105 protein-coding genes (2 of these 105 cut by a window edge) are annotated in these 115,343 nt (G+C 57.2%); 67 read left to right on the forward strand and 38 right to left on the reverse strand.

Going from position 1 to position 115,343, the window contains the following annotated elements:
• The 4 genes in view from AAE045_RS14815 to AAE045_RS14830 are tightly spaced (at most 7 nt apart) and all read left to right on the forward strand, a layout consistent with a single transcriptional unit that may run on beyond the window.
• A protein-coding gene (locus AAE045_RS14815) for a class I SAM-dependent methyltransferase (RefSeq protein WP_455548387.1) crosses the window boundary here: on the forward strand, positions 1–320 show its 3' end. The gene continues 421 nt to the left of window position 1, outside the view; the window shows 320 of its 741 coding nt (coding positions 422–741); its start codon lies off the left edge, out of view; the stop codon is at positions 318–320.
• On the forward strand, positions 320–1,579 hold the full coding sequence (locus tag AAE045_RS14820) for an ATP-grasp domain-containing protein (RefSeq protein WP_455548388.1): 1,260 nt from the start codon (positions 320–322) through the stop codon (positions 1,577–1,579). Before AAE045_RS14815 ends, AAE045_RS14820 begins: the two co-directional genes overlap by 1 nt.
• Positions 1,580–1,586: 7 nt before the next feature.
• Positions 1,587–2,552, forward strand: coding sequence for a DMT family transporter (locus AAE045_RS14825; protein WP_455548389.1), 966 nt, complete (start codon positions 1,587–1,589; stop codon positions 2,550–2,552).
• Positions 2,515–3,306, forward strand: coding sequence for an AraC family transcriptional regulator (locus tag AAE045_RS14830; protein ID WP_455548390.1), 792 nt, complete (start codon positions 2,515–2,517; stop codon positions 3,304–3,306). The genes AAE045_RS14825 and AAE045_RS14830 overlap by 38 nt, the downstream gene beginning before the upstream one ends.
• Here AAE045_RS14830 and AAE045_RS14835 read toward each other — a convergent pair whose 3' ends face one another.
• Positions 3,307–4,710, reverse strand: coding sequence for a M24 family metallopeptidase (locus AAE045_RS14835; RefSeq protein ID WP_455548391.1), 1,404 nt, complete (start codon positions 4,708–4,710; stop codon positions 3,307–3,309). It abuts the gene before it with no gap.
• Positions 4,711–4,750: 40 nt separating this feature from the next.
• A complete protein-coding gene (gene pdxR / locus AAE045_RS14840) occupies positions 4,751–6,220 on the reverse strand; it encodes a MocR-like pyridoxine biosynthesis transcription factor PdxR (protein ID WP_455548392.1) in 1,470 nt (489 codons plus the stop codon).
• Between the two features lie 96 nt (positions 6,221–6,316).
• Between pdxR and AAE045_RS14845 the strand changes: the two genes are divergently transcribed.
• A complete protein-coding gene (locus tag AAE045_RS14845) occupies positions 6,317–6,934 on the forward strand; it encodes an FMN-binding negative transcriptional regulator (RefSeq protein WP_455548393.1) in 618 nt (205 codons plus the stop codon).
• A 1-nt stretch (position 6,935) separates the two neighbouring features.
• Here the strand turns inward: AAE045_RS14845 and AAE045_RS14850 are convergent, their stop codons facing one another.
• Positions 6,936–7,796 carry a LysR family transcriptional regulator gene (locus tag AAE045_RS14850; RefSeq protein WP_455548394.1) on the reverse strand — a complete coding sequence of 287 codons (861 nt, stop codon included), beginning with the start codon at positions 7,794–7,796 and terminating at the stop codon, positions 6,936–6,938.
• A 99-nt stretch (positions 7,797–7,895) separates the two neighbouring features.
• Between AAE045_RS14850 and AAE045_RS14855 the strand changes: the two genes are divergently transcribed.
• Positions 7,896–8,399, forward strand: a complete 504-nt coding sequence (locus tag AAE045_RS14855; protein ID WP_455548395.1) for a phenolic acid decarboxylase — start codon at positions 7,896–7,898, stop codon at positions 8,397–8,399.
• Between the two features lie 18 nt (positions 8,400–8,417).
• Here AAE045_RS14855 and AAE045_RS14860 read toward each other — a convergent pair whose 3' ends face one another.
• The 3 genes from AAE045_RS14860 to AAE045_RS14870 form a co-directional block, all read right to left on the reverse strand.
• The gene (locus tag AAE045_RS14860; RefSeq protein WP_455548497.1) at positions 8,418–9,467 is read right to left on the reverse strand and encodes an AI-2E family transporter; all 1,050 of its coding nucleotides are present in this window, start codon (positions 9,465–9,467) and stop codon (positions 8,418–8,420) included.
• 152 nt (positions 9,468–9,619) lie between these two features.
• A complete protein-coding gene (locus AAE045_RS14865; RefSeq protein ID WP_455426539.1) occupies positions 9,620–10,177 on the reverse strand; it encodes a DcrB family protein in 558 nt (185 codons plus the stop codon).
• A gap of 73 nt (positions 10,178–10,250) precedes the next feature.
• Entirely contained in the window at positions 10,251–10,916 is a 666-nt protein-coding gene (locus AAE045_RS14870) for a 7-cyano-7-deazaguanine/7-aminomethyl-7-deazaguanine transporter (RefSeq protein WP_455548396.1), read from the reverse strand.
• 188 nt (positions 10,917–11,104) lie between these two features.
• Here AAE045_RS14870 and tusA point away from each other — a divergent pair, with 188 nt between their 5' ends.
• The 4 genes from tusA (at position 11,105) to AAE045_RS14890 (ending at position 14,372) form a co-directional block, all read left to right on the forward strand.
• Entirely contained in the window at positions 11,105–11,350 is a 246-nt protein-coding gene (gene tusA / locus AAE045_RS14875; protein ID WP_455426541.1) for a sulfurtransferase, read from the forward strand.
• 194 nt (positions 11,351–11,544) lie between these two features.
• Positions 11,545–12,528: a TRAP transporter substrate-binding protein gene (locus AAE045_RS14880; protein ID WP_455426542.1), complete on the forward strand. Its 984-nt coding sequence runs from the start codon at positions 11,545–11,547 to the stop codon at positions 12,526–12,528.
• Positions 12,529–12,558: 30 nt separating this feature from the next.
• The gene (locus AAE045_RS14885) at positions 12,559–13,068 is read left to right on the forward strand and encodes a TRAP transporter small permease (RefSeq protein WP_455548397.1); all 510 of its coding nucleotides are present in this window, start codon (positions 12,559–12,561) and stop codon (positions 13,066–13,068) included.
• A 17-nt stretch (positions 13,069–13,085) separates the two neighbouring features.
• A complete protein-coding gene (locus AAE045_RS14890) occupies positions 13,086–14,372 on the forward strand; it encodes a TRAP transporter large permease (RefSeq protein WP_455548398.1) in 1,287 nt (428 codons plus the stop codon).
• A gap of 111 nt (positions 14,373–14,483) precedes the next feature.
• On the opposite strand, the gene AAE045_RS14895 is transcribed toward AAE045_RS14890, so the two are convergent.
• From AAE045_RS14895 to AAE045_RS14910, 4 genes are all read right to left on the reverse strand, one after another.
• Positions 14,484–14,897 carry a helix-turn-helix domain-containing protein gene (locus AAE045_RS14895; RefSeq protein WP_455548399.1) on the reverse strand — a complete coding sequence of 138 codons (414 nt, stop codon included), beginning with the start codon at positions 14,895–14,897 and terminating at the stop codon, positions 14,484–14,486.
• Entirely contained in the window at positions 14,894–15,205 is a 312-nt protein-coding gene (locus tag AAE045_RS14900; protein WP_455548400.1) for a type II toxin-antitoxin system HigB family toxin, read from the reverse strand. Before AAE045_RS14900 ends, AAE045_RS14895 begins: the two co-directional genes overlap by 4 nt.
• A 181-nt stretch (positions 15,206–15,386) precedes the next feature.
• Positions 15,387–17,588, reverse strand: coding sequence for a Zn(II)/Cd(II)/Pb(II) translocating P-type ATPase ZntA (gene zntA / locus AAE045_RS14905; RefSeq protein ID WP_455548401.1), 2,202 nt, complete (start codon positions 17,586–17,588; stop codon positions 15,387–15,389).
• 83 nt (positions 17,589–17,671) lie between these two features.
• Positions 17,672–18,298 carry a lysoplasmalogenase gene (locus tag AAE045_RS14910; protein ID WP_455548402.1) on the reverse strand — a complete coding sequence of 209 codons (627 nt, stop codon included), beginning with the start codon at positions 18,296–18,298 and terminating at the stop codon, positions 17,672–17,674.
• Between the two features lie 141 nt (positions 18,299–18,439).
• On the opposite strand from AAE045_RS14910, the gene AAE045_RS14915 reads away from it, so the two are divergent.
• Positions 18,440–18,805 (forward strand): DUF2500 domain-containing protein, encoded by a 366-nt coding sequence (locus AAE045_RS14915; RefSeq protein WP_455548403.1) that lies wholly within the window; start codon positions 18,440–18,442, stop codon positions 18,803–18,805.
• Between the two features lie 7 nt (positions 18,806–18,812).
• Here AAE045_RS14915 and AAE045_RS14920 read toward each other — a convergent pair whose 3' ends face one another.
• The gene (locus tag AAE045_RS14920; protein WP_455426548.1) at positions 18,813–19,085 is read right to left on the reverse strand and encodes a DUF1145 domain-containing protein; all 273 of its coding nucleotides are present in this window, start codon (positions 19,083–19,085) and stop codon (positions 18,813–18,815) included.
• A gap of 11 nt (positions 19,086–19,096) precedes the next feature.
• The gene (gene rsmD / locus AAE045_RS14925; protein ID WP_455548404.1) at positions 19,097–19,672 is read right to left on the reverse strand and encodes a 16S rRNA (guanine(966)-N(2))-methyltransferase; all 576 of its coding nucleotides are present in this window, start codon (positions 19,670–19,672) and stop codon (positions 19,097–19,099) included.
• A 194-nt stretch (positions 19,673–19,866) separates the two neighbouring features.
• On the opposite strand from rsmD, the gene ftsY reads away from it, so the two are divergent.
• From ftsY to AAE045_RS14950, 5 genes are all read left to right on the forward strand, one after another.
• Positions 19,867–21,453, forward strand: coding sequence for a signal recognition particle-docking protein FtsY (gene ftsY, locus AAE045_RS14930; protein ID WP_455548405.1), 1,587 nt, complete (start codon positions 19,867–19,869; stop codon positions 21,451–21,453).
• Between the two features lie 2 nt (positions 21,454–21,455).
• Positions 21,456–22,121 (forward strand): cell division ATP-binding protein FtsE, encoded by a 666-nt coding sequence (gene ftsE / locus AAE045_RS14935; protein WP_455548406.1) that lies wholly within the window; start codon positions 21,456–21,458, stop codon positions 22,119–22,121.
• Positions 22,114–23,169 (forward strand): permease-like cell division protein FtsX, encoded by a 1,056-nt coding sequence (gene ftsX / locus AAE045_RS14940; RefSeq protein WP_455548407.1) that lies wholly within the window; start codon positions 22,114–22,116, stop codon positions 23,167–23,169. The genes ftsE and ftsX overlap by 8 nt, the downstream gene beginning before the upstream one ends.
• Positions 23,170–23,437: 268 nt before the next feature.
• Complete coding sequence (gene rpoH, locus AAE045_RS14945; RefSeq protein ID WP_271127660.1) at positions 23,438–24,292, forward strand: RNA polymerase sigma factor RpoH; 855 nt, start codon at positions 23,438–23,440, stop codon at positions 24,290–24,292.
• Between the two features lie 221 nt (positions 24,293–24,513).
• Positions 24,514–25,617, forward strand: coding sequence for a branched-chain amino acid ABC transporter substrate-binding protein (locus tag AAE045_RS14950; protein ID WP_455548408.1), 1,104 nt, complete (start codon positions 24,514–24,516; stop codon positions 25,615–25,617).
• A gap of 113 nt (positions 25,618–25,730) precedes the next feature.
• Here the strand turns inward: AAE045_RS14950 and panM are convergent, their stop codons facing one another.
• Positions 25,731–26,111 carry an aspartate 1-decarboxylase autocleavage activator PanM gene (panM, locus tag AAE045_RS14955; protein WP_455548409.1) on the reverse strand — a complete coding sequence of 127 codons (381 nt, stop codon included), beginning with the start codon at positions 26,109–26,111 and terminating at the stop codon, positions 25,731–25,733.
• 421 nt (positions 26,112–26,532) lie between these two features.
• Between panM and livK the strand changes: the two genes are divergently transcribed.
• The 11 genes from livK to ugpQ all read left to right on the forward strand — a co-directional run bounded on the left by livK (position 26,533) and on the right by ugpQ (position 36,898).
• Positions 26,533–27,642 carry a high-affinity branched-chain amino acid ABC transporter substrate-binding protein LivK gene (gene livK / locus AAE045_RS14960; protein ID WP_455548410.1) on the forward strand — a complete coding sequence of 370 codons (1,110 nt, stop codon included), beginning with the start codon at positions 26,533–26,535 and terminating at the stop codon, positions 27,640–27,642.
• Between the two features lie 67 nt (positions 27,643–27,709).
• The gene (gene livH, locus AAE045_RS14965) at positions 27,710–28,636 is read left to right on the forward strand and encodes a high-affinity branched-chain amino acid ABC transporter permease LivH (protein WP_455548411.1); all 927 of its coding nucleotides are present in this window, start codon (positions 27,710–27,712) and stop codon (positions 28,634–28,636) included.
• On the forward strand, positions 28,633–29,919 hold the full coding sequence (locus AAE045_RS14970; RefSeq protein ID WP_455548412.1) for a high-affinity branched-chain amino acid ABC transporter permease LivM: 1,287 nt from the start codon (positions 28,633–28,635) through the stop codon (positions 29,917–29,919). The genes livH and AAE045_RS14970 overlap by 4 nt, the downstream gene beginning before the upstream one ends.
• Positions 29,916–30,683, forward strand: coding sequence for a high-affinity branched-chain amino acid ABC transporter ATP-binding protein LivG (gene livG, locus AAE045_RS14975; protein WP_455548413.1), 768 nt, complete (start codon positions 29,916–29,918; stop codon positions 30,681–30,683). The genes AAE045_RS14970 and livG overlap by 4 nt, the downstream gene beginning before the upstream one ends.
• A gap of 1 nt (position 30,684) precedes the next feature.
• Complete coding sequence (livF, locus tag AAE045_RS14980) at positions 30,685–31,398, forward strand: high-affinity branched-chain amino acid ABC transporter ATP-binding protein LivF (protein ID WP_271127665.1); 714 nt, start codon at positions 30,685–30,687, stop codon at positions 31,396–31,398.
• Positions 31,399–31,471: 73 nt separating this feature from the next.
• Positions 31,472–31,747, forward strand: coding sequence for a hypothetical protein (locus tag AAE045_RS14985; RefSeq protein WP_455548414.1), 276 nt, complete (start codon positions 31,472–31,474; stop codon positions 31,745–31,747).
• A gap of 165 nt (positions 31,748–31,912) precedes the next feature.
• A complete protein-coding gene (gene ugpB, locus AAE045_RS14990) occupies positions 31,913–33,232 on the forward strand; it encodes a sn-glycerol-3-phosphate ABC transporter substrate-binding protein UgpB (RefSeq protein ID WP_455548415.1) in 1,320 nt (439 codons plus the stop codon).
• A 107-nt stretch (positions 33,233–33,339) separates the two neighbouring features.
• Positions 33,340–34,227, forward strand: a complete 888-nt coding sequence (gene ugpA / locus AAE045_RS14995; RefSeq protein ID WP_455548416.1) for a sn-glycerol-3-phosphate ABC transporter permease UgpA — start codon at positions 33,340–33,342, stop codon at positions 34,225–34,227.
• The gene (gene ugpE, locus AAE045_RS15000) at positions 34,224–35,069 is read left to right on the forward strand and encodes a sn-glycerol-3-phosphate ABC transporter permease UgpE (protein ID WP_455548417.1); all 846 of its coding nucleotides are present in this window, start codon (positions 34,224–34,226) and stop codon (positions 35,067–35,069) included. The genes ugpA and ugpE overlap by 4 nt, the downstream gene beginning before the upstream one ends.
• 3 nt (positions 35,070–35,072) lie before the next feature.
• Complete coding sequence (locus AAE045_RS15005) at positions 35,073–36,158, forward strand: sn-glycerol-3-phosphate import ATP-binding protein UgpC (protein ID WP_455548418.1); 1,086 nt, start codon at positions 35,073–35,075, stop codon at positions 36,156–36,158.
• Positions 36,155–36,898, forward strand: a complete 744-nt coding sequence (gene ugpQ / locus AAE045_RS15010; protein ID WP_455548419.1) for a glycerophosphodiester phosphodiesterase — start codon at positions 36,155–36,157, stop codon at positions 36,896–36,898. Before AAE045_RS15005 ends, ugpQ begins: the two co-directional genes overlap by 4 nt.
• A 45-nt stretch (positions 36,899–36,943) precedes the next feature.
• Here the strand turns inward: ugpQ and AAE045_RS15015 are convergent, their stop codons facing one another.
• Positions 36,944–37,381 (reverse strand): DUF2756 family protein, encoded by a 438-nt coding sequence (locus AAE045_RS15015; protein ID WP_455548420.1) that lies wholly within the window; start codon positions 37,379–37,381, stop codon positions 36,944–36,946.
• A gap of 132 nt (positions 37,382–37,513) precedes the next feature.
• On the opposite strand from AAE045_RS15015, the gene ggt reads away from it, so the two are divergent.
• Positions 37,514–39,268 carry a gamma-glutamyltransferase gene (gene ggt, locus AAE045_RS15020; protein ID WP_455548421.1) on the forward strand — a complete coding sequence of 585 codons (1,755 nt, stop codon included), beginning with the start codon at positions 37,514–37,516 and terminating at the stop codon, positions 39,266–39,268.
• Between the two features lie 94 nt (positions 39,269–39,362).
• Here ggt and yhhY read toward each other — a convergent pair whose 3' ends face one another.
• Positions 39,363–39,860: an N-acetyltransferase gene (gene yhhY / locus AAE045_RS15025; RefSeq protein WP_202308312.1), complete on the reverse strand. Its 498-nt coding sequence runs from the start codon at positions 39,858–39,860 to the stop codon at positions 39,363–39,365.
• A 533-nt stretch (positions 39,861–40,393) separates the two neighbouring features.
• Between yhhY and AAE045_RS15030 the strand changes: the two genes are divergently transcribed.
• The 5 genes from AAE045_RS15030 to gntU all read left to right on the forward strand — a co-directional run bounded on the left by AAE045_RS15030 (position 40,394) and on the right by gntU (position 45,387).
• The gene (locus tag AAE045_RS15030) at positions 40,394–41,431 is read left to right on the forward strand and encodes an oxidoreductase (protein ID WP_455548422.1); all 1,038 of its coding nucleotides are present in this window, start codon (positions 40,394–40,396) and stop codon (positions 41,429–41,431) included.
• A 124-nt stretch (positions 41,432–41,555) separates the two neighbouring features.
• A complete protein-coding gene (locus AAE045_RS15035) occupies positions 41,556–42,251 on the forward strand; it encodes a pirin family protein (RefSeq protein WP_202305396.1) in 696 nt (231 codons plus the stop codon).
• 104 nt (positions 42,252–42,355) lie between these two features.
• Entirely contained in the window at positions 42,356–43,351 is a 996-nt protein-coding gene (gene gntR / locus AAE045_RS15040) for a gluconate operon transcriptional repressor GntR (protein WP_455426569.1), read from the forward strand.
• A 168-nt stretch (positions 43,352–43,519) separates the two neighbouring features.
• A complete protein-coding gene (gene gntK, locus AAE045_RS15045; RefSeq protein ID WP_202305399.1) occupies positions 43,520–44,050 on the forward strand; it encodes a gluconokinase in 531 nt (176 codons plus the stop codon).
• Positions 44,047–45,387, forward strand: coding sequence for a gluconate transporter (gntU, locus tag AAE045_RS15050; protein WP_271127674.1), 1,341 nt, complete (start codon positions 44,047–44,049; stop codon positions 45,385–45,387). The genes gntK and gntU overlap by 4 nt, the downstream gene beginning before the upstream one ends.
• A gap of 194 nt (positions 45,388–45,581) precedes the next feature.
• On the opposite strand, the gene AAE045_RS15055 is transcribed toward gntU, so the two are convergent.
• Positions 45,582–46,178 carry a YhgN family NAAT transporter gene (locus tag AAE045_RS15055; RefSeq protein ID WP_202305403.1) on the reverse strand — a complete coding sequence of 199 codons (597 nt, stop codon included), beginning with the start codon at positions 46,176–46,178 and terminating at the stop codon, positions 45,582–45,584.
• 160 nt (positions 46,179–46,338) lie between these two features.
• Here AAE045_RS15055 and asd point away from each other — a divergent pair, with 160 nt between their 5' ends.
• The 6 genes from asd (at position 46,339) to glgP (ending at position 57,165) form a co-directional block, all read left to right on the forward strand.
• Positions 46,339–47,445, forward strand: coding sequence for an aspartate-semialdehyde dehydrogenase (gene asd, locus AAE045_RS15060; protein WP_455548423.1), 1,107 nt, complete (start codon positions 46,339–46,341; stop codon positions 47,443–47,445).
• 245 nt (positions 47,446–47,690) lie between these two features.
• Entirely contained in the window at positions 47,691–49,877 is a 2,187-nt protein-coding gene (gene glgB / locus AAE045_RS15065) for a 1,4-alpha-glucan branching enzyme (protein ID WP_455548424.1), read from the forward strand.
• Positions 49,874–51,856, forward strand: coding sequence for a glycogen debranching protein GlgX (glgX, locus tag AAE045_RS15070; RefSeq protein ID WP_455548425.1), 1,983 nt, complete (start codon positions 49,874–49,876; stop codon positions 51,854–51,856). Before glgB ends, glgX begins: the two co-directional genes overlap by 4 nt.
• 14 nt (positions 51,857–51,870) lie before the next feature.
• A complete protein-coding gene (gene glgC, locus AAE045_RS15075) occupies positions 51,871–53,154 on the forward strand; it encodes a glucose-1-phosphate adenylyltransferase (RefSeq protein ID WP_455548426.1) in 1,284 nt (427 codons plus the stop codon).
• A 109-nt stretch (positions 53,155–53,263) separates the two neighbouring features.
• On the forward strand, positions 53,264–54,697 hold the full coding sequence (gene glgA / locus AAE045_RS15080) for a glycogen synthase GlgA (protein ID WP_455548427.1): 1,434 nt from the start codon (positions 53,264–53,266) through the stop codon (positions 54,695–54,697).
• 20 nt (positions 54,698–54,717) lie between these two features.
• Positions 54,718–57,165, forward strand: a complete 2,448-nt coding sequence (gene glgP / locus AAE045_RS15085) for a glycogen phosphorylase (protein WP_455548428.1) — start codon at positions 54,718–54,720, stop codon at positions 57,163–57,165.
• A gap of 134 nt (positions 57,166–57,299) precedes the next feature.
• Here glgP and AAE045_RS15090 read toward each other — a convergent pair whose 3' ends face one another.
• The 3 genes from AAE045_RS15090 to glpE form a co-directional block, all read right to left on the reverse strand.
• Complete coding sequence (locus AAE045_RS15090) at positions 57,300–58,058, reverse strand: DeoR/GlpR family transcriptional regulator (RefSeq protein ID WP_455426580.1); 759 nt, start codon at positions 58,056–58,058, stop codon at positions 57,300–57,302.
• Between the two features lie 19 nt (positions 58,059–58,077).
• Positions 58,078–58,911 (reverse strand): rhomboid family intramembrane serine protease GlpG, encoded by an 834-nt coding sequence (glpG, locus tag AAE045_RS15095; RefSeq protein ID WP_455548429.1) that lies wholly within the window; start codon positions 58,909–58,911, stop codon positions 58,078–58,080.
• 64 nt (positions 58,912–58,975) lie between these two features.
• Positions 58,976–59,305 carry a thiosulfate sulfurtransferase GlpE gene (glpE, locus tag AAE045_RS15100; RefSeq protein WP_455548430.1) on the reverse strand — a complete coding sequence of 110 codons (330 nt, stop codon included), beginning with the start codon at positions 59,303–59,305 and terminating at the stop codon, positions 58,976–58,978.
• Positions 59,306–59,509: 204 nt separating this feature from the next.
• On the opposite strand from glpE, the gene glpD reads away from it, so the two are divergent.
• On the forward strand, positions 59,510–61,018 hold the full coding sequence (gene glpD, locus AAE045_RS15105) for a glycerol-3-phosphate dehydrogenase (RefSeq protein WP_455548431.1): 1,509 nt from the start codon (positions 59,510–59,512) through the stop codon (positions 61,016–61,018).
• A gap of 85 nt (positions 61,019–61,103) precedes the next feature.
• Here the strand turns inward: glpD and malT are convergent, their stop codons facing one another.
• On the reverse strand, positions 61,104–63,809 hold the full coding sequence (gene malT, locus AAE045_RS15110) for an HTH-type transcriptional regulator MalT (protein ID WP_455548432.1): 2,706 nt from the start codon (positions 63,807–63,809) through the stop codon (positions 61,104–61,106).
• A 519-nt stretch (positions 63,810–64,328) separates the two neighbouring features.
• Here malT and malP point away from each other — a divergent pair.
• Both malP and malQ read left to right on the forward strand, forming a co-directional pair.
• Positions 64,329–66,731, forward strand: coding sequence for a maltodextrin phosphorylase (gene malP / locus AAE045_RS15115; RefSeq protein WP_455548433.1), 2,403 nt, complete (start codon positions 64,329–64,331; stop codon positions 66,729–66,731).
• Between the two features lie 9 nt (positions 66,732–66,740).
• A complete protein-coding gene (gene malQ, locus AAE045_RS15120; protein ID WP_455548434.1) occupies positions 66,741–68,822 on the forward strand; it encodes a 4-alpha-glucanotransferase in 2,082 nt (693 codons plus the stop codon).
• Between the two features lie 268 nt (positions 68,823–69,090).
• Here the strand turns inward: malQ and nfuA are convergent, their stop codons facing one another.
• Positions 69,091–69,666, reverse strand: a complete 576-nt coding sequence (gene nfuA / locus AAE045_RS15125) for a Fe-S biogenesis protein NfuA (RefSeq protein ID WP_271127687.1) — start codon at positions 69,664–69,666, stop codon at positions 69,091–69,093.
• Between the two features lie 58 nt (positions 69,667–69,724).
• Complete coding sequence (gene gntX / locus AAE045_RS15130) at positions 69,725–70,408, reverse strand: DNA utilization protein GntX (protein ID WP_455548435.1); 684 nt, start codon at positions 70,406–70,408, stop codon at positions 69,725–69,727.
• 38 nt (positions 70,409–70,446) lie between these two features.
• Here gntX and bioH point away from each other — a divergent pair, with 38 nt between their 5' ends.
• Positions 70,447–71,223: a pimeloyl-ACP methyl ester esterase BioH gene (gene bioH, locus AAE045_RS15135; protein WP_455548436.1), complete on the forward strand. Its 777-nt coding sequence runs from the start codon at positions 70,447–70,449 to the stop codon at positions 71,221–71,223.
• 7 nt (positions 71,224–71,230) lie between these two features.
• On the opposite strand, the gene feoC is transcribed toward bioH, so the two are convergent.
• From feoC to greB, 5 genes are all read right to left on the reverse strand, one after another.
• The gene (feoC, locus tag AAE045_RS15140; protein ID WP_455548437.1) at positions 71,231–71,470 is read right to left on the reverse strand and encodes a [Fe-S]-dependent transcriptional repressor FeoC; all 240 of its coding nucleotides are present in this window, start codon (positions 71,468–71,470) and stop codon (positions 71,231–71,233) included.
• Between the two features lie 18 nt (positions 71,471–71,488).
• Positions 71,489–73,810, reverse strand: coding sequence for a Fe(2+) transporter permease subunit FeoB (gene feoB / locus AAE045_RS15145; protein ID WP_455548438.1), 2,322 nt, complete (start codon positions 73,808–73,810; stop codon positions 71,489–71,491).
• Between the two features lie 54 nt (positions 73,811–73,864).
• Positions 73,865–74,089, reverse strand: coding sequence for a ferrous iron transporter A (feoA, locus tag AAE045_RS15150; protein WP_455548439.1), 225 nt, complete (start codon positions 74,087–74,089; stop codon positions 73,865–73,867).
• 568 nt (positions 74,090–74,657) lie between these two features.
• Positions 74,658–76,991 carry a Tex family protein gene (locus tag AAE045_RS15155; RefSeq protein ID WP_455548440.1) on the reverse strand — a complete coding sequence of 778 codons (2,334 nt, stop codon included), beginning with the start codon at positions 76,989–76,991 and terminating at the stop codon, positions 74,658–74,660.
• 131 nt (positions 76,992–77,122) lie between these two features.
• Entirely contained in the window at positions 77,123–77,596 is a 474-nt protein-coding gene (gene greB / locus AAE045_RS15160) for a transcription elongation factor GreB (protein ID WP_455426593.1), read from the reverse strand.
• A 238-nt stretch (positions 77,597–77,834) separates the two neighbouring features.
• Here greB and ompR point away from each other — a divergent pair, with 238 nt between their 5' ends.
• On the forward strand, positions 77,835–78,554 hold the full coding sequence (ompR, locus tag AAE045_RS15165; RefSeq protein WP_001157751.1) for an osmolarity response regulator transcription factor OmpR: 720 nt from the start codon (positions 77,835–77,837) through the stop codon (positions 78,552–78,554).
• Complete coding sequence (envZ, locus tag AAE045_RS15170; protein ID WP_455548441.1) at positions 78,551–79,903, forward strand: two-component system sensor histidine kinase EnvZ; 1,353 nt, start codon at positions 78,551–78,553, stop codon at positions 79,901–79,903. Before ompR ends, envZ begins: the two co-directional genes overlap by 4 nt.
• A 109-nt stretch (positions 79,904–80,012) precedes the next feature.
• Here envZ and pckA read toward each other — a convergent pair whose 3' ends face one another.
• From pckA to AAE045_RS15195, 5 genes are all read right to left on the reverse strand, one after another.
• Positions 80,013–81,632, reverse strand: coding sequence for a phosphoenolpyruvate carboxykinase (ATP) (pckA, locus tag AAE045_RS15175; RefSeq protein WP_455548442.1), 1,620 nt, complete (start codon positions 81,630–81,632; stop codon positions 80,013–80,015).
• 297 nt (positions 81,633–81,929) lie between these two features.
• Positions 81,930–82,808, reverse strand: coding sequence for an Hsp33 family molecular chaperone HslO (gene hslO, locus AAE045_RS15180; protein ID WP_455548443.1), 879 nt, complete (start codon positions 82,806–82,808; stop codon positions 81,930–81,932).
• Between the two features lie 24 nt (positions 82,809–82,832).
• Positions 82,833–83,234, reverse strand: a complete 402-nt coding sequence (gene hslR, locus AAE045_RS15185) for a ribosome-associated heat shock protein Hsp15 (RefSeq protein ID WP_455548444.1) — start codon at positions 83,232–83,234, stop codon at positions 82,833–82,835.
• Between the two features lie 2 nt (positions 83,235–83,236).
• Positions 83,237–83,914, reverse strand: a complete 678-nt coding sequence (gene yrfG, locus AAE045_RS15190) for a GMP/IMP nucleotidase (protein ID WP_455548445.1) — start codon at positions 83,912–83,914, stop codon at positions 83,237–83,239.
• A 58-nt stretch (positions 83,915–83,972) separates the two neighbouring features.
• Positions 83,973–86,114 carry an intracellular growth attenuator family protein gene (locus tag AAE045_RS15195; protein ID WP_455548446.1) on the reverse strand — a complete coding sequence of 714 codons (2,142 nt, stop codon included), beginning with the start codon at positions 86,112–86,114 and terminating at the stop codon, positions 83,973–83,975.
• 329 nt (positions 86,115–86,443) lie between these two features.
• Here AAE045_RS15195 and nudE point away from each other — a divergent pair, with 329 nt between their 5' ends.
• Entirely contained in the window at positions 86,444–87,004 is a 561-nt protein-coding gene (gene nudE, locus AAE045_RS15200) for an ADP compounds hydrolase NudE (protein WP_455426600.1), read from the forward strand.
• Between the two features lie 57 nt (positions 87,005–87,061).
• Here the strand turns inward: nudE and AAE045_RS15205 are convergent, their stop codons facing one another.
• From AAE045_RS15205 to AAE045_RS15220, 4 genes are read right to left on the reverse strand one after another with little or no spacing between them, the layout of a single operon-like run.
• The gene (locus tag AAE045_RS15205) at positions 87,062–87,778 is read right to left on the reverse strand and encodes a T6SS immunity protein Tli3 family protein (protein ID WP_455548447.1); all 717 of its coding nucleotides are present in this window, start codon (positions 87,776–87,778) and stop codon (positions 87,062–87,064) included.
• On the reverse strand, positions 87,775–88,491 hold the full coding sequence (locus tag AAE045_RS15210) for a T6SS immunity protein Tli3 family protein (protein WP_455548448.1): 717 nt from the start codon (positions 88,489–88,491) through the stop codon (positions 87,775–87,777). Before AAE045_RS15210 ends, AAE045_RS15205 begins: the two co-directional genes overlap by 4 nt.
• The gene (locus AAE045_RS15215) at positions 88,488–90,764 is read right to left on the reverse strand and encodes a T6SS effector phospholipase Tle3 domain-containing protein (RefSeq protein WP_455548449.1); all 2,277 of its coding nucleotides are present in this window, start codon (positions 90,762–90,764) and stop codon (positions 88,488–88,490) included. The genes AAE045_RS15210 and AAE045_RS15215 overlap by 4 nt, the downstream gene beginning before the upstream one ends.
• Positions 90,761–93,325 (reverse strand): type VI secretion system Vgr family protein, encoded by a 2,565-nt coding sequence (locus AAE045_RS15220; protein ID WP_455548450.1) that lies wholly within the window; start codon positions 93,323–93,325, stop codon positions 90,761–90,763. Before AAE045_RS15220 ends, AAE045_RS15215 begins: the two co-directional genes overlap by 4 nt.
• 177 nt (positions 93,326–93,502) lie before the next feature.
• Between AAE045_RS15220 and AAE045_RS15225 the strand changes: the two genes are divergently transcribed.
• Complete coding sequence (locus tag AAE045_RS15225; RefSeq protein WP_202305457.1) at positions 93,503–93,778, forward strand: PAAR domain-containing protein; 276 nt, start codon at positions 93,503–93,505, stop codon at positions 93,776–93,778.
• Positions 93,779–93,886: 108 nt separating this feature from the next.
• Here the strand turns inward: AAE045_RS15225 and mrcA are convergent, their stop codons facing one another.
• Positions 93,887–96,439, reverse strand: a complete 2,553-nt coding sequence (gene mrcA, locus AAE045_RS15230) for a peptidoglycan glycosyltransferase/peptidoglycan DD-transpeptidase MrcA (RefSeq protein WP_455548451.1) — start codon at positions 96,437–96,439, stop codon at positions 93,887–93,889.
• 80 nt (positions 96,440–96,519) lie between these two features.
• Here mrcA and pilM point away from each other — a divergent pair, with 80 nt between their 5' ends.
• The 20 genes from pilM to AAE045_RS15330 all read left to right on the forward strand — a co-directional run bounded on the left by pilM (position 96,520) and on the right by AAE045_RS15330 (position 114,345).
• Entirely contained in the window at positions 96,520–97,383 is an 864-nt protein-coding gene (gene pilM, locus AAE045_RS15235) for a pilus assembly protein PilM (RefSeq protein WP_455548452.1), read from the forward strand.
• A complete protein-coding gene (locus AAE045_RS15240) occupies positions 97,380–97,925 on the forward strand; it encodes a PilN domain-containing protein (RefSeq protein ID WP_455548453.1) in 546 nt (181 codons plus the stop codon). Before pilM ends, AAE045_RS15240 begins: the two co-directional genes overlap by 4 nt.
• Positions 97,906–98,370, forward strand: a complete 465-nt coding sequence (locus AAE045_RS15245; RefSeq protein ID WP_455548454.1) for a HofO family protein — start codon at positions 97,906–97,908, stop codon at positions 98,368–98,370. The genes AAE045_RS15240 and AAE045_RS15245 overlap by 20 nt, the downstream gene beginning before the upstream one ends.
• Positions 98,360–98,746, forward strand: a complete 387-nt coding sequence (locus AAE045_RS15250) for a HofP DNA utilization family protein (protein WP_455548455.1) — start codon at positions 98,360–98,362, stop codon at positions 98,744–98,746. Before AAE045_RS15245 ends, AAE045_RS15250 begins: the two co-directional genes overlap by 11 nt.
• Positions 98,685–99,932: a type IV pilus secretin PilQ gene (pilQ, locus tag AAE045_RS15255; RefSeq protein WP_455548456.1), complete on the forward strand. Its 1,248-nt coding sequence runs from the start codon at positions 98,685–98,687 to the stop codon at positions 99,930–99,932. Before AAE045_RS15250 ends, pilQ begins: the two co-directional genes overlap by 62 nt.
• 319 nt (positions 99,933–100,251) lie before the next feature.
• On the forward strand, positions 100,252–100,773 hold the full coding sequence (aroK, locus tag AAE045_RS15260; protein WP_064542836.1) for a shikimate kinase AroK: 522 nt from the start codon (positions 100,252–100,254) through the stop codon (positions 100,771–100,773).
• 57 nt (positions 100,774–100,830) lie between these two features.
• A complete protein-coding gene (aroB, locus tag AAE045_RS15265; RefSeq protein WP_455548457.1) occupies positions 100,831–101,919 on the forward strand; it encodes a 3-dehydroquinate synthase in 1,089 nt (362 codons plus the stop codon).
• 95 nt (positions 101,920–102,014) lie between these two features.
• On the forward strand, positions 102,015–103,331 hold the full coding sequence (damX, locus tag AAE045_RS15270) for a cell division protein DamX (RefSeq protein ID WP_455548458.1): 1,317 nt from the start codon (positions 102,015–102,017) through the stop codon (positions 103,329–103,331).
• Between the two features lie 64 nt (positions 103,332–103,395).
• Positions 103,396–104,214 carry an adenine-specific DNA-methyltransferase gene (gene dam / locus AAE045_RS15275; protein WP_455548459.1) on the forward strand — a complete coding sequence of 273 codons (819 nt, stop codon included), beginning with the start codon at positions 103,396–103,398 and terminating at the stop codon, positions 104,212–104,214.
• A gap of 43 nt (positions 104,215–104,257) precedes the next feature.
• The gene (gene rpe, locus AAE045_RS15280) at positions 104,258–104,935 is read left to right on the forward strand and encodes a ribulose-phosphate 3-epimerase (RefSeq protein ID WP_455548460.1); all 678 of its coding nucleotides are present in this window, start codon (positions 104,258–104,260) and stop codon (positions 104,933–104,935) included.
• Positions 104,928–105,641 carry a phosphoglycolate phosphatase gene (locus AAE045_RS15285; RefSeq protein WP_455548461.1) on the forward strand — a complete coding sequence of 238 codons (714 nt, stop codon included), beginning with the start codon at positions 104,928–104,930 and terminating at the stop codon, positions 105,639–105,641. The genes rpe and AAE045_RS15285 overlap by 8 nt, the downstream gene beginning before the upstream one ends.
• Complete coding sequence (trpS, locus tag AAE045_RS15290) at positions 105,634–106,638, forward strand: tryptophan--tRNA ligase (protein WP_455548462.1); 1,005 nt, start codon at positions 105,634–105,636, stop codon at positions 106,636–106,638. Before AAE045_RS15285 ends, trpS begins: the two co-directional genes overlap by 8 nt.
• Positions 106,639–106,867: 229 nt before the next feature.
• Positions 106,868–107,773: a GntR family transcriptional regulator YhfZ gene (gene yhfZ, locus AAE045_RS15295; RefSeq protein ID WP_455548463.1), complete on the forward strand. Its 906-nt coding sequence runs from the start codon at positions 106,868–106,870 to the stop codon at positions 107,771–107,773.
• Positions 107,774–107,797: 24 nt separating this feature from the next.
• Entirely contained in the window at positions 107,798–108,154 is a 357-nt protein-coding gene (locus AAE045_RS15300; RefSeq protein WP_202305479.1) for a PRD domain-containing protein, read from the forward strand.
• A gap of 93 nt (positions 108,155–108,247) precedes the next feature.
• On the forward strand, positions 108,248–109,423 hold the full coding sequence (locus AAE045_RS15305; protein ID WP_455548464.1) for a YhfX family PLP-dependent enzyme: 1,176 nt from the start codon (positions 108,248–108,250) through the stop codon (positions 109,421–109,423).
• A complete protein-coding gene (locus AAE045_RS15310; protein WP_455548465.1) occupies positions 109,416–110,654 on the forward strand; it encodes a phosphopentomutase in 1,239 nt (412 codons plus the stop codon). The genes AAE045_RS15305 and AAE045_RS15310 overlap by 8 nt, the downstream gene beginning before the upstream one ends.
• Entirely contained in the window at positions 110,632–111,522 is an 891-nt protein-coding gene (locus tag AAE045_RS15315; RefSeq protein ID WP_455548466.1) for a phosphotriesterase-related protein, read from the forward strand. Before AAE045_RS15310 ends, AAE045_RS15315 begins: the two co-directional genes overlap by 23 nt.
• Before the next feature lie 9 nt (positions 111,523–111,531).
• Entirely contained in the window at positions 111,532–111,885 is a 354-nt protein-coding gene (locus AAE045_RS15320) for a DUF2620 domain-containing protein (RefSeq protein WP_202305483.1), read from the forward strand.
• A 10-nt stretch (positions 111,886–111,895) separates the two neighbouring features.
• Positions 111,896–113,200 (forward strand): YhfT family protein, encoded by a 1,305-nt coding sequence (locus AAE045_RS15325; RefSeq protein ID WP_455548467.1) that lies wholly within the window; start codon positions 111,896–111,898, stop codon positions 113,198–113,200.
• Positions 113,201–113,253: 53 nt separating this feature from the next.
• Positions 113,254–114,345 (forward strand): aminotransferase class V-fold PLP-dependent enzyme, encoded by a 1,092-nt coding sequence (locus AAE045_RS15330; RefSeq protein WP_455548468.1) that lies wholly within the window; start codon positions 113,254–113,256, stop codon positions 114,343–114,345.
• Positions 114,346–114,405: 60 nt separating this feature from the next.
• Here AAE045_RS15330 and cysG read toward each other — a convergent pair whose 3' ends face one another.
• Positions 114,406–115,343, reverse strand: partial view of a siroheme synthase CysG gene (gene cysG / locus AAE045_RS15335; RefSeq protein WP_455548469.1) — the 3' portion only. It continues 436 nt past the right edge of the window; only the last 938 of its 1,374 coding nucleotides appear in the window; the start codon falls outside the window, past its right edge — the gene reads right to left on this strand; its stop codon occupies positions 114,406–114,408.

The raw sequence follows: 115,343 nt of genomic DNA on the forward strand, positions 1-115,343 counted from the left end.
CCGGCGGCGTGCTGATTATGGAGCTGGCGGACATGGACCGCGCCAGAAACCGCATTGATAACTCCGGCTGTCTGATCCGCATTAACCAGGGCGTAACGGAATACCTCTTTATGGACTGGGATAAGCAGCTGCTGACCGTCGATTACGAAAAGGACGAGATGAACTGGTCCTGCGTCACCCGCCTGTATGAAAAGGAAGTGCTGCGCAGCGCGCTGCTGAAGGCGCGGTTCAAAACGGTAGAAATCTACGGCAGCTTCGACCGTCGTCCAAAACATGAAGACAACAATCTCATTCTTATCGCGCAAAAAGGACTGTCATAATGACGAAAACAATTTGTATTGTGGATGCCTATTCTACCGGCGCCGAACTGGCTCCCCTTTTTGCGAAAGAGGGCTGGAACTGTATTCACGTGCAGTCGAGCGAATCGATCCCGCTCGATTATTTAGCCACCTATCGCCCCCTCTCCTTTAAGAATATTTTAATCCTCAGAAACGACGATATTGCGGCGAAAAGGGAGCTTGCCGACAGGCTTAAAGAGTTTGCGCCCGACTTTATTATTCCCGGCACTGAAACCGGCGTTGAGCTGGCGGATTATCTCTCCGGCGAGCTGGGGACGCCGGGCAACAGCTGGCAGACCAGCGCGCTTCGCCGCGACAAATATTCTATGCAGGAGGCGCTGCGTGCCGGTGGGCTGCGCGCCATTCGTCAGACGGTCACGGACTCTCTGGCAGAGGCCTCGCAGTGGGTGAAAGAGGTGAACGGCTGGCCGGTGGTGGTCAAGCCGCTGGACAGCGCCGGGGCGGACGGCGTGCGCTTTTGCCATAACGATGGCGAGCTGGCGGACGCCTTCCAGAATATTATCGGCAAAACCAACAGGCTGGGGCTGGTCAACCGCAAGGTACTGCTCCAGGAGAGGCTGATCGGCAGGCAGTTTATCGTTAACGGCGTGAGCATCAACGGCGAGCACCTGATAAGCGAAGTCTGGTCGGACGATAAAAAAGAGGTCAAAAACGCCTCGCTGATCTGCGAAAAAGAGGTGCTGCTGCCTTACCACGGCGAGATCCAGGACGAACTGGTCGACTATACCCGCCAGGCCCTGACGCTGCTGGGCATCGAAAACGGCCCTTCCCACAGCGAACTGATGATGACCGCCACCGGCCCGGTGCTGATTGAGACGGCGGCCCGCATGCAGGGCACCATCATGCATAGCGCGGTCATCGCCGCCCTTGGCTACAGCCACGTTACCCTGACCGCCGAGCGTTATCTGCAGCCCGGGCGCTTTGCCGGGCGGCTGGCCGCGCCTTATCAGCTGAATAAAGAACTCTTCTGCGTGACGCTTGCCTCCGAGCGTGAGGGAACGGTGAAAGAGAACCGCTGCGAGGATTTACTGGGCGAGCTGGCTTCGTTCTACGGGGTGATGCATACGCCGGAGAAAGGGGAGCGGATCTTCTGCACCACGGATCTGTTTACGAATCCGGGCATTATCTATCTTTGCCACGCCGAGCTTAAGCAGATCGAAGCGGACTACGCGGCTATTCGCAACATGGAAAAACAGGGCTCCCTGTTTGAACTGGCCTGAGACCGCTATGAATAAAAATACGGGTGCCCTTTTTGGTTTGATTATGGTGTTTTGCTATAACTTCCTCGATGCGGGAAAGGAAGTTTATTCAGGCTATTTAGTCCAGTCCGCTCACCCGATGCAGGTGACTTTTATTATCTTCAGCACCGTGCTGATTTTCTTTCAGATCTACTGCTATGTAAGGATGAAGCAAAGCTACGCCGCCCCGCTGGGTAATTTAAAAGTGGTCTTTCTGCTGAATATCACTACGGCGGGGTCGTGGATAACCTTCTTCTACTGTCTGAAATACCTGGAGCCGGCCGTTGCCGCGGCAATTATCACCGGGGTGGCACCCGTATTAATGGTCTTTATTTCCCCGCTGTTTTTCAGCACCGACAGGCGGCAGTACCGCCTGCTGCTGCTGCTGGGGATAGCCGCAAGCTCCCTGTGGCTGAGCTTCATCAGCCTGAGGGAAGGCGATCTGGTCTATAACCTGACGGCGGAAGAGGTGATTACCGGCATCCTGCTGTGCGTGGCCTGCGCGTTTTTCAGCATCTTTTCCAACGTGTTCAGCAAACGTCTTAGCGAAGAAGCCTGTCCGCCGGAGGCCATTATGGCGCACAGGTTCTACCTGACCGTGCTGCTGACCTGCGCCTGGAGCATGCAGCTTCCCGGCGGCGAACACCTTGAGGTGCAGATGTTCCCGGGCGTGCTGATCCTTGCGCTGCTGGGCGTCATCATCCCGCTGTGGTGCCTGCAGTACGGCATAAAAGCGTTACCGCCGTCACAAATTATGGTGTTAATTTCTGTGAGTCCGGTCTTTACCTTCGCGTTTCAACTTTTTGATCCCCGCCTGTCGCCTTCGGCTTCATCGTTTGTTGCGATAATGTTAATCTGCTTCTTTTCGCTGGCGGCTGAAGTCTGGCGCATTCAGTACAAAGAACGGGTTATCGAGAATGGGTATCACGGCCTACCGGAAGATAGAGGGCGTTGAGGTAACGCTCTCTGACAGCACTAACCACGTTTTTCCCAAACATTCTCACGATGAGTTTTATCTGGGGGCCAACATCTCCGGCCGGGAAAAAATCTGGCTGGACGGCAAGCGCTCCGAGGCGAGCATCGATGAGATAACGGTCTATAACCCAGGCCAGGTCCAGGCGGCCACGCCGACGCCGTACGACTGGGTTTATTACAGCTTCTATATTCAGCCGGAGGTGATGGCGGAATTAACGGGGCTGCCCGCCGACGAGGAGTTCAGAAAAAGCGTTTTTGCCGCCCCGGATATCGCCGCGCTGATCGCCCGCACCGGGGCTTTTTGCCTTATGGGCCACCACGGCGAAAATGAGATGCTCGAAAAGCTTTCAACGCTGCTGTGCGCGCTGGTTAAGCGCACCGGGAGCCGCACAAAATTTTGCGTTCACGACAGGGACGCGCTGCTGGCCGAGCGCATTGCCTTACGCCTGCGCGAAGATCTGTACGAGCCTCCTTCGCTGAAAGCCCTCTCTGCGGAATTCGGCCTGACCTCGGTGCAGCTGGTCCGCGTCTTCAACGCCCACTTCGGCCTGCCTCCCTTTGCCTGGCTGAAAGGGGAAAAGCTCAAAATCGCCAGGCAGCTTATTCTGCGCGGCCTGCCCCTGGCGGATATCGCCGCCGGGCTGGGCTTTTCCGACCAGCCCCACTTTACGCACAGCTTCCGGGATATGTTCGGCGTGACGCCGGGGCAGATGTTCCGCCTGGCGAAAACCTGATTAAACCTGGGTCTGCGTCCGCACCAGCGCGGTTTCCTTGGCCAGCAGGTAAGGGCGCAGATAGCCAACCGTGTTCGACAGCGGCAGAACATCGTCATGCAGCTGGATATTCAGCACGTCTTTGAGATAAGCCCGACGAGCGGTAATTCGCTGCCACAGCGCCGGGTACAGCGTGGCGATCTCCAGCCGCAAAGCCTCATCGGCCAGGGCAATGGTGTCCTCGATGCTTGCCCCCGCATAGCCTTTGCGGGACGGGATAATATCTATTTGCAGCAGCATGCCGCTGGCCAGCGGGATTTGGGACGCCGGAGAGATCGGCGAGCACAGCCACTCTTCATCGGCCACCAGATGGCCCGGGTTCAGATGCCAGTGGTACTCCGCCTGCGGTAACACCCGCTCGATTAAGTCATAAATCTCATGGCCCTTCACGCCCACTTTAATAAACTCAAGCCAGCTCACCACCGCGTGGTAATAAGGGATGGCAACAACGTCCAGATAGTCCCGCACATCCGGCTTCAGCTCGTCCGCACTGTTTACCACGTACGCCGCCCGGCTGGTCAGCCCGCCCTTGTAGCTCACGGTCAGAGAAAACTTATCCCCGGGCTGGATCTGCTTATCAGATGGATAAAGGTTGGCGTATTCGAATCGTTCCCCGGTGGCGGCGATGGTCACTACGTTGTTCAGCTGCCCGTCGGCGGCGAGCAGGGCCGCTATCTCTTTTTCCGTTTTTCCCGTCCCGACGGCATCGAGCGCGGTTAACGCGGCGCTGGAAGCCAGATTCGCCCCGTATTCATAATGCGCAATTTCATTGGCATTATTCCGCGTTCTTGCGCCGAACTGCGGCGAAATAAAGACGTCTGTGGCGTTCAGTAAGCTCGCTCCGGCAGGAAGGGCGGCCTGGATGGCCTGGAACACAAAGGTGGGGATATCGAAAAAGGATTTATTATCTTCGTAGGCACCGGTAAACAGTTTCCACCCTGCAATACCCACGCGTTTTTGATCCTTAAGCCCTGCGCTGCGTAATACCTCTTTCAGCGTTAAATCCGTGTCCATCGGCTGATTCGGCAGCGAGAACCAGGGCGCATGAACCACCTTTGCAGGCGTGCGCGAATGCGCTGCCAGCTTAAGGTTTTCATTGCCGAGCACTAAAACCGCCTGCCCGTCGCCGTGCAATATCAGCAGCGCCTCTTCGAAGCGTGGGATAAACCCCGTCAGGTATTCAAAGTTGCCGCCGTGCTCTTTATCGGCGTACACAACAAGCGTGTCGAGCTGCTGGCTGGCCATCTGCTGAAGCACTTTGCTGCGGCGCTCGTCTATCGTCCGCCCGGTCAAGGTTATGCTGGGAAGATTAAGGTAGACCGCAGGCGATTTTATGGTTGCAAGGCTGAATGCTGAATGTGGCACGGTAGGGTTTCTCCATAAACTGTCTATGGTTTCAACCTTACTAAATTGCGGCCAACAACACCCGCCCCAGCGTCCGAACTGCGGCGTAGATCTCCTCGTCCGTGAAGCCTCCCAGCCCCAGCAGCACGCCCGACTGGCTTTTTCCCGGCGAATACATGTGGGAAACGGCCCGCAGGGAGATCCCGGCGGCAACGCCTTTGCGCACCACTTCGCGGTCGTCCAGCCCTTGCTTGAGCCACAGCACCATATGCATGCCCTGATCCGTTGGCTGTAGCGTGGCGAGGTCAGGGGAGATCAGCGCCGTGACCGCCTCCATCAGCACCCGGCGTTTTTCGGCGTACACGCCGCGCATTTTGCGCAGGTGACGGTCGAGGTGGCCCTCTTTCATAAAGCTCGCCAGCACGTACTGATCGGCGCTCGGCGGGTGGCGATCCATGAGGATCCTCGCGCCGTTGAACGCGCTGACCAGCGGCTGCGGGACGATAACGTAGCCCAGCCGCAGCGAGGGAAAAAGGATTTTACTGAAGGTGCCCAGATAGACCACGTTATCCGGCCCCATCCCCTGCAGGGCCGGGAAGGGCTGCCCGGCGTAGCGCATCTCGCTGTCGTAGTCGTCCTCAATAATCCACGCGTGGTTAGCTTTCGCCCAGGCAAGCAGCGCGGCCCTGCGGGACATGCTTAGCGGCATGCCGAGCGGGTACTGGTGCGATGGCGTGACGAATGCCGCTCTGGCGTGCGGGGCAAGAATCTTTCCGGTCTCAACGTCCAGCCCTTCTGCGTCTACCGGCACGCGCACCATTTTTCTGTCGCGCAGCGCGGTTTCGAAGATATCCGTAATGCCGGGATAGCCCGGATCTTCGACCCAGGCCGCCTCGCCGGGATCCAGCAGGATTTGCGTGGCGAGATACAGCCCCTGCTGGGTGCCGGAGGTGATAATGACCTGTTCCGGCGTGCAGTGAACGGAGCGGGATTTGCGAACGTACTCGCAGATTGCTTCATGCAGTGGCCTGGCGCCCTGCGGCTCGCCGTAGCCTGACGGTGCGCCCGGCCCCCGTGCGCGGATGCGGTTGCCGAGCCTGCGCCAGATATCGTCCGGCGCAGTGTCGCCAACCGGAACGGAAACCGCGAAAGGGCGTGGGGAAAGGGTTTTGATTCGTTCTGCGACGCGGGCGAACGCCAGGGCGCTTTCCGTCAACACAACATCGCTGGACGGGCTCGCTTTCCGCGAAGGGGAGGCCTGCGGAGAGAACATCACGCGGGTGCCGGAGCCTTGCTTCGACTCCAGAAAGCCTTCCGCCACCAGCTGCTCGAACGCTTCCAGCACCGTTCCCCTCGCCAGCTGCAGAGAGGAAGAGAGGCTTCGCGTTGAGGGCAGCAGATCCCCCGCCTTCAAATCGCCTTTATGAATGGCGCCGCGCAGCGCCCGGGCGAGCTGCTGGCTGAGCTGTCCGGCCTGGCGGTCGAGATTGCCGAGCGCCGGAATAGCTAAGACGTTGGCCTTGCGGGACATGTATTCTGGCCTGCTGAAAAATGTGGATACTGGTTCTACAGGGTAAACCACTTCAGCCTTAGAGTAACGCCTCTCTTAACGTCACCGGAGTCAGTCATGTACGTACCACGCCCTTTTCAGGAGCCCAGCCCCGGGATCCTGAATGCCTTTATAGCGGCCCATCCCCTGGGGACTTTGGTTGTGCAAAATTCGCAGGGGCCGGATGCTTATCATCTGCCTTTTCACCTGGACGAATCCGGCTCGCTGCATGCCCATGTTGCCCGCGGTAACCCCGTCTGGCGCAATATTAGCGGGCATGAAAACGTGCTGGTCATTTTTCACGGCCCGCAGGGTTATATCTCCCCGGAATGGTATCCCAGCAAGCACGAGGATCATCGCCAGGTGCCAACGTGGAACTACCAGGCCGTACACGCCCGCGGACGGCTGGTCGTCCATGACGACGAGCGCTATATGCGCGGGCTGCTGGCACGCCTGACGGCAGAGCATGAAGCAGGTATGCAGAAGCCCTGGCAGATGTCGGATGCGCCAGAGGACTACATCGACGCCCTGCTAAAAGCCGTGGTGGGGATTGAAATCGAGGTGGCGGAGCTGAAAGGGATAATGAAGCTGGGGCAAAATGAGAGCGTAGAGGACCGGACGGGTGCCGCCACGCAGCTAATTGCACGCGGCGAAGCGGCAATTGGCGAGGCGATGCTGGCGGCGAAAAAACCTTAATCTATGGCTGCTCTTTAATCAGCCGCAGCAGCGTCTGCACCTGTTCATCAAGGGGAAGGATATCCTTTTTGACCACCAGGTGCAGCGGCGTGGCGCGGCGGGTGCCGTGGCTAAGCTGCAGAATTTTTAGCGTGCCTTCTTCTATCTGGCGGCTGATGCGCTCTTCCGGCAGCCAGCCGTAGCCGACCTGATACGTGATAGCCTCAATGGCGGCCTCGATGGTGGAAAAGGTCCAGGACTCCACCGGCTCATCCTGTAGCGGCTTTGCTTCCCGGTTGGTAATACGAATCGGCGGATACTGCGCCAGCTCGTCCTCGCTGACGGGACCGGGCAGGCGGTGCAGAGGGTGATCGCGATGCGCCACGGCCACGAAATCTATGTTCATCAGCCATTCGCCGCGCCCGGTCATGTCCTGGCGGCGCGTCAGCACCATCACGTCCGCCTTCGCAATCGCCGTTTCGTCATTTTCCAGAATTTCGGTGAGGTGGACCTGCGTCTGGGCATGCAGCCGCTGGAACTGCCGCAGAATCGCAAACAGCTTTCCGCGCGGGAAAATGCTGTCGACGACAAAATCCAGACGCGTTCTTACCCCGTTTTGCAGCGATGCGGCGCGGGTTTCAACGTGCTCAAAAGCCTTAAGCAGCGGCCTGGCCTGGGCGAGGAGCAGCTCCCCCGCGGGCGTCAGGATGGCCTTGCGTCCGGCGGCCTGAAGCAAGGCCACGCCTAATCTTTCCTGTAGCAAAGCCAGGTTATAGCTGACCGATGACTGGCTGCGGTGCGTGGCCTGCGCCGCTTTTGCGAAGCTTCCCAGCTCCACGACCTTCTCCAGCAGGGCCCACTGCTCCAGGGTTGTCTTGTGCATGACCAATCTAAAAATCCGATGAATTTGATGCAAACATAGCGTTATTAATCTAAAAAATGAAGGCCTATGATCTCCTTATCGCAACAGAGGAGAGAAAAAATGAGCAAGTTTGATAAACATGACCTGAGCGGATTCGTTGGTAAACACCTGGTTTATACCTACGACAACGGCTGGAACTACGAGATTTACGTGAAGAATGGCACCACGCTGGACTACCGGATCCACAGCGGCATTGTGGCAGACCGCTGGGTGAAAGATCAGTTTGCGTACATCGTTCGCGTCGGCGAAAGCGTCTACAAAATTTCCTGGACCGAGCCGACGGGGACCGACGTGAGCCTGATTGTGAACCTGGCCGACAGGCTGTTCCACGGCACCATTTTCTTCCCGCGCTGGGTCATCAACAGCCCTGAAAAAACCGTCTGCTTCCAGAACGAGCATCTGACCGAAATGGCCGCGCTGCGTGAGGCTGGCCCGGCTTATCCTACTGAGGTGATTGACGAATTCGCTACCATTACCTTCGTGCGGGACTGCGGCGAAAACAATGAAAGCGTGATTGCCTGCCCGGCAAGCGAGCTGCCGAAATCATTCCCCCAGGGCCTGTAACCCTGAGGGACGAGGGGATTAACCCGGTAAGCGGCTCTTGGGCCGCCCAGGGCCGAGCAGAATCGCCAGCTTGGCCCCACCTTTCGTTGTTTCCATCAGGATTTTACAGACGCTGGTAAGCGGTACGGAGAGCAGCATGCCCACCGGGCCGAGCAGCCAGCCCCAGAACAGCAGCGAGAGAAACACCACGAAGGTGGACATCCCGAGGCCGCGGCCCATCATGCGCGGCTCCACGATATTCCCCAGCACCATATGCACGACGAGGAACAGAACGCCGACCATGATCATTTCGTAGGTGCCGTTGAACAGGAAGGCCTGAAACATCGGCGGAATAGCGGAGATCACCGAGCCGATGTTGGGAATGTAGTTAAGCAGGAAGCCCAGCACGCCCCACATCAGCGCGAACTGCACGTCCAGCAGCGCAAGCCCCGCCCAGATAATGACCCCGGTCCACAGGCTGATTAAGGTTTTCAGCGCCAGATAATGCGTTACGCCTTTCAGCGCGCGGTGCAGGCCGGCGATATGAATTTGCGGATTGGAGAGCGCGAAGCGCAGCTTATAAGGGACGTGGCGCACTTCAAAAAGCATGAACACCACGGTCATCACCAGCAGCAGGATGCTCGCCATCGCGCCGGAAAAGCCCGTCATCATCGTGGTGGCGAAGGCCATCACCTTCTCTGAATCCATGCGCTGCAGCATGCGTTCGGGCGACAGGCGCAGATGCATAAACGGCACCATCCTCTCAATCTCCAGTACCTTTTGCGTCAGCACCTTGTTGTACTTCGGCAGCAGCTCCATGAAGTCGCTCATCGACGCCGCCAGCACGCCGATCAGCATGGTGAGCACGATCAGCATCACGAACACCACGATGGAAATCGCCAGCGGGCGGTTCACCCCACGGCGAATAAACCAGGTCACCAGCGGGTTGAGCACGATGGCAAAAAACAGCGCCAGCAGCAGCTGGACGATGATATCTGCCGCCGCGTGAATACCCGCGAGAATAATCACCAGGGCAGAGAGTTTTAGGAGGATGTGTAGCCCGACTTTATCTGCTTCCGGGGTGGGCAGGGTGCGCATGGAGGATTCCTTTCTGTTATCGATCTTCATAGTGTAGCGGTTCGTTTGTAACCCACGCAGAGGGGGTGTCTGAAAGTCCTGATTTCAGGCAAAAAAAACGGCCCCCGATGGTTAACCGGAGGCCGTGCTACACCCGCAAAATCTTATTTGATGGTGATGGTATTAATGATGTTCTCTGCGGCGGACTGCGCTTTCTGCTGATCGTCAGCCGGAAGGGTGATCTGCATGGTCAGCAGCTTGTTGTCTACTTTGCTCAGAATCACTGACGAGTAGGCGGTCTGCCCTTTCGCAGAGATAACGGTGTCGAGCTGCTGCAGCGTGTGGCCTTTAACCTCGACGGATTTGTTGGTGACTACCTGCAGCTGCGGGTCGCGCGCGCGCTGCTGATCTTCCAGACGTTTTGTCAGCGCGGCCAGGTCATCCGGGCTGTTATCGCCCACGATCACGATCACTGCTTTCTGGCCCGTGGCGTCTGAATAGACATGCATATTGTTGGTCTGCGTGCCTAATTTTCCGCTCTGGTCGGTCATATCCGCAGGCAGCGCAAAGCTCAGCTTGCCGTCCAGCAGGGTTACCGGCTGGCCGCTGGCGTTACTCTCCGCCGCAGCGCCTTCGGTCGGGGTTTTGGTGTCGTTGTTGTCGCAGGCAGCAAGACCCAGCACCAGCAGGCCGATACCGACATATTTTACCAGGTTACGCATGACATCTTCCTTTAATGTTAACAAGCCATTGAGGCCGATCTCAGCATCTTAGCACAAGATAATTCAGTCACGGTCAACCCGGCTGTAACGACGACATTTCAGATTTATCCGCCAGGCGCTTCATCAGCATATTCAGCAGCACGCCGTACATCGGCAGGAAGAACACGATGCTGATTAATACCTTGAAGCAGTAATCAACGATGGCGATCTCCACCCAGTGCTGGGCCATAAACGCGTCCGGGCTGCGCCAGAAGGCGATAAAGAAGAAGGAGAGCGTGTCGCTGACGTTGCCCAACAGCGTAGAGGCCGTTGGCGCAAGCCACCAGCGGCGGCTCTGACGCAGGCGGTTAAACACGTGAACGTCGAGGATCTGACCCAGCGCGTAGGCCATAAAGCTTGCGGCGGCGATGCGGGCAACGAACAGGTTAAAGTGCGTCAGCGCTTCAAACCCTTGCCAGCTGCCCATATAGAACAGGGCGGAAATGCCGTAGGAGATAATCAGCGCGGGCATCATCACCGCGAAGATGATACGGCGTGCCAGCGGAGCGCCAAAAATTCGCACCGTCAGGTCGGTTGCCAGGAAGATGAACGGGAAGCTGAACGCGCCCCAGGTCGTATGGAAACCAAACACCGAAACGGGAAGCTGCACCAGATAGTTGCTGGAGGTGATCACCAGCAAATGGAATAGCGATAGCCAGAACAGCGCCTTTACGCGCTGAGTCGAAGTGAACTGCGTCATTTTTTAACCTTTTTAGTGAATGGGGTGAGGGAACCCAGTAAACAATGTCTGCCAGCAAGCTGGACGGCGGGCATGATACTGCGTTAGCCCCGCTTTGCAACGGTTAATTTTAGCGCAATCGTTAACGTCTCTTGCGCAGGAATTTACCAGGCGTAAACTAGCGCGGTTTTTAAAATGTGAGACCGACCATGACCGATCTGTTTGCCAACCCCGACCACACGCTGGACGCCCTCGGCCTGCGCTGCCCCGAGCCGGTAATGATGGTGCGCAAAACCGTGCGCAATATGCAGACGGGCGAAACGCTGCTGGTTATCGCCGACGACCCGGCCACCACGCGCGATATTCCCGGTTTCTGCCGCTTTATGGAGCACGAACTGCTCGCGCAGCACGTCGAATCATTGCCTTATCGCTATCTGCTGCGTAAAGGCCAGTAATCTCTGTCGGCCCTGTGCGCCAGCGCAGGGTTTTGAACCTTCTTTGCATCATTCCTGAACTCCGGTTTCAGATATTATCGCTTTTGTGAACTGCTTCACCTCCGCTTTTTTCCCCGTGGTCTAGTTTTTATTCGTCAAACTAAAACATTGTTTTAATTCTTACCTCCCTTACCCCTATCTGCTGGAGCAACACGATGAAGAAGACTTTACTGCCTGCTTTTGCCGGCCTGTGCCTGTCCACCGCGACGCTGCTCTTTGCGCAGGCCGGTTACGCGCAAGTGATCAAAGCCGCCGACGTCCATCCCGAAGGGTACCCGAACGTGGTTGCCGTTCAGCACATGGGCGAAAAGCTTAAAAAAGAGACCAACGGCGAGCTGGAGATTAAAGTCTTCCCAAGCGGCGTGCTGGGCGATGAAAAGCAGATGATCGAGCAGGCGCAGATGGGCGCCATTGACATGATTCGCGTCTCTATGGCCCCGGTTGCCGCTATTCTGCCCGACGTTGAGGTCTTTACCCTGCCGTACGTCTTCCGCGATGAAGACCACATGCACAAAGTTATCGACGGCGATCTCGGCAAGCAAATTGGCGACAAGCTCACCGCTAACCCGAAGTCCCGCCTGGTGTTCCTCGGCTGGATGGACTCCGGCACGCGTAACCTGATAACTAAAAAACCGGTCGTGAAGCCGGAAGATCTGAAGGGCATGAAGATCCGCGTGCAGGGCAGCCCGGTTGCGCTGGCAACGCTGAAAGACATGGGGGCTAACTCCGTGGCGATGGGTGTTAGCGAGGTTTACAGCGGCATGCAGACCGGCGTTATCGACGGCGCGGAAAACAACCCGCCTACGTTCATTGCCCACAACTACATGCCGGTGGCGAAAAACTACACATTAAGCGGCCACTTCATCACCCCAGAAATGCTGCTCTATTCGAAAGTGAAGTGGGACAAGCTGAGCGCCGACGACCAGCAGAAAATCCTCAAGCTTGCCCGCGAAGCGCAGATGGAGCAGCGCGAGCTGTGGAATGCCTACAACAAACAGGCGCTGGATAAAATGAAGGCGGGCGGCGTGCAGTTCCACGAAATCGACAAGGCCTGGTTCGTGAAGGCGACCGAGCCGGTCCGCAAGCAGTACGGCGACAAGCATCAGGAACTGATGAAAGCCATTGCTGACGTCCAGTAATCCTGCCGCTAACGCTTTCGTGGAGGACGTATGTCCCAAAGCTACTCAAACTGGATGGATAAAGTCTACCTGGCGGCGATGGTCGTCGCCGGTTTCTCCTTGCTTGTCATGACCATCATTATTCCGATTGGGATTTTCTCGCGCTATGTGCTCAACCGTGGGGAGTCCTGGCCGGAGCCGGTGGCGATTATCTGCATGGTGACCTTTACGTTTATCGGCGCGGCGGTGAGCTACCGTGCGGGTTCGCATATTGCGGTAAACATGCTGACCGACCGGCTTCCAGCGGCGGCGCAGACGTTCTGCGCACGGGTGGTTGACCTGCTGATGCTGCTGATTTCAGGCGTGATGTTCTATTACAGCTATTTCCTGTGTGCGGATCTGTGGGAGCAGCCGGTGGCCGAGTTCCCCATCCTGACTTCAGGGCAGACCTATCTGCCGCTGCCGGTTGGCGCGGTGTTGCTGATGTTGTTCGTTATCGAGCGGCTGCTGTTTGGTTCCCAGGAGAACCGACCGGTAGTACTGCTGGGTAATCACGGTTAACGGCCAGGGGATCCAAAATGGATGCATTTATATTATTAGCCACCCTCGCCGTGCTGCTGGCGGTGGGGATGCCCGTCGCCTTTGCCGTGGGCCTCAGCGCCATGGTCGGCGCGCTGTGGATTGATTTACCGCTCGAGGCGATCATGATCCAGATAACCAGCGGGGTGAACAAATTCACGCTGCTGGCCATCCCGTTCTTTATTCTGGCGGGGGCGATTATGGCGGAAGGGGGGATTGCCCGCCGTCTGGTGAACTTCGCTTACATCTTCGTCGGGTTTATTCGCGGCGGCCTGTCGCTGGTGAATATTGTGGCGTCGACCTTCTTCGGGGCGATTTCAGGGTCGTCGGTGGCGGATACCGCCTCCATCGGCAGCGTGATGATCCCGGAAATGGAGAAAAAGGGCTATCCGCGGGAATACGCGGCGGCGGTAACGGCGAGCGGATCGGTGCAGGCGATACTTATCCCGCCCAGCCACAACTCGGTGATTTATTCGCTGGCGGCTGGGGGCACGGTTTCCATCGCCACGCTGTTTATCGCCGGTGTGCTGCCTGGATTGTTGCTCGGTTCCTGCCTGATGGTGATGTGCCTGGGCTTTGCCCACAAGCGCGGTTATCCGAAGGGCGATCGCATTCCTTTCCAACAGGCTTTAAAAATCTTCTTTGATGCGCTGTGGGGCCTGATGACCGTGGTGATTATCCTCGGCGGCATTCTGACCGGCGTGTTCACCGCCACGGAATCGGCGGCGGTGGCCTGCGTCTGGGCGTTCTTCGTCACCATGTTTATCTACCGCGACTACAAATGGAACGAGCTGCCGAAGCTGATGTTCCGCACGGTGAAAACCGTCTCAATCGTCATGATTTTGATTGGTTTCGCGGCGGCCTTCGGCGCGGTGATGACCTACATGCAGCTGCCAGCGCGCATCACGGAGTTCTTCACGTCGCTGTCCGACAACAAGTACGTGATCCTCATGTACCTTAACGTCATGCTGCTGCTGATCGGCACGCTGATGGATATGGCGCCAATCATCCTGATCTTAACGCCGGTGCTGCTGCCGGTGACCAACGCGCTGGGCATCGATCCGGTGCATTTCGGGATGATCATGATGGTGAACCTGGGGATCGGGTTAATCACCCCGCCGGTCGGCTCGGTGCTGTTTGTGGCAAGCGCGGTCAGCAAGCAGAAAATAGAAGTAGTGGTGAAGGCCATGCTGCCGTTCTACGCCATGCTGCTGGTGGTGCTGGCGATGGTGACCTACATCCCGTGGGTGTCGCTGTGGCTGCCGCATGCGTTGGGGATGAACTAAACCCGGCGGATGACGCTGGCGCTTATCCACCCTACAAAACCAGGTTAACTCTACAAAACCAGGCTAACTCTCTGTCGTAGGTCGGATAAGCGCAGCGTCATCCGACAGGTGTTATTCAATAAACAGCGCCGGAGAAATACCAAAGCGGCGGGAAAGTTTTCTGATGTGCTCGGTGGTGAGCTGACGTTCACCGCTAAGCACCCGACAGACCATAGACTTGCTGCCGATCTCCTGTTGAAAATCACTTTGCCTGAGCTGGTGCTGATCCATCAGCGTCTTCAGAACTGCGATGCCGGGAGGAATAGCGTTCATCTGCTCGCGAAAGGCGACAACCTCGGGCAGCCTGTCTTCATATTCAGTAATTTTACGGCTGACCATGTCCAGCAGGGGGCTGGTAGGGTCGTTGATAAACAGATACTCCACCAGTTCCAGCGCCTCCTGGTAATCTTTTTCGCTGCTGCTGCCCGCCAGCAGCGGCACCGCTGTTTTCAGGGCTTCCGCCGCTTTTAGCGCCTCTGCGATCATCTTTTCTTTCCCCTGTGCATTTCGGTAAACCTGATGTAATCCGGGTGGTTCGTGATGTGGCGTACGTAGAATTTCTGGCTTTCAAAAAAAATCAGCGCGATAAGCCTTAGCTCGTTACGGGCGACGTTGATGACGTAGTGCTTATCCAGATATTTAAAATTATCCAGCGTCGGGTAAATCTTCCGCAGCGAATCAGGCGTTGGGAAATACCCTTTTTCGATTATTCGCCCAAGCATTAACAGCTCCTGGCTATGCTGGGGAAACCTCCTGCTGGCGTCGCTTAAGGCTTTGATAGTGATTAAATGCATAACTTCTTCCTGAAGTTGACTATCTGACAATAACTATAAGTGCGCGGTTGCCAATTGGTCAACCGCACCCTGTTCTTACATTGTCGTCAGTCACGCTTTCTGCGGCCAGCCTGCGGGAAAAAATGCCCGAGGCTGTTCGCAATTTATTTTTGCTTGTCTCACCGGCCACATCATCCAGCTCTTATTTTTTGCGCAGCAGCCTCAGCGCGTTAGCTGTGACCAGTGCCGTTGCGCCTGAATCTGCCAGTACCGCCAGCCACAGGCCGGTCAGGCCCATCAGCGTGGTGACCAGGAAAATGGCTTTCAGGCCCAGCGCGATGGTGATGTTCTGGCGGATGTTGTTATGGGTGGCCCTTGCTAAGCCGATCATGGCCGCAAGCTCGGTCAGGCGGTTATGCGTCAGCGCCGCGTCTGCGGTTTCCAGAGCAACGTCCGTGCCGCTGCCCATGGCGATCCCGATGGTTGCGGCTTTCATCGCCGGGGCGTCGTTGATGCCGTCGCCAACCATTGCCAGCGGACTTTGCGCGTTGAGCTCATTTACCGCTTTGACTTTATCGGCGGGCAGCAGACTGGCGCGGTAGTCCATGCCCAGCTCACCTGCTATAGCGGCTGCGGCGCGAGGGTTGTCGCCCGTCAGCATCACACCCTGCACGCCGATCTTTTTCAACGCCTCTACTGCTTCCCGGGCATCGCCGCGCAGGGTATCCCGCATGGCGATAGCGCCCAATAGCTCATCCTGACGGATCGCTGCGATAACCGTCTGGCCTTCGGCTTCCAGCTGCGTGATTCGCTGCTGCCAGCTCTCATTAAGTACGCCTGCAGGAAGCTTGCCTGGAGCGCTAAGCCGAAGTGTTTCGCCGTCGATAATCGCTTCCACACCTATCCCTGCCAGCGCCCGATGTGATTCGGTCACCGGCAGCGTCAGTGATCTGCTCTGCGCTTCGCGGACAATTGCCTGTGCCAGCGGATGCGTTGAACCTTGTTCTACGGCGGCGGCAAGGGCCAGCAGTTCGTTTTCGCTAAGCGAACCCGAGGTTTCTATCGCGGTGACCTGCGGTTTACCTTCCGTCAGCGTGCCGGTTTTATCGAACGCAATATGCTGGATCTTGCCAAGACGCTCCAGGGCCGCTCCGCCTTTGATCAGCGCCCCACGGCGCGCGGCTGCGGCCAGGCCTGAAGTGATTGCCGCAGGCGTTGAAATGACCAGCGCGCACGGACAGCCGATGAGCAGCAGCGCCAGCCCTTTGTAGATCCACTCGCTCCAGCTCTGGCCGAACAGCAGCGGCGGAATGACGGCCGCCAGCAGGGCTATTGCCATAATAATCGGCGTATAAATACGGCTGAAACGATCGATAAAGCGCTCTATCGGCGCGCGGCGCTCGTCGGCTTCCTCTATCAGGCGCAGGATGCGGTCGATGGCGCTGTCGCCAGGCCCGGAGATCACTTCGAGCTGAACCAGCCTGTCGACGCTGGTGCTGCCCGCCGGGACCTTCTCGTCTGGCTCGCGCTCCACGGGAACGGATTCGCCGGTCAACGCGCTTTCATCGAAGCTGGCGGCCTGGCCAAGCAGGCGTCCATCCGCAGGCAGGCGGCTACCGGCAGAGACTTCAATGATGTCTCCCGGACGAAGTTCGCTTAGCGCCACCGTTTCCCGCTCGCCGTTACGGATGCGCGTTGCTATCTCGGGCTTGAGCGCCATCAATGCGCTGACGCCACGACGTGCGCGGCTGGCGGCATAAGATTCCAGACGTTCACCGACCAGGAACAGCAGCAGTACCATCGCGGCTTCGGCTGTGGCACCAATGAACAGCGCGCCGATGGCGGCAACGCTCATCAGCGTTTCGATGGCAAACCAGTTGCCGCTGCGGATCAGGCGCACGGCCTGGCGCGCGATGGGCCACAGGCCAACCAGCGTGGTGGCGATAAACGCCAGATTGCCAAACGGGTGGTTAAACTGCTCAAGACCCCAGCTAACCGCCATCATGGCAATCAGCGAGAGAAGCGGTAGGTTTTCACGCCAGCCGGAGGGAGCCTCGGTTTTGGGCGCATCGCTGTCGCGGAGGGTATACCCGGCGGCCTTAACTGCTTTTTCTACATCCGAACGAACGTCGCGCGGGGCGCTGACCAGCAGCTTTTCAGTGGCAAACAGGACCTGAACGCGCTGAACGTCAGGAACCTGCTTCACGGCATTTTCGACTTTTCTGGCGCAGGCCGCGCAGTCCATCCCGGCGATCAGCCAGCTGTAACGCTCGCCGTTATCGGGAAGCGTGGCGGTTTCCGGCCCGGCCGAACACTGCTCGTCGGAGCAGCAAGAGGGCGCCTCAACGGGCAGCGGGCTAAGCTTTGCCTTCGCAAACTGCGGGGGATTTTTAGAGTTGAGCATGCACCCTCCTGGGTAATGATAAAGTTCTCATTACCGATGTTACACTCTGGAGCTTACTCCAGAGTCAAGAGGGTTTACGCGAATTAAATGTATAACGCCCGCACGATCATAAAGTGACCGGCAAAGTAGCAGGCGGCAGCGATGGCGCTGTCGGCGGTAAAGCGGCGGCGGTAGTGGCTACCCAGCCAGACGATATTACCGAGCAGCAGCAGCGCCGCGCCCACAAACCCGGAGAAGCTGGCGCTGGTAGGGCGGAAGAAGTAAAGCTCACCGGCAAGCCATACCATCACCAGCGTCATGCCGATAAAGGTCATGATTGGCCAGCGGAAAGTCTCCAGCCGGGTCCAGATCAGCGCCACCAGCAGCGCGCCGACGATCAGCAGGGCCAGCGGCAGCGGCCAGAAGAACGAGAAGGTCATCTGGCTGGCGAAATAGAGGGTATAGAGCAGGTGCGACAGGAAAAATGCGCCGATCGCGTACAGCATGCGCTGGGTCGGCAGCAGGGTCAGGGCGTCGCCCACCAGCGTTGCCAGCAGGCCCGCGAGAATTAAGTAGCCGGTGGCTTCGAACATCGGCGCCTGCCAGGCCAGCAGCAGTAAAAGCAGCAGCGTAACTGGCTTAAAAACCCAGCGTTGCCAGGAAGGGCCGCGGTAGGAGGCGTCGACGTAGAGCCACCCCGAAAAGAATACAGCGATAAATGACCAAAGCATGGCGTGTCCCTTTTGTAATTGTTGGCGTACGGCACGGTCGCCCGTGTTTCTTCCCTTGAGTCTAGTGGTCAACGCCGGGTGATGACAACGCCCGGACGTGCGGGGTATTCTTAAAAGTGCCTGACAATATGAGAAAAAACCATGAGCAAGCCGCCAGTTATCTTTATAGCAATCATCGTGTTAATCGTGGTTGCCGCCTCTTTTCGCTTTATGCATCAGCGTCGCCAGAACGCCGAAAATGACGCCGCGCCGCTGAGCCAGAAAAGCGTAGTTGTCTCTACAAAACGTGAAAAGCCTGCCAATGACCGACGCTCGCGCCAGCGCGACGTGACGCCTGCCGGGGAGGCAATGCGGTATGAAGTGTGGTTCCGTCCGCAGGCGGGTGGCATGGAGCTGAAAATGCGCGTGCAGGCCGCGCAGTATCATGAAATGAGCGTGGGGGATAAGGGAACTTTGCAATACAAAGGGACGCGCTTTATCGGCTTCGTCCCTGACACCACGCAGTAATGTGCGCTTACTTACTCCCCTGACGCAGCTTCTTCTGCCACGCCAGCAGTTCAAACACGCCGAAGACGAAAATCTTAAACTGCTGCAGGCGGCTCAGCGGCGGTGCGTCTTTGGGCTGGGTCGACTTCAGCAGCGCCAGCTGCATGCCGTGCATCAGCACGGTGAAGATCAGCGCTACGTTGACAAAAATGTTCAGCGGACGCGGGAACGGATGGACGATATTCAGCAGCAAAAATGCCCACACGAACAGCATCAGCAGTCTGCCTATGTTAATCAGCACGGTATTTCTCCTCAGGCTTCGCGAAGATAAAGACGATAGGCGACCTGACCGGCCACTTTCTCACGGTGTAATGTCCAGCTCGCAGGAACCGGCGGCATACCGTTCTCCACTTCACTTTCCACATAAATCAGGGCGTCTTCCGTCAGCCAGCCGTTGGTTTCCAGCAGCGTTAACGTCTCTTCCAGAAGCCCCTTACGGAACGGCGGATCGACAAACACGATGCTGTGCGGTGTGCCAGGCTGCGCCAGATAATTCAGGGTGTTGGTATTCGCCACCCTGCCGTTATCCGCTTTGAGCGTCAGCAGATTTTTCTGTAATTGCGCCGAAACGCTGCGGTCCATCTCCAGCAGCGTAGCGCTTGCCGCGTAGCGTGACAGCGCTTCCAGTCCCAGCGCGCCGCTGCCCGCGAAGCAGTCCAGCACGCTGGCGTCGACCATCGACGGTGCCAGCCAGTTAAACAGGGTTTCGCGCACCCGGTCGGTGGTCGGGCGCAGCCCCGGGCTGTCCGGAACCGGAAGTTTACGGCCGCGCCACTGCCCGCCGATGATGCGGATTTGGCCGGTGCCGGAGGATTGGGGTTTCTTCATGAGACTCACTGGGATGCGATTTTTGTCGGCTATTCTAACGGCGCTGCGGATGCGGGGAAACCTTAATCCGCCAGAGTGCCGTAAGCGTCTGGAAAGTGATAGACTAACATATTCAATCGACGATTATTTTCAGTGCCCGGAGCCTGTGCGATCGGGTCTGTGCCATGAATCAACAGCGAGGAGTACATTCGCAAATGGCGAAAGACAAAAAACGTGGCTTTTTTTCCTGGTTGGGCTTTGGTCAGAAAGAGCAGGAACCGGAACAGGAACCAGAACAAAAATCAGAACAGGAACAGCCGGTTGCCGAAGAGATTGCTGAGCAGAATGCAGAGCAAATCGCTGAACAAATCGAAGAGGCAGAGCAGCCTGCTGCCGGGGAAAAGCCTGAACAAGAAGCGGAGCCTGAACCGCTAGCCGCGCACTCCCCGCAGGAAACGGAAGCCTTTGCCCAGGACGTCGTGGAAGTCAGCGAAAAGCTGGTTGAAGAGGCACCCGAGCCGCAGGCCGTACGCGAAGCTGAAGCAGAGCCAGTAGCTGAGCATATAGTCGTTCCTGAGCCACAGCCTGAAATCATTGAGCCAGAGCCTGTTGCTCAGCAGCAGGCGGTCATTGAGCATGAAGAGCTGCCGCTGCCGGAAGAGATCGCCGAAGAGACCGTTGCAAGCGAGCCTGAGCCAGAAGAGTGGCTGGCCGAGCAGGAGCAGGCCGCCGACGAAACCGTCGCCGAAATCGAAGAAGTGATTGCCGCGCACGTCGACTATGCCCCTGTAGAAGAGTCGCCTGCCGAAGTTATCGAGCCAGAAGAAGAGGCGGATGAAGCCGCGCAGGAAGACGCCCAGCAGGAACAGGAGAGGCCAACCAAAGAAGGTTTCTTTGCCCGCCTTAAGCGCAGCCTGCTGAAAACTAAGCAAAATCTCGGTTCCGGATTTATCAGCCTGTTCCGCGGCAAGAAAATCGACGACGATCTGTTTGAAGAGCTGGAAGAGCAGCTGCTGATTGCGGACGTAGGCGTGGAAACCACGCGCAAAATCATTACTAATCTGACTGAAAGCGCGAGCCGCAAAGACCTGCGCGATGCGGAAGCGCTGTATGGCCTGCTGAAAGACGAAATGAGCGAGATTCTGGCGAAGGTCGACGAGCCGCTCAGCGTTGAAGGCAAAACGCCTTTCGTTATTCTGATGGTTGGCGTTAACGGCGTAGGTAAAACTACCACCATCGGTAAGCTGGCGCGTCAGTTCCAGCAGGAAGGCAAATCGGTCATGCTGGCGGCGGGTGATACCTTCCGTGCGGCGGCCGTTGAACAGCTCCAGGTCTGGGGCCAGCGCAACAATATTCCTGTTGTCGCTCAGCATACCGGCGCGGATTCCGCATCGGTGATTTTCGATGCCATTCAGGCCGCTAAAGCCCGTGGCGTTGACGTGCTGCTGGCGGATACTGCCGGGCGCCTGCAGAACAAAGCGCACCTGATGGAAGAGCTGAAGAAAATCGTCCGCGTAATGAAAAAGCTGGACGAAGACGCCCCGCATGAGGTTATGCTCACCCTCGATGCCAGCACGGGTCAGAACGCAATAAGCCAGGCGAAGCTGTTCCACGAAGCCGTAGGGCTGACGGGGATCACCCTGACTAAACTGGATGGCACAGCCAAGGGCGGCGTGATTTTCTCCGTTGCCGACCAGTTTGGCATTCCGATTCGCTATATCGGCGTTGGCGAACGAATTGAGGATTTACGTCCGTTTAAGGCGGACGATTTTATTGAGGCACTTTTTGCCCGAGAGGATTAACAATGATTCGCTTTGAACACGTCAGTAAAGCCTATCTCGGTGGACGGCAGGCGTTGCAGGGAGTCACCTTCCACATGCAGCCGGGCGAGATGGCGTTTCTGACCGGCCACTCCGGCGCGGGGAAAAGTACCCTGCTCAAGCTTATCTGCGGCATTGAACGGCCAAGCGCCGGGAAGATCTTCTTCAGCGGCCACGATATCAGCCGCCTGAAGAGCCGTGAGGTGCCGTTCCTGCGGCGCCAGATCGGCATGATTTTCCAGGATCACCACCTGCTGATGGACAGAACCGTCTACGACAACGTGGCTATCCCGCTGATTATCGCCGGTGCCAGCGGGGAAGACATTCGCCGCCGCGTCAGCGCCGCGCTCGATAAGGTCGGCCTGCTGGATAAAGCGAAAAACTTTCCGATTCAGCTCTCCGGCGGTGAACAGCAGCGCGTGGGTATCGCCCGTGCGGTGGTGAATAAGCCCGCCGTGCTGCTGGCGGATGAACCAACCGGTAACCTTGACGACGCCCTTTCGGAAGGCATTCTGCGCCTGTTCGAAGAGTTTAACCGCGTTGGGGTAACGGTTCTGATGGCAACGCACGACATGGGGCTTATCTCTCGTCGCAGCTACCGGATGCTGACGTTAAGCGATGGCCATTTGCATGGAGGCCTCGGTGAATAAACGTTCTGCGCTCAACCAAATCAAACGCTTCAGTAACAGACTGGACAAAATCAATAAGCTCAACAAGCTGGGGGATCTGGGTCGCTCGGTGAAAAAGCGTGGCAAAGGGCCGCAGTCTAAAGCCCGCTCCCTGAAAGGCGGCGTGAACGAACAGTTCCGTTACGCCTGGGAAGGCGCGCTTCAGGATCTGAAAAGCAAACCGCTGGCCACCTTCCTCACGGTGATGGTTATTGCCATCTCGCTAACCCTGCCGAGCGTCTGCTATATGGTTTACAAGAACGTAAACCAGGCCGCGACCCAGTATTACCCTTCTCCACAAATTACGGTTTATCTCGATAAGGCGCTGGATGATAACGCGGCGGCGCAGGTCGTCGGGGCTATTCAGGCGGAAGAGGGCGTCGATAAAGTTAATTATCTCTCCCGCGACGAAGCGCTGGGCGAATTCCGCAACTGGTCGGGCTTCGGCGGCGCGCTGGATATGCTCGAAGAGAACCCGCTGCCCGCCGTGGCGGTGGTCAATCCTAAGCTGGATTTCCAGAGCACGGATCATCTGAACACCCTGCGCGACCGGGTGGCACGTATTCACGGCGTGGATGAAGTGCGCATGGACGACAGCTGGTTTGCCCGCCTTGCCGCATTGACCGGCCTGGTAGGGCGTGTTGCGGCGATGATTGGCCTGCTGATGGTTGCCGCGGTCTTCCTGGTGATTGGTAACTCGGTGCGCCTGAGCATCTTCGCCCGTCGTGATTCCATAAACGTGCAGAAACTCATTGGTGCAACGGATGGATTTATCCTGCGTCCGTTCCTCTACGGCGGTGCGCTGCTGGGCTTTAGCGGCGCACTGTTATCGCTGATTTTGTCCGAAATCCTCGTGCTCAGGCTGTCGTCGGCGGTGACCGACGTTGCCCAGGTCTTCGGCACAAAATTCGATATTTCTGGCTTAGGCTTCGACGAATGTCTGCTGTTACTGCTGGTGTCCGCCATGATTGGCTGGCTGGCCGCCTGGCTTGCCACCGTACAACATTTACGTCGTTTTACCCCAGAGTAAAAAATTTTTGATATACTTCTCCCCTGCTACGATGTACCCGTCAGCAGGGGAGCAAGTCCCACCCCGGTCCGCTAACTCACCTGCTATGCTTCATTGTGCTGTCACATTTTGTGTGTAATCTATACACAGCCATACATTGAACTTGTGGATAAGATCACTGTCTGAGAGTAGTGTGAATGGTACGGTTTGGCGCCCTGACGTGGAGTCAGCGCCTTTGCCCTGTAAATCGTTGTGGCAACCTGTACGTAATCTCTAAGAGAGGGTTTGAATGACCAAAGATATGCATACTTTAGCTTTAGCCCCTGTTGGTAACCTGGAATCCTATATCCGGGCTGCTAACACCTGGCCGATGTTAACGGCTGAGGAAGAGAAGGAGCTGGCTGAAAAGCTGCATTACCAGGGCGATCTGGAAGCAGCGAAAAGGCTGATCCTGTCTCACCTGCGCTTTGTTGTTCACATCGCTCGTAACTATTCGGGCTACGGCCTGCCGCAGGCGGACCTCATCCAGGAAGGTAACATCGGCCTGATGAAAGCCGTGCGCCGCTTCAACCCGGAAGTGGGTGTGCGTCTGGTCTCCTTTGCCGTGCACTGGATCAAAGCTGAAATTCACGAATACGTACTGCGTAACTGGCGTATTGTGAAAGTCGCTACGACTAAAGCTCAGCGTAAGCTGTTCTTTAACCTGCGTAAAAGCAAGCAGCGTCTGGGCTGGTTTAACCAGGACGAAGTGGAAATGGTCGCCAGCGAGCTGGGGGTTTCCAGCAAAGACGTGCGTGAAATGGAATCCCGCATGGCGGCGCAGGACATGACCTTTGACATGGGCAACGATGACGATGCCGACAGCGCGCCAATGGCCCCGGTTCTGTTCTTACAGGACAAAACGTCTAACTTTGCCGACGGCATCGAAGACGACAACTGGGAATCCCACGCCGCTGACAAACTCAGCGATGCCATGCTGGGCCTGGACGAGCGTAGCCAGGACATCATCCGCGCACGCTGGTTAGACGAAGACAACAAGAGCACGTTGCAGGAGCTCGCAGACCGCTACGGCGTCTCCGCAGAGCGTGTTCGCCAGCTTGAAAAGAACGCGATGAAAAAGTTGCGCATGGCTATCGAAGCCTGAGTTTTTCAAGCCAGATAAAAAACCGCCTCCCGGGGCGGTTTTTTTATGCCCGCGCTATCCCCTTCTCAAACGTGACAAAATTGTTATTCCAAAAAGCCCAAAATCGGGTATGTTTTTAGCACGGAGTGCGGCGATGGCCTGCGCGGTAATCTCCACATCAAAAAAACAGTGCCAAAACAACACAACAAAGACCAATCACAATAAGAACGGGGATTCTCAGGATGAAAATGAAGGGCAAAGCCTTACTGGCTGGTTGTATCGCGCTCGCAATGAGCAATGCGGCATTCGCTAAGGATATTAAAGTTGCGGTTGTCGGCGCCATGTCCGGCCCGGTTGCCCAGTACGGCGACCAGGAATTCACCGGTGCAGAGCAGGCCGTTGCGGATATTAACGCCAAAGGCGGCATTAAAGGCGACAAGCTGGTCATCACCAAATACGACGACGCCTGCGACCCGAAACAAGCGGTAGCGGTTGCCAACAAAGTGGTTAACGACGGCATCAAATACGTTATCGGCCACCTGTGCTCTTCTTCCACACAGCCCGCGTCTGATATCTATGAAGACGAAGGCATTCTGATGATCACTCCTGCGGCAACGGCGCCAGAGCTGACGTCACGTGGTTACAAACTGACCCTGCGTACCACAGGTCTGGATTCCGACCAGGGGCCAACCGCGGCGAAGTATATTCTTGAACACGTGAAGCCGAAAAACATCGCGGTCATTCACGATAAGCAGCAGTACGGCGAAGGCCTGGCGCGTTCCGTTCAGGACAGCCTGAAGAAGGGCGGTGCTAACGTGGTGTTCTTTGACGGCATCACCGCAGGCGAGAAAGACTTCTCCACGCTGGTGGCGCGCCTGAAGAAAGAGAATATCGATTTTGTTTACTACGGCGGCTACCACCCGGAGATGGGCCAGATCCTGCGTCAGTCCCGCGCGGCAGGCCTGAAAACTCAGTTTATGGGCCCGGAAGGCGTGGCGAACGTTTCGCTGTCTAACATTGCCGGCGCATCCGCTGAAGGCCTGTTAGTGACCAAGCCGAAGAACTACGACCAGGTTCCTGCTAACAAACCTGTTGTAGATGCGATCAAAGCGAAGAAACAGGATCCAAGCGGTGCATTCGTGTGGACTACCTACGCTGCGTTGCAGTCTCTGGCGGCTGGTCTGAATAAGTCAGAAGATCCTGCTGAAATTGCTACGTATCTGAAAGCCAGCTCGGTGGATACCGTTATGGGCCCGCTGTCCTGGGATCAGAAAGGTGACCTGAAGGGCTTTGAGTTCGGCGTCTTTACCTGGCATGCCGACGGTACAGCGACCGACGCTAAGTAAGGTTTGATGGACCCGCCCGTCAGGGCGGGTTTTTTGGTGGATGACGCTAGCGCTTATTCACCCTACAAATGCGTTGCGCAGGTCGGATAAGCCTGCGTCATCCGTCACATATTTTATTTCTCCCAGCCGCCCGTCTGCGCCCGAAACCCCAAAGCCTGCATAAACGCCGCCATCACGCTGCGATCTTCCACGCCAGCGTCGTTCATCCACCAGCTGGTGATTTCCGCGTTATCGCGCAGCACTTCTTCAATCAGATATTGCCCCACGCCGCGCCGACGCGTGATTTCACGCACCCGCAAAGAGTCCAGCGTGCCCGATGTTCCCGCCAGCGTAACGCGCACCGCGCCGAGCAGGCGATCGTTAAACTTCGCGGCATAGATGCGCTGGGTATCGGTAATCTGGAGCGAAGCGCTGGAGTATTCCGGCCAGATCTTAGCGAGATCGATCTTATCCTGGGCACTACACTCAAACAGACGAATGATGGTGAGTTTCATAAGCGAGCTAACCAAAAAGCGGGAAAACACAGAGTGTAACCAATTTATTTACCCCAGACGCTTTATCTTTTTTCTGCGTCCTGGCAGCCGATTGCATTCTGTGACAAACATTAAGCAGTTCGAAACACGTCAGATTGAAATATGGTCAGTATAAAACCCTAAAACCCAGCATTTTATTCCGCTCTTTGTACCGCTATTTTATGCTGAAAATGGCACTTTTTTTTGTTTCACTCTGCTCAAATACAGAATAATATCTCTGCTTAATCGCCTGAAAAATAGAGCTTTTAGCCGGAAATATTGTAAATTTTGCCGCTAAGCCATTAAAGGCACTGGTAAAAATCATAAATTGATTACAAAAAGCGCAGCCGTTTTTTGACCAGCATAAAACCACAAAATCACGAAAGAATGGGGATTGAAACGGATGAAAATGAACGCGAAGACGTTACTCGCAGGCATGGTTGCTCTGGCGATGTCTCACGCGGCAGCCGCTGCAGACATTAAAGTCGCCGTTGTCGGGGCGATGTCCGGCCCGGTGGCGCAATGGGGTGACATGGAGTTCAACGGTGCACGCCAGGCTATCAAAGACATCAATGCCAAAGGCGGCATCAAAGGCGACAAGCTTGTCGCGGTTGAATATGACGACGCCTGCGATCCAAAACAAGCCGTTGCGGTCGCTAACAAAATCGTTAACGACGGCGTGCGCTACGTCATCGGCCACCTTTGCTCATCATCAACGCAGCCCGCTTCTGATATCTATGAAGACGAAGGCATTCTGATGATCACGCCTGGCGCGACCAACCCGGAGCTGACGAGCCGCGGCTACGAGATGATCATGCGTACCGCCGGTCTGGATTCCTCCCAGGGGCCAACCGCCTCTAACTATATCCTTCAGCACGTTAAGCCGCAGCGCATCGCCATCATTCACGATAAGCAACAATATGGTGAAGGTCTGGCGCGTTCCGTACAGGACGGCCTGAAAAAAGGTGGTGCGAACATCGTCTTCTTTGATGGCATCACCGCAGGGGACAAAGACTTCTCCACGCTGGTTGCCCGTCTGCAAAAAGAAAATATCGACTTCGTTTACTACGGCGGCTACTACCCGGAAATGGGGCAGATCCTGCGCCAGGCGCGTGCCGTTGGTCTGAAAACGCAGTTTATGGGACCGGAAGGCGTGGGTAACGCATCCCTGTCTAACATCGCAGGCCAGGCGGGTGAAGGCATGCTGGTGACGATGCCAAAACGCTATGACCAGGATCCGGCGAACAAAGCTATCGTTGACGCGCTGAAGGCAGAGAAAAAAGACCCGAGCGGCCCGTACGTGTGGATCACCTACGCAGCCGTGCAGTCTCTGGCTACCGCGCTTGAGCGTACCGGCAGCGCAGAACCGGCTGATGTAGTGAAAGATTTGAAAGCAAACGGTGCGAAAACCGTGATTGGGCCGCTGAGCTGGGATGAGAAAGGCGATCTGAAAGGATTTGAGTTTGGTGTCTTCCAGTGGCACGCCGACGGTTCGTCCTCCGTGGCGAAATAAGGCGAAGGCTACTTCAGTCATCCCACCTTCCGGGCGCAACGCCCGGAGGGAATAATAAGGTTAAGTTATGTCCGAGCAGTTTCTCTATTTCTTGCAGCAGATGTTTAACGGCGTCACGCTGGGCAGTACCTACGCGCTGATCGCCATCGGCTATACCATGGTGTACGGCATTATCGGCATGATCAACTTCGCCCACGGCGAAGTCTATATGATCGGCAGCTACGTCTCGTTTATGATCATCGCAGCGTTAATGATGCTGGGTATCGACGTGGGCTGGATGCTGGTAGGCGCAGGCTTCCTCGGGGCGATTATCATCGCCAGCGCCTACGGCTGGAGCATTGAACGCGTGGCCTACAAGCCGGTGCGTAACTCCAAGCGCCTGATTGCCCTGATCTCCGCCATCGGGATGTCCATCTTCCTGCAAAACTATGTCAGCCTCACCGAAGGTTCCCGCGATATCGCCCTGCCAAGCCTGTTTAACGGGCAGTGGGTTGTGGGGGCGAGCGAAAACTTCACCGCCACCATTACCACCATGCAGCTCGTTATCTGGGTGGTGACCTTCCTGGCGATGCTGGCGCTGACGCTGTTCATTCGCTATTCACGCATGGGCCGCGCCTGCCGCGCCTGTGCGGAAGACCTGAAAATGGCGAGCCTGCTCGGGATTAACACCGACCGCGTTATCTCTTTAACCTTCGTTATCGGTGCCGCTATGGCCGCGGTGGCGGGCGTGCTGCTCGGCCAGTTCTACGGCGTTATCAACCCGTACATCGGCTTTATGGCCGGTATGAAGGCCTTTACCGCCGCGGTACTTGGCGGCATTGGCAGTATTCCAGGCGCGATGATTGGCGGTCTGATTCTGGGCGTGGCCGAAGCGCTGACCTCCGCCTACCTGAGCACGGAATACAAAGACGTTGTCTCCTTTGCCCTGCTGATTGTGGTGCTGCTGGTGATGCCTACCGGGATTCTGGGTCGTCCGGAGGTTGAGAAAGTATGAAACCGATGCATATTGTTTTTTCTGCCCTGTCGGCGGCGATGTTCTTCGTGCTGGCCGGCGTCTTTATGGGCGTGCAGCTGAGCCTCGACGGCACCAAACTGGTGGTCAACAGCGCGGGTTCCGTGCGCTGGGAGTGGGTGTGGATTGGTACGGCGATTGTTTTCGTCTTCCAGCTGCTGCGCCCGGCGTTCCAGAAGGGGCTTAAAAAAGTCTCCGGGCCGAAGTTTGTGCTGCCCGCGCTGGACGGCTCCACGCCAAAACAAAAAATCTTCCTGTTTGCGCTGCTGATCCTCGCCGTAGCATGGCCGTTCGTCGTTTCCCGTGGCACGGTGGATATCGCGACGCTGACGATGATCTATATCATTCTGGGTCTGGGTCTGAACGTGGTGGTTGGCCTGTCTGGCCTGCTGGTGCTGGGTTACGGTGGTTTCTATGCGATTGGCGCTTATACCTTCGCCCTGCTGAACCACTATTACGGCCTGGGCTTCTGGACCTGCCTGCCGCTGGCGGGCCTGGTGTCGGCTGCTGCGGGCTTCCTGCTCGGCTTCCCGGTACTGCGTCTGCGCGGTGACTATCTGGCCATTGTGACGCTCGGCTTCGGCGAAATCGTCCGTATCCTGCTGCTGAACAATACCGAGATCACCGGCGGCCCGAACGGCATCAGCCAGATCCCTAAGCCAACGCTGTTCGGCCTGGAGTTCAGCCGCACCGCGCGGGAAGGGGGCTGGGATACGTTCAGCAACTTCTTCAATATCGCCTACAACCCGGGCGACAGGATTATCTTCCTCTATCTGGTCGCGCTGCTGCTGGTGGTGCTGTCCCTGTTCGTGATTAACCGTCTGCTGCGCATGCCGCTTGGCCGCGCGTGGGAAGCGCTGCGTGAAGATGAAATCGCCTGCCGCTCGCTGGGTCTGAACCCGACGCGCATTAAGCTGACCGCTTTCACCATCAGCGCCGCGTTCGCCGGTTTTGCCGGCACGCTGTTTGCCGCGCGCCAGGGCTTCGTTAGCCCGGAATCCTTCACCTTCGCCGAGTCTGCCTTCGTGCTGGCCATCGTGGTGCTGGGCGGGATGGGCTCGCAGTTTGCCGTTATCCTCGCCGCGGTGCTGCTGGTTGTCTCCCGCGAGCTGATGCGCGATCTGAATGAGTACAGCATGCTGGTGCTGGGCGGCCTGATGGTGCTGATGATGATCTGGCGTCCGCAGGGGCTGCTGCCAATGACGCGCCCGCAGCTTAAGCTGAAGAAGGCGCAGATAGAACAAGTGAAAGGGGAGCAGGCATGAGTCAGCCACTGTTATCCGTAAACGGCCTGATGATGCGTTTCGGCGGCCTGCTCGCCGTCAACAATGTCGCCCTTGAGCTGCATCCTCAGGAAATTGTGTCGTTAATCGGCCCGAACGGCGCCGGTAAAACCACCGTTTTCAACTGCCTGACGGGCTTTTATAAGCCGACCGGCGGCACCATCATGCTGCGCGACCAGCACCTGGAAGGCCTGCCGGGTCAGCAGATTGCCCGCATGGGCGTGGTGCGTACTTTCCAGCACGTGCGTCTGTTCCGCGAAATGACGGTGATTGAAAACCTGCTGGTGGCCCAGCATATGCAGCTGAAAACCGGCGTGTTCTCCGGCCTGCTCAAAACCCCTGGCTTCCGCCGCGCGCAAAGCGAAGCGCTGGACCGGGCCGCCACCTGGCTTGAACGTATCGGCCTGCTCGAGCAGGCAAACCGCCAGGCGAGCAACCTGGCGTACGGCGACCAGCGTCGTCTGGAAATTGCACGCTGCATGGTCACCCAGCCGGAAATCCTGATGCTGGATGAACCTGCCGCTGGCCTTAACCCGAAAGAAACCCACGAGCTCGATGAGCTGATCATGGAGCTACGTAATCACCACAACACCACCGTGCTGCTGATTGAGCACGACATGAAGCTGGTGATGGGCATTTCTGACCGGATCTACGTGGTAAACCAGGGAACTCCGCTTGCCAACGGCACGCCGGAGCAAATCCGTAACAACCCTGACGTGATCCGCGCCTATCTGGGAGAGGCTTAAGATGGAAAATATGATGCTGTCCTTTGACCACGTAAGCGCCCACTACGGCAAGATCCAGGCGCTGCACGAGGTCAGTCTGCACATCAAGCAGGGTGAGATCGTGACCCTGATTGGCGCGAACGGTGCGGGTAAAACCACGCTGCTGGGTACGCTCTGCGGCGACCCGCGTGCATCCAGCGGCAAAATTACGTTTGATGGCAAAGACATTACCGACTGGCAAACCGCGCGCATCATGCGAGAAGCGGTTGCGATTGTGCCGGAAGGCCGCCGCGTCTTCTCACGCATGACGGTGGAAGAGAATCTGGCGATGGGCGGTTTCTTCGCGGAGCGTGACCAGTTCCAGACCCGCATCAAGCGCGTCTACGATCTGTTCCCACGCCTGTATGAACGCCGCATCCAGCGTGCTGGTACCATGTCCGGCGGTGAACAGCAGATGCTGGCCATTGGCCGCGCATTGATGAGCCAGCCGCGCCTGCTGCTGCTCGACGAGCCGTCGCTGGGCCTCGCGCCGATCATCATTCAGCAGATTTTCGACACCATCGAGCAGCTGCGCAGCGAAGGCATGACCATCTTCCTGGTGGAGCAAAACGCCAACCAGGCGCTGAAGCTGGCGGACCGTGGCTACGTGCTGGAAAACGGCCACGTCGTGCTGGAAGATACCGGCGACGCGCTTCTGGCCAACGAAGCGGTGCGCAGCGCCTATCTGGGCGGCTGATTTTTGCAGGGCGAATGAGGCTTTCTTGTTCGCCCTACAGGAAATGCGCTATCGAAACGATAAGGAGATCGAAATGAAATACCTGTTATTTTTGGTGCTGGTAATGGCCGCGCAGGCTCAGGCCGGCGAAAGTAAGAAGGCTTTTGACCCTTCAGATCCTGCCATCTGGCACGAAAAGCCCGGGCGGGTCGACCCGCGTGATGTTCCCGAAGACGAACAGCCCTGCCGTATCTTCCAGGGCAGCGTTTGCCCGGACGCCTACGACAGCCAGACGGATATCCAGCGGGAAAAGCAGCGCCGCCACGACAAATGGCTGAATAACCAGGCTGAAAAAAACGGCTATCGATAAACCGTCGGGGAGGATGCCGTAAGCTCCCCGTCATCTTCCCAACATGCAATCGTCACGATCCTGTCACCTCCCGGTTATTTTTCTGTCATTCGCGCATGTCATGTTTTGATGCGAACAAAAACGCGTGTTTTCGCGCTTTTAGCCTCATAACAAGAGAGATAAGACATGACTGCATCGTTACGACGTACAGCCCTTTGCATGGCCCTTGGCTGTGCGCTTACCAGCAACGCTTTTGCCGCAACGTCCATCCCGTTCTGGCACTCTATGGAAGGGGAGCTGGGTAAAGAGGTCGACTCCCTGGCAAGCCGCTTTAACCAGACGCATCCTGATTACCAGATTGTCCCGGTCTATAAGGGCAACTACGAGCAGAACCTGGCGGCGGGCATTGCGGCGTTCCGTTCCGGTAACGCTCCGGCCATTCTTCAGGTTTACGAAGTGGGCACGGCGACCATGATGGCCTCAAAAGCTATCAAACCTGTCTACGAAGTCTTTAACGATGCGGGCATTAAGTTCGACGAATCCCAGTTCGTGCCGACGGTTTCCGGTTATTACACCGACGCGAAAACCGGGCATCTGCTCTCCCAGCCGTTTAACAGCTCCACCCCGGTGCTGTACTACAACAAAGACGCCTTTAAAAAAGCCGGGCTGAACCCGGACCAGCCGCCAAAAACCTGGCAGGAGCTGGCGGAGTACACGGCCAAACTGAAAGCGGCGGGCATGAAGTGCGGCTACGCCAGCGGCTGGCAGGGCTGGATCCAGATCGAAAACTTCAGCGCCTGGCACGGCCTGCCGGTTGCCACTAAAAACAACGGCTTTGACGGCACCGACGCGGTACTGGAATTCAACAAGCCGGAGCAGGTGAAGCACATCGCCCTGCTGGAAGCGCTGAACAAGAAGGGTGATTTCAGCTACTTCGGCCGTAAAGATGAATCCACCGAGAAGTTCTACAGCGGCGACTGCGCGATTACCACGGCCTCTTCTGGCTCGCTGGCCGACATCCGCCAGTACGCCAAATTCAACTACGGCGTGGGCATGATGCCTTACGATGCCGACGTGAAGGGCGCGCCGCAGAACGCCATTATCGGCGGGGCCAGCCTGTGGGTGATGCAGGGCAAAGACAAGGCGACCTACAAAGGCGTGGCCGAGTTTATGCAGTTCCTTGCCCAGCCGGAAATTGCCGCCGAGTGGCATCAGAAAACCGGCTACCTGCCGATTACCAAAGCCGCCTACGACCTGACCCGTGAGCAGGGCTTCTACGAGAAAAACCCAGGGGCGGACATCGCCACCCGTCAGATGCTGAATAAGCCGCCGTTGCCGTTCACCAAAGGCCTGCGCCTGGGCAATATGCCGCAGATCCGCACCATTGTGGATGAAGAGCTGGAGTCGGTCTGGACCGGCAAGAAGAGCCCTCAGCAGGCGCTGGACTCGGCCGTCGAGCGCGGGAACCTCCTGCTGCGCCGCTTTGAGCAGTCCACAAAGTCCTGAGTCTGAGCTGTGTCGGATGGCGCTGGCGCTGATCCGACCTACGAAGCGCTATCTGTAGGTCGGGTAAGGCGAAGCCGTCACCCGACATTTTCAGGAAAAAATCGTTTATGTCATCTTCTCGTCCGGTATTCCGCTCAGGCTGGCTGCCCTACGCGCTGCTTCTGCCGCAGCTGATTATCACCGTCATCTTCTTCATCTGGCCCGCGGGCGAGGCGCTGTGGTACTCGCTGCAGAGCGTCGATCCGTTTGGGCTTTCCAGCACCTTCGTTGGGTTTGATAACTTCACGCAGCTTTTCCACGATAGCTACTATCTGGATTCGTTCTACACCACGCTCTATTTCAGCGGGCTGGTGGCGGGCAGCGGGCTGCTGGTGTCGCTGTTTTTCGCAGCCCTGGTGGATTACGTGGTGCGGGGCAGCCGTTTATATCAAACCCTGATGCTGCTGCCCTACGCCGTGGCGCCCGCCATCGCGGCGGTGCTGTGGATTTTCCTTTTCAATCCCGGACGCGGCCTGCTGACCCATCTGCTGGAGCAGTTCGGCTATCACTGGAACCACGCCCAGAACAGCGGGCAGGCGATGTTCCTGGTGGTGTTCGCCTCGGTCTGGAAGCAGATCAGCTACAACTTTCTGTTCTTCTTCGCGGCGCTCCAGTCTATTCCCCGCTCGCTGGTGGAGGCCGCCGCGATTGACGGTGCCGGGCCGGTGCGCCGCTTCTTTAAGCTCTCGCTGCCGCTGATAGCGCCGGTGAGCTTCTTCCTGCTGGTGGTCAATCTGGTTTATGCCTTCTTCGATACCTTCCCGGTTATCGACGCGGCAACCGGCGGCGGCCCGGTGCAGGCGACCACCACGCTTATCTATAAAATTTACCGCGAAGGCTTTGCCGGGCTGGATTTGTCCGCGTCGGCGGCGCAGTCCGTGGTGCTGATGCTGCTGGTTATCGTGCTGACTGTGGTTCAGTTTCGCTTCGTGGAACGTAAGGTGCGCTACCAATGATCGAGAACCGTCGCGGGCTGACTTTCTTCAGCCATACCATGCTGATTATCGGCATACTGGCGATCCTGTTCCCGCTGTACGTGGCGTTCGTCGCCGCTACGCTGGATAACAAAGCCGTGTTTGAAACGCCGATGACGCTGATCCCCGGTGGCCACCTGCTGGAGAACATGGCGTACATCTGGCAACACGGCGTGGGGGCGAACAGCGCGCCTTTTGGCCTGATGCTTCTCAACAGCTTCGTGATGGCGCTGGCGATCACCGTGGGCAAAATCACCGTCTCGATGCTCTCCGCCTTCGCCATCGTCTGGTTCAGGTTCCCGCTGCGCAACCTGTTCTTCTGGATGATTTTTATCACCCTGATGCTGCCGGTTGAAGTGCGGATCTTCCCGACGGTGGAGGTCATCGCCAGCCTGCACATGCTCGACAGCTACGCGGGCCTGACGCTGCCGCTGATGGCCTCGGCAACCGCCACCTTCCTGTTCCGCCAGTTCTTTATGACGCTGCCGGACGAGCTGATGGAGGCCGCCCGCATCGACGGCGCGTCGCCGATGCGCTTCCTCCGCGACATCGTGCTGCCGCTGTCAAAAACCAACCTGGCGGCGCTGTTCGTCATCACCTTTATCTACGGCTGGAACCAGTATTTATGGCCGCTGCTGATTATCAGCGATGTGAACCTCGGCACCGCGGTGGCAGGCATCAAAGGGATGATGTCGTCCGGCGAAGGCACCACCCAGTGGAACCAGGTGATGGCGGCCATGCTGCTGACCCTGATCCCGCCGGTAATTATCGTTTTAGCAATGCAGCGCGCGTTTGTGCGTGGCCTGGTAGACAGTGAGAAATAACCCATGGCAGGACTGAAATTACAGGCAGTATCCAAGAGCTGGGACGGCAAAACCCAGGTGATCCAGCCGCTGACGCTGGACGTGGCGGACGGCGAGTTTATCGTGATGGTCGGCCCTTCCGGCTGCGGGAAGTCCACCCTGCTGCGCATGGTGGCGGGGCTTGAGCGCGTGACGAGCGGCGATATCTGGATTGACCGCCAGCGCGTCACCGAGATGGAGCCGAAAGAGCGCGGCATCGCAATGGTATTCCAGAACTACGCGCTCTATCCGCATATGAGCGTGGAAGAGAATATGGCCTGGGGGCTGAAAATTCGCGGCATGGGCAAAGATCATATCCACCAGAAGGTGCTGGAAGCGGCCCGTATTCTGGAGCTGGATAACCTGCTCAAGCGCCGCCCGCGCGAGCTTTCCGGCGGCCAGCGTCAGCGCGTGGCGATGGGGCGCGCCATCGTGCGCGATCCGGCCGTGTTCCTCTTCGACGAGCCGCTCTCTAACCTGGATGCCAAACTGCGCGTGCAGATGCGCCTTGAACTACAGCAGCTGCACCGCCGTCTGAATACCACCAGCCTGTACGTCACCCACGATCAGGTGGAGGCGATGACGCTGGCGCAGCGGGTGATGGTGATGAACAAAGGCGTTGCCGAGCAGATTGGTACCCCGGTAGAAGTCTACGAGCGCCCGGCAAGCCGCTTCGTGGCGAGCTTTATCGGCTCGCCGGCCATGAACCTGCTGGAAGGGAAAATCAGCGTGGACGGCTACCGTTTCGAGATGGAAGGGGGCATTGCGCTGCCGCTGGGCAGCCCGCGATTATCCTGGGCCGGACGGGCTATTACGCTGGGTATCCGCCCGGAACATATTGCGTTAAGCTCACAATCTGCAGGTGGTATCCCCTGGCGATTAGACACGCTCGAGATGCTCGGCGCAGATAACCTGGCGCACGGGCGCTGGGGCAAGCAGAAAGTGGTTGTGCGGCTTTCGCACCAGGTCAGGCCGCAGCCGGGCAGCGAGCTGTGGCTGCATCTGCCGGAACAAAATTTGCATTTCTTTAAAAATGACAGCTTTGACGCAGAAAATGGACAACGTTTATGAGCAACTGGCCTTACCCTTCCATCGTCGCCCACCGCGGCGGCGGTAAACTGGCGCCGGAAAATACCCTGGCGGCCATCGACGTCGGCGCGCGCTACGGCCACACGATGATCGAATTCGATGCGAAGCTGTCAAAGGACGGGCAAATCTTCCTCCTGCACGACGATACGCTTGAGCGCACCAGCAACGGCTGGGGCATTGCGGGGGAGCTGCCGTGGGATCGGCTGCTTAACGTCGATGCGGGAAGCTGGTTTGGCAGCAGGTTTAAAGGTGAGCCGCTGCCGCTGCTTTCGCAGGTGGCGGAGCGCTGCAGGCTGCACGGCATGATGGCGAATATCGAAATTAAGCCGACCAGCGGTCTGGAAACCGAGACCGGCAGGGTAATCGCGCTGGCGGCCCGCGAGCTGTGGGCAGGGGAAACGGCACCGCTGCTCTCTTCCTTTGCCATTGAAGCGCTTGAGGCGGCCCAGACTGCCGCACCGGAGCTGCCGCGAGGCTTGCTGCTGGACGAGTGGCGAGACGACTGGCGCGAGTTGACCAAACGCCTGGCGTGCGTCTCCATCCATCTGAATCATAAATTGCTGGATGAAGGGCAGGTGCGGGAGCTGAAAGCGGCAGGGCTGCATATTCTGGTGTACACGGTAAACACGCCCCAACGAGCAGCGGAACTGCTGCGCTGGGGCGTCGATGCGATTTGCACGGACCGCATTGATGAGATCGGCCCGGACTTTAAAGCTCAATAACGCGTAGGGTGGATAAGCGAGCATTCGCGCCATCCACCACGATCGTTAAGGCCCAATCGTTTTCAACGGAATATTAGGCTGCGTCATGCTGGAATTATTCTGGTTCAGCATGCTGCCGTTGGCCTTCGGCTGTAGCATATGCTCCTGCTGAACCGAGGTCCCCCCGCTACTCAGCATCCCTCCATTAGTATTCGGCAGCATCTGTTGCCCGCCGGTATTTAACTCACCCGGCTGCGAACTCAGCACCCGCTGCGAATTATTGTTGATCTGCGATTCAAGCTGCTGCTGCTGAACCCGGTTCTGGGTTTGCAGCTGCTGGTTGAGCATCCCTTTCTGCTGGATTTGCTGCGACTGCATCTGCGTCTGCATCCGCTGGTGGGTCGGGTTCTGGTAATCCGGCAGGTTTGGGTTATTCATGGTATTGAGCGGCTGTGCAAGACTGACAAAAGGCAGCAGGGCCGTCAGGAGCAATAGTTTTTTCATGTTTACCTCCTCCGTTGGGGGCATCCTCTAAGTTTACTCGGTTTCCGTCACAGCGATGGTTATTTAGGATTTATAGACCAGGATTATGTGGTCTTGTAGGTGGTGATCCCCCTGAACATGGAGAAAAAAGCGATGAAAACGTTGATTACCTTCTGGATTAAAACAAGGCGATGGATTGCCATTCCTGCACTGATGATGAGCCTCTGTTTGACCGCCGGGGCCGCGCCTCCACCCGTCTCCTATGGCGTTGAAACTGATATTTATCACCCTGTGCGTGCTGAACACGGCATGGTTGCCACCGTTGACGCGCTGGCAACCCAGGTTGGCGTTGATATTCTTAAACAGGGCGGTAACGCGGTGGATGCCGCCGTTGCGGTGGGCTACGCGCTGGCGGTCACCCATCCGCAGGCCGGTAACCTGGGCGGCGGGGGCTTTATGCTGCTGCGCACTAAGGACGGTAAAACAACCGCCATCGATTTCCGTGAAATGGCACCGGAAAAGGCATCCCGCGACATGTTCCTTGATCAGCAGGGGAATGCCGACAGTAAAAAATCTCTTACCTCTCCACTCGCTTCCGGCACGCCGGGCACGGTCGCCGGTTTCTCTCTGGCGCTGGAAAAGTACGGCACTATGCCGCTGAACAAGGTCATACAGCCCGCGTTTAAGCTGGCGCGTGAGGGTTATATCGTTAACGAGGCGCTGGCAGACGATCTCAAACAGTACGGCTCAGAAGTGCTGCCCAGCCATGAAAACAGCAGGGCCATCTTCTGGAAGAAAGACGGTAGCCTGCTGCAAAAGGGCGACAGGTTAATACAGGCGAATCTTGCCAAAAGCCTCGAGCTGATTGCCGAAAACGGCCCGGATGCCTTCTATAAAGGCCCGATTGCCGACCAGATCGCCGAAGAAATGGCGAAGAGCGGCGGGTTAATCAGCAAAGCCGATCTGGCAAATTACAAAGCCGTGGAGCGTAAGCCCATCAGCGGTGAGTACCGCGGCTACGAAGTTTATTCCATGCCGCCGCCGTCCTCCGGCGGGATCCACATCGTGCAGATCCTGAATATCCTGGAAAACTTCGACCTCGCGAAATACGGCTTCGGCAGCGCCGACGCGATGCAGCTGGTAGCCGAGGCGGAAAAATACGCTTACGCCGACCGTTCGGAATATCTGGGCGACCCCGACTTCGTCAAAGTGCCGTGGCAGGCGCTGACCAGCAAGGCGTACGCCAAATCCCTGGCGGAGAAAATCGACGTCAACAAGGCGCGCCCGTCGAGCGACATCAAGCCGGGCAGGCTCGCGCCGTATGAAAGCAACCAGACCACGCACTTCTCGGTGGTGGATAAAGACGGTAACGCCGTCGCCGTGACCTACACGCTGAACACCAACTTCGGCAGCGGCATCGTGGCGGGCAACACCGGTATCCTGATGAACAACCAGATGGACGATTTCTCCGCGAAGCCGGGCGTGCCGAACGTTTATGGGCTGGTGGGCGGCGACGCCAACGCGGTGGGGCCGCATAAGCGTCCGCTGTCGTCGATGTCGCCCACGATTGTGGTAAAAGATGGCAAGACCTGGCTGGTCACCGGCAGCCCCGGCGGCAGCCGTATTATCACCACCGTGCTGCAAATGGTGATTAACACCATCGATTTCGGGATGAACGTCGCCGAAGCGACCAACGCGCCGCGCTTCCACCATCAGTGGCTGCTGGACGAGCTGCGGGTGGAGAAGGGCTTTAGCCCGGACACGCTGAAGCTGTTGGGTGAGAAGGGGCAAAAGGTCGTGGTGAAGGAAGCGATGGGCAGCACGCAAAGCATTATGATTGCGCCGGACGGCAAGCTTTACGGTGCCTCTGACCCGCGTACGGTTGAGGATTTGACTGAGGGGTATTGAGCTGTGGCGGTGGATGGCGCTCGCGCTTATCCACCCTACGAATCAAAGCGGTAGGGCGGATAAGCGCAGGCGCCATCCGCCATTTCCCTCCAGCCTAGACCGGCTTCAGCCGCGCCATAAAGTGCGCATCCACATACTTCCCGTCGCGCAGGCCGAAGTTTCTGCCGGTGCCTTCCACTTCGAAGCCAAACTTACGGTACACCGCCAGCGCCGGTGCGTTATCGGTGAACACCGTCAGCTCTATACGGTCAATACGCAGCCAGTTGTCGCACAGGTCGGTCATCGCGGCCATTAACGCGCTGGCCACGCCTCTACCGTGAAAGTTGCTGTCCACGCCCATCCCGAAGGTGGCGACGTGGCTGCGGCGCGGGGACGGCTCAACCGTCAGCATCAGCTGGCCGACGACTTTGCCGTCGATACAGGCGACAAGATTGCGGCTGCCCGGTTTAGGCTCCGCTATGCGATCCACCCACATTTTTAGAGGGGTATGAGGGATCTGTAGCGTGTCGCGCTGCGGCGTCGGCTGGCTGTAAATTTGATGCAGGGCTTCCGCATCGCCAATTTCTGCGTGGCGCACTACGATTTCACTCATCCTTTTATCCTCAATGGGTTAGTTAAACCCTTTAAACATCATTGACTTTGTTTGTGAAGTCAACGGCACATTTTTTCAAATTAAGCTTTACAAGTGCGAATGATAATGATTATTATTGCCATGCGTTCAGGGGAGACCCTTACGGAGACAACCTGAAAGCACGACATTGCTCACATTGCTTCCAGTATTACTTAGCCAGCCGGGTGCTGGCTTTTTTTTTAGACTTCTTATTTGAAGCTGTAGCTGCGTTGGCTGCACTCTCTCACCCGAATCACTTACATAAGTAAGCTCATCGGGACTCGCTCCCTGGCCGCCTTGCTACAACTCCAAATAATTTGTCTAAAATATATGTAATTTTTCAAAAGGTTAATTTTTTCGTAGGGTGGATAAGCGCCAGCGCCATCCACCACAGAGTGCCATGAGACAGCGGTTTCGTAGGGTGGATAAGCGCCAGCGCCATCCACCAAAAATGCATGCCATCCGCAGCCGAATGCAGTAGGGTTAAGGCAATTCAAAGTCAAAAGGACGAAGCAATGACCCTCCACTGCGCTTTTATTGGTTTTGGCAAAAGCACCACCCGCTACCATCTTCCTTACGTTCTGGTTCGCAAAGACAAATTCCACGTCGCCCACATCTATCGTCGTCATGAAAAGCCGGACGTCGAGCGGCAGCCGCAGTACGAACATATCCATTTCACCAGCGATCTGGACGAGGTGCTGAACGACCCGCAGGTGAAGCTGGTGGTGGTCTGCACCCATCAGGACAGCCACTTCGACTACGCGAAGAAGGCGCTGGAAGCCGGTAAAAATGTGCTGGTGGAAAAGCCGTTTACCCCAACGTTAAAAGAAGCCAAAGAGCTGTTCGAGCTGGCGCGCGCCAAAGGGCTGACCGTTTCGCCTTATCAGAACCGCCGCTTTGACTCCTGCTTCCTGACGATGAAAAAGGCCATCGAAAGCGGCAAGCTGGGCACGATTGTAGAGGTGGAAAGCCATTTCGATATGTACCGCCCGGAGGCGGCAACGACGCCTGGCCTGCCTGCCGACGGCGCGTTCTACGGCCTGGGCGTACACACCATGGACCAGATTATCTCGCTGTTTGGCCGCCCGGACCACGTCGCCTATGACATCCGCAGCCTGCGCAATAAGGCCAACCCTGACGACACCTTCGAGGCCCAGCTCTTCTATGGCGATCTCAAAGCCATCGTGAAAACCAGCCACCTGGTGAAAATCGATTATCCGAAGTTTATCGTCCACGGCAGCAAAGGCTCTTTTGTTAAATACGGTATCGACCAGCAGGAAACCAGCCTTAAGGCGTACATCATGCCGGGTGAGCCGGGCTTTGCGGCAGACAGCAGCGTCGGCGTGCTGGAGTACGTTAACGATGCTGGTGAGACCGTGCGTGAAGAGATGAAGCCGGAGCAGGGCGACTATGGCCGCGTGTACGACGCGCTGTATGAAACCATCCTCAACGGTAAGCCTAATTTCGTCAGTGAATCTGAAGCATTAACCAACCTTGAGATCCTCGAACGCGGCTTTGAACAGGCTTCCCCTTCAACGGTGACGCTGGCTTAACCCTCTCCGCTGACGCCTCAAACTCGTTCATATTTTTTGAACAGAGGCGTCAAACTTCACCCTCTATGATCTCCTCCGCTTCGGGTCCACACTTACTCCATCAAACGAATCGAGGAGAAGTGAAATGATCTACTTAAGAAAAGCCGAAGAACGTGGTCACGCAAATCATGGTTGGTTGGACAGCTGGCACACCTTCTCTTTTGCCAACTATTACGACGCCAACTATATGGGATTCTCCGCGCTGCGCGTCATTAACGAAGACGTGGTTGCAGCCGGTGAAGGCTTCGGGACCCACCCGCACAAGGACATGGAAATCCTGACCTACGTGCTGGAAGGGGCGGTGGCGCACCGGGACAGCATGGGCAACGAAGAGAAAGTGCCTGCCGGTGAGTTTCAGATTATGAGCGCCGGGACGGGGATCACCCACTCCGAGTACAACCCGAGCAAAACCGAGCGTCTGCGCCTGTACCAGATCTGGATCATTCCAGAAAAAACCGGCATCACGCCGCGCTACGATCAGCGCCGTTTTGATGCGCCGCAGGGCCGCCAGCTGGTGCTCTCTCCGGACGCTCGTGACGGTTCGCTGAAGGTGAATCAGGATATGGAGCTGTCACGCTGGGCGCTGGCGAAAGACGAGCAGTCTGTTTATCAGGTTCCGGCCAACCGCCGCATCTGGATCCAGGTTGTTAAAGGCGACGTGTCCATTAACGGCACGCAGGCAAAAACCAGCGATGCGGTTGCCGTGTGGGATGAGCAGGCAATTTCTGTGCACGCCAACGAAGCGAGCGAGATACTGCTGTTTGATTTACCGCCAGTATAAAAAACTCGTTAGTTACCGGTCACAACCTTCCTCTTAAACAGGGGAAGGTTGTGCTTTGTCCGTGCTAAACTTCGGCGTCATTGTTGAGGAAGCGCGCGCGGAATATGAAAAAGAAAAGACCGGTACTACAGGACGTTGCGGATCGCGTAGGGATCACCAAAATGACGGTGAGCCGTTTTTTACGCAATCCCGATCAGGTTTCCGCCGCTTTGCAGGTGAAGATTGCCGCCGCCCTCGACGAGCTGGGCTACATTCCTAACCGCGCCCCCGATATCCTTTCAAATTCCACCAGCCGCGCCATCGGCGTGCTGCTGCCATCCCTAACCAACCAGGTGTTCGCGGAAGTGCTGCGCGGCATCGAAAACGTGATTGACGCCTACGGCTACCAGACCATGCTCGCCCACTACGGCTACAAGCCGGAGCTGGAAGAAGAGCGCCTGGAGTCCATGCTTTCCTGGAACATCGACGGGCTGATTCTGACCGAACGCTCCCACACGCCGCGCACGCTGAAAATGATTGAGGTAGCCGGTATTCCGGTGGTGGAGCTGATGGACAGCGTTTCACCCTGTCTGGATATCGCCGTCGGCTTCGACAACTTCGAGGCCGCCCGCCAGATGACCGCCGCCATTATCAGCCGGGGCCACCGCCACGTGGCCTACCTCGGCGCACGCCTCGATGAGCGTACCGTTATCAAGAAGCGCGGCTATGAGCAGGCAATGCAGGACGCGGGGCTGGTGCCCTACAGCGTGATGGTCGAGCAATCCTCTTCCTATTCCACCGGTATCGAACTGTTCCGCCAGGCAAAGCGCGAATATCCCGAGCTGGACAGCATCTTCTGTACCAACGATGATTTAGCGATAGGCGCCGCGTTCGAATGCCAGCGCCAGGGCCTGAGCATTCCGCACGACATCGCGATTGCCGGCTTCCACGGCCATGACATCGGCCAGGTGATGGAGCCAAGGCTTGCCAGCGTCCTCACGCCGCGTGAGCGCATGGGGCGCATCGGCGCAGAGCGTCTGCTGGCGAGAATTCGTGGCGAAGAGGTGACGCCGAAGCTGCTGGATCTGGGCTTTACCCTGTCGCCGGGCGGCTCGATCTAAGATTTTCAAAGTATGATGTAGTTCACACTTATTCACTTTGCAACAGAATGGTTATTGCTTATTGCTCAACCACTGCTGACAATGTTACCGATAACAGTTACCCGTAACAAATGTACGTATTCGCGGGAAGCTGACTTCTGAAATCATTGTGCCAGTCGGAGCTACGCTATGAGCACTACTAACCATGACCACCACATCTACGTCCTGATGGGCGTTTCTGGCAGTGGCAAATCGGCCGTCGCCAGCGAAGTGGCCCATCAGCTGAAAGCCGCCTTCCTGGACGGCGACTTCCTGCATCCTCGCTGCAACATCATGAAAATGGCCTCCGGCGAGCCGCTAAACGACGAGGACCGCAGGCCGTGGCTGAAGGCGCTGAACGACGCCGCCTTTGCCATGCAGCGCACCAACAAAGTCTCCCTGATTGTCTGCTCGGCCCTCAAGAAGGATTACCGCGACCAGCTGCGCGACGGCAACCCGAACCTCTCATTCATCTACATGAAAGGGGATTTCGAGGTGATCGAAAGCCGCCTGAAGGCGCGTAAAGGCCACTTCTTCAAGACCCAGATGCTGGTCACCCAGTTTGAAACGCTCGAAGAGCCAGCCGCAGAAAACGATGTTCTGGTCGTGGATATCGACCAGCCGCTGGAAGACGTTGTCGCCAGCACAATTGATGTGATTAACAAAGGCAGTGCGAAGTGAGTACATTAACGCTTGTTTTAACGGCAGTCGGCTCGGTTTTGCTGCTGCTGTTTTTAGTAATGAAGGCGCGCATGCACGCCTTCGTTGCTTTGATGGTGGTTTCTATAGGTGCAGGGCTGTTTTCCGGGATGCCGCTCGATAAGATCGCGACAACCATGGAAAAAGGGATGGGCGGTACGCTGGGCTTCCTGGCTATCGTCGTCGCGCTCGGCGCGATGTTCGGCAAAATTCTTCATGAAACGGGCGCCGTTGACCAGATTGCGGTCAAAATGCTCAAGTCCTTCGGCCACAGCCGCGCCCATTATGCGATTGGCCTGGCAGGCTTAATCTGCGCGCTGCCGCTGTTCTTTGAAGTGGCCATCGTGCTGCTGATAAGCGTGGCGTTCTCCATGGCGCGCCATACCGGCACCAACCTCGTTAAGCTGGTTATTCCTCTGTTTGCGGGCGTTGCCGCCGCCGCCGCGTTTCTGCTGCCGGGGCCTGCGCCGATGCTGCTGGCCTCCCAGATGCACGCCGACTTCGGCTGGATGATCCTCATCGGCCTGTGCGCGGCCATTCCCGGCATGATTATCGCCGGGCCGCTGTGGGGAAACTTCATCAGCAAATACGTTGAGCTGAAAATTCCTGACGATATCACCGAGCCGCACCTGGGCGAAGGCAAGCTGCCGTCGTTCGGCTTCAGCCTGTCGCTGATCCTGCTGCCGCTGGTGCTGGTTGGCCTGAAAACTATCGCCGCGCGCTTCGTGCCGCAGGGATCCACCCTGTATGAGTGGATGGAGTTCGTCGGCCACCCGTTCACCGCGATTCTGGTTGCCTGTCTGGTAGCGATTTATGGTCTGGCCTACCGTCAGGGCATGGCGAAAGAAAGGGTGATGGAAATCTGCGGCGCCGCGCTGCAGCCTGCGGGCATCATCCTGCTGGTTATCGGTGCCGGTGGCGTGTTCAAGCAGGTGCTGGTGGATTCCGGCGTCGGCCCGGCTTTAGGTGAAGCACTGACCGGCATGGGCCTGCCGATTGCGCTGACCTGTTTTATCCTGGCCGCGGCAGTGCGCATCATCCAGGGTTCAGCAACGGTCGCCTGCCTGACGGCGGTTGGCCTGGTTATGCCAGTTATCGAACAGCTGCACTACAGCGGCGCGCAGATGGCCGCGCTGTCCATCTGTATCGCAGGCGGTTCAATAGTTGTGAGCCACGTCAACGACGCGGGCTTCTGGCTGTTCGGTAAATTTACCGGCGCAACGGAAGGGCAAACCCTGAAAACCTGGACGATGATGGAAACCATCCTCGGCACCACGGGTGCAATTGTCGGGATGATTGCATTTAGTTTGCTGAGCTGACGTAGGTCGTATAAGCGCAGCGCCATCCGACATAAAAAACGTCAATGGTGGATGGCGCTGACGCTGATCCACCCTACAAAAACAGGCTTTCTCTCTGTCGTAGGTCGGATAAGCGCAGCGTCATCCGACATAAAAACCGTCAATGGTGGATGGCGCTGCTCCACCCTACAAAACTGCATTCCCCGCGGTAAAACCTACCCTTTCATCCAGACGCGGATGCCGTCCAGGAACATCTGCGTTGCCAGCATCACCAGCACCAGGCCCATCAGCCTTTCCAGCGCGTTAACACCTTTTTCGCCCAGCAGACGTAAAAACAGCGACGATTGCAGCAAAATGGCCACCGTGCCGCCCCATGCCAGCATCAGCGCCGCCACTAAATGGCCCATCTGATTGGGATACTGGTGTGAGAGCAGCATTAACGTTGCCAGCAGCGTCGGCCCGGCAACTAACGGGATGGCCAGCGGGACGATAAAGGGTTCTTCACCCGCGGGCAGGCCGCTGGCGTTGCCGCCGTCGTGGCTTGGGAAAATCATTTTAATGGCGATCAGGAACAGGATAATCCCGCCTGAAATCGACACGCTTTCCGCGCGCAGGTTAAGGAAGGCGAGAATTTTTTCCCCGGCGAACAGGAAAATCAGCATGATAATCAGCGCGATAAGCAGTTCGCGGATCATGATCGCCCGGCGGCGCTTTGGCTCCGTGTGTTTTAGCACTGACATAAAAATAGGCAGGTTGCCCAGCGGATCCATAATCAGAATCAGCAGCACCGCCGCGGATAAAATATCGTTCATCTGTTTTTCCCGAAAATCTAAAAAAATCCGGCTAATAAGCTGTATTACTGATAGCGCGGATATCATTGATTAAATTCACTTGCGACTTTGGCTGCATTTTGTAATGTGGGGTGACGTTCCCTAAATGCACACAACAAACATCTCTGCAGGATAAGTCGCTATGAAAAATGTAGGTTTTATTGGCTGGCGCGGTATGGTCGGCTCTGTACTCATGCAGCGCATGGTAGAAGAGCGTGATTTTGACGCCATTCGTCCCGTTTTCTTCTCTACTTCTCAGCTGGGCCTTGCCGCCCCGTCTTTTGCTGGCCAGTCTACCGGCACGCTTCAGGACGCCTACGATCTGGAAGCACTGAAGGCACTGGATATCATCATTACTTGCCAGGGTGGCGATTATACCAATGAAATCTACCCAAAGCTCCGTGAAAGCGGCTGGCAGGGCTACTGGATTGACGCGGCCTCTTCGCTGCGCATGAACGACGACGCCATCATCATCCTTGACCCGGTAAACCAGCACGTTATCCAGGAAGGCCTGAACAAAGGCGTGAAAACCTTTGTGGGCGGCAACTGCACCGTAAGCCTGATGCTGATGTCGCTGGGCGGCCTGTTTGCTAACGACCTGGTTGACTGGGTATCCGTGGCGACTTATCAGGCAGCATCCGGCGGCGGGGCGCGCCATATGCGCGAGCTGCTAAACCAGATGGGCCAGCTATACGGCGAAGTGGCGACCGAACTGGCAGATCCGGCATCCGCCATCCTCAATATCGAACGCAAAGTGACTGACCTTGGCCGCAGCGGCAATCTGCCGGTGGACAACTTCGGCGTGCCGCTGGCGGGCAGCCTGATCCCGTGGATCGACAAGCAGCTGGATAACGGCCAGAGCCGCGAAGAGTGGAAAGGCCAGGCGGAGACCAACAAGATTTTAAACAGCAGCACCGCGATCCCGGTTGACGGGCTTTGCGTCCGCGTTGGCGCGCTGCGCTGCCACAGCCAGGCCTTCACCATCAAGCTGAAGAAAGACGTTTCGATTCCAACCATCGAGGCGATGCTCGCTTCCCATAACGACTGGGCGAAAGTGGTGCCAAACGACCGCGACGTCACCATGCGTGAACTGACCCCTGCGGCGGTAACCGGCACGCTGACCACGCCGGTTGGCCGTCTGCGCAAGCTGAATATGGGGCCGGAGTATCTTTCCGCGTTCACCGTGGGCGACCAACTTTTGTGGGGTGCCGCCGAGCCGTTGCGCAGAATGTTGCGGCTGCTCGCATAATTACACTTACATACCAAAGGGGCATTGCAGCCCCTTTTTTTTCGCGTCATACATGGATGTAGTGATGTTGGCCATTATTTTCCAGGAGTAAAACAGCACGTTGGCTATGCTTAAGTCAGGGCGGAAGAAACCGTCATGATGATTAGTTGGGCGGAGCAGCTTACAGGAGTTCTTTTTACGCTGTCCGTTAGGGTCAATGATAAGTGCCGGGTTGTGGGGCACGTACAAAAAACAGGACGAATACCATGTCTGTTCTTCCAGATAAAGACGCGATCAATGCGCTTATTGCGGGTCATTTCGCCGACCCCTTTTCCCTGCTGGGGATGCATAAAACAGAAGCCGGGCTGGAAGTCCGCGCCCTGTTGCCTGACGCCACCGAAGTCTGGGTTATCGAACCGAAAACCGGCCGCAAGGTCGGCAAGCTTGAGTGCCTCGACTCACGCGGCTTCTTCAGCGGCATCATTCAGCGCCGCAAAAATCCTTTTCGCTATCAGCTGGCCGTCGTCTGGCACGGTCAGGAAAATCTGATTGATGACCCCTATCGCTTTGGCCCTTTGATTCAGGAGATGGACAGCTGGCTGCTGTCCGAAGGCACCCACCTGCGCCCTTATGAAACCCTGGGCGCCCATGCCGACACGATGGACGGCGTAACGGGTACCCGCTTCTCCGTCTGGGCACCGAACGCCCGCCGCGTCTCCGTAGTGGGCCAGTTTAACTACTGGGATGGCCGCCGTCACCCGATGCGCCTGCGCCGCGAGAGCGGCATCTGGGAGCTGTTTATCCCCGGTGCGCATCCCGGCCAGCTTTATAAATTTGAGCTGATCGATATCGAAGGCAACCTGCGCCTGAAGGCCGATCCCTATGCCTTTGAGTCCCAGATGCGCCCGGATACGGCTTCCCTTATCTGCGGCCTGCCGGAGAAAACCGTGCTCAGCCCGGCGCGGCAAAAGGCCAACGGCTTCGACCAGCCAATCTCCATCTATGAAGTGCATCTCGGCTCGTGGCGCCGTCACGCGGACAACAATTTCTGGCTAAGCTACCGCGAGCTGGCGGACCAGCTGGTGCCGTACGTCAAAGAGATGGGCTTCACGCACCTTGAGCTGCTGCCGATTAACGAACACCCGTTTGACGGCAGCTGGGGCTACCAGCCGCAGGGGCTGTATGCGCCAACCCGGCGGTTCGGCACGCGGGAAGACTTCCGCTACTTCATCAACGCTGCCCACGCCGCAGGGCTGAACGTGCTGCTCGACTGGGTGCCCGGCCACTTCCCGACGGATGACGCCGGGCTGGCGAAGTTTGACGGCACCTCGCTTTACGAGCACGGCGACCCACGCGAAGGTTTTCATCAGGACTGGAACACGCTGATCTACAACTACGGACGCCGCGAAGTCAGCAACTATCTGGTCGGCAACGCCCTGTACTGGATTGAACGCTTCGGCATAGACGGCCTGCGCGTGGATGCGGTGGCCTCGATGATTTACCGCGACTACAGCCGCGAGCCGGGGGAGTGGATACCTAACGACAAAGGCGGGCGCGAAAACTTAGAGGCCATCGAGTTCCTGCGCAGCACCAACCGTATTATTGGCGAGCAAACGCCCGGCGCGGTCACCATGGCGGAAGAGTCCACCGACTTCGCGGGCGTGTCGCGTCCGCCGTCAATGGGCGGCCTGGGCTTCTGGTTCAAGTGGAACCTGGGCTGGATGCACGACACCCTGGACTACATGAAGCTCGACCCGGTCTATCGTCAGCATCATCACGACAAAATGACCTTCGGCATGCTCTACAACAGCACCGAAAACTTCGTGCTGCCGCTGTCCCACGATGAGGTCGTTCACGGCAAGAAATCGATTCTGGACAGAATGCCGGGCGACGCGTGGCAGAAGTTTGCCAACCTGCGCGCCTACTACGGCTGGATGTGGGCCTTCCCCGGCAAGAAGCTGCTGTTTATGGGCAACGAGTTCGCCCAGGGCCGCGAGTGGAACCACGACAGCAGCCTGGACTGGCACCTGCTGGAAGGCGGCGACAACTGGCACCACGGCGTGAAGCGTCTGGTGCGCGACCTGAACCGCACCTATCGCCACCACGCCGCCATGCATGAGCTTGATTTTGATCCGTACGGCTTTGAATGGCTGGTGGTGGAAGACAAAGCCAACTCGGTATTTATCTTCGTGCGCCGTGACTCAGAGGGCAATGAGGTGATCGTTGCTGCTAACTTCACGCCGGTGCCGCGCCATAACTATCGTTTCGGCATCAACCAGCCGGGCAGCTGGCGCGAAGAGCTGAACACCGACTCCATGCACTATCACGGCAGCAACGCCGGCAACAGCGGCATTGTCCACAGCGAAGAAATCGCCAGCCACGGGCGCGAGCACTCCCTGAGCATCACGCTGCCGCCGCTGGCCACCATCTGGCTGGTCCGGGAGGGCGAATGACGCAGCTTACCGCCGGGAATTCGGCGCCGTACGGCTCGCACTATGACGGAAAAGGGGTGAACTTCACGCTGTTTTCCGCCCATGCGCACAAGGTGGAGCTGTGCGTCTTTGACGAGCACGGCCACGAACAGCGCTATGACCTGCCGGTGCGCACCGGGGACATCTGGCACGGCTATCTACCCAATGCCAAACCGGGCCTGCTGTATGGCTACCGGGTTCACGGCCCGTGGGAGCCGCATAACGGCCATCGTTTTAATCCGGCGAAGCTGCTGCTCGATCCCTGCGCCCGCGTGGTGGTTGGCGGCCTGAACGACCATCCCCATTTCCACGGCGGCCATGACCAGCCGGACATGCAGGACGACGCCCATGAGATGGCGAAGTGCGTGGTGGTAAGGGAGACGTTCGACTGGGAAGACGACGAGCATCCGCGCACGCCGTGGGGCAACACGATTATTTATGAGGCCCACGTTCGCGGCCTGACGCTGAAGCATCCCGGCATTCCCGAGGAGATCCGCGGCACCTACGCCGCGCTCGGTCATCCGGTAATGATCGCGTATTTCAAACGCCTGGGGATCACGGCGATCGAACTGCTGCCGGTGGCGCATTTTGTCACCGAGCCGCGCGTGGCTCACTTAGGGCTGAGCAACTACTGGGGCTACAACCCGCGGGCGTTCTACGCCGTGGAAGGCTATTACGCCGTTAATCATAATCCGCTCAACGCCGCCAACGAACTACGCGGGGCAATCAAAGCGCTGCACAAGGCGGGCATCGAAGTGATTCTGGACATCGTGCTTAACCACAGCGCGGAGCTGGATCTGGACGGGCCGACCTTCTCCCTGCGCGGAATCGATAACCGTAGCTATTATTGGTTAATGGACAACGGCGATTACCACAACTGGACGGGCTGCGGTAACGCGCTGAATCTCAGCACGCCTGGGGTGGTCAGCCAGATGGTGGACTGCCTGCGTTACTGGGTCGACAGCTGCCACGTTGACGGCTTCCGCTTCGATCTGGCGTCGATCATGGGGCGAACCCCGGAGTTTCGTCAGGATGCGCCGCTGTTTGAGGCGATCAAGAACGATCCCGTGCTGTCGCAGATCAAACTGATCGCGGAACCCTGGGATATCGGCGCGGGGGGTTACCAGGTGGGGAACTATCCACCGCTGTTTGCCGAGTGGAACGATCATTTTCGCGACGGGATGCGCCGCTTCTGGCTGCAGCAGGATTTATCGCTGGGGGGATTCGCCTGCCGCTTTGCCGGATCGAGCGATGTCTACCGTGAGGGCGATCGCCGCCCTTCGGCCAGCATCAACTTAATAACCGCCCATGACGGCTTTACCCTGCGCGACTGCGTGAGCTTCAACAATAAGCACAACGAAGCCAACGGTGAAGATAACCGCGACGGGACGGGCAATAACTACAGCAACAACTACGGCTTTGAGGGGCTGGAAGCCAGCCTGATTATCAAAGAGCGGCGGCGTGACAGCGTCCACTCGCTGCTGACCACCCTGCTGCTCTCTCAGGGGACCCCGATGCTGCTGGCGGGGGATGAACACGGGCACAGCCAGCACGGCAACAACAACGCCTACTGCCAGGACAACGCCCTGACCTGGCTTGACTGGGAGCACTGTAACGACGGTTTAACGACTTTTACCGCGGCGTTGATTCATCTGCGCCAGACCATTCCGGCCCTTACCCGGAATGGCTGGTGGGAGGACGGTGATGACAATGTGCGCTGGCTTAACAAAGAGGCTCAACCACTGAATGCCGACGAATGGCAAGGCGGCGTCCACCGCCTGCAAATCCTGCTCAGTGAACGTTGGCTTATTACGATAAATGCCACCGAAGAAGTTGCGGACATCGTATTACCCGAAGGGGAGTGGCGAGCCATTCCTCCCTTTGCCGGAGAGGACAACCCGGTGGTGATGGCTGTTTGGCATGGTCCTGCGCACGGAGTCTGCGTATTCCAGAAGTCATAAAAAAGGAGTCAGTCATGGTTAGACTTGAGAAGAACGACCCTCTAATGCTGGCAAGACAGCTGCCGAATAAATCAGTTGCGCTGATTCTGGCAGGTGGCCGCGGTACCCGACTAAAAGACTTAACTTCTACGCGCGCGAAGCCCGCCGTCCACTTTGGCGGCAAGTTCCGCATTATTGATTTTGCCTTATCGAACTGCATTAACTCCGGCATCCGCCGTATTGGCGTGATCACCCAGTATCAGTCGCACACGCTGGTGCAGCACATCCAGCGTGGCTGGTCGTTCTTCAGCGAAGAGATGAACGAGTTTGTCGATCTCCTGCCCGCGCAGCAGCGCGTGCACGGGGAAAACTGGTATCGCGGTACGGCAGATGCCGTCACCCAGAACCTCGACATTATTCGTCGCTACAAGGCCGAGTACGTGGTGATCCTGGCCGGGGACCATATCTACAAGCAGGACTACTCGCGCATGCTAATCGACCACGTCGAAAAAGGGGCGCGCTGTACCGTGGCCTGTATGCCGGTACCGCTGCATGAAGCGACGGCCTTCGGCGTGATGGCGGTTGACGAAGAAGACAAAATTATCGAATTCGTGGAAAAACCTGCCCATCCGCCGTCGATGCCGGGCGACGACAGCAAAGCGTTAGCCAGCATGGGGATCTACGTTTTTGACGCCGATTACCTCTACGAGCTGCTTGAGGCCGACGACGTCGATGAGAACTCCAGCCACGATTTCGGTAAGGACATCATCCCCTACGTCATGAAGTCCGGCCAGGCGTTTGCCCATCCGTTCCCGCTCTCCTGCGTGCAGTCAGACCCGGACGCCGAGCCTTACTGGCGCGACGTGGGGACGCTTGAAGCCTACTGGAAGGCCAACCTGGATCTCGCGTCGGTGACGCCGGAACTGGATATGTACGACCAGGAATGGCCCATCCGTACCCATATGGAACCGCTGCCGCCTGCCAAGTTCGTGCAGGACCGCTCGGGCAGCCACGGCATGACGCTGAACTCGCTGGTCTCCGGCGGCTGCATTATCTCCGGGTCGGTGGTGGTGCAGTCGGTGCTGTTCCCGCGGGTGCGCGTTAACTCGTTTTGTAATATCGATTCGTCGGTGCTGCTGCCGGACGTAAAAGTCGGGCGCTCCTGCCGTCTGCGCCGCTGCATTATCGACAGGGCGTGTGTGATCCCTGAAGGCATGGTTATTGGTGAGAATGCTGAAGAAGACGGGCGCCGTTTCTATCGCTCGGAAGAAGGCATCGTGCTGGTGACCCGGGAAATGCTGGCCAGGCTGCAAGGTTAAGAAGTGAAGGATTGACCCGTGCGCGGCGCGTGCCGCGCGCTGTCATTTTATCGTTCGGCGTCTGTTCCTGACAAAACGCAGCGCCGAGACTTGCTATACGGGAGCGAGAATGCAGGTCTTACATGTATGTTCTGAAATATTCCCACTGTTAAAAACCGGTGGCCTTGCTGATGTACTTGGCGCGCTGCCCGCGGCCCAGATTGCCGGGGGCGTGGAAACACGCGTATTGCTGCCTGCGTTTCCTGATATTCGTCGCGGTATTACCGATGTGCAGGTGGTGTCACATCGCGATACCTTCGCGGGTCATATGACTTTGTTATACGGCCAGCTCGACGGCGTGGGGATTTACCTGATAGACGCGCCGCATTTATACGACCGTCCGGGTAGCCCGTACCACGACACTAACCAGTTTGCCTATATCGATAACGTGCTGCGTTTTGCCCTGCTCGGCTGGGCGGGCAGCGAGATGGCCTGCGGGCTGGATCCGTTCTGGCGCCCGGATATCGTGCACGCTCACGACTGGCATGCGGGGCTGACGCCAGCTTATCTGCGCGCGCGCGGCAACCCGGCAAAGTCGGTCTTTACCGTCCACAACCTGGCCTACCAGGGGCTGTTTTATGCCCATCATATGAATGAAATTGACCTGCCATGGTCGTTCTATGACATCAACGGCCTGGAGTTCAACGGTCAAATTTCGTACTTGAAAGCCGGCCTTTACTATGCTGATCATATTACGGCGGTCAGCCCGACCTACGCGCGGGAAATTACCGAGGCGCACTTCGCCTACGGGATGGAGGGGCTGCTGACTCAGCGCCACCGCGAGGGACGCCTGTCCGGCATCCTCAACGGCGTGGATGACAAAATCTGGGACCCGGCCCATGACCTGCTGCTGAGTTCGCGCTACAACCGCGATTCGCTGGAGGACAAAGCGGAGAACAAACGGCAGCTCCAGGTGGCGATGGGCCTGAAGGTAAACGACAAAGCGCCGCTGTTTGCGGTCGTGAGCCGCTTAACCAGCCAGAAAGGGCTGGATTTAGTGCTCGAAGCGCTGCCGGGGCTGCTGGAACAGGGCGGCCAGCTGGCGCTGCTGGGGGCGGGTGACCCGGTGTTACAGGAAGGTTTTCTGGCGGCGGCTGCCGAGCATCCCGGCCAGGTTGGCGTGCAGATTGGCTATCACGAAGCGTTCTCCCACCGCATCATGGGCGGCGCGGACGTTATTCTGGTCCCAAGCCGGTTTGAGCCATGCGGATTAACGCAATTGTACGGCCTGAAATATGGCACTTTGCCGCTGGTGCGGCGCACGGGCGGGCTGGCGGATACGGTATCCGACACTTCCCTTGAGAATCTGGCGGACGGAATCGCAACGGGGTTTGTCTTTGAAGACAGTAATGCCTGGTCGCTGCTGCGCGCGATCAGACGTGCTTTCGTGCTGTGGTCCCGCCCGTCGCTGTGGCGTTTTGTCCAGCGTCAGGCCATGAATATGGATTTTAGCTGGCAGGTAGCGGCGCAGTCCTACCGCGACCTATATCAACGCTTGTTGTAATCATCCAGGAATCACTGATTATGAACGCACCCTTTTCCTACGCGTCGCCTACGCTGAGCGTCGAAGCGTTAAAGCACTCGATAGCGTACAAGCTGATGTTTACGGTGGGTAAAGACCCTGCCATTGCCAACAAGCACGAGTGGCTGAACGCCACGCTGTTCGCGGTCCGCGACCGGCTGGTTGAACGCTGGCTGCGCTCCAACCGCGCGCAGCTCTCCCAGGAAGTTCGTCAGGTTTATTACCTGTCGATGGAATTTCTGATTGGCCGCACGCTCTCCAACGCGCTGCTGTCGCTGGGCATTTATGACGACGTGAAAAACGCCCTCGAAGAGATGGGCCTCGATCTTGAAGAGCTGATCGACGAAGAAAACGACCCCGGACTGGGTAACGGCGGCCTCGGGCGTCTTGCGGCCTGCTTCCTCGATTCGCTTGCCACGCTCGGTTTACCGGGACGCGGCTACGGTATCCGCTACGACTACGGCATGTTCAAGCAGAATATTGTGGACGGGCGGCAGAAAGAGTCCCCGGACTACTGGCTGGAATACGGTAATCCGTGGGAGTTTAAGCGACACAATACCCGCTACAAAGTGCGTTTCGGCGGGCGCGTGCAGCTGGAAGGTAAAAAATCCCGCTGGGTGGAAACCGAAGAGATCCTCGCGGTGGCCTACGACCAGATTATCCCCGGCTACGACACCGATGCGACCAACACCCTGCGCCTGTGGAACGCCCAGGCCAGCAGTGAAATCAACCTCGGTAAATTTAACCAGGGTGACTATTTCGCGGCGGTGGAGGATAAAAACCATTCCGAGAACGTCTCCCGCGTGCTTTACCCGGACGACACGACCTATTCAGGGCGCGAGCTGCGTCTGCGGCAGGAGTACTTCCTGGTCTCCGCCACCGTGCAGGACATTCTCAGCCGTCATTATCAGCTGCATAAAACCTACGCCAACCTGGCGGATAAAATCGCCATTCACCTCAATGACACCCACCCGGTGCTGTCTATCCCCGAGCTGATGCGCGTGCTGATGGACGAGCATAAATTCAGCTGGGAAGATGCCTTTGAGGTGACCTGCCAGGTGTTCTCCTACACCAACCACACGCTGATGAGCGAGGCGCTGGAGTCCTGGCCGGTAGACATGCTCGGCAAAATTCTGCCGCGCCATCTGCAAATCATCTTCGAGATTAACGACTACTTCCTGAAAACCCTTCAGGAACAGCACCCGGGCGATACCGGCCTGCTGGGACGCACCTCGATCATTGATGAGTCCAACGGTCGCCGCGTGCGCATGGCCTGGCTGGCGGTGGTCGCCAGCCACAAGGTGAACGGCGTCTCCGAGCTGCACTCGAACCTGATGGTGCAGTCGCTGTTTGCCGACTTCGCCGCCATCTTCCCGATGCGCTTCAGCAATAAAACCAACGGCGTTACGCCGCGCCGCTGGCTGGCGCTGGCTAATCCGCCGCTGTCAGACGTGCTGGACGAAAACATTGGCCGCACCTGGCGCACCGATCTCGGCCAGCTTAGCGAGCTGAAGCAGCATATCGACTACCCGACCGTGCATCAGGACGTGCGTAAAGCGAAGCTTGCCAATAAAAAGCGGCTGGCGGAGTACATCGGCCAGCAGCTGAACGTGGTGGTAAACCCTAACGCTTTGTTTGACGTGCAGATCAAGCGCATCCACGAATACAAGCGCCAGCTGATGAACGTGCTGCACGTCATCACGCGTTATAACCGCATCAAGGCCGACCCAACGGCGGACTGGGTGCCGCGCGTAAATATCTTTGCCGGGAAGGCGGCCTCGGCGTACTACATGGCGAAGCACATCATCCATCTCATTAACGATGTGGCGGCGGTGATCAACAACGATCCGGACGTGAAGGATCGCCTGAAAGTGGTATTCATTCCGAACTACAGCGTGAGCCTGGCGCAGATCATTATTCCGGCGGCGGATCTCTCCGAGCAGATTTCGCTTGCGGGCACCGAGGCTTCCGGCACCAGCAATATGAAGTTTGCCCTCAACGGCGCGCTGACCATCGGCACCCTGGACGGCGCAAACGTCGAGATGCTGGAGCACGTCGGCGAAGACAATATCTTTATCTTCGGCAATACGGCGGAGGAGGTCGAAGAGCTGCGGCGCAACGGCTACAAGCCGCGCGAGTATTACGAACAGGATGAAGAGCTGCACCAGGTGCTGACGCAAATCGGCAGCGGCACCTTCAGCCCCGGCGAGCCGACGCGCTACCGCGACCTGCTGGATTCACTGATTAACTTTGGGGATCACTACCAGGTGCTGGCTGACTACCGCAGCTACGTGGACTGTCAGGACAAGGTGGACGAGCTGTACCGCCAGCCGGAAGAGTGGACCATCCGCACCATACATAACATTGCCAACATGGGCTATTTCTCGTCCGACAGGACGATTCAGGAATACGCCGACGAAATCTGGCATATCAAGCCGGTTCGTCTTTAAAGGTTAAGGCGGGAAAACATGGCGGAAGACGCTACGCTTTTCCGCCCTACCAAATCGAGACGGATGGGCCGTGCCTGCATTTCAGATTCGTAGGCCGGATAAGCGTAGCGTCATCCGGCAAACCCGTTAAAGGCTCAGCACAGCTCCAGCACCAGATTGTTATCTTTGATCACCTGCATCACGCCCGGCGGTGGCGGCACGTCGGTATATACCTGATCCACAAGGCTGATACTGCCCAGGTTGACCATCGCGTTGCGGCCAAATTTGGAGTGGTCCACGACCAGCATCACGCAGCGGGAGTTTTCGATAATCGCCTTTTTGGTGCGCACCTCGTGGTAGTCGAACTCAAGCAGCGAGCCGTCGCTGTCGATGCCGCTGATCCCCAGAATGCCGAAGTCCAGGCGGAACTGGGAGATAAAATCGAGCGTCGCTTCGCCGATGATCCCACCGTCGCGGCTGCGCAGCTCGCCGCCTGCCAGAATGATGCGGAAATCCTCTTTCACCATCAGCGTGTTGGCGACGTTCAGGTTGTTGGTGACGACGCGCAGATTGCTGTGGTCCAGCAGCGCGTGGGCAACCGCTTCCGGCGTGGTGCCGATGTCGATAAACAGCGTGGCGCCGTTCGGGATCTGGCTTGCCACTTTACGTGCAATGCGCTCTTTCTCTGCCGTCTGGGTAGCTTTACGGTCATGCCAGGAGGTGTTCACCGAGCTGGACGGCAGCGCCGCGCCGCCGTGGTGGCGCATAATTAAATTCTGATCCGCCAGGTCGTTCAGATCCCGGCGAATGGTCTGCGGGCTGACCGCAAACTGCTCTACCAGCTCCTCGGTGCTGACATAGCCCTGTTTTTTAACCAGTTCGACAATCGCGTCGTGACGTTGTGTTTGTTTCACGCAGGCCTACCTCTGATTCTTATGTTCGTTTTCGCGCATGCAGGGTATCCACCATTGCCATCGCCAGGCCAACCAGTAATCCGGTGACGTGGGCGGCATTGGCAATCGACATGCCTAAAATATCGAAGTAGCCCAGCACAATCCACAGCACGGCAAAGGCCATCAGGCCGCGCTGCATATAGATGCCGCTTTCCGGGTCGCGCTCACCGCGCAGCCAGACGTAGCCCATCAGCGCGTAGACCGTACCGGACAGGCCGCCGAACAGCGGGCCGCTGAATTTAGCCTGCACGTAACCGCTGAGCAGCGCCGAAATAATGGTCAGCACGATGAGTTTTCCGCTGCCGAGGCGTTTCTCCAGCGGGCCGCCGAGATACCACCACCATAGCAGGTTGAAGGTGATGTGCAGTATGGAAAAGTGCAGCAGCGCGTGGCTGAAATAGCGCCAGAACTCATACTTCAGGCTGTCCGCGTACGGCCAGGCAAGAAGCGCCATTACCGTACGATCGCCCATCACCTGCATCGCCAGATAGACCAGCACGCAGGCGGCAATCATCGCCAGCGTGAACGGCCCGGCTTTTTGTTTGATGGTGGCAAAGAAGGGATAGCGCTGGTAGCGCAGCCCGCTTGCGGTATCGCCCGCAGACCAGCTGGCAGCCAGATAGCGCGCATCGCCTGGGTTGGCGAGAAACTGCTCCAGTTCGCTGCGGACTCTGGCTTCCTGAGCGTCGTCCGCCAGCCAGACATCGCTTTGCTGCTGATGCTGCTGCAGGGTCAGGACGACGCCCTGGGTCGCCATATAGTCGACGAACGCCTGCGCAACCCGGGGGTTGGCAAACGAGGTAATCATGATCATAGGGTTTCAGCCAAATCCGTACAAAGGGAAGCAGTATACCCGCTTAACGGCGCTTTTCTTAACCTCAAGCTGCGCCGTGCGTGACTTCCGCCGGGAAATGGCGATGCCAGGCGTCAAAGCCGCCGTCAACGCTGTAGACGTTGTCATAACCCTGCTGGAGCAAATACTGGGCCGCGCCCTTGCTGCTGTTGCCGTGATAGCACATCACCATCACCGGCGTGTCGAAATCCGTCTGCTGCATAAAAGCGACCAGCCGGTCGTTAGTCAGGTGGAAAGCGCCCGGCGTGTGGCCCATCGCAAAGCTTTGCGGATCGCGGATATCTACTAATACCGCCAGCTTCTGGTGCAGCTTCTGGTGTGCTTCTTCCACACCAATACATTCAAATTGATCCATAACGTTGCTCGTATGCAGATAAAGGAAAAGGGGCCGGCTGAGCGCAATATTAAGCGAAAGCCAGCTCCGGCCGCTGATATTAACGCCATAATGTTATCCATATCACGCAGAAATGTTTTTTTTTCGTTACCAAAAGTCCGGTCACTTGCTATTATGAGCGATAACGAACATTTATGAGCTTTAACGAAAGTGTGTGAGGGCAGCATGGAAACCAAAGATCTGATTGTCATTGGCGGCGGTATCAACGGCGCCGGTATTGCAGCTGACGCCGCGGGCCGCGGCCTGTCCGTGCTAATGCTGGAGGGGCAGGACCTGGCCTGCGCCACCTCATCCGCCAGCTCGAAATTAATCCACGGCGGCCTGCGCTACCTGGAACACTACGAATTCCGCCTGGTGAGCGAAGCGCTCGCCGAACGTGAGGTGCTGTTGAACATGGCGCCGCATATTGCTTTCCCGATGCGCTTCCGCCTGCCGCACCGCCCGCATCTGCGCCCGGCGTGGATGATCCGTATCGGTCTGTTTATGTACGACCATCTGGGCAAGCGCACCAGCCTGCCTGCTTCTACCGGTTTGCGTTTTGGCGCAGATTCGGTACTGAAGCCCGAAATCGTGCGCGGTTTCGAATATTCTGACTGCTGGGTGGACGATGCGCGACTTGTGCTGGCGAACGCGCAGATGGTGACCCAAAAAGGCGGCGAGGTGAAAACCCGCACCCGCGCAACCAGCGCCCGCCGTGAAAACGGCCACTGGATTGTGGAAGCGCAGGACATCGACACCGGCGAAACCTTTACCTGGCGTGCGCGCGGCCTGGTTAACGCCACTGGGCCGTGGGTAAAAGACTTCTTCGACGACGGACTGAAACTGCCGTCTCCTTATGGTATCCGCCTGATCAAGGGCAGCCATATCGTGGTGCCGCGCGTGCACAACCAGAAGCAGGCGTACATTCTGCAAAACGAAGATAAGCGCATCGTGTTCGTGATCCCGTGGATGGACGAATTCTCCATCATCGGCACGACGGACGTGGAGTACAAAGGCGATCCGAAAGCGGTGCACATTGACGAAAGCGAAGTGAAGTACCTGCTGGACGTCTACAACGAACACTTCAAAAAATCCCTGAGCCGTGAAGACGTGGTGTGGACCTACTCCGGCGTGCGCCCGCTGTGTGATGACGAGTCCGACTCTCCGCAGGCGGTCACCCGCGACTACACGCTGGATATTCACGATGAAAACGGCAGGGCACCGCTGCTGTCGGTCTTTGGCGGCAAGCTGACAACCTACCGCAAGCTGGCCGAGCACGCGCTGGACAAGCTGCAAACCTATTACCCTAAAATGGGACCGGCCTGGACGAAAGACAGCAGGCTGCCGGGTGGGGATATCTCCGGCGATCGCGATGATTTCGCCGCCCAGCTGCGCCGCCGCTATTCGTTCCTGAGCGAGGGTCTTGCCCGTCGCTTTGCCCGAACCTACGGCAGCAACAGCGAGCTGATTCTGGCGGATGCGACGAGCATCAGCGATTTAGGCGAAGACTTTGGCCATGAGTTTTACGAGGCCGAGCTGCGCTATCTGGCCGAGCATGAATGGGTAAGACGCGTGGAGGATGCTATCTGGCGGCGGACGAAATTAGGCATGTGGCTGACGGACGAACAGCAGGCGCGGGTGGCGCAGTGGCTGGCAAAGCGGAACGGTAAGGCCCGGCTCTCTTTGGCTTCTTAACGTTAAACGTCGGATGGCGCAGGCTTATCCGACCTACGAATTCAAAGATTCAGGGCGGGTGAGCGAAAACGCCATCCGCCATTTATCAGACCCCATACCCCATCATCTTCAGCAGCTTCTGCGCATGCTGCACCGCGTCCTGGCGGTGCGCGACCCCCAGCTTTTGGTACAGGTTACGGATGTGCGTTTTTATGGTCGTGGCCGCCACGTCCAGCTCCCCCGCGATCTGATCGTTACTGTAACCCGAATAAATCAGCCCCAGAACCTGCCATTCACGCTGGGTGAGCGGGCTGGTGCGGATAAGCTCCGGCACCTCCGGGTGGGTCAGCAGACGGTTAACGAAGTTCTCGTCGAAGTGGGCAAACTTGTGGCGATGGTGCTGGTTAATCTCGCGCAGGATGCGCTGAGCGCGATGCTGGTCCAGCTCCGGCAGGGTATTGAGCTGAATCAGCTGGCGGAGCTGCTGCGCCATCGCCTCACCCTCAATCACGAAATGGCTGATAAACCCGGTGCGGTTAGCCAGCGACAGCGCCTCCATCAGCACGCGCTGCGCGTCGCTCTTGCGGCCAGACTGCCAGTAAAGCTGGTTGAGCAGCAGCAGGTTGCGGTTGAGGTCGCTCATCAGGCGCAGGCTGCGCGCGTTTTCGTTTAGCTCTTCCAGCACCATTTCCGCCGGGTCGAATTCACCGAGCAGGATCTGCGCGCGGGCGATGTTGCGCCACTGGCTCTGCAGGAAGTGGTTATTGGCAAACTCTGGTTTTGGCGTCAGGCGCAGCCAGTTGGCGGCGGATTTTTTATCGCCGATCATCTGCCAGTAAATCACCCGCACTTTATCGGCGTTCGATACCCAGTCGCTGTGGTACGGCCCGTTGCCTAACAGGTTTTCCAGACGGTTAAGGTGATTACGGGCGTTGTCCAGGTCCCCACGGGCCAGCGAGCACTGGACCAGTAAGGCCAGGCACTGCAGCTGTTGCTGGGGCTGATAACCGGCGAGCACTTCCACACCATAACGCGCGGAGGCTTCTGCCTCATCGAGGCGCGACCAGGCCCACAGCAGCTGCGCGCGAATGCGCAGCAGGAACTCATGCAGCGGCAGCTGTTCAAGATGCTGCTCGCGAATAAGAATGAACGCTTTTTCCTGCGTCTCCCACGCCGCCTGCAAAAAGCCCTGCGCCAGCAGGATTTCACTTTGCTGGATCAGGCTCCACAGCGCGTAATGCCAGACGTCGTGGCGGCGGGACATCTGCTCGGTCTGCTGCATGACGGAAAGGGATTTCGTTAGGTCACCTTTGCAGTGCAGCACTTCGCCGTGAACGGACGTTGCCACAATGCGGCTGTAATAATTCGCCAGCGGCAGCATATCGAGAGCGACCATCGCCAGCCGTTCGGCTTCTTCCGGATCGCCGTCGTTAATGGCGACCTGCGCGCGCAGGGCGTTAAATTCGCCGTGCAGCGTGTCGTCCATTTCAAGATTCATTTCCTGCTCGGCCCGCGCCAGCAGCAGGTTAACTTCGTTGTAGCGGTGCTGGCTTTGCATCAGCCAGGCCTGCAGCAGCACCAGCTTAGGATTTTCCAGCAGGCTTTCCCACGGCAGGGCTTTCAGCGACTCTTCCAGCAGCGCCAGCTCGCTGTGGTTAAACAGCGCCCACGCGTGGTGCAGCAGGATATCGCGCAGCATATTGGCGTCGCCCGCAGCGAGCGCGTGGTGAATGGCTTCGCTCGGGAAGCCTTGCGCCATCCAGCTTTCGGCGGCGGCACGGTGAATATCGGGTAATTCGGCGGCGAGCTCCCACTGGCAGCGCTGGCGCAGGAAGCTGCCGAACAGCGGATGGAAGCAGAACCATTCGCCTGAGTCGTCCATACGCTGCAAAAACAGCCCCTGGCGCTCGGTCTCTTCCAGCCGCATCTGGCCGTTCTCTTCACCCGTTACGCGCACGATCAGCGCATCGTTCATTGAGCGAAGGATAGAACTCCGTAACAGGAAGTTTCGCGTGTCGGCATCGACATTATCGAGCACTTCATCCACCAGATAGTCGGACAGGTGGCTGGCATTGATGCCTGACAGGCGGCGTGCGGAATGGTGCGTCGGGGTGTTGGTCTGGCGTGCGGAGAGGGCGATAAGCTGGAGGGCGGTTGCCCATCCGGCAACGTCGTCGCACAGGCGGCTGCTGTCCGCAGGCTCTATGGGCGCGTTCAGGCGGCAGTCAAAGAACTGCTTCGCTTCCTGATGGGTGAAGGCAAGCTGCTGGCTGCCGATTTCCAGCAGCTGGTCGCGCACGCGCAGATTAGCAATGCCGAGCTGCGGGAGATTACGCGACAGCACCACCAGCGTCAGATTTTCAGGCTGGTGGCGGATGAAAAAGCGCATCGCTTCGTGAATAACCGGGTTGTTGATCAGGTGGTAGTCGTCGATCACCAGGAACAGCGGACGGTGCCACTCCGCCAGCTCGATAAACAGCTGGGCAAACAGCGACGAGAGGCTGGCGTACTGGCGCTTCTGGGCCATCACTTCACTACTGACACAGTGGCCGCCCGTCGCCTGCTGAACGGCGGTGATCAGGTAGCTGGCAAAGCGTTCCTGCTGGTTGTCGCCCTCATCAAGGGAGTACCAGCCCAACTCATTTTTCCCTGCGGCCCACTGGGAGACCAGCGTGGTTTTGCCATAGCCTGCCGGGCTTGTTACCAGCGCCAGCCGATAGTTGGCGGCGGTGGACAATTTCACCAGCAGACGGTCGCGAACCACGGTATTTTCCAGCCGTACCGGGCGACTCAATTTGGATGGGATCAACATAGTCAGTCACTTCACTGTGTCTTTTCCGTCATTTTTCGAGCCGCAGCCGGAGAGGGTTGCAGCGCGACAGATGCAGGAAAAAAGATTAAGGAATGATTTTTTTTACGCTTCGTAATTAATGCCTGAATGTAAGGTCGGCCAGATTGCACTTTATTGCAAGAATGTTGAACTTTTCGTGCCTGGTAAGTTGCACCTTGTCACAATTCCATATTTTTAAGTAATAAGTTTCATGCTAGCCATTCATTTGACGCGGTGTGAAGCTGCATGAAATCCGCGCCCGGCCTGAAAAGAAAGCGGTTTCAGTCGAAAGCCTTAAACGAACGTAATTGGTCGTTTGTTGTCCGAATCTGGGGCGGTCTGACGCCCTCGCGGAGCAGGCGTTTAGAGGTGGCGATCACACTTTTCACTCATCCCCACCGCTCCTCCCCGTCTAATCCCCCTCAGGATGAGGAATAAGCCCATGCTGCCCGGCACACTAGCGGGCAATGAATTTAGAACAATCACAGGACCCGATTCCCTATGTCACAGCCGACCTTCAATAAAGCACAATTTCAGGCTGCGCTGACCCGCCAGTGGCAGCGTTTTGGCCTGCATTCAGCGCAGGATATGACCCAGCACCAGTGGTGGCAGGCCGTGAGCGGCGCGTTAGCCGAGCTGCTGGCCGCCCAGCCGGTTGCGAAACCGCAGGCGAAACAGCGTCATGTTAACTACATCTCCATGGAATTCCTGATTGGCCGCCTGACGGGCAACAACCTGCTGAACCTCGGCTGGTATCAGGAGGTGGCGGATGAGCTGAAAGGCTTTGATATCAATCTGACCGACCTGCTTGAAGAAGAGACTGACCCGGCGCTGGGCAACGGCGGGCTGGGGCGTCTGGCAGCCTGTTTCCTGGATTCCATGGCGACGGTCGGCCAGTCGGCGATTGGCTACGGCCTGAACTACCAGTACGGCCTGTTCCGCCAGTCCTTCAAAGACGGCCAGCAGATGGAGGCGCCGGACGACTGGCATCGCGGCAGCTACCCGTGGTTCCAGCATAATTCCGCTCTCGACGTGCAGGTTGGCGTGGGCGGCAAAGTAATCAAAGACGGCAAGACCCTCCGCTGGGAACCGGCGTTTATCTTCCAGGGCGAAGCCTGGGATCTACCGGTGCTGGGCTACCGTAACGGCGTCGCCCAGCCGCTGCGCCTGTGGCAGGCTAAGCATGCCCATCCGTTTGACCTGACTAAATTCAACGACGGCGATTTCCTGAAGGCAGAGCAGCAGGGCATCGACGCGGAAAAGCTGACCAAGGTTCTCTACCCGAACGACAACCATCTGAACGGCAAAAAGCTGCGCCTGATGCAGCAGTATTTCCAGTGCGCCTGCTCCGTGGCGGACATTCTGCGTCGCCATCACCTGGCGGGCCGTAAGCTGGCAGAGCTGGCGGATTACGAAGTGATCCAGCTTAACGACACTCACCCGACCATCGCCATTCCTGAGCTGCTGCGCGTGCTGATCGACGAGCACCAGATGAGCTGGGACGACGCCTGGGCTATCACCAGCAAAACCTTCGCCTACACCAACCACACGCTGATGCCGGAAGCGCTGGAGTGCTGGGACGAGAAGCTGGTGAAGGCGCTGCTGCCGCGCCACATGCAAATCATCAACGAAATCAACGCCCGCTTTAAAAAGCTGGTGGATAAGACCTGGCCGGGCGACGAGGCGGTGTGGGCGAAGCTTGCGGTGGTGTACGACAAGCAGGTGCGCATGGCGAACATGTGCGTAGTGAGCGGCTTTGCGGTCAACGGCGTCGCCGCGCTGCACTCCGATCTGGTAGTCAAAGATCTGTTCCCGGAATACCACCAGCTGTGGCCGAACAAATTCCACAACGTCACCAACGGCATTACGCCGCGCCGCTGGATCAAGCAGTGCAACCCTGCGCTTGCCGGGCTTCTCGACAAGAAGCTGAAGAAAGAGTGGGCGAACGATCTGGACGTGCTGGAAGGGCTGGAAAAATACGCCGATGACGCGAAGTTCCGCAAGGAATATCGCGACATCAAATACCAGAACAAAGTGAAGCTGGCGGCGTTCGTGAAGGCGCGTACCGGCATCGTCATCAGCCCAGATGCGCTGTTCGACGTGCAAATCAAACGTCTGCACGAATATAAGCGTCAGCACCTTAACCTGCTGCACATCCTGGCGCAGTACAAAGAGATCCGCGAGAACCCGCAGGCTGACCGCGTGCCGCGCGTCTATCTGTTCGGCGCGAAAGCGGCGCCTGGCTACTACCTCGCCAAGAACATCATCTTTGCTATCAACAAGGTTGCGCAGGCGATTAATAACGACCCGGTAGTTGGCGACAAGCTGAAAGTGGTGTTTATCCCGGATTACTGCGTCTCTGCTGCGGAAATCATGATCCCGGCGGCGGATATCTCGGAGCAGATTTCTACTGCGGGTAAAGAGGCTTCCGGCACCGGCAACATGAAACTGGCGCTGAACGGAGCGCTGACCGTGGGCACCCTGGACGGTGCGAACGTTGAAATCGCCGAGAAGGTGGGCAACGAGAACATCTTTATCTTCGGCCACACGGTGGAAGAAGTGAAGGCGCTCAAGGCCAAAGGCTACGACCCGGTTAAATGGCGTAAGAAAGATAAAGTGCTGGATGCGGTGCTGAAAGAGCTGGAGAAAGGTATTTACGCCGACGGCGATAAGCATGCCTTCGACCAGATGCTGCACAGCATCGGCAAGCAGGGCGGCGACCCGTACCTGGTCATGGCGGACTTCACGGCCTACGCCGAAGCGCAGAAGCTGGCGGATGCCCTCTACCTCGACCAGGAAGCCTGGACGCGCGCCGCCATCCTGAACACCGCCCGCTGCGGCATGTTCAGCTCGGATCGCTCAATCCGCGATTACCAGCAACGCATCTGGCAGGCGAAGCGCTAAGGGGACGACATGGACAGCAAACGCCTTGATAACGCCGCGCTGGCGGCAGGAATAAGCCCAAACTACATCAATGCTCACGGCAAGCCGCAGGCCATTCCGGCGGAGACCAAGCTGCGTTTGCTGGAAGCCATGAGCCGTACCGCTGCCCCTAAAAAGGTGGCGGTCGCGCCGGTGCCCAACGTGCAGGTATTTACCGCCGGAACCAGAATGGCGCTGCCGCTGGAGGGCCACGGCGAATTCAGCTGGCAGCTCACCACGGAAGAGGGAAAGCATCATAAGGGGCACGCGCAGGCCGGTAAGACGCTGGCGCTGCCCGCAAAGCTGCCGGAGGGCTACCACGATCTGACCGTCAGCCAGAACGAACATCTGTGGCAGTGCCGCGTCATTGTCGCGCCGAAGCGCTGCTATGAGCCGGACGCCCTGCTGCAGGACAAGAAGCTGTGGGGTGCCTGCGTACAGCTCTATACGCTGCGTTCGGACCACAACTGGGGCATCGGTGACTTTGGCGATCTGCAGCGCATGCTGGTGGACGTGGCGAAGCGCGGCGGGTCGTTTATCGGCCTGAACCCGATTCACGCGCTTTACCCGGCTAACCCGGAGAGCGCCAGCCCGTACAGCCCTTCATCGCGCCGCTGGCTGAACGTGATTTATATCGACGTCAACGGCGTGGATGACTTCCTGCTGAGCGATGAGGCGCAGGCCTGGTGGAAGATGCCGAGCACGCAGCAGACTTTGCAGTCGGCGCGTGACGCGCAGTGGGTGGACTATGCCACCGTCACCGCGCTGAAAATGGCGGCGCTGCACATGGCCTGGAAACAGTTTTCGCTGCGCACCGCTCGCGATGAGCAGGTGCAGGCGTTCCAGGCATTTGTGGCCAACGGCGGCGACAGCCTTTATTACCAGGCGGCTTTCGACGCGCTGCACGCTTATCAGGTGAAAGAAGATGAGATGCGCTGGGGCTGGCCGGTCTGGCCGGAAGGCTTCCGCGATGCGCACAATCCCGAAGTCAAAGCGTTCTGTCAGGAACACAGCGATGAGGTGAATTTCTGCCTCTGGCTGCAGTATCTGGCCCACGTCCAGTTTGCAGCCTGCTGGCAGACCAGCCAGGGCTTTAAGATGCCGATTGGCCTGTATCGCGACCTGGCGGTTGGCGTGGCGGAAGGCGGCTCGGAAACCTGGTGCGACCGGGAGCTGTACTGCCTGAAGGCCTCGGTTGGCGCACCGCCGGATATTCTTGGCCCGCTGGGCCAGAACTGGGGCCTGCCGCCGATGGATCCGCACGTCATCGTGGCCCGTGGCTATCAGCCTTACATCGAAATGCTGCGCGCGAACATGACCAACTGCGGCGCGCTGCGCATTGACCACGTTATGTCGATGCTGCGCCTGTGGTGGATCCCCTACGGCGAAACGGCGGATAAAGGTGCCTACGTGCACTATCCGGTGGACGATCTGCTGTCGATTCTGGCGCTGGAAAGCAAGCGTCATAACTGTATGGTGATCGGCGAGGATCTGGGTACGGTGCCGGTGGAAATCGTCGGCAAGCTGAAGGACAGCGGCGTTTACTCGTATAAAGTGCTCTATTTTGAACACGACAACGAGAAGCGGTTCCGCGCGCCTCAGTCATGGCCAAAACAGTCCATGGCGGTAGCGACCACCCACGATTTACCAACGCTGCGAGGCTACTGGGAAAGCGGCGATCTGACGCTGGGTAAAACCCTGGGGCTGTATCCGGATGCGGAAGTACTGAGCGAGCTGTATCAGGATCGCGAACGTGCGAAGCAGGGCCTGCTGGAAGGGCTGCACAAGTATGGCTGCCTGCCGAAGCGGGCCGGACATAAAGCATCGCTGATGGCGATGACGGCAACGCTCAACCGTGGGATGCAGCGCTATATCGCAGACAGCGGCAGTGCGCTGCTGGGATTACAGCCGGAAGACTGGCTGGGCATGGCGGAACCGGTAAATATTCCGGGGACGAGCTACCAGTACAAGAACTGGCGCCGCAAGCTGTCGACCTCGCTTGAAGCTATGTTTGCCGACGCCGGGGTGAATAAGCTGCTGAAGGATTTGGATAAGCGGCGTAAGAAGGGTTAACGGCAAAACTGACGGCGGATGACGCGCTGCTTATCCGCCCTACGGTAAAGATTCGTAGGGTGGAAAATAACAGACGTCATCCACCACAATGATCAGTCGTAGGGTGGATAAGCGACAGCGTCATCCACCACAAGTATCAGTCGTAGGGTGGAAAATAACAGACGTCATCCGCCACAATGATCAGTCGTAGGGTGGAAAATAACAGACGTCATCCGCCACAATGATCAGTCGTAGGGTGGATAAGCGACAGCGTCATCCACCACAAGTATCAGTAATAAGAGTGCTCACCGCGCTGGTGTTCGGTCAGGTCGCGAACGCCTTTCAGCTCCGGGAATTCAGCCAGCAGCTGCTTCTCGATGCCTTCTTTCAGGGTCACGTCCACCATAGAACAGCCGTTGCAGCCGCCGCCGAACTGCAGGATGGCGAAGCCTTCATCGGTGATCTCCATCAGCGTTACGCGGCCGCCGTGGCCTGCCAGCTGCGGGTTAACCGTTGCCTGCAGCATGTACTCAACGCGCTCCATCAGCGGCGCATCGTCAGCCACTTTGCGCATTTTGGCGTTCGGGGCTTTCAGCGTCAGCTGGGAACCGAGCTGGTCGGTTACGAAGTCGATTTCAGCATCTTCGAGGTAAGGCGCGCTCAGCTCGTCCACGTAGGCGGTCAGCTGCTCGAATTTCAACGCTGTATCTGAAGCTTCTACCGCATCCGGCGGGCAATAGGACACCCCGCACTCCGCGTTTGGAGTACCTGGGTTGATAACAAATACGCGAATTTGCGTCCCTTCTTCCTGTCCCGCCAGCAGTTTGGCGAAGTGGGATTGTGCAGTATCGGAAATACGGATCATAACGATTGCTCAATAGTTGACTATTTTAGTCGGTTATAATACGCCCATCATCGAGGGTCTACAAGGTTCGACAAAGGCACCATACCTGGATAGTCGCCGCGCCCTGCTTTTTCAGCAGCCGCGCAATTTCCGCCACGGTACTGCCCGTCGTGACGACATCATCCACAATAACCATATGGCGGCCCGCCAGCGGAATATCAACCCTGAACGCCCCCTTAAGATTGCCTCGCCGCTGCCTTGCGGTGAGCTGATGCTGCGTGGCCGTTGGCCTGACGCGGCGGACGGCCGTGGGCTGGTACTCACAGTTTAACCAGCGGGCGAGGGGGATGGCGAGGAGGGCGCTCTGGTTATATCCCCGGCGCCAGGCCCGGCGGGCGTGAAGGGGGGCTGAAACGATGACGTCCGGCCTGAAATAATCCCCCCTGCGGCGGCTATCCAGCACTTTTAGCAAAATTAAGCGGGCCAGCGCCGGGGCGAGCGCGGTGGCGCCCGCAAACTTCAAGCGATGAACAAGCTTGCTCAGCGGCGGCTGATAGTCCGTGACTAAGAGTAATCTGTCCCACGACGGCGGATTTAGCAGGCACCTGCCGCAGGGCGATGCTGTCCACATGGCCGGGAGGCCGCAGCACGGGCAGCAGGGCGGGGCCACCGGCATGGCCGCCGTGCAGCGTGAGCATATCCCCCATGCCGGGCAGGCAAGCGGCATCCGGCATAGCCAACACAGCCCCGGGATTGTTAGCATAGCCACCTCCCTGTATGGCAAAACGAGAACAATAACTGATGAGCAAGCTCTGGTGGCAGACAAAAGGTGAAGGAAAAATCGATCTTGTGCTGCTGCACGGATGGGGACTGAACGCCGAAGTGTGGCATTGCATCGTTGAGGAACTCGGCTCGCAGTTTCGCTTACATCTGGTTGATTTGCCGGGCTACGGCCGAAGCCAGGGGTTTGGCGCGCTGACGCTGGAAGAGATGGCGGAGGTTGTGCTGGCGCAGGCACCTCAGCAGGCTATCTGGCTCGGCTGGAGCCTGGGCGGGTTGGTGGCAAGCCGGGTCGCTTTGAGACATCCTGAGCGCGTGCGCGGATTAATCACCGTGGCTTCATCGCCTTGTTTTACCGCCCATGAAGAGTGGCCCGGCATTAAGCCGGACGTGCTCGCCGGGTTCCAGCGGCAGCTAAGTGAGGATTTTCAGCGGACGGTAGAGCGCTTCCTCGCGCTGCAAACGCTGGGCACGGAGACGGCCCGCCAGGACGCTCGCCAGCTTAAAGCGGTGGTGCTGGAACAGCCAATGCCGGAGGTAGATGTACTTAACGGCGGGCTGGAGATCCTGAAAACCGTCGACCTGCGTGAAGAGATGGACAAGCTAACCGTGCCTCTGTTGCGCCTTTACGGTTATCTTGACGGGCTGGTGCCGCGCAAAATCGCGGGGCTGCTGGATGAGCGCTACCCGCAAAGCGGCTCCGCTATTTTCCCGAAGGCCGCCCACGCGCCGTTTATTTCGCATCCCGCTGAGTTCTGCGAGCAGATTTATCAGTTCGCAAAGCTTGTTGATGAATAGCGATGGTTTAGCCCTGCAGCACCCAGACTTCCCGCAGGCATTTTTTTCCTTCGGGGCAGCTCTTGCAGCTCCCCGTCAGGCAGTCTCTCGGGTCTTCCTCAACCCGCATCGCTTTACCCATCGCCTCTAAGCGACCGAGCATGGCGTTCACCAGCGGCAGCGGGGTGGCGAGCAGCTGGCTTATCTGTGCGGCATCCATACGGCCCTGCAGGGCCAGTGTGTTACGAATATCAATTAAGCTCGCCATAACTTCCCCCTGTTGCCCTTAGTGACAGTCGCCGGTGCTGGCTTCACAGCAGGCAGCCGCTGCCGTTTTACGGGTCGACATCAGGCTGAGGTTCACACGGCTACGCGCACGGCGCAGGCCGCCCATTAACACCACGTTAAACAGGATCACCACCAGAATGCAGATCAGGCTGTACTGCGGATGTTCTTTGAACGACACGGTCTGGTAGTAGAGCGTGGAGAGAGAATAAGCGATATTCAGCCCCCACAGGATGGAGAAGGTCATCCAGCCACGGCTCGACTCGCGGGCAACTGCGCCCATCACCGAAATGCACGGGATATAGAGCAGGACGAAAATCAGGTAGCTGTAGGCCGCCGCCGCGCTGCCGAACTTGTCGCTCATCACGCCCATTGCGCCGGTCGCCATTTCGCCGTCGCCTTTGCTGGCTTCGATGGGGTTGGCCAGCACGCTCAGGCTGAAGGTGTCTTTCAGGCTTTGCCAGGTTTCCCCGGCGGCACCGCCCAGTTCGTCCCACAGGTTGAAGCTGGCGGCGTCAAACTCTTCGTTATGCATGTCTTCCGCGGTGTAGAGGGTGTTGAGCGTCCCCACCACGACCTCTTTCGCCATCGCACCGGTAAACAGCCCTACGGTGGCCTGCCAGTTATCTTCATGCACGCCGATTGGCTTAAGCAGCGGGGTCAGAACTTTACTGACGGAGGCCAGCGCCGAATCGTTGATGTTGTCCACCGGCTTGCCGCTGAACGAGAAGCTGTTCAGGGCACCGATGAAAATACTGACGATGACAATCACCTTACCGGCGCGCAGCACGAAGCCCTTCAGGCGCTGCCAGGTCTGCATCAGCAGGCTTTTCAGGTGCGGCACGTGATAGACCGGCAGCTCCATCACGAACGGCGTCGCTTCACCGCGCATGATGGTGTACTTGAGCATCAGCCCGGTCAGGATCGCCATTACGATGCCGAGAATGTAGAGGGAGAAGACAACCAGCGCGCCTTCCTGCCCGAAGAACGCGGCGGCAAAGACGGCAAAAATGGCCAGACGCGCGCCGCAGGACATAAACGGTGCCATCATGATGGTCATCAGGCGTTCACGCGGGGCGTCCAGGGTTCGTGCACCCATCACGGACGGCACGTTACAGCCGAAGCCGACAATCAGCGGCACGAAGGATTTGCCCGGCAGGCCGAGCGCCTGCATCAGCCTGTCCATCACGAACGCCGCGCGGGCCATGTAGCCGGAATCCTCAAGGAAGGAGAGGAACAGGTACATCATGCCGATTTGCGGCACCAGCGGCAGCACGGTATTGATACCGCCGCCGATGCCCTGGGCTAAGAAGATGGTCAGCCAGTCCGGGAAGTGCAGCGTGGCGCCAATCCACTGAATGCCGTGAATAAAGATGGCCGCAGAGCCGCCGTCGAAAATAGGCTGCAGCGCGCCGCCGATGTTAATCGCCAGCAGGAACATGACGTACATGACCAGCAAAAAGATCGGCAGGCCGAGGAAGCGGTTCAGGATGATTTTGTCCATCATCGCCGTCATGCGGCTTGGCTCGGCGGTCAGGCTGTTGCTGACGGTATCGCAGACGGCGGCGATGCACTGATAGCGCGCATCGGCAATCAGCAGGGCCGGATCTTCAAGGGTTTGTGCAAGATTTTCACGCGCTTTTTCGAGCTTGTCCGCAGCGCTGCCGGCAAAGGCCTGGCTGTAAATATCGCCTTCGAGCATTTGCAGGGCCAGCCAGCGGCGCTGCTGTTCCGGCATCTCGCCGGACATGTCCGCCGCCAGGCTGTCGACTTCTTTGAGCAGCGCGGGCGGGTAAAGCACCAGGTCCGGGCGGCCGTTAGGTTCCCGGCGGTCGATGGCGAGCTTCAGCCCTTCGATGCCGCGCCCTCGGGTTGATACCAGCGGCACGACAGGGCAGCCAAGGCGGGCGGCAAGGGCATCGATGTCGATGCGGATAGCCTGCTTCTCGGCGATATCGAGCATATTGAGCGCCACAACGCAGGGAATGCCCAGCTCCAGCAGCTGAAGCGTCAGGTAGAGGTTGCGCTCAAGGTTTGACGCGTCGACGACGTTAATCAGCAGGTCGGCGTCGCCGCTCAGAATGTAGTGGCAGGCGATTTGCTCGTCGAGCGAGGTTTGCGACGAGATGGTGGTCAGGGAGTAGGTCCCCGGCAGGTCAACCAGCGTGACTTTGTTATTCAGCGTGGAGAACTGGCCTTCTTTTCGTTCGACGGTGACGCCCGCCCAGTTGCCCACGCGCTGACGTGAGCCCGTCAGCTGATTAAACAGCGTGGTTTTGCCTGAATTGGGATTGCCGATTAAACCTATGGTTAAGTTTTTCATTTTTTCGTGAACTAAAGAGAATTAAAACCAGAGCGCGAACGCCCAACCCGCCTTTCAGGCAACGACTTCGACGTTTAATAATTCGAGATCTTTTTTACGCAGCACCAGGCTTACGCGACGCGTTTCGATATGTACCGGATCGCCTAATGGTGCGACGCGAACAACGTTAAAAGAGGAGCCGGGGAGCATACCCAGAGATAATAATTTCTGACGGTAAGCCGGGCTTATTTCACGGGCAAAGCCGGTTATTTTCCAGGTGCTTTTCGGTATGAAGTGCATAGGACCTTCTTAAGCGAGATGCAGATTTCCCGCTGGCTGAGCTACTGAGTTCACCGGCACGTCCCGTTGCGCGGCGATCGCCTTTTTCTTAAAAGGTAAGGGAAGCGTAATAAACACCACAATGATAATGAGAATGGTTTCTATCAGCAATACTTATTTTATGAACGAGCGCTCATTTTTTATTATTAAATGCAACGGCGGGTGATGATGTCAGTGAGCAAATATTTAGCATTAGCCTTTAATTAAAGCAAATTATTACAAAGGGTTAAGAAGGTAAATAAAACGTAACGTCATTATATTTCGTGGATTAATGTTGCGCAGGCATTTCATGTGTTACATGAATGATGCGCGCAGGTTTATTATTTACACATTCGCCGAAATATAGCTGGCGGGGAACGCTTTATAATGGTTGAGAAAATAACCTGGCTGATAATGAAATGTTATTTATGAATGGTACGTCGGGAAATTAGAACAAATTGTGCTAAATACGGTGGATGACGCTTTGTTTATCCACGCTGACCCATAAAAGGGTGCAGAGCGGGAAAACGCAGCGTCATCCGCCGGAAGGTTAGCTCTTCTTACCAAACGCCGCTGCCAGCGCATCACCCATCGCGCTGTTGCCGCTGCTGGCGTTATCACGCCCGCGCGGTTTTGCCTGCTGCTGGGCAGGGCGGCGCCCGTTGTTCTGCTCGCGTGGCGCGCTGCTGCGGCGGGCGTTGGTTTCGCCCGGCTGCTCGTCAAGGCGCATGGTCAGCGCGATACGTTTACGCTGCAAATCCACTTCCAGCACCTTCACTTTAACAATGTCACCGGCCTTCACCACCTTGTGCGGATCGTCGATGAACTTGTCGGAGAGCGAAGAGATGTGGACCAGGCCGTCCTGGTGCACGCCGATATCCACAAAGGCTCCGAAGTTGGTAACGTTGGTTACCGCGCCTTCCAGCACCATGCCCGGCGTCAGGTCGTTCATGGTTTCCACGCCGTCGGCAAATTTTGCCGTTTTGAATTCAGGGCGAGGATCGCGACCCGGTTTTTCCAGCTCTTTGATGATGTCGGTAACGGTCGGCACGCCAAAGCGTTCGTCGGTAAACTCGCTCGCCTTCAGGCCGCGCAGCGCTTCGCCGTTGCCCATAAGGTCTGCCAGCGCCTGCTCGGTAGCGGCAAGAATACGCTCAACCACCGGATAGGCTTCCGGGTGAACGGTCGAGGCATCCAGCGGGTTGTTGCCGTGGTTAATACGCAGGAAGCCCGCGCACTGCTCAAAGGCTTTTGGCCCAAGGCGGCTGACTTTCAGCAGCTGCTGGCGATCCTGGAAGCGGCCGTTCTCATCGCGCCAGTTAACAATGTTTTGCGCCATCATGCGCGTCAGGCCTGCTACCCGCGTCAGCAGCGGGACTGAAGCGGTGTTCAGATCCACGCCAACGGCGTTCACGCAGTCTTCCACCACCGCATCCAGCTTCTTCGCAAGCTGCGACTGGCTGACGTCGTGCTGGTACTGGCCCACGCCGATGGATTTCGGATCGATTTTCACCAGCTCTGCCAGCGGATCCTGCAAGCGGCGGGCGATGGATACCGCGCCACGGATCGATACATCGAGATCCGGGAATTCCAGCGCGGCCAGCTCGGATGCTGAATAAACGGAAGCGCCCGCTTCGCTGACGATAACCTTCTGGGCGGTAACTTTCGGGAACTGCTGCTGAACGTCGAGGTAGAAACGTTCGGTCTCGCGGGAGGCGGTGCCGTTGCCAATCGCCACCAGCTCCACGTTGTGCTTCTCACACAGCGCAGCCACGGCGGCGGCGGCTTTCGCAGCCTGGCCGGTATGTGGATAGATAGTGTCTGTGGCGACGAGCTTGCCGGTTGAATCGACAACCGCGACTTTTACGCCGGTACGCAGGCCCGGATCCAGCCCCATCGTGGCGCGCAGGCCGGCAGGGGCGGCCATCAGCAGGTCGTGCATGTTGCGGGCAAAGACGTTGATGGCTTCTTCGTCGGCGCGCTCGCGCACGGTGCCCATCAGCTCGGTTTCCAGGTGCATCAGTATTTTGATGCGCCAGGTCCAGCTCACCACGGCGCGACGCCAGGCATCCGCCGGGGCATTGTTCAGGCGCAGGGCGAGATGCTCGATAATCAGCTGTTCGCAGTAGCTTTCACGTGGTGGCTCATCGTGCTGCGGATCGGCGTTCAGCGCCAGCTGCAGGATGCCTTCGTTGCGGCCACGGAACATGGCCAGCGCGCGGTGGGAGGGCACGGTAGCAATAGGTTCGTGATGGTCGAAGTAGTCGCGGAATTTCGCGCCTTCGTCCTCTTTGCCGCTGACAACCGTGGAAACGAGGTGCGCGTTCTTCCACAGGTAGTTTCGAACTTTCGCCAGCAGGGCTGCGTCTTCCGCGAAGCGCTCCATCAGGATATAGCGTGCGCCATCAAGGGCGGCTTTGGTATCGGCGACGCCTTTGTCGGCATCCACAAAGCGGGCGGCTTCCTGTTCCGGCTCGTGGGACGGTTCGTTCCACAGCAGTTCAGCCAGCGGCTCAAGGCCCGCTTCAATGGCAATTTGCCCGCGCGTGCGGCGCTTTTGCTTGTACGGCAGGTATAAATCTTCCAGCTCGGTTTTGCTCAGCGTGCCGCTAATCGCGTTCGCCAGCTCGTCGGTCAGTTTACCCTGCTCGGTAATGGATTTCAGAATGACCTGGCGGCGGTCTTCAAGCTCGCGCAGGTAGCTAAGACGGGTCTCTAACTGACGCAGCTGCGTGTCATCCAGACCGCCGGTGACTTCCTTACGATAACGTGCAATAAACGGCACGGTATTCCCTTCATCAAGAAGACGAACGGCGGCTTCCACCTGTTCGTTTCTGGCATGAAGCTCACTTGCAATAATGCGGCAGAGCGAATCATTCATCATGGCTTTTCATCTGTGTTGAGTAGGTCATTAGGTGCAAAAATCAGGGGACAGTTATACGGATTGGAGGGTGAAAATGCCAGCCGCAGCCCCTGAGTGGCGATTAATCGGACGGTTCTGTGACCGGCATCGTGCTACTTCACGTATTCAATTTTGTTAACGTACCACTGGGCTTCGCCGCCGGGGGTCTGCACGACCGCCAGATCGCCCTCTTCTTTCTTCAGCAGGGCGCGGGCCATCGGCGAGTCGATGGAGATATAATCTTTGCGCCCGAAGATTTCATCGTAGCCGACAATGCGGAAGCGCAGCTGATTGCCGTCGTCATTTTCAATTTCGACCCAGGCGCCGAAGAACACTTTGCCCTCCTGCTGGGGGGAATAGTCGACAATCTTTAGGTATTCGAGGCATTTCGTCAGATAACGGACGCGGCGGTCTATCTCGCGCAGCCGTTTTTTGTTGTACTGGTAGTCGGCGTTTTCACTGCGATCGCCAAGGCTTGCCGCCCACGTGACCTTTTTTGTCACCTCCGGACGCTCTTCTCGCCACAGGTAATCCTTTTCTTGCTTGAGCTTTTCGTAGCCTTCTCGGGTAATCAGCGGCGTTTTCATCAGTAAGCCTTTGGCGTCGGGAACAATGGGAGTGATTTAAACCGATATATCAGGATGATGGCAATCCCCGGTATTTGCGAGTCAGGTCATTCTTTTTGGTGAAAAGGTGCTGATAACCGTCTGTTTAATATGCTTTGTAACAATTTCGACTAGAATGTATACCAGATTTGACTGGTCGTATTGACACAGTTTTTTAAGAATACGCACTCAACTGTTCGAGCCTTTGGGAGTTATAAGAATGCAAGAGAACTATAAAATTCTGGTCGTGGATGACGATATGCGTCTGCGTGCTCTGTTAGAGCGTTATCTGACCGAACAGGGCTTCCAGGTTCGTAGCGTCGCCAACGCGGAACAGATGGATCGCCTGTTAACCCGTGAGTCCTTCCACCTGATGGTGCTGGACCTGATGCTGCCCGGCGAAGATGGCCTGTCTATCTGCCGCCGCCTGCGCAGCCAGAGCAACCCGATGCCGATCATTATGGTCACCGCCAAGGGCGAAGAAGTAGACCGTATCGTGGGCCTGGAAATCGGTGCTGATGACTACATTCCAAAACCGTTTAACCCGCGTGAGCTGTTAGCCCGTATCCGTGCCGTCCTGCGCCGTCAGGCGAACGAACTGCCGGGCGCGCCTTCTCAGGAAGAAGCGGTTATCGCCTTCGGCAAATTCAAGCTGAACCTCGGCACCCGCGAGATGTTCCGTGAAGATGAGCCTATGCCGCTGACCAGCGGTGAGTTCGCGGTGCTGAAAGCGCTGGTGAGCCACCCGCGCGAGCCTCTTTCCCGCGACAAACTGATGAACCTTGCCCGTGGCCGCGAGTACAGCGCCATGGAACGTTCTATCGACGTACAGATCTCCCGCCTGCGCCGCATGGTGGAAGAGGACCCGGCGCATCCGCGCTATATTCAGACCGTTTGGGGTCTGGGCTACGTCTTCGTGCCGGACGGTTCTAAGGCATGAGGCGAGTCCGCTTCTCGCCAAGAAGCTCGTTTGCCCGTACGCTGCTCCTGATCGTCACCCTGCTGTTTGTCAGCCTGGTGACGACCTACCTTGTGGTGCTTAACTTCGCGATCCTGCCTAGCCTGCAGCAGTTTAATAAAGTCCTCGCCTACGAAGTCCGTATGCTGATGACGGATAAGCTGCAGCTTGAAGACGGCACGCAGCTGGTGGTGCCACCGGCCTTTCGCCGTGAGATTTACCGCGAGCTGGGCATTTCCCTCTACTCCAACGAGGCGGCGGAAGATGCTGGCCTGCGCTGGGCGCAGCACTATGAGTTTTTAAGCCAGCAGATGGCGCAGCAGCTGGGTGGCCCGACGGAAGTCCGCGTCGAGGTCAACAAAAGCTCGCCGGTGGTCTGGCTGAAGACCTGGCTGTCGCCGAATATCTGGGTGCGCGTTCCGCTCACCGAGATTCACCAGGGGGATTTCTCGCCGCTGTTCCGCTATACGCTGGCCATTATGCTGCTGGCGATAGGGGGCGCGTGGCTGTTTATCCGCATACAGAACCGACCGCTGGTCGACCTGGAGCACGCTGCGCTTCAGGTCGGTAAAGGAATTATCCCGCCGCCGCTGCGCGAATACGGTGCTTCGGAGGTCCGCTCGGTAACCCGTGCGTTCAACCATATGGCGGCGGGCGTTAAACAGCTGGCGGATGATCGTACGCTGCTGATGGCCGGGGTCAGCCATGACCTGCGAACGCCGCTGACGCGTATCCGTCTTGCGACGGAGATGATGGGCCAGGAGGATGGCTATCTCGCCGAGTCGATCAACAAAGATATCGAAGAGTGCAACGCGATTATCGAACAGTTTATCGACTACCTGCGCACCGGGCAGGAGATGCCGCTGGAAACGGCAGATCTGAACGGCGTGCTGGGCGAAGTGGTGGCCGCAGAAAGCGGCTACGAGCGCGAAATCGAAACCGATTTGCAGGATGGTGAGCTGCTGGTGAATATTCACCCGCTGTCCATCAAGCGTGCGGTTGCCAATATGGTGGTTAACGCCGCCCGCTACGGTAACGGCTGGATCAAAGTCAGCAGCGGCGGCGAGCTGAACCGCGCCTGGTTCCAGGTGGAAGACGACGGCCCGGGGATTAAACCCGAGCAGCTTAAGCACCTGTTCCAGCCGTTTGTGCGCGGCGACAGCGCCCGCACCACCAGCGGCACAGGGCTGGGCCTGGCGATAGTCCAGCGTATTATCGACAACCATAACGGCCTGCTCGATATCGGCAGCAGCGAGCGCGGCGGCTTACGGATCAGGGCTTATCTGCCGCTGCCGATAAGCAAGGTTGTGCCGCAAACCAAAGAAGCCTGATGCGCTGAAAACAAAAAACGAACCCCGAGGGGTTCGTTTTTTTTATGTGGGATGGCGCTGGCGCTTATCCAACCTACAAATCGTTCGAGTCGTAGGCTGAATAAAGAACTTAGATCTTAGGCCCTGCGCTCACTAAGGCCGCACCCGCCGGGGTATCGGTGTACTTCTCAAAGTTAGCCACAAACAGCTTCGCCAGCTGCTCTGCTTTCTCCTGCCACTGTTCCGGTGACGCGTAGGTGTTACGCGGGTCCAGAATATGTGGATCAACGCCCGCCAGTTCGGTCGGGATCGCCAGATCGAACATCGGCAGCGTGAAGGTCTCGGCGTTGTCCAGCGAGCCGTCCAGTATCGCGTCGATGATCGCGCGGGTATCTTTTATCGAGATACGTTTGCCCGTGCCGTTCCAGCCCGTGTTCACCAGATAAGCCTGCGCGCCGGATGCCTGCATGCGCTTCACCAGCACTTCCGCGTACTGCGTTGGGTGCAGCGACAGGAATGCCGCCCCGAAGCAGGCGGAGAAGGTTGGCGTAGGTTCAGTGACGCCGCGCTCGGTGCCCGCCAGCTTCGCGGTAAAGCCAGACAGGAAGTGATACTGCGTCTGGTTTGCCGTCAGGCGGGATACCGGCGGCAGCACGCCAAAGGCGTCTGCGGTCAGGAAAATCACTTTCGTCGCATGGCCCGCTTTTGACACCGGCTTAACGATATTGTCGATGTGGTAAATCGGGTAGGAGACGCGGGTGTTTTCCGTTTTTGAGCTGTCGTCGAAGTCGATGGAGCCGTCGGCACGCACGGTGACGTTTTCCAGCAGAGCGTCGCGACGGATAGCGTGGAAGATGTCCGGCTCCGCCTCTTCAGACAGGCGAATCGTCTTCGCGTAGCAGCCGCCTTCAAAGTTGAACACGCCGTCGTCGTCCCAGCCGTGTTCGTCATCGCCAATCAGGCGGCGTTTCGGATCGGTGGACAGGGTGGTTTTGCCGGTGCCGGAAAGCCCGAAGAACACGGCCACGTCGCCATCTTCACCCACGTTCGCCGAGCAGTGCATGGAAGCAATGCCCTTCAGCGGCAGCAGGTAGTTCATGATGGAGAACATGCCCTTTTTCATTTCGCCGCCGTACCAGGTGCCGCCAATCAGCTGCATGCGCTCGGTAAGGTTAAAGGCCACGAAGTTCTCGGAGTTCAGTCCCTGCTCTTGCCAGTGAGGATTGGTACATTTGGCACCGTTCATCACCACGAAATCAGGTTCAAATGTTGCCAGCTCTTCGTCGGTTGGGCGGATAAACATGTTTTTAACGAAATGAGCCTGCCAGGCCACTTCGGTAATAAAACGTACCGACAGACGCGTGTCCGCATTGGCGCCGCAGAACGCGTCGACAATGAACAAACGTTTACCAGAGAGCTGTTCGGTGACAAGACCCTTCAGGCTGCGCCAGGTCTCTTCAGAAAGGGGTTTATTATCGTTTTTGCCTTTGCCGTTGTCTGCCCACCACAGGGTGTCGCGGGTGGTATCGTCGCGGACAATGTATTTATCTTTCGGGGAACGACCGGTGAAGATACCGGTATCGACTGCTACCGCACCAAGATTTGTTTCTACTCCACGCTCGAAGCCTTGCAGACCGGGGGCCAGCTCTTCGCGGTACAGCGTTTCGTAATCGGGGTTGTAAAGCACCTCACTCGCATCGTGAATACCATAAGCCTTGAGATCCTGCGGGGTTATGCCTTTAACTCGCATTTCACTGCTCCTTAGCCAATTTGTACTGCCTTAGATTGTAGGGTTGTTTATTGGTTGTTAACCGCGACCAAACTCATAGATTTGAGCATCCGACTCAAATCGGGTAGCGGAAAACGCTGTGAGGCTGGTCACAACGGGTGGAGAGTATGGCAGGAATTGGCAAAAGGTCGGGGAAAATAGTCTGAATATGTTAAAAATTAGTGCGATAAACGGACGCTTTGTGATTGAGCGCGCGTTTGCATGCAAACGCGGTTTTTTTTGCTCCCTCTCCTGTGAGAGGAGAGGGAGCTTCAACGATCAATGTACCTGCGGATCCGCCGGAGAGGCATTGTTGCGGATAGCGGCGATGTCCATCGCGTCGAACACGTAGTGGTTACCGCAGTAATCACAGTTCATGTCGATTTCGCCGTCGTCGGCAATAATGCTGTCCACCTCTTCGTCCGGCAGGGTTCTCAGCGCGTCGGCACAGCGCTCACGGGAGCAGGTGCATTTGAACTCAACGGCCTGCGGATCGTAGAGCGTTACCTCTTCTTCGTGGTACAGGCGCCACAGCACGTCGTTAGCAGGCAGGTTCAGCAGCTCTTCGGCTTTAATGGTTTCGGTCAGCGCGGCCAGGTGCGCAAAGTCATCGGCCTGGGCGTCCTGCGCCGGTAACACCTGCAGCAGCATACCGCCCGCAGCGGCTTTGCCGTCCACGTCGCCGGTACGGATGAACAGGCGCGTTGGCAGCTGTTCGGAGCGCAGGAAGTAATCTTCCAGACACTCGGCCAGCGTATCGCCCTCCAGCCCGACAACGCCCTGGTAGCGCTCGCCTTCACTCGGGGTGATGGTGATAACCAGATAGCCGTTGCCGATCAGGGTTTTCATGTCCGCATCCGCAGGGATTTCGCCCTGAACGCGAGCCACGCCGCGCATCTGCTGCTTATTGTTGCCGTTGATCACCGCGAGGTTCATCGGGCCGTCGCCCTGTAGCTGCACGGTGATATCACCGTCAAACTTCAGCGTTGCCGTCAGCAGGCTGGTGGCGACCAGCAGTTCGCCGAGGATCGTTTTTACCGGCTGCGGATAGTCATGGTTTTCCATGATCTGCTGCCAGGTTTCGGAAACCGTCACCAGCTCGCCGCGCACGGCGTAGTTTTCAAACAGGTAACGATGGAGTTGGTCGTGTTGAGCCATAATTTTCTCTCGGTCAGGCGGCAGCTACTCGTTGCCGCCGTGTTTAAATTTCATCAGATCCCGGCGCTCTTTCTTATCCGGGCGACGGTCGGGGTGCGGCATGGTCAGCGCGTTCATCTTGCGGGCCAGCGCCACCTTTTCCCGTTTTTCGACGCTTTGCGCCGTCTCTTCATACAGCAGCGCCGCTTCCGCTGCCGGGCGGCGCTGTTCGGTAATGCCGAGGACGGTCACCGTACGCTCGTCGTTGCCCTGACGCAGCGTCAGCGTCGCGTTCAGCTCAACAAGTTTACTGGGCTTGCTGCGTTGTCCGTTGTAGTGCACCTTGCCGCCCTCAACCATCTCCCTCGCCACGGCGCGGGTTTTGTAAAAGCGGGCGGCCCAAAGCCATTTGTCGAGGCGTACGCCTGTCGCGGGCTTTTCTTTCATGGCTACTCCTTTACGGAAAGCGAAGGGATCAGGCGGCGGTAGTCGTTCAGCGCGGGATGGCGCTGCCAGGTTTTGTCCGTCACGCCGGAGTCAGGGTTAGTGACGCCCAGGCAGTAACGAATACCAAACTGCGCCGCGGCGTCCAGAATCGGCTCGCTGTCGTCAATAAAGACGGTGCGTGCCCCCTCCAGCCCGGTATGCGCAGCGACGGCCTGCCACAAACGCTGATCCTCTTTCGGATAACCAAATGTGTGGGTGGAAAGCAATAAATCAAGGTGCTGGGCTAAACCCGTGTGTTCAAGCTTCACGGCCAGGTTGTGCGGATGCGCATTGGTCAGCAGAATTCGCCTTTTCCCGCACGCTTTCAGCGCCGCAAGAAATGGCGCAGTATCTTCACGCAGTATCGCGTTTGGCCCCTGCGCGGTGGTCATGGCGCAGATATCCAGCCCCAGACGCTCGCTCCAGTAGTCCAGACAGTACCAGTTTAGCGTATGCTGCACGGCGTGATATTCCTGGCGGATAAGCTGGTGGGCTTCATCCAGAGGGATGCCGCGATCGAGGCTGAGGGTTTCCGGGACCAGCTTCTGCCAGAAATGGTTATCAAAGGCGAGATCCAGCAGCGTGCCGTCCATATCGAGCAGCACGGTGTCGACGTCCTGCCAGGCAATATCAATATGCATGGGGTAAACCTGATTGAAGGAAACTGCGCGACAGGTTAGCACAACCTGCCGCGTGAGGTCAGAACAGCGGGCGTACCGCCGGGATAGCCGTGAGCGAAGGGTTTATACAGCTTTCGTAGTACTGCTGAATTTGTGCCAGGCGGTTGCGGCTACGGTGGTAGCGACGCCAGGCGAGCGCGCCGTTGATCATCGCCAGAACCAGCATGCTGAACAGCAGCAGGGTAGTTGCGATATAGCGCCACAGGCTACTGCTGTCAGGAATGCGGTGCAGCGTCACGTGCTGGGTGCCGTTGGCATCGGTGCTCAGGCCGGTAATAATCCCCTCGGCGCTGAACGGCGTACGCAGCAGCATATCGGCCAGGCGCTGGAACTCTTCCCACTGCTCCTGGGCCGGGAAGTCATACAGCGAAACCGGCGGCAGCGGCTGATCGACAAGATCGCTGCCTTCGTCGCTGACGATAATAAACCCGCCGGGCGCCGGGCTGTTGAGCTTCTGCGCGGCGCGGGCCGTTTCGCGGATAAAGAACGGCGCGGTGGAGGTGGTGACGAGGTTATCAAGGGACTCGGCGCTCACCGGTCGCAGCAGCACGTTTACGCCGTCCAGCTTGCCGGCGTCGGCCCTTTTGAGCAGCGAATCCCAGTCTTTAGTGTTGCCCAGGTTGATCAGCGCGTTCTTCAGGCGGACGCATTCATCGTCCGCTGTACAGAGCGCCTGGGTCTTCAGCACTATGCTGGCGAAATCATCCAGCAGCACCATCCCCGATTTCTGAATGGCCGTTCTTAGCTGCGGGTTAACCTTCGAGTCTGCTTCCGTTTGCGGATGGAGCTGGCTGCTGACCGCCTGGGTTAACGCCGTGGCTTTATCCATGATATCAGACTCCGGCAGCGGCAGCGGAGGGGCCGTGTTCCAGACAATCTGTGAGCAGTCGAAAGGCGTAAACGGGTTGTTTTGTTTAGTCGGATAGGTGCCGGGCAGATGAATATTACACATGCCGGTGCCGGAGACGCGCAGGGTATCGCCAACGCGCAGCTGGGTTTTCTGCAGATCCGCAACGGTCGTCGCTTCTATTGTTTGCGCGCCCTTAAGCCAGGAGATGCTCAATTTCAGCGGCATCTCCAGCGGCACCCAAATCAGCAGCATCAGCAGCACCGCCAGCGCGCCGGTGGCGATAACCAGATTGCGCATCCAGTGCTGAATCGGGAAGTTTTTAACCTCATCATGCAGCGAGAGGAAGCGCCCCTGGCGCACCACGTTACGGTCGAGGTAGATATCAATATCGGTTTTCTGCCCGAGATCCTGTGCGACGTAGGGCTGCCAGTGCGGCGGATAAATCAGGTCAATAATGCCCAGCGAGATATTGTTGATCTGATCCTGGTTGGATTCGCCAAACAGGCCCCAGCGCTTGGGCGTGCCGCGCAGGCAGTGGATCTCACGCAGCGTATTTTTTGCCGGGGGCGCAAACAGGCCCCAGAGGCTGGCGGCCAGCAGCATAATCGCGCCGCCCAGCAGCCAGGGCAGCACGACAATCGGACTGACCAGGCACAGATAGAGCATGACAAACGCGACGCACATCAGAATCGCCTCGCGCAGTCCGTCCGGGCGGCTCAGGGCAGCTTCTTCCGCCGTTTCCTGGCGGATATTCAGCAGTTCAATTTGCTCGCTCTCTTCGCCGCGAATCGAGGCCTGAGTGTTGGTGGCCCGCTCCAGCGCGAAGCCGCGGCTATCAATACTCTCTTCTCCCAGAGTATGACCATTCAGCGAGATGACGAGCGGCACGGTTTCGGTACGGATCAGCTCAACGTTATTGTCGTTGGTGATGTACTGCTCCCAGAACGGCGGCAGGTGGACCTCCACGGAATCGAGGTAGTAGCGCCATTTGTTGGCGTCATCCGTCGACAGTCCGTAGCGGGTAATGGAGCGAGTCAGCGAGAGGACGGTACTACTTTGCGCGTTGAGCACCAGCTTCACGGGTGCCGTACTGGCACCGGAAGGCCCGACGATGTCCTGGGTACGGGTCAGCGTCTCGATATAGGCTTCAACGGCGGTGCGCTCTTCAGCGGTGAGTTTGCGGGCGGTAGCACCGGTAAAGGATTGCACGTTTGCAGGCCGGGAACGCAGCCGCAGGCTACGCCAGACCAGCCATCCGGCAATGATTACACAGGCCAGCATAGCAGCTAAAAAAAGGAGTAAGGTGCTCATGCCATCCCCATTAAATCATCGTTTTCTTATTCAAGCGCAGCAAGATGCACACCTTAAAGCATTATGGGTGTATGAGTTGTTATCGGCAGGTACAAATATGAACTTGAGTCTTTTGTAGGGTGAAACCTGCGGTAACTTGATGTTAGCAAAGCGACTTCCCGGTAAATATCAGCAAATTCCTATTTCATTGCGCCTGCTTGACAGATACGAAGCCGCTGTTAGCAATCAGACAAAGTTACAAAAATGTAAATAATAACCAATGTGCATTGCACGAGGTGTGCGGCATACCGCACAATGACACACCTGTCCCACTCTTTAAACCAGCCACGATGAGCAAATCCTTACAGAAACCGACCATTTTACATGTTGAAACCGTGGCGCGATCACGCCTGTTTAATGTCGAGACCGTGGACCTGGAGTTCAGCAATGGCGTACGCCGCGTTTACGAACGCATGCGGCCTTCTTCGCGCGAAGCGGTGATGATTATCCCGGTGGTTGACGATCATGTCATTCTGATTCGGGAATATGCGGTTGGGACGGAATCATACGAGCTTGGTTTTTCTAAGGGACTTATCGACCCGGGTGAAACCGTGTTTGAAGCCGCAAACCGCGAGCTAAAAGAAGAAGTTGGCTTTGGGGCCAACGAGCTGACCTTCCTGAAAAAGCTCACCATGGCACCTTCTTATTTCTCCAGCAGGATGAATATCGTGGTCGCCGAAGACCTCTACCCTGAATCACTGGAAGGGGATGAGCCGGAAGAGCTGCCGCAGGTGCGCTGGCCGCTGGCAAAACTGCTCGACCTGCTGGATGAAGAAGACTTCAGCGAGGCGCGAAACGTCAGCGCGCTGTTCCTGCTGCGCGAATGGCTGAAAGAGCAGGGCCGCCTGTAGCGTTTAAAACACCTCGTTTGAAAGTGTTCTCACTTGAGATGATTTAATTCACCGTGCTCACTCTTTAAGCCCCCGATCCGGGTTGCACTGCATGTGATCCCAGCCCTTGTAATTGCTGACTTCTGGTACGCGGGTCGGCAGGTTCTGCCAGTTAGCTAACTGAGAAGCCGTTAAGTACTTAAGAGACTTCGGTGGAATGTACGATAACCCCCAGGATGCACCTGCAAAGCCCGGTCGAAGATGATGCTTATCACCGTCTTCATCGACATAATCAACGCCGGATCCGCCGGGCAAAATCCGTGGGTCATCGAACGGTTTTGAACTCATGTAGAGATTCCCCTGGCGGGTTAAGAGAAAGCCCTGATCGTTAACGACCGTGAACGAGAGCATATTTTCTCTGGATGGACTCTTTGAGCCGTCCGGTTCGACCGTATGAAATCCGGTGCTAAATGGCGCAACTTGCCACGTTTCACCGTAATTTTTTGAAACAAGGAAGGCAGAAGAATCCCATGAAGGAACGGCAATATAGCGCTCCGAAGGATGTATATATTTATCAGCAAATGCCCGATAAAACTGGCTTGCGACTTCAGAACGGATGCCGCGGACCGGGTCAACGTAGTACAATGCCCCCTCACAGTTCCAACCCTTCAACTCCAGGTAACGATGATCGTCAAACCGGTAAATAACCTGCGTCGGCGACTCCTGCGCGGCCGTACATCCCGCTAATAATATCCCCATGCAGAGCGTCAGGATTACCCGAGTCAGATTGTTCATTCCTTAACTCCACGATCCGGGTTGCACTGCATGTGATCCCAGCCCTTGTAATTGCTGACTTCTGGTACGCGGGTCGGCAGGTTCTGCCAGTTAGTAAGGTACTGGTAAGTTAACTGGTCGATTGTTTTCGGTGGAATATACGATAAACCCCATCCTGGCCCCGCAAAGCCTGGCCGCATATGGTGCTTATCTCCGTCCTCATCAATATAGTCAACCCCTTTCCCCCCCGGTAATATGCGCGGGTCATCGAAGGGTTTTGAACTCATGTAGAGATTCCCCTGGCGAGTAAGCAAAAATCCCTGATCGTTAATGACCGTGAACGAGAGCATATTTTCTCTGGATGGACTGCTTGAGCCGTCCGGTTCAACGGTATGAAATCCTGTATCAAAATGCGCGACCTGCCAGGTCTCACCGTAATTTTTTGAAACAAGGAAGGCAGAAGAATCCCATGAAGGAACGGCAATATAGCGCTCCGAAGGATGTATATATTTATCAGCAAATGCCCGATAAAACTGGCTTGCGACTTCAGAACGGATGCCGCGGACCGGGTCAACGTAGTACAACGCCCCCTGGCAGTTCCAGCCCTTCAGCTCCAGATAACGGTGGTCGTCAAAGCGGTAAATAACCTGCGTCGGCGACTCCTGCGCGGCCGTACATCCCGCTAATAATATCTGGCCGATTATCATGGCCAGACTTAAGAATCTTTTTATCATCCGATTTTCCTTCTCGGTTCAGAGGGAACAGTATTAAATCCTTGAACCGGGGGCATCGGCCATTGCAGATTTGCCACTTCACGGTTATGGACTTCCGGGTAATGAGCCGGGATCACGCGGGTTGCATTCATAAACTGGTTCACCACGCCAAATTCCCCTTTCGGTAAGATCTGATCGGGTTTGTTCATGAAAATTTTGGTTTCCGGTTCCGGGAGCTGTCCTGTCCGATAATAGTTCCTGGCATAACTATCTGTTGACCAACTACGCCAGTCGGCCAATGCGATTAATTCCCGCCAGAATGCACCATGCTCATAATCAAACGACTTGCAGGGGCCGATAGCCAGGTCATAAGCCATTGCCAGCTCCGGTACTTTAGGCGACATGACAATTGATGAATGTTGGCTGAACATTACATCGTCGGAGGAAGTGAATAGCTTATGCAGTTCGGCTTCGGTCAAATTACGGCGAACGACGATCTTTTTGTTAGCGTCGTTAACGCCGGTGATTTCACCGCTGACGATATCCATTTCCCGCCAGTATCTGAGTACATCAATTTCCCTCTGGGTCAGGATGTGGCCGGGCTGTAGATGTTTAAAGGGATCGAACGGCGGGCAGTTGAACACTTCCTCTTTTGTGCGCCTGGCATTGCTGGCTGCCCCCGCTTTCGCGTTATACGAAACCATAGCGTCATTCCCCCCTACAGGAGCCTTGTAGGCTTTGTCTTTATCAGCATTGGTATCGAGTGGGTCTGGTTGCCCCATCAGCGTGAAAATAAAAGGCTCTGGCAGGGGTTCGCCGTTTGGAACCACATCAGGAAAATCCCAGCTTGCGTTTGTCAGCGCTGAATAAGCGAAATCGCCTTTTCCCGCAGCAGGCTTACGAAACGGCTTTCCATCAGGCGCATGGCCGACACTGCTGTTCTGGAAAAAAACGCGCTGCCGTAGGTTCGGGATTGTGTCGGCCAGCTTTTGTGGAACACCCCGCCAGCCAAAGCCCTGTACAGGCAGCAGGGATACCGTGCCGTCATTCGGGCAAAAATAGTTATAGACCTTGCCGAAGTTATTACGCTGATTTAACGGAGTGTCATACCAGTTGCTGCTGAACGCCTTGCGCGGGAGCGTCATCGTATCGAGAAGCACTTTCTGGTCGGCGGCACTCATCAGGCCATCGCCGCTGGCCGCGAACTTATCATTCGTTGCCATCAAACGGCAAAAGTTCTCAAAGGTTTGCTGCCGGGCTGTATCTGTCTGATGGTGGCCTGGCTGGCCGTTCTCCAGCCAGCGATTTTCAAGAGAATAAGGGCAATGATTGAGGATCACGCAGTCAGCCGGTGCCATATCTGCCTGTTTAACCAGCATGTTCGCCAGCATCGTGATAATGGTTCCCTGACTATGAGCCACAATGTTAATCGTATCAGTGCGAGTAGTCGGGTTACGCCGAATTCTTAATATCAGGTTTGCCAGCCTCTGCGCCGCATAGAACTGGTAAATTCGGTGCGGGTTGTTGTACACCGGATGGGTAAAGTCACCGCCGTTTGCCAGTTCACTGCGGCTCATAAAGCCAACCGCACCAAGCGCTGCGCCCCCGGCTCCCGGCCCTAGCATATCAGGGATGCTGGTAGTGGCATTGGCGAACGTTCCACCACCCCAGACCCCACTTAAGTCCAGAGTATTATGAAAGCAGTCCATCGCATACTTACCACCGAATCGCTTTAGGATCGCCGGGTCATTTTCGCGATAGGCATCGTACGGTAAGGGGGTTTCTGAGCTATTGCCACTGTTGCGCATGGCTTCTCGGTACTGTCGCTGGTCATCTTCCCACACAGCCTTATCAACCGGGCGATAGCCCCAATAAAAGGGGATTACCGGTGAGCGCACTGAGGTAGAGGTGCAGACCATCTGCTTTTTCTGTGTATCGGTACAGTCCTCCATTACCCCTTCCGCATTACGGATTTTGTAGGTTTTTTCTTCCCACTCATGCGGCCATAAATCATCGCGGCCAAGTCGCTTTTTCAGCCCTTCGATAATGCCGCGTTCCTGGTTCTGATAGGCTTCCCCCACGTCATTCACGCCATGAACCAGTATCACAATTCCTGGCATTGGACGGTGAACTGGGCAGTTCGTGGTGTACATCGGTTTACCGGCATTTACCGGAACGCCGATACACTGCTGCGCCAGGAAACGGTTATTGTGTGCGCCGAAACTTTGCGGATCTTGTGGCTCTGGAGCCTCATCAAATGGGTTGGCATTCTGCGCATCAGATGACTCACTCATACGGTTCCCTCCGTGGTTTCAATATCATGGACTAATTCGAGCGACCAGGTGTCAAGTTCAGATGTGTTCAGCAGTGGCGATTCACCGTTAGCATCGGTGATCCCCTCAATGACTTCGCCTTTTTTATGGAGCCTGAAACGTTGACCTTTCAGAATATGATCCGGGTCGTCAGGGGCATGCAGCCGGAACTGCTGAGCCAACTCCCCTTCAGCAAAGGTTGGCTTCAGATGATCAAGGCTCGCCTTCGCCATGTAATCGACGGCAGGTGCTTTAAACCTGATGTAATGAGGGGCGATAAACTCAATTTCACCATTTTTGAGACGGATGCCAGCGCCTCCGCACATCAGCAAAAGTTCATCTTTAGCATTCAGGACAATTTTGCCCTGCGAACTGGTCAGATTAATGTTCTGATTCGCGACGGCGTTAATTTCACCTTTCTGTGCTGTTAACCGTATTGAGCCTTTCGCAGCGGTGAACACCATTCCTGCTTTACGGACGAAGACGGAGAAGACTTCCCCTGCGGCCAGAGTCATACGACGGAAGGCGTTGGTATTCATGTCTTGTTTGGCCGTAGTGGTCATATTCTCCCCGGCATGCAGCAAAACCGATTGAGGGGATGTCAGGGCTACGCCTGATTCACCATGCAGGGAAAGGGTGGCATCCTCTGGTTTTCGTACCCGCTGCTGAAGTTCCATTACCGGCGACAGATCCGCGGCTGGCGTATCCGCTATTTCTGAACTGGCCTGAAGCGAGCGAGCCAGTTGTAACGCTGATTCAAGCTGCGCTACGGTCGCGGCCATGTCGTTCTGATTGCCGGTGGCTTTGGGTTTCGCTTCAGTGGTGATATGAAAACCTTCAGCGGAACGAAGCGAAGCCTGCTTGTCAGTGCGTAGCTCAACGCCTTCGCCACGCTGTTTTCCAGATGCATCGACGAGGTGGCCTAAATTCAGTTGTGACTTGCCGTACTCCGTCGCAACCTTGATATGCTCCTGGTCTTTCTTATCCTCCATCCGAAACTTGTTGTTGCGTGGCGTTCTGATGATATTGCGAGTGCTGTTACGGTCTGTAACCAGGTCTGGATTAATCTGGTCATGGAAGGCATGTGCAATAAACGGACGTTCGGGGTCGCCATTTTCAAACGCAATGCCAACCTCTGTATTGTCGAGCAGGGGGAAGTGCATGCCGTAAGTATCACCGGCGTACTGCCGTCCTAACCGCACTGGCATGCTCTCCATGCCCTTTTTCCATTCAGCCTGGTCAAAGCTAAAATGCACCCTGTAACGACCATGATTATCTATGCGTGCAAGCCGATCGTTGAGGCTGATTCCTGATATTCGCGCAGGAATGGTACCGGTGATGATTGGACGAGGCAGACGTTCTGGCCGGAAGCTCCAGATTTTACTGTAAGGCACACCTTTGACTTCACTCTGAAAGCTGCTGCGCCGGGAACCCGACAAATGCATGCTTGTTATTACCATACCCTCATGGAAGGCAGCAGGTATGTCACCGGTGATATCGATGTCATAGCCCGGTACAATATTGGGGTCGTCAGCAATTGCCGCCAGTGTAATCATATTTGTCAGCAGGTATTCATGACGAATCCTGGCATAGTGCCAGCTGGTTTCTGCACTTTGTCCTCTCTTGATAGCCCAGCGATCGCCACAAGTCAGATGTATATCTCCGTAATGGTATTCCCCACCGCAGACCAGCTCTGGTACGCGTGATAAATCAGCCTGTTCTTCCAGAGTCCTTAAGTTCCTGCTTTCCCGATAGTTGTAGTTACGGACATTGACTGATGCAGGCACGATGGCGTGCCTGGCCGTCAGGTTACGCATGCTATAGAGGCTACCGACTGTTCCTGCGGGATTTATAGCGGCAATTTTATAGTGGTGGATATAGTTCGAGCCTGAATCCCCGAAGATGATAACGACGATGTGGTCATGGTCAGGATGTAGCTCGAACCTGAACCAGATCCCCACCTCGGAGAGTAAGCGCTGGATGAAAGACAGGTCAGTTTCTTTCCACTGGACGATCATTTCCCGTGGTGGATACGCCCAGGAAAGTTCGTCAAAATTGATTTCATAACCCTCAAAGCGATGTTCTTTGAGGATTTGCTTGACCAGTTCCGGCACGGATACATTCTGATAAATGGCACTGCGATAACGCGTGTTGAGCAGCGCCATAGGATGTTCCAGCACCGCTTCATACAAGGTTTCATCAGCGCTGCTGCTGATCCTGCTTAGTGATGTGATGACCCCGTGAATTTTTCTTAAAACCAGCCATTTATCGCGAGCTGGAAAACGTTTTGACCATGCCGGGTTTGCGGCACGAAGGGTAAATGTCGCCTCTTTCTGAACGATATGGAAAGCGTCAGCATCATCGGTGGTTGAGGTAAAACGAATGGTGTAACGATAGGGCATACTCAATGCCTCGTCGCCGGTGAATGATTCCACATCGGCTACCAGGTCTGAGTGATAGATATTCAGGAGGTATTTATTCAGACTTTCTTCAGGATTGAATATCACAGGCTCATTCGAAAATCTTGTCTCGCGTCCATTCATAATTGTCCCTAATAGTCACATGACTAATCTTTCAGCAATCAGCATTTGCATTACGTTCACTACTGGTGACAAACTGTACAATTAAAGACCAGTTATTATGAATGGTTAATTGTATAAATACGCTCCAGCGCAATTTTTGAAAGCATTTTCAGACAATACACGCAAGGACGGATTGGAATGAATCAACGATTTATTCTGGTGGGCGACACGACTACGCACGGCGGCACAATCGTTCAGGGTATATACACGCACACGGTTGACCGTGCTCCGATGGTTGTCACCGGCCATAAGTTTAATTGCCCTCAATGCGGCAGAGAGGCAACTTTAATCGGATCGAGTCATGTAATGGTTAACGGTCAGCGACGTGTCATGCATGGGGATAAAACGACCTGCGGGGCATTGGTTATCAGCCGCTTTAAAACTGGCGTGGCAGAATCAGGGGCTAAAGGATAGAGGATAATCACGTTAGGTACGTTTGAACTTTAAGTCAGGAACGTTGCAACGCTATTCAGGACGGATCGGGAGAACAAAAAAATCCCCTCAAGCGAGGGGATTTTTGTATCAGAACAGCTCGTGCGTCTCGCCGTTATCGATAATCGTCGTTCCCATTTCATGCACCGCCTGCTGCGTTGGCTGCGTGCCCTCAATGAAATACTCTTCGCGGCTGTTGCCGCCGTTGGCCAGCTGGCCCGTGCTGCGGTCGATATTCACCGTCACGATGCCCGGCGGCGGCGTCAGCGGCTCTTCCGGTACGCCGTCCAGCGCGACCTTCATGAAATCATCCCACGCTGGCTGCGCACTCTTCGCGCCGCCTTCATAGCCGGAGATCTGGTCTTTAATGGCGCCGCTTGCAGAAGTGCGGCCCAGATTACGACGGTGATCGTCAAAACCAATCCAGACGGAGGTCACCACGCCGGGACCGTAGCCGGAGAACCAGGCATCCTTCGAGCTGTTGGTGGTCCCGGTTTTGCCGCCGATATCGCGGCGTTTCAGATCGCGACCTGCGCGCCAGCCCGTACCCTGCCAGCCCGGCTCACCGTAAATATTGGTGTTAAGCGCGCTTTTAATCAGGAAGGTCAGCGGCGTGTTAATCACGTGCGGCGCGTATTCTGGCGCGGTAGTCTGGGCAATCAGGTCGTTGTTGGCCTGCTCCAGTTTTGGCATCGGCACGGCGGCGTTTTGCTGTTCCTGGGACGTTGCTACATCCTCAACGTCTTTATTTTCCAGCACGTCAGATTTTGGCGTATTGCCGTAAATCACCGGCAGATCACAGTCCGGACAGGCAACTTTCGGTTTGGCCTCAAACACGGTATCGCCGCTGTCGTTCACAATCTTCGCAATGAAGTAAGGGTCGACCAGGAAGCCGCCGTTTGCCATGACCGAATAACCGCGGGCCACCTGCATTGGCGTAAACGACGCGGAGCCCAGCGCCAGGGATTCCGTGTGCACGATGTTCTGTGCCGGGAAGCCGAAGCGCTGTAGATACTCAGCCGCGTAGTCGACACCCATCGCACGCATCGCACGGACCATGACCACGTTCTTCGACTGGCCTAAACCCTGACGCAGACGAATCGGCCCGGCGTACTGCGGCGGAGAGTTCTTCGGACGCCAGTCGGAACCGGCACCGGCATCCCAGCGGGAAATCGGCACGTCGTTGAGGATGCTCGCCAGCGTCAGGCCTTTATCCATTGCGGCCGTGTAGAGGAACGGTTTGATGTTAGACCCTACCTGGCGCAGCGCCTGAGTAGCACGGTTAAATTTGCTCTGGTTAAAGTCGAAGCCGCCGACCAGCGCCATCACGGCACCGTCGTGCGGGTTGATGGACACCAGCGCGGAGTTGACGTCCGGCACCTGGCCTAACCACCATGCGTCATCAACCTTGCGAACCCAGATTTGCTGTCCGGCCTGCACCACGTCGGTGACTTTGCGCGGCGTTGGGCCTTGCGAGGTATCTGAACGGTACGGTCGCGCCCAGCGCATGCCGTCCATGTTCAGCGCTACTGACGTGCCGTCGGCCATCAGCGCCGTGGCTTCCGCCGGGCTCGCCTGGGTTACAACCGCCGGGAACAGCGGGCCGTAGACCGGCAGGTTTTTCAGCGAGTCGATAATCTTCTTATTGTCCCATGCGCCTTCACCCACTTTCCACAGCACGTTAGACGGGCCGCGGTAGCCGTGGCGCATGTCATAGTTCATCACGTTGTTACGCACGGCCTGCTGCGCACCCTGCTGAATCTTACGGGTAACGGTGGTGTAAACCTTGTAGCCGTCTTCATAGGCTTTATCGCCGTAGCGGCTAACCATGTCCTGACGGACCAGTTCGGACAGATAAGGCGCAGAGAACGCGATTTCTGGGGCATGGTAGTTAGCAACGATAGGCTGGCTGCGGGCTTCGTCGTACTGGGACTGGGTAATGTAACCCTCGCTCAGCATACGAGAGAGCACGACGTTGCGACGGGATGTTGCTCTTTCAAGTGAATAAAGCGGGTTAAACGTTGACGGCGCTTTTGGCAAACCGGCAATGACCGCGATTTCGCTTAGCGTCAGCTGATCGACAGGTTTTCCGAAATAGACCTGTGCCGCTGCGCCCACGCCGTATGCGCGATAGCCAAGGTAGATTTTATTCAGATACAGCTCGAGAATTTCGTCTTTGCTGAGCATCTGCTCGATACGAATCGCGAGGAAGGCTTCTTTGATCTTACGGGTCAGCGTGCGCTCGGGGCTCAGGAAGAAGTTACGCGCCAGCTGCTGAGTAATGGTACTCGCGCCCTGGGATGCGTGGCCTGAGAACAGCGCAATGCTCGCCGCACGGAAGATCCCCACAGGGTCAACGCCATGGTGCTCATAGAAACGGCTGTCTTCGGTGGCAATAAATGCCTTCACCATGACGGGCGGGATCTGATTGAGGGTCAGCGGAATACGACGTTTTTCACCGTACTGGGCAATTAATTCCCCGTCAGCGCTGTAGACCTGCATTGGGATCTGTAGACGCACATCTTTAAGCGTGGCGACATCGGGCAGCTGCGGCTCGATAAATTTGTACAGACCGTAAATCGAGCCGGCTCCCAGCAGAATGCAACAGACTGCAAGGATTAATAAATACTTTACGAACTTCACCTTAAATTTCCCATTACGTTTCCACTGGGCAGTTTATAAACAAACGCGCGGTAGTATAAAGGCAAGCCAGTAGCTTTGATATGCCAAATTCGCAAGCAAACGATACGGAGATCGTCACTATGGTTATCAATACCTGGCAAATAGGCCTGGAAATTCAACGGGAAACGCTGCGCGCCGTGGCCGTCCAGCGGCAGCGTCAGGGCTGGCAGCTACGCCACTGGTGGCAGCTTCCGGTGCCGGAGCACACCTTCCGCGATGGCGTAGTGCACTCATCAGAAAGCTTAATCGAAGTGCTGGCGCAGTGGCGCAGGGAGCTGCCCTTACGCCATCAGCTTCGCGTCGCCTTTCCTTCCCAGCGTACCCTGCAACGGCCCGTTCCCGCCCCGGATAACCGTCTGCGGGAGCCGGAGCGCGAAGCTTATCTGGCCGCCGCAGCCGCAAGGCAGCTTCAGATGTCCCCAGCACAGCTTAGCTGGGATTACGGAATACAGCCGCAGGATGCCGATAAGCGGCTGGTCACCGCGGCACGGCGAAGCGATGTGGATGCGCTTCTTCACTGCTTCACAAAGCAAAGGCTTTTTCCCGCGACGCTGACGCCCGGCGCCAGCGTCCTCTCCGCGCTGAGCAAATTTTGCCTGCCGGACACGCCCCGGCTGCTGGTGCATCGGGAACCCGACCACTGGCTGTGGGCCACAGCAGGCGAGCCTGCGGAGTGGGGATGGGTGGACAGCCGCCAGGCCGCAACCTTTGCCGATCTCTGTCTGCATCTGCATGCTGCGCCGCAGGAGATCGCGCTCAGCAGTGCGCTGCCGGAGCCGTTACCGCCGGGCGTACAGCCTCTTGATGCCTGGCGGGCGCTGGCACGGTTGCAACCTCCGCTGCCCCGGCACGGCGGGTGCTTCACCGTTGCCATTGCTCTGGCTATCGGACGGGTTTGTCGATGAGCGGCGTTATCAATCTTCTGCCGTGGCGGCAGCAGCAGCGTCTGAGGCGGCTGCGCTTCTGGAGCCTGCTGGCAGCCAGCTGTTTGCTGGCGCTTTTGCTTACGGAGCTTGCCCGGGCCGTATCGCTTAGCGGGCAGGCGGCGCAGCAACGCCTGTACGAGGTCTCCCTGGCGGACTTACGGGGCGCGCTGCAGCATAAACAGCAGACGCTGCTGGAGCTTGAACGCCAGCAGCAGGCAGAGCAGCAGCTTAAAGCCCGGCGACAGAGGGTAAAGGCGTGGGAGTCGAGCTTTATCCAGCTGGCCGCCGGGCTACCGGCCAGCGTGTGGCTGACTGCCCTGTCTCTTACCGGCGATAAAGTGAACGTCCTGGGTAACGCGGCAGCGGCAGAGGATATTTACCTGGCCGGCAGGCATTTTCAAACTCTGGCCGGTGTTGCTACCGTGCAGATGGGGGAGGTGAGTCAGGAAGACGGTCGTGTTGGTTTTGCAATGAGCATGGGGCTGGCGCAGGGAGGCAGCGATGGGCGAACGCTGGATTAGCGGCCCGGCCTGGGCGAAGGCGTTGAGCCTGTTCGCCACCTGTGGCCTGCTGGTGGCAATGATTGAATATGCTGCCCTTCAGCCGCGTCAGGCCAGGCTTCAGGAAGCGCTTCTGGCGCAGCAGCAGGCCCGGCTTAAAGTCGCCCGGCTTCGGCATAAGGTCGTCGGCCTGGCTGTTTCAACACGAGCGCGCTCCGGCGCAGAAGCCTCTCCTCGCCCCTTTTCCCTGGTAGACCTGCTGTCAGCAAGCGGCGGCGAGCTGCACAAATGGTTACCGGCGGATAAACCGGCCACGCTGGAATTGCGCGTGGCCTGGGAAAAGCTGCCCGGGCTGTTTGCCGTGCTGTCCGGCTACGATGCCGTTCATCTACAGGCCTTTTCCGTCGAACCTGAAGGCGCACGTTTACGCCTGACTCTGAAGCTGGATCTCGCCGATGCCCCGTGATCTGCTCCTGGTATTACTGATGGCGGCTCAGGCGTCAGGCGCGATGCCGCGCAGTCCCTTCCAGCCTCTGATTACGCCGTGCGATGCCCTCGCCGCCAGGCTGGAGAAGTGGCAGCTTAAGGGTGTGGTCAGCTCAGCGGCTGACGCTATTGCGATTATGCAGGATCCCAGCGGACGCTGGCGGCGCATAACCACGGGGATGGATACCGAGCCCGGTATGCCGGTCAGCGGCATCTCTGTGCAGCAAATAACGGCCGCTCTGCCCGCAGAATGTGGGCCGTCTGTTTATCAATGGAATATCAAGGGAGTGAATCATGACATGGATGCGAATGCTGGTGCTGCTGGCGGCATGGCCGCCGGTAAGCCTCGCCGATAAAGGCGTCTCGCTGGTGCTCGATAACGCGCCGGTCGCTCAGGTCCTTCAGGCGCTGGCAGTGAATCAAAATATCAACCTGCTGATTGCCCCGGGCGTGGAGGGGGCGGTATCCCTGCATCTGGTTAACATCCCCATGAAGCAGGCGTTTGCGCTGGTGCTTAAGTCCGCCGGGCTGATCCAGCAGCGGGAAGGCAGCGTGGTACAGATCTGGCCGAAGGAGCGCCAGCGGCAGATGCGGGTGCTTGAAGAGGAGCGGCAGAAACAGCGGGCGCTTAAGCTGCCTCTGGCCCATCAGGTTTTTGCGCCGGTTCACGCCGAAGCTGGCGCGCTTGCGGAATCCCTGAAAGGAATGGGAGATAAACTGCTCAGCCCGCGCGGCAGCGTGTCGGTAGACGCCCGAACTAATCGTCTGATTATCCAGGATACGGCTGCGGTGTTAAAAAACGTCGCCGGGTGGGTGAATGAGATGGATCTGCCGATGGGCCAGGTAGAGATCGCCGCGCATATCGTGACGATCAATCAAAACAAGCTGCGAGAGCTGGGCGTGAAGTGGAGCCTTGCGGACGGAGAGAAGAGTGCGATGTTGCATCACCCGGCTACCTTAAGCGCCGATGTCGCCGTGGGTGCCGCCACGGCGCACGCCGGTTTTAATATTGCGCGCATCGACGGTCGCCTGCTGGAAATGGAGCTTTCTGCCCTGGAACAACAGCAGCAGCTGGAGATTATCGCCAGCCCGCGGCTTATGGCGGCGCACCAGCAGCCGGCGAGCATCAAGCAGGGAACGGAAATTCCCTACCAGGTTTCCAGCGGTGAAAGCGGAGCGACGTCAATTGAATTCAAAGAAGCCGTGCTAGGTATGGAAGTTACGCCTACTATTCAACCGCAGGGCAATATTCGTCTGAAACTGCGAATTAGCCAAAACATGCCCGGCAGAAGTATTCAACAGGCAGATGGCGAAGTGCTGGCTATTGATAAGCAGGAAATTGAAACGGTTGTCTCGGTGAAAGAGGGTGAGACGCTGGCGCTGGGCGGTATCTTTCAGCAGCATAATAAAGAGAGCAGGGACAGCGTCCCCTTACTGGGAAGCATTCCGCTGCTGGGCGGCCTTTTCCGCCATGATGCGAAAGATCGACAACGCCGGGAGCTGGTGGTTTTTACCACCCCAAGACTTATTCCCCATCCGTAGTCATTTTCTGCGCAATCCAGGGGTTTTTCTGCCAATCCCTGCTCAGGTGTTTGACGCCAGAGAGGAATTAGCTTACAAGGTGTACCGTTTCGAGAGGCAGGGTAATGAAATCCTGTGACCGATAAACCTGATTTATGCTTTTATCGCTCCCTTAAGACGTTGAGTGATTTAATCGGTTGCCAAACTACCTTGAGTGTTGAGATAATTTTTAGTCTGACTCTCGCACTATCGCTTATGAGGTTTCAGTTCATGTCCCGCCGCAGCAGTATGTTACCGGGTGGGTTTATCATCAACGAATTGTCTTAGTAGTACCGAAAAAATGGCAGAGAAACGCAATATCTTTCTGGTTGGGCCTATGGGTGCCGGCAAAAGCACTATTGGGCGTCAGTTAGCTCAGCAACTCAATATGGAATTTTTCGATTCTGATCAAGAGATTGAGAAACGTACCGGAGCTGATGTGGGCTGGGTATTCGACGTTGAAGGCGAAGATGGCTTCCGCGATCGCGAAGAGAAAATCATTAACGAACTCACTGAAAAACAGGGCATTGTGCTGGCGACTGGTGGCGGCTCTGTGAAGTCTCGCGAAACCCGTAACCGCCTCTCAGCCCGTGGCGTTGTGGTGTATCTTGAAACCACAATCGAGAAGCAGCTTGCTCGTACACAGCGCGATAAAAAGCGTCCGTTGCTGCAGGTTGAAACACCGCCGCGTGAAGTTCTTGAAGCCCTGGCGCAAGAACGCAATCCTCTGTATGAAGAGATTGCTGATGTGACGATTCGCACTGACGACCAAAGTGCCAAAGTGGTTGCTAACCAGATTATTCATATGTTGGAAAGCAATTGATTCTGGCTTAATCGAAAAACGCCTGCGGGCAAAGCTTCAAAAGGTGGACTTCGCGTTATGGAGAGGTTAGCAGTTACTCTCGGGGAACGTAGTTACCCTATCACCATCGCGGCCGGGTTATTTAATGACTCGGCGTCTTTTTGGCCGCTACAGGCGGGCGATCAGACGATGCTGGTGACCAACGAAACCCTTGCGCCACTCTACCTGGATAAGGTTCGTGGTGTGCTTGAGCAAGCGGGCGTTAAAGTCGATTCCGTCATCCTTCCGGATGGCGAACAATTCAAAAGTCTGGCTGTACTCGATACCGTCTTTACGGCACTGCTGGAAAAACCCCACGGTCGTGACACAACGCTAATCGCCCTCGGTGGCGGCGTCGTGGGCGATCTGACCGGTTTTGCCGCAGCGAGCTATCAGCGGGGCGTCCGTTTTATCCAGGTTCCCACCACGCTGCTTTCGCAGGTGGACTCCTCCGTCGGCGGCAAAACGGCCGTTAACCATCCCCTTGGTAAAAATATGATTGGCGCGTTCTACCAGCCGGCTTCGGTGGTGGTGGATCTCGACTGTCTTAACACCTTACCGAAGCGGGAGCTGGCGTCGGGCCTGGCTGAAGTGATCAAATACGGGATTATTCTCGATGCGGCTTTCTTTAGCTGGCTGGAAGAGAATCTCGATGCGCTGTTAGCCCTTGACGGTAAAGCGATGGCCTACTGTATTCGCCGTTGTTGTGAGCTAAAAGCAGAAGTTGTTGCAGCGGACGAGCGCGAAAGCGGCTTACGTGCTTTACTCAATCTGGGCCATACCTTTGGCCATGCGATTGAAGCCGAAATGGGCTACGGAAACTGGCTACACGGCGAAGCGGTCGCAGCCGGTATGGTCATGGCCGCTCGCACGGCGCTTCGTCTGGGGCAATTTAGTGAGGCCGATGTTCAGCGGGTAATTACGCTGTTACAGCGTGCCGGGCTGCCCGTTACCGGGCCGCAGGAAATGTCAGCAGACGCATATATGCCCCACATGATGCGTGATAAGAAAGTTCTCGCAGGCGAGCTGCGTCTTGTGCTGCCGCTTGCTATCGGGAAGAGTGAAGTTCGTGGCGGAGTGCCACACCATGTCGTTTTGTCCGCCATTGCTGATTGTCAGCAGGCGTAACTATTAGAAATAATTGGTCGCTGTAGTCCGGCGACTTTTAACTTCAGGTGATTGCATAAGCTAACGCTGGCATGAGCCTTTGAGTGGGGTGTTAAATGGATGAATTTAAACCGGAAGACGAGCTGAAACCCGATCCCAGCGATCGTCGTCGGGACCGTACACGCAAATCTGAAGAGTTCGATAACGAACCTCAGCTAAATGTCGATGACGTCGACCTGGATGCCGATGAGCCTCGTCCATCGCGCTCTCGCCGTCCGCGTGACGAAGAAGAAGAGTACGAAGCCGAAGACGAGCTGAAAGTCGAGGCCGCCGAACGCCGCCCTGCGCGCGGGCGTAAAAAAGCACCTAAACAGAAGGTTCCTGTGTCACGTCAGCACCTGATGATGGGCATCGGTATTCTGGTTCTGCTGTTACTGATTATTGGTATTGGTTCCGCGCTGAAGTCGCCGTCTTCCGATACTGAGACCGCCGGTACTAACGCTGGCGCAGAGAAAAATATCGACCTGAACGCTGGCGCTCAGGCTAATAACGCCGCTCAGGCGAACAATGGCCAGCCTCAGCAGGGCAACGTGGGAAATCCGCAGGAAGTTAATCTGCCGCCTATCTCGTCAACCCCGACTGAAGCACAAACGCAGCCAGCGCCGCAAGGCCAGCAGCGGGTAGAAGTCCCGGGCGATCTGAACAATGCGCTGACTCAGCAGCAGGGCCAGATCGACAACGCGGCGAGCGGTTCTACGCTGCCGACCCAGCCTGCAACGGTTGCACGCATGGCGGGAAGCAATACCCCGAACGAGCCAGCCCAGGCAACGAACAGCCAGCCTGCACACCATACCGCTTCGCGCCCTGAGCGTAAGAAAACCGTGATTGAGCCGCGTAAGACTCAGCCTGCGGCGACCAAACCTCAGGCAACGGCGAAAGCCACCACGAGCGAGCCAAAAGCTGCGCCAAAACCGGTTGCTACTGCGAAGAGCAGCGCACCTGTCAGCGCACCGGCTGCCGCGAAAGAACCTGTAAAAGCGCCGGCTACGACGTCCACGTCTACACCGAAAGCGGTCGGCCCTACGGCAACGACTTCTGCTGCCGGTACAGCGACGGCGGCACCTGCTGCCAGCGGCGCTGCGGTTAGCGGTGATGCGGGCGCGATTAAAGGCGCACCGGGCAGCCACTACACCTTGCAGCTCAGCTCTTCTTCTAACTCGAACAACCTGAACGCGTGGGCGAAGAAAGAGAATCTGCAGCACTATATGGTTTACCAGACCGTGCGTAACGGGCAGCCGTGGTATGTACTGGTCAGCGGGATTTATGCCAGCAAGGAAGAAGCGAAACGTGCTGTTTCAACGCTACCGGCTGACGTGCAGGCAAAAAACCCGTGGGCAAAACCAATACATCAGGTGCAGTCCGATCTGAAGTAATGAAGAAGCGCAGTCGCTGTCGGAACTTTTCCACAGCTGGAGAAGGTGTAAATAGTTAGGCAGCATGAAAAAAAATCGCGCTTTTCTGAAATGGGCAGGGGGGAAATACCCCCTGCTCGATGACATTAAGAAGTACCTGCCAGAAGGTGATTGTCTGATTGAGCCGTTCGTTGGAGCAGGCTCGGTCTTTCTGAACACCGACTACTCCCGCTATATCCTTGCGGATATCAACAGCGATCTGATTAACCTCTACAACATTGTCAAAGCGCGAACTGACGAGTATGTTCAGGAAGCCCGCAGCCTGTTTACGCCCGAGTGCAACGACAGCGAAGTGTTTTACCGCTTCCGCCTGGAGTTTAACCAGTGTGCGGATCCGTTCCGTCGCGCGGTGCTGTTTTTATACCTGAACCGTCATTGTTACAACGGCCTGTGCCGTTATAACCTGCGTGGCGAATTCAACGTGCCGTTTGGTCGTTACAGCAAGCCCTACTTCCCGGAAGAGGAGCTGCATAACTTTGCCGAGCGGGCGCAAAATGCCACCTTTATCTGCCAGTCGTATGATGTCAGCATGACGGACGTCGCGCCGGGATCGGTGGTCTACTGCGATCCGCCGTATGCGCCGTTATCGGCCACGGCGAATTTCACGGCCTACCATACGGACAGCTTCAGCATGACGCAGCAGCAGCATCTGGCTGAACTGGCGGAGCGCCTGCAGCGAAACAATGTGCCGGTGCTGATATCGAACCATGCGACGGATCTGACCCGCGTCTGGTACCAACAGGCGACGCAGCTGCTGACGCTACAGGTCAGACGCAGCATCAGCAGCAATGGTGGAACGCGTAACAAGGTGGACGAACTGCTGGCGCTCTATGGGGTAGCCTGAGCCGTTTCGTTCGCCTCAAAATGAAATGCTACTGGAGAAGCGGATGAAACAGTATTTGATTGCCCCCTCAATCCTGTCTGCCGATTTTGCCCGCCTGGGTGAAGACACGGCCAGCGTGCTGGCTGCAGGCAGTGACGTCGTCCATTTCGATGTTATGGATAACCATTACGTCCCCAATCTGACCATCGGCCCGATGGTGCTCAAATCCCTGCGTGATTACGGTATTACCGCTCCCATTGACGTTCATCTGATGGTCAAGCCCGTCGACCGCATCATTCCCGATTTTGCCAGTGCGGGCGCGAGTATTATTACCTTCCACCCGGAAGCCTCCGAGCACGTTGACCGTTCGCTTCAGCTGATTAAAGAGCACGGCTGTAAGGCCGGCCTGGTGTTTAACCCGGCAACCTCCCTGAGCTGGCTGGATCACGTGATGGACAAGCTGGACGTTATCCTGCTGATGTCGGTTAATCCGGGCTTCGGCGGGCAATCTTTTATTCCGCATACGCTGGAAAAATTGCGCCAGGTCCGTGAACGCATCGATGCCTCCGGGTACGATATTCGCCTTGAGGTCGATGGTGGCGTGAAAGTGGATAATATCGCCGAGATAGCCGCAGCGGGCGCCGACATGTTTGTCGCGGGCTCAGCCATCTTCAGCCAACCGAATTATAAAGAAGTCATCGATCGCATGCGCGACGAACTGGCAAAGGTAAGTCATGGATAAGTTAGAAACAATTCGCGGTGTCGCCTTTGATTTAGACGGCACCCTTGTGGATACCGCGCTGGGCCTGACCCAGGCGATGGACCAGGCGCTCTATGCCCTCGAACTGCCAACGGCAGGGGAAGAGAACGTCGAGAAGTGGATTGGCAACGGTGCGGACGTGCTGGTACAGCGCGCGCTGACCTGGGCGCTGAAAGGCCAGGAGCCGACGTTCGACCAGTGCCTGATGGCCCGTAAGCTCTTCGACAGCTACTATGCGCAAACCGTCGACGAAGGCAGTTTCCTGTTCCCGGGCGTTGCCGATACGCTGGCAGCGCTTGCCGAAAAAGGCGTGCCGATGGGGCTGGTCACCAACAAGCCTACGCCGTTCGTGCTGCCGCTGCTTGAAAGCCTCGGCATCGCGAAACACTTCACCGTCATCATCGGCGGCGACGACGTGCAGAACAAAAAGCCGCACCCGGAACCGCTGTTTAAGGTAATGGAAACGCTGAATATCAGCGCGGCTGAAATGCTGTTTGTCGGGGATTCCCGCAATGATATCCTCGCCGCTCAGGCCGCAGGCTGCCCGAGCGTGGGGATGACCTACGGCTACAACTATGGCGAGTCCATAGAGCTGAGCAAACCAGATTACGTACTGGATAAGTTCAGTGACCTATTGCCCGCGTTCGGGCTCTCTTGCAAAGATAATCAGGAAGCAGATCATGAGTAAACCCATCGTATTTAGCGGCGCGCAGCCCTCAGGCGAATTAACCATCGGTAACTACATGGGTGCGCTGCGTCAGTGGGTTCAGATGCAGGACGATTACCACTGCGTTTACTGCATCGTTGACCAGCACGCGATCACCGTACGCCAGGATGCCACCAAGCTGCGTAAGGCGACGCTTGATACGCTGGCGCTGTATCTGGCCTGCGGCATCGACCCGGAAAAAAGCACCATCTTCGTGCAGTCCCACGTGCCGGAACACGCGCAGCTGAGCTGGGTGCTGAACTGCTATACCTACTTCGGCGAGCTGAGCCGCATGACCCAGTTTAAAGACAAGTCATCGCGCTACGCTGAAAACATCAACGCCGGCCTGTTCGACTATCCGGTGCTGATGGCCGCCGATATCCTGCTTTACCAGACCAACCTGGTGCCGGTGGGCGAAGATCAGAAGCAGCACCTGGAGCTGAGCCGCGATATCGCCGCCCGCTTCAACGCCCTGTACGGCGAAGTGTTCAAAGTGCCGGAGCCGTTTATTCCTAAGTCCGGCGCGCGCGTGATGTCTCTGCTTGAGCCGACCCGTAAAATGTCCAAGTCAGACGAAAACCGTAACAACGTGATCGGCCTGCTGGAAGATCCGAAGTCCGTGGTTAAAAAGCTTAAGCGCGCGGTCACTGACTCCGAAGAGCCGCCGGTCGTACGTTATGACGTGGCGAACAAAGCCGGGGTGTCCAACCTGCTGGATATCATGTCCGGCGTGACGGGCAAATCCATTCAGGAGCTGGAACAGCATTTTGAAGGCAAAATGTATGGCCACCTGAAGGGCGAAGTCGCAGAAGCCGTCTCCGGTATGCTTATCGAACTGCAGGAGCGCTATAACCGCTTCCGCAACGACGAAGCCTTCCTGCAGCAGGTGATGAAAGACGGTGCTGCCAAAGCCCGCAGCCACGCCAGCGCGACGCTGAAAAAGGTCTACGAAGTCATCGGCTTCGTGCCTCAGCCGTAAATCTTTTCCCCTCACCCTAACCCTCTCCCCAAAGGGGCGAGGGGACCAGACCGAGTTGGTATTCTCCCTCTCCCTTCCAGGGAGAGGGCCGGGGTGAGGGTTATCTGAACCACAGATTTCCTCTAATCTCCCTTCTTTTGTGACCCCATTCTCCTTTTGCATCTTTCCCGTTTGCCATTTATATTCATTTTAATGAAGATATAACCATTCAATAAAATGAAGATTAAATATGAGCCGTAGCTTTATCAAGAAAGAGGGTGTCGCGCAGGCCAGCCTGGCGCGCTATCTGCTGGGCGAAAAATCCGGTAACCGACTGAAAACCATTGATGAACTGGCGACTGAATGCCGCTTTTCCGTGGGGCTGATTCAGGCGGCATTAAAAACTCTTGAGAAAGCAGGCGCGGTATCGGTTGAGCGACGCGGGCGTAACGGCAGCTATCTGGTCAGCATGGATAACAAAGCCCTGCTGGCCTTCGCCGATATTGGCAATGTTGTGTGTGCCATGCCGCTGCCCTATACGCGTTTATACGAAGGTTTAGCCAGCGGGCTGAAAGCGCAGTTTGACGGCATCCCGTTTTACTACGCCCACATGCGCGGGTCTGACGTGCGCGTCGAGTGCCTGATCAACGGCGTTTACGACCTGGCGGTGGTTTCCCGCCTCGCCGCGCAAAGCTACCTGGATAGCGGGGATTTGTGCATGGCGCTGGAGCTTGGCCCGCATACCTACGTTGGCGAGCACAAGCTGATTTGCCGGGCGGGCGAGGGGCAAAAGATTAGGCGAGTAGGGCAGGATCCACGCTCCGCCGACCAGCGAATCATGACGGATATCCATTTTTCCGGGAAGGCCGTAGAAAAGCTGGATGTGCCCTACCACGAGTGCTTACAGCGGATCGCAAAAGGTGAAATCGACGCGGCGATCTGGAACGTCACCAACGAGGCGGATCTGGAAAAATATGGCCTGGTGGCGGAACCCTTGTCCGGCGACCCGCGCTTTGTGCACGCGTCGGAAGCCGTAGTGCTGACGCGCGCGGACGATGTGCCGATTCAGCAGCTGCTGCGCACGGTCGTGAATAAAAACGAGCTGCTGGCCCATCAACAGCGCGTGCTGTCGGGAAGCCAGGAGCCGAGTTACTGAGCGTTTATCAAGAGGCAAAGCAGTATGGAAAATCGTCTTAACCTGCTGTGTGACGCAGGGATTATTGATAAGGATATCTGTGAGGGCATGATGCAGGTGGTGACCCAGCTGGAGACCGTCTGGGGGATCCCGGTGCGCAATGAGCAGGGCGAAATGGCCCTGACCCATATGGCTAACGCCCTGATGCGCAGCCGCCGTGGGGAAGAGATTGGCCCGCTGGACGACGAGCTGCTGAGTGAAATCGTTAATTCAGAGGAGTGGGTTCATCTGCTTACCGTGCATCAGTCAATGCTGGCGCCCTTTAATGTGACGCTACACCCTAACGAAGAGGGCTATCTGATGGCAAACCTGTTCAGCCTGTGGATGGGCAGCAGAAGCTAAAACGTTATCGACGAGCAGCTACCTTCACATTAAATATTCAAAAAAATGATGATTTAAGAATATATCATCCGCACGGAGTCGAGAGGCAAGGGTATGTTTATTGAGGCACTCAAGGCACAAAACCCGGCACTGATACAGGCCGCGCGGGAGCTATGGCAGCAGGGCGCCATACTGCCGGACACCTGGGTTATCGATGTCGACGAGGTTATGGAAAACGGCCGACGCCTGCTGGCGGCGGCAGAGCGGCACGGTATTACGCTCTATCTGATGACGAAACAGCTCGGGCGCAATCCCTGGCTGGCGAAACGGCTCACGGAGCTGGGCTTTCACGGCACCGTGGCTGTTGATTTTAAAGAGGCCCGCACGCTGCGTAATGCTGACGTGCAGGTGTCCCACGTCGGGCATCTGGTGCAGGTGCCACAGGGGCAAATTGCAGCAACCGTTGCCGCATCGACTGAGATGGTCACCGTCTTCTCGCTTGAAAAAGCGCGGGAGCTATCTGCCGCCGCTCAGCTTCACGGCCATGTGCAGCCCATCATGCTGAAAATCTTCGACGAGCAGGACAGGCTCTACCCCGGCCAGGAAGCGGGCTTCCCGCTTGCGGTGCTGGACGAAGTTGTCGCGGTAATTCGCACTTTGCCGGGCGTTAAGCTTACGGGGCTGACCCATTTTCCTTGCCTGCTGTGGGACGAAGAGCAGCAGCAGACGCTGCCCACGCCGAATCTGCAAACGCTGCTTAAGGCCCGTGACCGCCTGCAGGAAGCGGGCGTGGAAATAAAACAGATCAACGCTCCGTCGGCAACCAGCTGCAGCTCGCTTCCGCTGCTGGCTCAGCATGGCGTTACTCATGCGGAACCCGGCCACGCGCTGACCGGCACGATACCTTCCAATCAGCGCGGCAACCAGCCGGAGCGCATCGCCATGCTGTATCTCACCGAGATCTCCCATCAGTTTCAGGGCAACAGCTACTGCTTTGGCGGCGGCTACTACCGTCGCGGTCACGCGCAGAACGCGCTGGTTTACCCGGTGCGCGGAAGCGCCGCCGTGGCGGCAAATCTGCTGCCGATGGACGACAGCAGCATTGATTATCATCTGCCGCTGGCGGGTGAGTTCCCGGTCGGCAGCCCGGTAGTGATGTGTTTTCGCACCCAAATTTTCGTCACCCGCAGCGACGTTGCGCTGGTCAGCGGCGTTCAGGCGGGCAGGCCGGTGCTTGAAGCGCTGTATGACAGCCTCGGTAACCCCATTTCAGGAGGTCCGCGTGGGTAAATTTGTGGTGGTGGTGATCGACAGTTTTGGCGTCGGCGCGATGGACGACGTGTCGCAGGTGCGGCCTCAGGATATCGGGGCCAACACCTGCGGGCATATTCTCCAGCACTTTCCCCAGCTGCGTCTGCCGGTGCTGGAAAAGCTGGGGCTGATAAACGCTCTGGGCTTTGAGGCCGGGGCGATGACATTCTCTGACGGCGCGGTATACGGCACCGCGATGCTGCAGCACGAGGGCGGCGATACTTTTATGGGCCATCAGGAAATCCTCGGCACATTACCGCAGGCTCCGCTGCGCATGCCGTTCTCCGCCGTGATCGATGAGGTTGAACAGGCCCTGCTTGCCGAAGGCTGGCGGGTGGCGCGCGTCGGTGAGGGTTTGCAGTACCTGTGGGTAAACGAAGCCGTGGCCATCGGCGATAACCTGGAGGCTGATTTAGGCCAGGTATTTAATATTTCCGCCAATCTTGCCGCTATCTCTTTCGAAGATGTGCGCAAAATTGGTGAAGTGGTTCGTCGCTGCGTGAAGGTAGGGCGCGTCATTGCTTTTGGCGGCATCCTCGAGAGCAGCCAGCAGATCCCGGCTGCCGCCGAAGAAAAGCAGGGAATTTATATCGGCATCAACGCGCCGCGCTCGGGAGTTTATAAAAACGGCTTCCAGGTGGTGCACATGGGTTATGGCGTAGATGCTAGCGTCCAGGTGCCACAGCAGCTGCATGACGCGGGCATCAAAACCATACTGGTGGGGAAAGTGGCGGATATTGCCATTAACCCGCACGGCGTGAGCTACCAGAATCTGGTGGATAGCCAGCGCATTATGGATATCACCCTAGACGAGCTGAGCCAGCCGGGTGATGCCTTTATCTGTACCAACATCCAGGAAACCGACCTTGCCGGGCACGCGGAAGACGTGGCGCGCTACGCCGAACGTCTGCAGCTGGTCGATCGCAACCTGGAAAGGCTGATGCGGGCCATGCAGCCTGAAGATTTCCTGGTGGTGATGGCGGACCACGGCAACGACCCGACCATCGGCCACAGCAGGCACACCCGTGAAAACGTTCCTCTGCTGGTCTGGCGGCCGGGCATTCAGCCCGCTTGTCTCGGCGTGAGAACCACCCTTTCTGACGTAGGTGCGACTGTCTGCGACTACTTCAGCGCTAAGGCGCCGCAAAACGGCACCTCTTTCCTTTCCCCGATCTCCGGAGGCAATCATGGCTGCACCATCGCGCATTGATGCGTCGGGCTACACCTATGCCCACGAGCACCTGCACATCGACCTGTCGTCATTCAAAAACAATATTGACTGCCGCCTGGACCAGTACGACCTGATTTGCGAGGAGATGAAGTCGCTGCACGCGCAGGGCGTGCGCAACATCATCGAGATGACCAACCGCTACATGGGCCGCAATCCGCAGTTCATGCTCGATATTATGCGGGACACGGGCATGAACGTGGTGGCCTGCACCGGCTACTACCAGCACGATTTTTTCCCGGCGCACGTCGCCAGCACCAGCGTGGAGAAGCTGGCCCAGGAGATGATCGATGAAATCGAAATCGGCATCGACGATACGGGGCTGAAGGCGGGCATCATTGCCGAAATTGGCTCGAGCGTGGACGTCATCACGCCGGATGAGGCGAAAGTCTTCGCCGCCGCGGCCATCGCCCACCGGGAAACCGGGCGGCCAATTTCGACGCACACCTCATTCAGCACCATGGGGCTGGAACAGCTGGCGCTGCTTAAAGAGCACGGCGTGGATCTCTCCCGCGTGGTCGTCGGTCACTGCGACCTGAAAGACAACCTCGACAACATTCTGCGGATGATCGACCAGGGCGCTTTCGTGCAGTTCGACACCATCGGCAAAAACAATTATTACCCGGACGAGAAGCGCGTGGCGATGCTGCAGGAAATCGCCAGCCGCGGGCTGCTCGACCACGTCATGCTCTCCATGGATATTACCCGTCGCTCCCACCTGAAGGCTAACGGTGGCCTGGGCTTCGACTATTTGCTGACAACGTTCGTGCCTCTGCTGCTGGAGGCTGGCTTCACCCAGGCCGACGTTGATTTGATGTTACGTGACAACCCCTCTGTCTTCTTTAAATAAGGATTACCCATGAAAAAGATCGGTGTCGCTGGCTTACAGCGCGAACTCATTAAAAAGACCATCGAAACGACCGCGCCAGGCTCCTTTGAAGTGTTTATCTACAACGATATGGAGGCCGCAATGAAGGTGAAATCCGGCCAGCTCGACTACTACATCGGCGCGTGTAATACCGGGGCCGGGGCGGCGCTGTCCATCGCCATCGCGGTAATTGGCTACAACAAAAGCTGCACCATCGCTAAACCGGGTATCAAAGCGAAAGAGGAGCAGGTCGCGAAAATGGTTGCCGACGGCAAAGTCGCCTTCGGCCTGTCGGTTGAGCATATTGAACATGCGATCCCGATGCTCGTTGCCCATCTGAAATAAAGGCTACGCTATGGATTTTTACATTCAGATATTAGTGGTGGCGTGCCTGACGGGGATGACCGCACTGCTGGCGCATAAGTCAGCGGCGGTGTTCCACGACGGGATCCGCCCGATTCTGCCGCAGCTGATTGAAGGCAATATGAACCGCCGGGAGGCGGGGAGCATTGCGTTCGGTCTGAGCATCGGCTTTGTGGCCTCGGTGGGGATCTCGTTCACCCTGAAAACTGGCCTGCTCAACAGCTGGCTGCTGTTCCTGCCGACGGATATTCTCGGCGTGCTGGCGGCTAACAGCCTGCTGGCGTTCGGGCTGGGCGCGGTATGGGGCGTGCTGATCCTGACCTGCCTGATCCCGGTCAACCATCTGCTGACCGCATTGCCGGTAGACGTGCTCGGATCGCTTGGCGAGCTAAGCTCGCCGGTCGTCTCCGCGTTTGCGCTCTTCCCGCTGGTAGCGATTTTCTATCAGTTCGGCTGGAAGAACAGCCTGTTCGCGGCGGTGGTAGTGCTGATGACGCGGGTGATCATCGTGCGCTTCTTCCCGCACCTGAACCCGGAGTCCATCGAGATCTTCGTCGGCATGGTGATGCTGCTGGGCATCGCGATTACTCAGGATCATCGCACCCGCAAGGAGCGAGAACAGGACGATAGCGGCCTGTCGGTCTTTGAGGAACGAACATCGCGCATCATCAAAAACCTGCCGTATATCGCCATAGTTGGCGGGCTGATTGCCGCGGTTGCCAGCATGAAGATTTTTGCCGGTTCGGAAGTCTCTATCTTTACCCTGGAGAAAGCCTATAAGGTTGGGCTGGATCCGGCGCAGTCCCAGACGCTGATTAACCAGGCGGCGCTGGCGGAGTTTATGCGCGGCCTCGGCTTTGTGCCGATGATTGCCACTACCGCGCTGGCGACCGGCGTTTATGCCGTAGCGGGCTTCACCTTTGTATTTGCCGTCGGCTATCTCATCTCAAACCCGATTCTGGCGTTTGTCGTCGGTGCGGCGGTGATTTCCATCGAGGTGCTGCTGCTGCGCTCCATCGGCAAATGGCTGGGCCGCTATCCTTCGGTGCGTAACGCTTCGGATAACATCCGTAACGCCATGAATATGCTGATGGAAATGGCGCTGCTGGTCGGCTCTATCTTCGCGGCGATTAAAATGGCGGGCTATACCGGCTTTACCATCGCCGCCGCGCTCTATTTCCTTAACGAGTCGCTGGGCCGTCCGGTGCAGAAAATGGCCTCGCCTGTTGTGGCGGTGCTGATAACCGGCATCGTGCTGAACATTCTCTACTACTGCGGCCTGTTCGTTCCGGCCTGATCCCTGTTTATGCCCGCTGAACGACCGGCGGGCCTTCATGGAGTTACGTACAAGTGAAAACCTGGCCTCTACAAAGCCTGACGATGGAGCAGGCGCAGCGCAAACAGTTCCGCCTGGTGGATACCATTTGCCGTCATTTTCCCGGCAGCGATTTTCTGAACGCCGGTGATTTAGGGCTGGTTCCCGGACTGAATCAGCCGCAGATGACCCGGCGCGTGGAGGCGGTTCTGGCGGCGTTCTTTGGCGCTCCGGCTGCGGCCCTGGTGCAGGGGGCCGGAACCGGCGCGATCCGCTGCGGCCTGGCGGCAATGCTGAAGGCCGGAGAAAGGCTGCTGATCCACGACGCGCCGCTTTATCCCACCACGGCAGTTATTGCAGAGCAGATGGGTTTGCAGCTGATTCGTGCCGATTTCAACCAGCCAGAGGCGGTGAGAAAAGCGATTGAACAGCATCGCCCACAGGCGGCGCTGATCCAGCATACCCGTCAGAAAATGGACGATGCTTACGACCTGGCGGAAGTTATCGCCTGTTTTAATCAGTACGGCCTGCCGTCGCTGACGGACGATAACTACGCGGTGATGAAGGTAGACAACATCGGCTGCGAATGCGGCGCGACGCTTTCCACGTTCTCCTGCTTTAAGCTGTTTGGCCCGGCTGGCGTAGGCGTTGTCGTTGGCGATGCGGATACGGTAGCCAATATTCGCAAGAGCATGTATTCCGGCGGCAGCCAGGTGCAGGGCGTTCAGGCGATGGAGGCCCTGCGCGGGCTGGTTTTTGCCCCGGTGATGCATGCCGTTCAGGCACAGGTGAACGACAGGCTGGTGGCTGAGTTAAACGGCGGCAAGATCCCGGAAGTGAAGCAGGCGTTTATCGCCAACGCGCAGTCGAAGGTATTACTGGTGGAGTTTCACGAGCCGATTGCAGAAGAGGTGCTGAATGCCGCGCAGAAGCTGGGCGCGCTGCCGTATCCGGTGGGAGCAGAGTCGAAATACGAAATCCCGCCGCTGTTTTACCGCGTGTCAGGGACATTCCGTGAGTCCGATCCTACGCTTGAACAACGCATGATCCGCATTAACCCGAACCGCAGCGGAAGCGAGACGGTATTACGAATATTGCGGGAGAGTTGTCGGGTGGATAAGCGGTAGGGTGGATAGCAGTAGGGTGGATAAGCGCCAGCGCCATCCACCGTTTATTACCCGCTAATATCAGTGATTCGAGAACCAGTTCAGCTTGTCGCGTAGGGCAACAACGCGCCCGACGATGATTAGCGCCGGGCTTTCCACCTGGGTTGCCAGCTCGCCAAGTTGGTTCAGCTCACCGTTTACCACGCGCTGCTTAACGGACGTGCCGTTTTCCACCAGCGCCACGGGCATATCCGCCGGCATGCCGTGCCTGATGAGGTTTTCCTGAATGGCGGCGGCCTGGTTCAGGCCCATGTAAAACACCAGCGTCTGCTTTTCAGCCGCCAGGTTGTGCCAGTCCAGCTCGCCGCCAGTTTTCAGATGCCCGGTAACCAGCCGCACGCTTTGTGCGTAGTCACGGTGGGTCAGCGGGATGCCGGAATAGGCGGAGCAGCCGGAAGCGGCGGTAATGCCCGGCACGACGGAGAACGGAATGCCGCCGTTGCACAGCGTTTCCAGCTCTTCGCCACCGCGCCCGAAGATAAACGGATCGCCGCCCTTCAGACGCACCACGCGCTTTCCTTTCTGAGCTTCACGCAGCAGGATTTGGTTGATCTCTTCCTGCGGCACGCAGTGGAAGCCAGCGCGTTTACCGACGAACACGCGGTCCGCATCGCGGCGCACCAGGTTCATGATGTCATCGGATACCAGACGGTCATAAACCACCACGTCCGCCTGCTGGATCTGTTGCAGGCCTTTGAGCGTCAGCAGACCCGCATCGCCCGGCCCCGCGCCGACCAGCACCACTTCACCGCGATGATCCAGCGACTGGTTAAACAGCGATTCGGTTTCCTGGTCGATGGCCTTCTGGTCTTCGTTTGCCAGATACTGCGCCAGGCGGTCGTTGGTAAAGAATTTTTCCCAGAAGCGGCGACGTTCGCCCATCGTGGCAAACTTCGCTTTCACGCGACCGCGAAGCGTACCTGCATAGCCCGCGATTTTACCCAGGTGCAGCGGCAGAA

Origin of the sequence: Dryocola clanedunensis (genome assembly GCF_038405435.1) — a bacterium.
GTDB lineage: Bacteria > Pseudomonadota > Gammaproteobacteria > Enterobacterales > Enterobacteriaceae > Dryocola > Dryocola clanedunensis_A.

Bases quoted from the DNA above. Each gene is read 5' to 3' on its own strand.
- livG (WP_455548413.1), top strand. From the start codon at position 29,916: ATGAGTCAGCCACTGTTATCCGTAAACGGCCTGATGATGCGTTTCGGC.
- AAE045_RS14890 (WP_455548398.1), top strand. From the start codon at position 13,086: ATGGATGCATTTATATTATTAGCCACCCTCGCCGTGCTGCTGGCGGTG.
- glgB (WP_455548424.1), top strand. From the start codon at position 47,691: ATGTCTGTTCTTCCAGATAAAGACGCGATCAATGCGCTTATTGCGGGT.
- AAE045_RS15215 (WP_455548449.1), bottom strand. From the start codon at position 90,764: ATGAGTGAGTCATCTGATGCGCAGAATGCCAACCCATTTGATGAGGCT.
- glpE (WP_455548430.1), bottom strand. From the start codon at position 59,305: ATGGATCAATTTGAATGTATTGGTGTGGAAGAAGCACACCAGAAGCTG.
- bioH (WP_455548436.1), top strand. From the start codon at position 70,447: ATGAGCAAGCTCTGGTGGCAGACAAAAGGTGAAGGAAAAATCGATCTT.
- AAE045_RS14970 (WP_455548412.1), top strand. From the start codon at position 28,633: ATGAAACCGATGCATATTGTTTTTTCTGCCCTGTCGGCGGCGATGTTC.
- zntA (WP_455548401.1), bottom strand. From the start codon at position 17,588: ATGCTCAACTCTAAAAATCCCCCGCAGTTTGCGAAGGCAAAGCTTAGC.
- malP (WP_455548433.1), top strand. From the start codon at position 64,329: ATGTCACAGCCGACCTTCAATAAAGCACAATTTCAGGCTGCGCTGACC.
- AAE045_RS14910 (WP_455548402.1), bottom strand. From the start codon at position 18,298: ATGCTTTGGTCATTTATCGCTGTATTCTTTTCGGGGTGGCTCTACGTC.
- ugpB (WP_455548415.1), top strand. From the start codon at position 31,913: ATGACTGCATCGTTACGACGTACAGCCCTTTGCATGGCCCTTGGCTGT.
- feoC (WP_455548437.1), bottom strand. From the start codon at position 71,470: ATGGCGAGCTTAATTGATATTCGTAACACACTGGCCCTGCAGGGCCGT.
- ugpQ (WP_455548419.1), top strand. From the start codon at position 36,155: ATGAGCAACTGGCCTTACCCTTCCATCGTCGCCCACCGCGGCGGCGGT.
- AAE045_RS15315 (WP_455548466.1), top strand. From the start codon at position 110,632: ATGGCTGCACCATCGCGCATTGATGCGTCGGGCTACACCTATGCCCAC.
- AAE045_RS15325 (WP_455548467.1), top strand. From the start codon at position 111,896: ATGGATTTTTACATTCAGATATTAGTGGTGGCGTGCCTGACGGGGATG.
- tusA (WP_455426541.1), top strand. From the start codon at position 11,105: ATGACCGATCTGTTTGCCAACCCCGACCACACGCTGGACGCCCTCGGC.
- AAE045_RS14850 (WP_455548394.1), bottom strand. From the start codon at position 7,796: ATGCACAAGACAACCCTGGAGCAGTGGGCCCTGCTGGAGAAGGTCGTG.
- AAE045_RS14830 (WP_455548390.1), top strand. From the start codon at position 2,515: ATGGGTATCACGGCCTACCGGAAGATAGAGGGCGTTGAGGTAACGCTC.
- glgP (WP_455548428.1), top strand. From the start codon at position 54,718: ATGAACGCACCCTTTTCCTACGCGTCGCCTACGCTGAGCGTCGAAGCG.
- AAE045_RS14985 (WP_455548414.1), top strand. From the start codon at position 31,472: ATGAAATACCTGTTATTTTTGGTGCTGGTAATGGCCGCGCAGGCTCAG.
- AAE045_RS14895 (WP_455548399.1), bottom strand. From the start codon at position 14,897: ATGATCGCAGAGGCGCTAAAAGCGGCGGAAGCCCTGAAAACAGCGGTG.
- glpD (WP_455548431.1), top strand. From the start codon at position 59,510: ATGGAAACCAAAGATCTGATTGTCATTGGCGGCGGTATCAACGGCGCC.
- livH (WP_455548411.1), top strand. From the start codon at position 27,710: ATGTCCGAGCAGTTTCTCTATTTCTTGCAGCAGATGTTTAACGGCGTC.
- AAE045_RS14880 (WP_455426542.1), top strand. From the start codon at position 11,545: ATGAAGAAGACTTTACTGCCTGCTTTTGCCGGCCTGTGCCTGTCCACC.
- AAE045_RS15155 (WP_455548440.1), bottom strand. From the start codon at position 76,991: ATGATGAATGATTCGCTCTGCCGCATTATTGCAAGTGAGCTTCATGCC.
- AAE045_RS15225 (WP_202305457.1), top strand. From the start codon at position 93,503: ATGAATCAACGATTTATTCTGGTGGGCGACACGACTACGCACGGCGGC.
- AAE045_RS14820 (WP_455548388.1), top strand. From the start codon at position 320: ATGACGAAAACAATTTGTATTGTGGATGCCTATTCTACCGGCGCCGAA.
- AAE045_RS15195 (WP_455548446.1), bottom strand. From the start codon at position 86,114: ATGAGCACCTTACTCCTTTTTTTAGCTGCTATGCTGGCCTGTGTAATC.
- AAE045_RS14915 (WP_455548403.1), top strand. From the start codon at position 18,440: ATGAGCAAGCCGCCAGTTATCTTTATAGCAATCATCGTGTTAATCGTG.
- feoA (WP_455548439.1), bottom strand. From the start codon at position 74,089: ATGCACTTCATACCGAAAAGCACCTGGAAAATAACCGGCTTTGCCCGT.
- hslO (WP_455548443.1), bottom strand. From the start codon at position 82,808: ATGGCTCAACACGACCAACTCCATCGTTACCTGTTTGAAAACTACGCC.
- yhhY (WP_202308312.1), bottom strand. From the start codon at position 39,860: ATGAGTGAAATCGTAGTGCGCCACGCAGAAATTGGCGATGCGGAAGCC.
- ugpA (WP_455548416.1), top strand. From the start codon at position 33,340: ATGTCATCTTCTCGTCCGGTATTCCGCTCAGGCTGGCTGCCCTACGCG.
- AAE045_RS14900 (WP_455548400.1), bottom strand. From the start codon at position 15,205: ATGCATTTAATCACTATCAAAGCCTTAAGCGACGCCAGCAGGAGGTTT.
- AAE045_RS14950 (WP_455548408.1), top strand. From the start codon at position 24,514: ATGAAAATGAAGGGCAAAGCCTTACTGGCTGGTTGTATCGCGCTCGCA.
- AAE045_RS15305 (WP_455548464.1), top strand. From the start codon at position 108,248: ATGTTTATTGAGGCACTCAAGGCACAAAACCCGGCACTGATACAGGCC.
- envZ (WP_455548441.1), top strand. From the start codon at position 78,551: ATGAGGCGAGTCCGCTTCTCGCCAAGAAGCTCGTTTGCCCGTACGCTG.
- AAE045_RS15205 (WP_455548447.1), bottom strand. From the start codon at position 87,778: ATGAACAATCTGACTCGGGTAATCCTGACGCTCTGCATGGGGATATTA.
- gntX (WP_455548435.1), bottom strand. From the start codon at position 70,408: ATGCTAACAATCCCGGGGCTGTGTTGGCTATGCCGGATGCCGCTTGCC.
- glgX (WP_455548425.1), top strand. From the start codon at position 49,874: ATGACGCAGCTTACCGCCGGGAATTCGGCGCCGTACGGCTCGCACTAT.
- glgA (WP_455548427.1), top strand. From the start codon at position 53,264: ATGCAGGTCTTACATGTATGTTCTGAAATATTCCCACTGTTAAAAACC.
- malQ (WP_455548434.1), top strand. From the start codon at position 66,741: ATGGACAGCAAACGCCTTGATAACGCCGCGCTGGCGGCAGGAATAAGC.
- ompR (WP_001157751.1), top strand. From the start codon at position 77,835: ATGCAAGAGAACTATAAAATTCTGGTCGTGGATGACGATATGCGTCTG.
- AAE045_RS15035 (WP_202305396.1), top strand. From the start codon at position 41,556: ATGATCTACTTAAGAAAAGCCGAAGAACGTGGTCACGCAAATCATGGT.
- AAE045_RS14885 (WP_455548397.1), top strand. From the start codon at position 12,559: ATGTCCCAAAGCTACTCAAACTGGATGGATAAAGTCTACCTGGCGGCG.
- AAE045_RS14865 (WP_455426539.1), bottom strand. From the start codon at position 10,177: ATGCGTAACCTGGTAAAATATGTCGGTATCGGCCTGCTGGTGCTGGGT.
- dam (WP_455548459.1), top strand. From the start codon at position 103,396: ATGAAAAAAAATCGCGCTTTTCTGAAATGGGCAGGGGGGAAATACCCC.
- AAE045_RS15285 (WP_455548461.1), top strand. From the start codon at position 104,928: ATGGATAAGTTAGAAACAATTCGCGGTGTCGCCTTTGATTTAGACGGC.
- AAE045_RS15005 (WP_455548418.1), top strand. From the start codon at position 35,073: ATGGCAGGACTGAAATTACAGGCAGTATCCAAGAGCTGGGACGGCAAA.
- trpS (WP_455548462.1), top strand. From the start codon at position 105,634: ATGAGTAAACCCATCGTATTTAGCGGCGCGCAGCCCTCAGGCGAATTA.
- ugpE (WP_455548417.1), top strand. From the start codon at position 34,224: ATGATCGAGAACCGTCGCGGGCTGACTTTCTTCAGCCATACCATGCTG.
- livF (WP_271127665.1), top strand. From the start codon at position 30,685: ATGGAAAATATGATGCTGTCCTTTGACCACGTAAGCGCCCACTACGGC.
- panM (WP_455548409.1), bottom strand. From the start codon at position 26,111: ATGAAACTCACCATCATTCGTCTGTTTGAGTGTAGTGCCCAGGATAAG.
- greB (WP_455426593.1), bottom strand. From the start codon at position 77,596: ATGAAAACGCCGCTGATTACCCGAGAAGGCTACGAAAAGCTCAAGCAA.
- damX (WP_455548458.1), top strand. From the start codon at position 102,015: ATGGATGAATTTAAACCGGAAGACGAGCTGAAACCCGATCCCAGCGAT.
- rpoH (WP_271127660.1), top strand. From the start codon at position 23,438: ATGACCAAAGATATGCATACTTTAGCTTTAGCCCCTGTTGGTAACCTG.
- gntR (WP_455426569.1), top strand. From the start codon at position 42,356: ATGAAAAAGAAAAGACCGGTACTACAGGACGTTGCGGATCGCGTAGGG.
- aroK (WP_064542836.1), top strand. From the start codon at position 100,252: ATGGCAGAGAAACGCAATATCTTTCTGGTTGGGCCTATGGGTGCCGGC.
- pckA (WP_455548442.1), bottom strand. From the start codon at position 81,632: ATGCGAGTTAAAGGCATAACCCCGCAGGATCTCAAGGCTTATGGTATT.
- asd (WP_455548423.1), top strand. From the start codon at position 46,339: ATGAAAAATGTAGGTTTTATTGGCTGGCGCGGTATGGTCGGCTCTGTA.
- AAE045_RS15300 (WP_202305479.1), top strand. From the start codon at position 107,798: ATGGAAAATCGTCTTAACCTGCTGTGTGACGCAGGGATTATTGATAAG.
- AAE045_RS14825 (WP_455548389.1), top strand. From the start codon at position 1,587: ATGAATAAAAATACGGGTGCCCTTTTTGGTTTGATTATGGTGTTTTGC.
- malT (WP_455548432.1), bottom strand. From the start codon at position 63,809: ATGTTGATCCCATCCAAATTGAGTCGCCCGGTACGGCTGGAAAATACC.
- AAE045_RS15245 (WP_455548454.1), top strand. From the start codon at position 97,906: ATGGGCGAACGCTGGATTAGCGGCCCGGCCTGGGCGAAGGCGTTGAGC.
- AAE045_RS15220 (WP_455548450.1), bottom strand. From the start codon at position 93,325: ATGAATGGACGCGAGACAAGATTTTCGAATGAGCCTGTGATATTCAAT.
- glpG (WP_455548429.1), bottom strand. From the start codon at position 58,911: ATGATCATGATTACCTCGTTTGCCAACCCCCGGGTTGCGCAGGCGTTC.
- AAE045_RS15240 (WP_455548453.1), top strand. From the start codon at position 97,380: ATGAGCGGCGTTATCAATCTTCTGCCGTGGCGGCAGCAGCAGCGTCTG.
- rpe (WP_455548460.1), top strand. From the start codon at position 104,258: ATGAAACAGTATTTGATTGCCCCCTCAATCCTGTCTGCCGATTTTGCC.
- hslR (WP_455548444.1), bottom strand. From the start codon at position 83,234: ATGAAAGAAAAGCCCGCGACAGGCGTACGCCTCGACAAATGGCTTTGG.
- glgC (WP_455548426.1), top strand. From the start codon at position 51,871: ATGGTTAGACTTGAGAAGAACGACCCTCTAATGCTGGCAAGACAGCTG.
- nudE (WP_455426600.1), top strand. From the start codon at position 86,444: ATGAGCAAATCCTTACAGAAACCGACCATTTTACATGTTGAAACCGTG.
- AAE045_RS15320 (WP_202305483.1), top strand. From the start codon at position 111,532: ATGAAAAAGATCGGTGTCGCTGGCTTACAGCGCGAACTCATTAAAAAG.
- pilM (WP_455548452.1), top strand. From the start codon at position 96,520: ATGCCAAATTCGCAAGCAAACGATACGGAGATCGTCACTATGGTTATC.
- ftsY (WP_455548405.1), top strand. From the start codon at position 19,867: ATGGCGAAAGACAAAAAACGTGGCTTTTTTTCCTGGTTGGGCTTTGGT.
- ftsE (WP_455548406.1), top strand. From the start codon at position 21,456: ATGATTCGCTTTGAACACGTCAGTAAAGCCTATCTCGGTGGACGGCAG.
- AAE045_RS15030 (WP_455548422.1), top strand. From the start codon at position 40,394: ATGACCCTCCACTGCGCTTTTATTGGTTTTGGCAAAAGCACCACCCGC.
- AAE045_RS15210 (WP_455548448.1), bottom strand. From the start codon at position 88,491: ATGATAAAAAGATTCTTAAGTCTGGCCATGATAATCGGCCAGATATTA.
- AAE045_RS14855 (WP_455548395.1), top strand. From the start codon at position 7,896: ATGAGCAAGTTTGATAAACATGACCTGAGCGGATTCGTTGGTAAACAC.
- gntK (WP_202305399.1), top strand. From the start codon at position 43,520: ATGAGCACTACTAACCATGACCACCACATCTACGTCCTGATGGGCGTT.
- AAE045_RS14845 (WP_455548393.1), top strand. From the start codon at position 6,317: ATGTACGTACCACGCCCTTTTCAGGAGCCCAGCCCCGGGATCCTGAAT.
- AAE045_RS14870 (WP_455548396.1), bottom strand. From the start codon at position 10,916: ATGACGCAGTTCACTTCGACTCAGCGCGTAAAGGCGCTGTTCTGGCTA.
- yhfZ (WP_455548463.1), top strand. From the start codon at position 106,868: ATGAGCCGTAGCTTTATCAAGAAAGAGGGTGTCGCGCAGGCCAGCCTG.
- aroB (WP_455548457.1), top strand. From the start codon at position 100,831: ATGGAGAGGTTAGCAGTTACTCTCGGGGAACGTAGTTACCCTATCACC.
- nfuA (WP_271127687.1), bottom strand. From the start codon at position 69,666: ATGATCCGTATTTCCGATACTGCACAATCCCACTTCGCCAAACTGCTG.
- AAE045_RS15055 (WP_202305403.1), bottom strand. From the start codon at position 46,178: ATGAACGATATTTTATCCGCGGCGGTGCTGCTGATTCTGATTATGGAT.
- livK (WP_455548410.1), top strand. From the start codon at position 26,533: ATGAAAATGAACGCGAAGACGTTACTCGCAGGCATGGTTGCTCTGGCG.
- ggt (WP_455548421.1), top strand. From the start codon at position 37,514: ATGAAAACGTTGATTACCTTCTGGATTAAAACAAGGCGATGGATTGCC.
- pilQ (WP_455548456.1), top strand. From the start codon at position 98,685: ATGACATGGATGCGAATGCTGGTGCTGCTGGCGGCATGGCCGCCGGTA.
- AAE045_RS15250 (WP_455548455.1), top strand. From the start codon at position 98,360: ATGCCCCGTGATCTGCTCCTGGTATTACTGATGGCGGCTCAGGCGTCA.
- yrfG (WP_455548445.1), bottom strand. From the start codon at position 83,914: ATGCATATTGATATTGCCTGGCAGGACGTCGACACCGTGCTGCTCGAT.
- rsmD (WP_455548404.1), bottom strand. From the start codon at position 19,672: ATGAAGAAACCCCAATCCTCCGGCACCGGCCAAATCCGCATCATCGGC.
- AAE045_RS15015 (WP_455548420.1), bottom strand. From the start codon at position 37,381: ATGAAAAAACTATTGCTCCTGACGGCCCTGCTGCCTTTTGTCAGTCTT.
- feoB (WP_455548438.1), bottom strand. From the start codon at position 73,810: ATGAAAAACTTAACCATAGGTTTAATCGGCAATCCCAATTCAGGCAAA.
- pdxR (WP_455548392.1), bottom strand. From the start codon at position 6,220: ATGTCCCGCAAGGCCAACGTCTTAGCTATTCCGGCGCTCGGCAATCTC.